The 115,343-nt window shown below is 60.1% G+C and carries 90 protein-coding genes (2 of these 90 cut by a window edge); 15 read left to right on the forward strand and 75 right to left on the reverse strand.

The window, feature by feature from the left end:
* From O9H32_RS19215 to O9H32_RS19275, 12 genes are all read right to left on the reverse strand, one after another.
* Nucleotides 1–3,122 carry the beginning of an SDR family NAD(P)-dependent oxidoreductase gene (locus tag O9H32_RS19215; RefSeq protein ID WP_269867744.1) on the reverse strand. The gene continues 15,562 nt to the left of window position 1, outside the view, so 3,122 of the gene's 18,684 nt are visible here — the first part of the coding sequence; the start codon lies at nucleotides 3,120–3,122; its stop codon lies beyond the left edge, outside the window.
* Between the two features lie 39 nt (nucleotides 3,123–3,161).
* Nucleotides 3,162–10,175: a beta-ketoacyl synthase N-terminal-like domain-containing protein gene (locus O9H32_RS19220; protein ID WP_269867745.1), complete on the reverse strand. Its 7,014-nt coding sequence runs from the start codon at nucleotides 10,173–10,175 to the stop codon at nucleotides 3,162–3,164.
* A gap of 14 nt (nucleotides 10,176–10,189) precedes the next feature.
* Complete coding sequence (locus O9H32_RS19230; RefSeq protein ID WP_406627349.1) at nucleotides 10,190–15,727, reverse strand: beta-ketoacyl synthase N-terminal-like domain-containing protein; 5,538 nt, start codon at nucleotides 15,725–15,727, stop codon at nucleotides 10,190–10,192.
* A 98-nt stretch (nucleotides 15,728–15,825) separates the two neighbouring features.
* On the reverse strand, nucleotides 15,826–16,572 hold the full coding sequence (locus O9H32_RS19235) for a polyketide synthase (protein WP_269867848.1): 747 nt from the start codon (nucleotides 16,570–16,572) through the stop codon (nucleotides 15,826–15,828).
* Between the two features lie 10 nt (nucleotides 16,573–16,582).
* Nucleotides 16,583–17,845, reverse strand: a complete 1,263-nt coding sequence (locus O9H32_RS19240) for a hydroxymethylglutaryl-CoA synthase family protein (protein ID WP_269867746.1) — start codon at nucleotides 17,843–17,845, stop codon at nucleotides 16,583–16,585.
* 18 nt (nucleotides 17,846–17,863) lie between these two features.
* Nucleotides 17,864–23,635 carry an AprA-related methyltransferase gene (locus O9H32_RS19245; RefSeq protein ID WP_269867747.1) on the reverse strand — a complete coding sequence of 1,924 codons (5,772 nt, stop codon included), beginning with the start codon at nucleotides 23,633–23,635 and terminating at the stop codon, nucleotides 17,864–17,866.
* A 3-nt stretch (nucleotides 23,636–23,638) separates the two neighbouring features.
* Nucleotides 23,639–24,406: an enoyl-CoA hydratase/isomerase gene (locus O9H32_RS19250; RefSeq protein WP_455072786.1), complete on the reverse strand. Its 768-nt coding sequence runs from the start codon at nucleotides 24,404–24,406 to the stop codon at nucleotides 23,639–23,641.
* A 5-nt stretch (nucleotides 24,407–24,411) separates the two neighbouring features.
* Nucleotides 24,412–25,674, reverse strand: a complete 1,263-nt coding sequence (locus O9H32_RS19255; RefSeq protein WP_269867749.1) for a hydroxymethylglutaryl-CoA synthase family protein — start codon at nucleotides 25,672–25,674, stop codon at nucleotides 24,412–24,414.
* 10 nt (nucleotides 25,675–25,684) lie between these two features.
* Nucleotides 25,685–26,953: a beta-ketoacyl synthase N-terminal-like domain-containing protein gene (locus tag O9H32_RS19260; RefSeq protein ID WP_269867750.1), complete on the reverse strand. Its 1,269-nt coding sequence runs from the start codon at nucleotides 26,951–26,953 to the stop codon at nucleotides 25,685–25,687.
* A complete protein-coding gene (locus O9H32_RS19265) occupies nucleotides 26,950–27,198 on the reverse strand; it encodes an acyl carrier protein (RefSeq protein ID WP_269867751.1) in 249 nt (82 codons plus the stop codon). Before O9H32_RS19265 ends, O9H32_RS19260 begins: the two co-directional genes overlap by 4 nt.
* A gap of 24 nt (nucleotides 27,199–27,222) precedes the next feature.
* A complete protein-coding gene (fabD, locus tag O9H32_RS19270; protein WP_269867752.1) occupies nucleotides 27,223–29,724 on the reverse strand; it encodes an ACP S-malonyltransferase in 2,502 nt (833 codons plus the stop codon).
* Nucleotides 29,725–29,727: 3 nt separating this feature from the next.
* A complete protein-coding gene (locus tag O9H32_RS19275) occupies nucleotides 29,728–30,426 on the reverse strand; it encodes a 4'-phosphopantetheinyl transferase family protein (protein ID WP_269867753.1) in 699 nt (232 codons plus the stop codon).
* 479 nt (nucleotides 30,427–30,905) lie between these two features.
* Between O9H32_RS19275 and loaP the strand changes: the two genes are divergently transcribed.
* Nucleotides 30,906–31,460 carry an antiterminator LoaP gene (loaP, locus tag O9H32_RS19280; RefSeq protein ID WP_269867754.1) on the forward strand — a complete coding sequence of 185 codons (555 nt, stop codon included), beginning with the start codon at nucleotides 30,906–30,908 and terminating at the stop codon, nucleotides 31,458–31,460.
* 186 nt (nucleotides 31,461–31,646) lie between these two features.
* Here loaP and O9H32_RS19285 read toward each other — a convergent pair whose 3' ends face one another.
* From O9H32_RS19285 to O9H32_RS19305, 5 genes are all read right to left on the reverse strand, one after another.
* Nucleotides 31,647–33,050, reverse strand: coding sequence for an MATE family efflux transporter (locus O9H32_RS19285; RefSeq protein ID WP_269867755.1), 1,404 nt, complete (start codon nucleotides 33,048–33,050; stop codon nucleotides 31,647–31,649).
* A 420-nt stretch (nucleotides 33,051–33,470) separates the two neighbouring features.
* Complete coding sequence (locus O9H32_RS19290; RefSeq protein ID WP_269867756.1) at nucleotides 33,471–34,334, reverse strand: hypothetical protein; 864 nt, start codon at nucleotides 34,332–34,334, stop codon at nucleotides 33,471–33,473.
* A gap of 203 nt (nucleotides 34,335–34,537) precedes the next feature.
* A complete protein-coding gene (gene tatA, locus O9H32_RS19295) occupies nucleotides 34,538–34,762 on the reverse strand; it encodes a twin-arginine translocase TatA/TatE family subunit (RefSeq protein ID WP_269867757.1) in 225 nt (74 codons plus the stop codon).
* Entirely contained in the window at nucleotides 34,762–36,477 is a 1,716-nt protein-coding gene (locus tag O9H32_RS19300; RefSeq protein ID WP_269867758.1) for a GMC family oxidoreductase, read from the reverse strand. Before O9H32_RS19300 ends, tatA begins: the two co-directional genes overlap by 1 nt.
* Nucleotides 36,478–36,498: 21 nt before the next feature.
* Nucleotides 36,499–37,269 (reverse strand): gluconate 2-dehydrogenase subunit 3 family protein, encoded by a 771-nt coding sequence (locus O9H32_RS19305; RefSeq protein ID WP_269867759.1) that lies wholly within the window; start codon nucleotides 37,267–37,269, stop codon nucleotides 36,499–36,501.
* 119 nt (nucleotides 37,270–37,388) lie between these two features.
* On the opposite strand from O9H32_RS19305, the gene O9H32_RS19310 reads away from it, so the two are divergent.
* Nucleotides 37,389–38,111 (forward strand): hypothetical protein, encoded by a 723-nt coding sequence (locus O9H32_RS19310; protein ID WP_269867760.1) that lies wholly within the window; start codon nucleotides 37,389–37,391, stop codon nucleotides 38,109–38,111.
* A gap of 190 nt (nucleotides 38,112–38,301) precedes the next feature.
* Here O9H32_RS19310 and O9H32_RS19315 read toward each other — a convergent pair whose 3' ends face one another.
* Both O9H32_RS19315 and O9H32_RS19320 read right to left on the reverse strand, forming a co-directional pair.
* Entirely contained in the window at nucleotides 38,302–40,656 is a 2,355-nt protein-coding gene (locus O9H32_RS19315; RefSeq protein WP_269867849.1) for an immune inhibitor A domain-containing protein, read from the reverse strand.
* 349 nt (nucleotides 40,657–41,005) lie between these two features.
* Nucleotides 41,006–41,350: a winged helix-turn-helix transcriptional regulator gene (locus O9H32_RS19320; protein WP_269867761.1), complete on the reverse strand. Its 345-nt coding sequence runs from the start codon at nucleotides 41,348–41,350 to the stop codon at nucleotides 41,006–41,008.
* Between the two features lie 118 nt (nucleotides 41,351–41,468).
* Here O9H32_RS19320 and O9H32_RS19325 point away from each other — a divergent pair, with 118 nt between their 5' ends.
* On the forward strand, nucleotides 41,469–42,365 hold the full coding sequence (locus O9H32_RS19325; protein ID WP_269867762.1) for an alpha/beta fold hydrolase: 897 nt from the start codon (nucleotides 41,469–41,471) through the stop codon (nucleotides 42,363–42,365).
* Nucleotides 42,366–42,546: 181 nt separating this feature from the next.
* On the opposite strand, the gene O9H32_RS19330 is transcribed toward O9H32_RS19325, so the two are convergent.
* The 10 genes from O9H32_RS19330 to O9H32_RS19375 all read right to left on the reverse strand — a co-directional run bounded on the left by O9H32_RS19330 (nucleotide 42,547) and on the right by O9H32_RS19375 (nucleotide 54,828).
* Entirely contained in the window at nucleotides 42,547–43,503 is a 957-nt protein-coding gene (locus O9H32_RS19330) for an NAD-dependent epimerase/dehydratase family protein (RefSeq protein ID WP_269867763.1), read from the reverse strand.
* A gap of 281 nt (nucleotides 43,504–43,784) precedes the next feature.
* On the reverse strand, nucleotides 43,785–44,669 hold the full coding sequence (locus tag O9H32_RS19335) for a carbohydrate ABC transporter permease (protein ID WP_269867764.1): 885 nt from the start codon (nucleotides 44,667–44,669) through the stop codon (nucleotides 43,785–43,787).
* Nucleotides 44,670–44,712: 43 nt separating this feature from the next.
* The gene (locus O9H32_RS19340) at nucleotides 44,713–45,603 is read right to left on the reverse strand and encodes an ABC transporter permease (RefSeq protein WP_269867765.1); all 891 of its coding nucleotides are present in this window, start codon (nucleotides 45,601–45,603) and stop codon (nucleotides 44,713–44,715) included.
* Between the two features lie 146 nt (nucleotides 45,604–45,749).
* Nucleotides 45,750–47,456 (reverse strand): extracellular solute-binding protein, encoded by a 1,707-nt coding sequence (locus O9H32_RS19345; protein ID WP_269867766.1) that lies wholly within the window; start codon nucleotides 47,454–47,456, stop codon nucleotides 45,750–45,752.
* A gap of 256 nt (nucleotides 47,457–47,712) precedes the next feature.
* Nucleotides 47,713–49,209: a response regulator gene (locus tag O9H32_RS19350; protein WP_269867767.1), complete on the reverse strand. Its 1,497-nt coding sequence runs from the start codon at nucleotides 49,207–49,209 to the stop codon at nucleotides 47,713–47,715.
* Nucleotides 49,206–50,984 (reverse strand): sensor histidine kinase, encoded by a 1,779-nt coding sequence (locus O9H32_RS19355; RefSeq protein WP_269867768.1) that lies wholly within the window; start codon nucleotides 50,982–50,984, stop codon nucleotides 49,206–49,208. Before O9H32_RS19355 ends, O9H32_RS19350 begins: the two co-directional genes overlap by 4 nt.
* 36 nt (nucleotides 50,985–51,020) lie before the next feature.
* Complete coding sequence (locus O9H32_RS19360; RefSeq protein WP_269867769.1) at nucleotides 51,021–51,695, reverse strand: SGNH/GDSL hydrolase family protein; 675 nt, start codon at nucleotides 51,693–51,695, stop codon at nucleotides 51,021–51,023.
* A 60-nt stretch (nucleotides 51,696–51,755) separates the two neighbouring features.
* Entirely contained in the window at nucleotides 51,756–52,586 is an 831-nt protein-coding gene (locus O9H32_RS19365; protein ID WP_269867770.1) for a carbohydrate ABC transporter permease, read from the reverse strand.
* Entirely contained in the window at nucleotides 52,586–53,458 is an 873-nt protein-coding gene (locus tag O9H32_RS19370) for a carbohydrate ABC transporter permease (protein ID WP_269867771.1), read from the reverse strand. The genes O9H32_RS19365 and O9H32_RS19370 overlap by 1 nt, the downstream gene beginning before the upstream one ends.
* Nucleotides 53,459–53,481: 23 nt before the next feature.
* Nucleotides 53,482–54,828, reverse strand: a complete 1,347-nt coding sequence (locus O9H32_RS19375) for an ABC transporter substrate-binding protein (protein ID WP_269867772.1) — start codon at nucleotides 54,826–54,828, stop codon at nucleotides 53,482–53,484.
* A 194-nt stretch (nucleotides 54,829–55,022) separates the two neighbouring features.
* Here O9H32_RS19375 and O9H32_RS19380 point away from each other — a divergent pair, with 194 nt between their 5' ends.
* Nucleotides 55,023–56,798: a cache domain-containing sensor histidine kinase gene (locus O9H32_RS19380; RefSeq protein WP_269867773.1), complete on the forward strand. Its 1,776-nt coding sequence runs from the start codon at nucleotides 55,023–55,025 to the stop codon at nucleotides 56,796–56,798.
* A gap of 32 nt (nucleotides 56,799–56,830) precedes the next feature.
* A complete protein-coding gene (locus O9H32_RS19385; RefSeq protein WP_269867774.1) occupies nucleotides 56,831–58,354 on the forward strand; it encodes a response regulator in 1,524 nt (507 codons plus the stop codon).
* 48 nt (nucleotides 58,355–58,402) lie between these two features.
* Here O9H32_RS19385 and O9H32_RS19390 read toward each other — a convergent pair whose 3' ends face one another.
* The 7 genes from O9H32_RS19390 to O9H32_RS19420 form a co-directional block, all read right to left on the reverse strand.
* Nucleotides 58,403–59,041 (reverse strand): hypothetical protein, encoded by a 639-nt coding sequence (locus tag O9H32_RS19390; protein ID WP_269867775.1) that lies wholly within the window; start codon nucleotides 59,039–59,041, stop codon nucleotides 58,403–58,405.
* Between the two features lie 240 nt (nucleotides 59,042–59,281).
* Nucleotides 59,282–60,202, reverse strand: coding sequence for a CPBP family intramembrane glutamic endopeptidase (locus O9H32_RS19395; RefSeq protein WP_269867776.1), 921 nt, complete (start codon nucleotides 60,200–60,202; stop codon nucleotides 59,282–59,284).
* 424 nt (nucleotides 60,203–60,626) lie between these two features.
* Nucleotides 60,627–61,403 (reverse strand): ABC transporter ATP-binding protein, encoded by a 777-nt coding sequence (locus tag O9H32_RS19400; protein WP_269867777.1) that lies wholly within the window; start codon nucleotides 61,401–61,403, stop codon nucleotides 60,627–60,629.
* A gap of 84 nt (nucleotides 61,404–61,487) precedes the next feature.
* A complete protein-coding gene (locus O9H32_RS19405; RefSeq protein ID WP_269867778.1) occupies nucleotides 61,488–62,315 on the reverse strand; it encodes an ABC transporter permease in 828 nt (275 codons plus the stop codon).
* 5 nt (nucleotides 62,316–62,320) lie between these two features.
* Nucleotides 62,321–63,487 (reverse strand): ABC transporter substrate-binding protein, encoded by a 1,167-nt coding sequence (locus O9H32_RS19410; RefSeq protein ID WP_269867779.1) that lies wholly within the window; start codon nucleotides 63,485–63,487, stop codon nucleotides 62,321–62,323.
* A gap of 118 nt (nucleotides 63,488–63,605) precedes the next feature.
* A complete protein-coding gene (locus O9H32_RS19415) occupies nucleotides 63,606–63,839 on the reverse strand; it encodes a 4Fe-4S dicluster domain-containing protein (RefSeq protein ID WP_269867780.1) in 234 nt (77 codons plus the stop codon).
* On the reverse strand, nucleotides 63,823–65,541 hold the full coding sequence (locus O9H32_RS19420; protein ID WP_269867781.1) for a fumarate reductase/succinate dehydrogenase flavoprotein subunit: 1,719 nt from the start codon (nucleotides 65,539–65,541) through the stop codon (nucleotides 63,823–63,825). The genes O9H32_RS19415 and O9H32_RS19420 overlap by 17 nt, the downstream gene beginning before the upstream one ends.
* Nucleotides 65,542–65,996: 455 nt before the next feature.
* Between O9H32_RS19420 and O9H32_RS19425 the strand changes: the two genes are divergently transcribed.
* Entirely contained in the window at nucleotides 65,997–67,214 is a 1,218-nt protein-coding gene (locus tag O9H32_RS19425) for a helix-turn-helix domain-containing protein (RefSeq protein WP_269867782.1), read from the forward strand.
* Here the strand turns inward: O9H32_RS19425 and O9H32_RS19430 are convergent.
* On the reverse strand, nucleotides 67,209–67,415 hold the full coding sequence (locus O9H32_RS19430) for a hypothetical protein (protein WP_269867783.1): 207 nt from the start codon (nucleotides 67,413–67,415) through the stop codon (nucleotides 67,209–67,211). The genes O9H32_RS19425 and O9H32_RS19430 overlap by 6 nt on opposite strands.
* Before the next feature lie 300 nt (nucleotides 67,416–67,715).
* On the opposite strand from O9H32_RS19430, the gene O9H32_RS19435 reads away from it, so the two are divergent.
* Nucleotides 67,716–68,969 carry an MFS transporter gene (locus tag O9H32_RS19435; protein ID WP_269867784.1) on the forward strand — a complete coding sequence of 418 codons (1,254 nt, stop codon included), beginning with the start codon at nucleotides 67,716–67,718 and terminating at the stop codon, nucleotides 68,967–68,969.
* A gap of 84 nt (nucleotides 68,970–69,053) precedes the next feature.
* Nucleotides 69,054–69,836, forward strand: a complete 783-nt coding sequence (locus O9H32_RS19440; RefSeq protein WP_269867785.1) for an alpha/beta hydrolase family protein — start codon at nucleotides 69,054–69,056, stop codon at nucleotides 69,834–69,836.
* Between the two features lie 141 nt (nucleotides 69,837–69,977).
* On the opposite strand, the gene O9H32_RS19445 is transcribed toward O9H32_RS19440, so the two are convergent.
* Nucleotides 69,978–71,174 (reverse strand): FAD-dependent monooxygenase, encoded by a 1,197-nt coding sequence (locus O9H32_RS19445; RefSeq protein WP_269867786.1) that lies wholly within the window; start codon nucleotides 71,172–71,174, stop codon nucleotides 69,978–69,980.
* Nucleotides 71,175–71,320: 146 nt separating this feature from the next.
* On the opposite strand from O9H32_RS19445, the gene O9H32_RS19450 reads away from it, so the two are divergent.
* The gene (locus O9H32_RS19450; protein ID WP_269867787.1) at nucleotides 71,321–72,109 is read left to right on the forward strand and encodes a TetR/AcrR family transcriptional regulator; all 789 of its coding nucleotides are present in this window, start codon (nucleotides 71,321–71,323) and stop codon (nucleotides 72,107–72,109) included.
* Nucleotides 72,110–72,283: 174 nt separating this feature from the next.
* On the opposite strand, the gene O9H32_RS19455 is transcribed toward O9H32_RS19450, so the two are convergent.
* From O9H32_RS19455 to O9H32_RS19465, 3 genes are all read right to left on the reverse strand, one after another.
* Nucleotides 72,284–72,577: a hypothetical protein gene (locus O9H32_RS19455; RefSeq protein ID WP_269867788.1), complete on the reverse strand. Its 294-nt coding sequence runs from the start codon at nucleotides 72,575–72,577 to the stop codon at nucleotides 72,284–72,286.
* 117 nt (nucleotides 72,578–72,694) lie between these two features.
* Nucleotides 72,695–72,910, reverse strand: coding sequence for a hypothetical protein (locus O9H32_RS19460; protein WP_269867789.1), 216 nt, complete (start codon nucleotides 72,908–72,910; stop codon nucleotides 72,695–72,697).
* Nucleotides 72,911–73,595: 685 nt separating this feature from the next.
* On the reverse strand, nucleotides 73,596–73,808 hold the full coding sequence (locus O9H32_RS19465; RefSeq protein WP_269867790.1) for a hypothetical protein: 213 nt from the start codon (nucleotides 73,806–73,808) through the stop codon (nucleotides 73,596–73,598).
* Between the two features lie 120 nt (nucleotides 73,809–73,928).
* Between O9H32_RS19465 and O9H32_RS19470 the strand changes: the two genes are divergently transcribed.
* Together O9H32_RS19470 and O9H32_RS19475 are read left to right on the forward strand one after the other, a co-directional pair.
* Nucleotides 73,929–74,879 carry an AraC family transcriptional regulator gene (locus tag O9H32_RS19470; protein ID WP_269867791.1) on the forward strand — a complete coding sequence of 317 codons (951 nt, stop codon included), beginning with the start codon at nucleotides 73,929–73,931 and terminating at the stop codon, nucleotides 74,877–74,879.
* Nucleotides 74,824–75,192: a DUF6463 family protein gene (locus O9H32_RS19475; protein ID WP_269867792.1), complete on the forward strand. Its 369-nt coding sequence runs from the start codon at nucleotides 74,824–74,826 to the stop codon at nucleotides 75,190–75,192. The genes O9H32_RS19470 and O9H32_RS19475 overlap by 56 nt, the downstream gene beginning before the upstream one ends.
* Nucleotides 75,193–75,259: 67 nt before the next feature.
* On the opposite strand, the gene O9H32_RS19480 is transcribed toward O9H32_RS19475, so the two are convergent.
* The 24 genes from O9H32_RS19480 to argH all read right to left on the reverse strand — a co-directional run bounded on the left by O9H32_RS19480 (nucleotide 75,260) and on the right by argH (nucleotide 100,828).
* On the reverse strand, nucleotides 75,260–75,718 hold the full coding sequence (locus O9H32_RS19480) for a VOC family protein (RefSeq protein ID WP_269867793.1): 459 nt from the start codon (nucleotides 75,716–75,718) through the stop codon (nucleotides 75,260–75,262).
* Between the two features lie 171 nt (nucleotides 75,719–75,889).
* Nucleotides 75,890–76,429: a flavodoxin family protein gene (locus O9H32_RS19485; protein ID WP_269867794.1), complete on the reverse strand. Its 540-nt coding sequence runs from the start codon at nucleotides 76,427–76,429 to the stop codon at nucleotides 75,890–75,892.
* A gap of 6 nt (nucleotides 76,430–76,435) precedes the next feature.
* Nucleotides 76,436–77,713, reverse strand: a complete 1,278-nt coding sequence (locus O9H32_RS19490) for an ATP-grasp domain-containing protein (protein ID WP_269867795.1) — start codon at nucleotides 77,711–77,713, stop codon at nucleotides 76,436–76,438.
* 28 nt (nucleotides 77,714–77,741) lie between these two features.
* A complete protein-coding gene (locus O9H32_RS19495; RefSeq protein WP_269867796.1) occupies nucleotides 77,742–78,968 on the reverse strand; it encodes an MFS transporter in 1,227 nt (408 codons plus the stop codon).
* Complete coding sequence (locus O9H32_RS19500) at nucleotides 78,958–79,887, reverse strand: transketolase family protein (RefSeq protein ID WP_269867797.1); 930 nt, start codon at nucleotides 79,885–79,887, stop codon at nucleotides 78,958–78,960. Before O9H32_RS19500 ends, O9H32_RS19495 begins: the two co-directional genes overlap by 11 nt.
* Nucleotides 79,884–80,693 carry a 1-deoxy-D-xylulose-5-phosphate synthase N-terminal domain-containing protein gene (locus O9H32_RS19505; RefSeq protein WP_269867798.1) on the reverse strand — a complete coding sequence of 270 codons (810 nt, stop codon included), beginning with the start codon at nucleotides 80,691–80,693 and terminating at the stop codon, nucleotides 79,884–79,886. Before O9H32_RS19505 ends, O9H32_RS19500 begins: the two co-directional genes overlap by 4 nt.
* Nucleotides 80,694–82,544: a M20/M25/M40 family metallo-hydrolase gene (locus O9H32_RS19510; RefSeq protein ID WP_269867799.1), complete on the reverse strand. Its 1,851-nt coding sequence runs from the start codon at nucleotides 82,542–82,544 to the stop codon at nucleotides 80,694–80,696.
* Complete coding sequence (gene argC, locus O9H32_RS19515) at nucleotides 82,544–83,602, reverse strand: N-acetyl-gamma-glutamyl-phosphate reductase (protein ID WP_269867800.1); 1,059 nt, start codon at nucleotides 83,600–83,602, stop codon at nucleotides 82,544–82,546. Before argC ends, O9H32_RS19510 begins: the two co-directional genes overlap by 1 nt.
* The gene (locus tag O9H32_RS19520) at nucleotides 83,599–84,921 is read right to left on the reverse strand and encodes a DegT/DnrJ/EryC1/StrS aminotransferase family protein (protein ID WP_269867801.1); all 1,323 of its coding nucleotides are present in this window, start codon (nucleotides 84,919–84,921) and stop codon (nucleotides 83,599–83,601) included. Before O9H32_RS19520 ends, argC begins: the two co-directional genes overlap by 4 nt.
* Nucleotides 84,911–85,561: a degT/DnrJ/EryC1/StrS aminotransferase gene (locus tag O9H32_RS19525; RefSeq protein ID WP_269867802.1), complete on the reverse strand. Its 651-nt coding sequence runs from the start codon at nucleotides 85,559–85,561 to the stop codon at nucleotides 84,911–84,913. Before O9H32_RS19525 ends, O9H32_RS19520 begins: the two co-directional genes overlap by 11 nt.
* Before the next feature lie 13 nt (nucleotides 85,562–85,574).
* Nucleotides 85,575–86,477, reverse strand: coding sequence for an ATP-grasp domain-containing protein (locus O9H32_RS19530; RefSeq protein WP_269867803.1), 903 nt, complete (start codon nucleotides 86,475–86,477; stop codon nucleotides 85,575–85,577).
* Nucleotides 86,478–86,489: 12 nt separating this feature from the next.
* Complete coding sequence (locus tag O9H32_RS19535) at nucleotides 86,490–86,663, reverse strand: lysine biosynthesis protein LysW (RefSeq protein ID WP_269867804.1); 174 nt, start codon at nucleotides 86,661–86,663, stop codon at nucleotides 86,490–86,492.
* A gap of 88 nt (nucleotides 86,664–86,751) precedes the next feature.
* Nucleotides 86,752–87,489 (reverse strand): gamma-glutamyl-gamma-aminobutyrate hydrolase family protein, encoded by a 738-nt coding sequence (locus O9H32_RS19540; protein WP_269867805.1) that lies wholly within the window; start codon nucleotides 87,487–87,489, stop codon nucleotides 86,752–86,754.
* Nucleotides 87,490–87,529: 40 nt separating this feature from the next.
* Nucleotides 87,530–88,441 carry an oligopeptide ABC transporter permease gene (gene opp4C / locus O9H32_RS19545; protein ID WP_269867806.1) on the reverse strand — a complete coding sequence of 304 codons (912 nt, stop codon included), beginning with the start codon at nucleotides 88,439–88,441 and terminating at the stop codon, nucleotides 87,530–87,532.
* A gap of 50 nt (nucleotides 88,442–88,491) precedes the next feature.
* Nucleotides 88,492–89,442, reverse strand: coding sequence for an ABC transporter permease (locus tag O9H32_RS19550; RefSeq protein ID WP_269867850.1), 951 nt, complete (start codon nucleotides 89,440–89,442; stop codon nucleotides 88,492–88,494).
* Between the two features lie 18 nt (nucleotides 89,443–89,460).
* Nucleotides 89,461–90,480 (reverse strand): ABC transporter ATP-binding protein, encoded by a 1,020-nt coding sequence (locus tag O9H32_RS19555; protein ID WP_269867807.1) that lies wholly within the window; start codon nucleotides 90,478–90,480, stop codon nucleotides 89,461–89,463.
* Nucleotides 90,477–91,487: an ABC transporter ATP-binding protein gene (locus O9H32_RS19560; protein ID WP_269867808.1), complete on the reverse strand. Its 1,011-nt coding sequence runs from the start codon at nucleotides 91,485–91,487 to the stop codon at nucleotides 90,477–90,479. Before O9H32_RS19560 ends, O9H32_RS19555 begins: the two co-directional genes overlap by 4 nt.
* A 19-nt stretch (nucleotides 91,488–91,506) precedes the next feature.
* The gene (locus O9H32_RS19565) at nucleotides 91,507–92,919 is read right to left on the reverse strand and encodes an amidohydrolase (protein WP_269867809.1); all 1,413 of its coding nucleotides are present in this window, start codon (nucleotides 92,917–92,919) and stop codon (nucleotides 91,507–91,509) included.
* A 58-nt stretch (nucleotides 92,920–92,977) separates the two neighbouring features.
* Nucleotides 92,978–94,636, reverse strand: a complete 1,659-nt coding sequence (locus O9H32_RS19570) for an ABC transporter substrate-binding protein (protein WP_269867810.1) — start codon at nucleotides 94,634–94,636, stop codon at nucleotides 92,978–92,980.
* A gap of 362 nt (nucleotides 94,637–94,998) precedes the next feature.
* Nucleotides 94,999–95,868 (reverse strand): carbohydrate ABC transporter permease, encoded by an 870-nt coding sequence (locus O9H32_RS19575; RefSeq protein WP_269867811.1) that lies wholly within the window; start codon nucleotides 95,866–95,868, stop codon nucleotides 94,999–95,001.
* Nucleotides 95,869–95,883: 15 nt separating this feature from the next.
* Nucleotides 95,884–96,813: a carbohydrate ABC transporter permease gene (locus tag O9H32_RS19580; RefSeq protein WP_269867812.1), complete on the reverse strand. Its 930-nt coding sequence runs from the start codon at nucleotides 96,811–96,813 to the stop codon at nucleotides 95,884–95,886.
* A gap of 33 nt (nucleotides 96,814–96,846) precedes the next feature.
* On the reverse strand, nucleotides 96,847–98,235 hold the full coding sequence (locus O9H32_RS19585; protein ID WP_269867813.1) for an extracellular solute-binding protein: 1,389 nt from the start codon (nucleotides 98,233–98,235) through the stop codon (nucleotides 96,847–96,849).
* Entirely contained in the window at nucleotides 98,207–99,184 is a 978-nt protein-coding gene (locus O9H32_RS19590; RefSeq protein WP_269867814.1) for an amidohydrolase family protein, read from the reverse strand. Before O9H32_RS19590 ends, O9H32_RS19585 begins: the two co-directional genes overlap by 29 nt.
* Nucleotides 99,185–99,304: 120 nt before the next feature.
* The gene (argH, locus tag O9H32_RS19595) at nucleotides 99,305–100,828 is read right to left on the reverse strand and encodes an argininosuccinate lyase (RefSeq protein ID WP_269867815.1); all 1,524 of its coding nucleotides are present in this window, start codon (nucleotides 100,826–100,828) and stop codon (nucleotides 99,305–99,307) included.
* 23 nt (nucleotides 100,829–100,851) lie between these two features.
* Here argH and O9H32_RS19600 point away from each other — a divergent pair, with 23 nt between their 5' ends.
* Nucleotides 100,852–101,046 carry a hypothetical protein gene (locus O9H32_RS19600; RefSeq protein ID WP_269867816.1) on the forward strand — a complete coding sequence of 65 codons (195 nt, stop codon included), beginning with the start codon at nucleotides 100,852–100,854 and terminating at the stop codon, nucleotides 101,044–101,046.
* A gap of 327 nt (nucleotides 101,047–101,373) precedes the next feature.
* On the opposite strand, the gene O9H32_RS19605 is transcribed toward O9H32_RS19600, so the two are convergent.
* The 3 genes from O9H32_RS19605 to O9H32_RS19615 form a co-directional block, all read right to left on the reverse strand.
* On the reverse strand, nucleotides 101,374–102,579 hold the full coding sequence (locus O9H32_RS19605; RefSeq protein WP_269867817.1) for an acyl-CoA dehydrogenase family protein: 1,206 nt from the start codon (nucleotides 102,577–102,579) through the stop codon (nucleotides 101,374–101,376).
* Nucleotides 102,580–102,628: 49 nt separating this feature from the next.
* Nucleotides 102,629–103,708 (reverse strand): dimethylsulfone monooxygenase SfnG, encoded by a 1,080-nt coding sequence (sfnG, locus tag O9H32_RS19610; protein ID WP_269867818.1) that lies wholly within the window; start codon nucleotides 103,706–103,708, stop codon nucleotides 102,629–102,631.
* Between the two features lie 275 nt (nucleotides 103,709–103,983).
* Nucleotides 103,984–105,435 (reverse strand): 4-hydroxyphenylacetate 3-hydroxylase family protein, encoded by a 1,452-nt coding sequence (locus O9H32_RS19615; RefSeq protein WP_269867819.1) that lies wholly within the window; start codon nucleotides 105,433–105,435, stop codon nucleotides 103,984–103,986.
* Between the two features lie 340 nt (nucleotides 105,436–105,775).
* On the opposite strand from O9H32_RS19615, the gene O9H32_RS19620 reads away from it, so the two are divergent.
* Nucleotides 105,776–106,393 carry a TetR/AcrR family transcriptional regulator gene (locus O9H32_RS19620; RefSeq protein ID WP_269867820.1) on the forward strand — a complete coding sequence of 206 codons (618 nt, stop codon included), beginning with the start codon at nucleotides 105,776–105,778 and terminating at the stop codon, nucleotides 106,391–106,393.
* 206 nt (nucleotides 106,394–106,599) lie between these two features.
* On the opposite strand, the gene O9H32_RS19625 is transcribed toward O9H32_RS19620, so the two are convergent.
* From O9H32_RS19625 to O9H32_RS19640, 4 genes are read right to left on the reverse strand one after another with little or no spacing between them, the layout of a single operon-like run.
* Nucleotides 106,600–107,415 carry a carbohydrate ABC transporter permease gene (locus tag O9H32_RS19625; RefSeq protein WP_269867821.1) on the reverse strand — a complete coding sequence of 272 codons (816 nt, stop codon included), beginning with the start codon at nucleotides 107,413–107,415 and terminating at the stop codon, nucleotides 106,600–106,602.
* A gap of 58 nt (nucleotides 107,416–107,473) precedes the next feature.
* Nucleotides 107,474–108,346 carry a carbohydrate ABC transporter permease gene (locus O9H32_RS19630; protein WP_269867822.1) on the reverse strand — a complete coding sequence of 291 codons (873 nt, stop codon included), beginning with the start codon at nucleotides 108,344–108,346 and terminating at the stop codon, nucleotides 107,474–107,476.
* Nucleotides 108,347–108,348: 2 nt separating this feature from the next.
* Nucleotides 108,349–109,641, reverse strand: a complete 1,293-nt coding sequence (locus O9H32_RS19635) for an ABC transporter substrate-binding protein (RefSeq protein WP_269867823.1) — start codon at nucleotides 109,639–109,641, stop codon at nucleotides 108,349–108,351.
* Between the two features lie 27 nt (nucleotides 109,642–109,668).
* Complete coding sequence (locus O9H32_RS19640) at nucleotides 109,669–110,883, reverse strand: LLM class flavin-dependent oxidoreductase (RefSeq protein WP_269867824.1); 1,215 nt, start codon at nucleotides 110,881–110,883, stop codon at nucleotides 109,669–109,671.
* 301 nt (nucleotides 110,884–111,184) lie between these two features.
* Here O9H32_RS19640 and O9H32_RS19645 point away from each other — a divergent pair, with 301 nt between their 5' ends.
* The gene (locus tag O9H32_RS19645; RefSeq protein WP_269867825.1) at nucleotides 111,185–112,114 is read left to right on the forward strand and encodes an AraC family transcriptional regulator; all 930 of its coding nucleotides are present in this window, start codon (nucleotides 111,185–111,187) and stop codon (nucleotides 112,112–112,114) included.
* A 230-nt stretch (nucleotides 112,115–112,344) separates the two neighbouring features.
* Complete coding sequence (locus O9H32_RS19650) at nucleotides 112,345–112,719, forward strand: hypothetical protein (protein WP_269867826.1); 375 nt, start codon at nucleotides 112,345–112,347, stop codon at nucleotides 112,717–112,719.
* A gap of 200 nt (nucleotides 112,720–112,919) precedes the next feature.
* Here the strand turns inward: O9H32_RS19650 and O9H32_RS19655 are convergent, their stop codons facing one another.
* The 3 genes in view from O9H32_RS19655 to O9H32_RS19665 are tightly spaced (at most 36 nt apart) and all read right to left on the reverse strand, a layout consistent with a single transcriptional unit that may run on beyond the window.
* Nucleotides 112,920–113,834: a sulfurtransferase gene (locus O9H32_RS19655; protein ID WP_269867827.1), complete on the reverse strand. Its 915-nt coding sequence runs from the start codon at nucleotides 113,832–113,834 to the stop codon at nucleotides 112,920–112,922.
* A gap of 36 nt (nucleotides 113,835–113,870) precedes the next feature.
* Nucleotides 113,871–115,160 (reverse strand): LLM class flavin-dependent oxidoreductase, encoded by a 1,290-nt coding sequence (locus O9H32_RS19660; RefSeq protein WP_269867828.1) that lies wholly within the window; start codon nucleotides 115,158–115,160, stop codon nucleotides 113,871–113,873.
* A gap of 29 nt (nucleotides 115,161–115,189) precedes the next feature.
* Nucleotides 115,190–115,343, reverse strand: partial view of an LLM class flavin-dependent oxidoreductase gene (locus O9H32_RS19665; RefSeq protein WP_269867829.1) — the final stretch only. 905 nt of this gene lie beyond the right edge of the window; 154 of the gene's 1,059 nt are visible here — the last part of the coding sequence; the start codon falls outside the window, past its right edge; its stop codon occupies nucleotides 115,190–115,192.

The following is a 115,343-nucleotide window of genomic DNA, read 5'->3' on the forward strand; positions in this document are numbered from 1 at the left end:
GCTACCGAATCGAGCTTTCCTTCAGCGATCTGCTGTCGGATCGCGGCCTGAGCTTCGACCGAGTCATCGAGGGCTTCTTCCCCATGCGCCGTGACTCTGCTCCGCCAGCCGTGAAGCGGAAGCTCCGCTCCCTCGGCAAGCGCTTCCAGCGCGGATTGCAGCTCCCTGAGCTCCCTGACGAGGAAGACGGCGCGTTCTTCCATCGCCTCGCGTCCGACCTGCAGCGTGTAGGCCAAGGATTGCAGGTCGGTTGCGTCCGCATCCGGGACGGACCGCAGCGCATCCGCCAGCTTCCGGGCATACGCTTGCAGCCGATCGGCGTTTTTGGCCGACAACGGGACGAGCACCCGGAGAGCGGCGCTTCCCCGATGATTAGCGACACGCCCTGTCCGCTGTGCCGGCTCTGGAATATATTCCTCAACGACGAGATGGGCGTTCGATCCTGTAGCGCCGAACGAGCTGATGCCCGCCCGGCGAGGGATTGCTTTTTCTGTACCGCCGGGTGTAACCCTCTGCGTCGCCCAGGCGGCCGCAGTCTGCTGGACATAGAACGGCGAAGCTTCAAAATCGATGTACGGGTTCGGCGTTTGCCCGTGCAGCGAAGGAACTAAGGTTCGGTGATGCAGCTGCAGCAGAACCTTGTGGAGGCCGGCGATGCCTGCCGCCGATTCCGCGTGCCCGATATTGGACTTCACGGAACCGATCGAACAGAACCCGGTGTCCTCCGTATGTTCTCGGAACGCTTGGACCAGCCCCTGGATTTCGATGGGATCCCCAAGGGAAGTTCCTGTTCCATGGGCTTCTATGTAGGAAAGCGAACGGGCGTCGATGCCCGCTTTCTCCAAGCAGCCTACGATGAGATCGGCTTGGCCTACCGGGCTCGGCACGGTGATGCCGCTGACGGTTCCCACGTGGTTGACGGCGCTGGCTTTGATCACGCCGTAGATCTGGTCCCCGTCCCGGACCGCCATGTGGAGTGGCTTGAGCAGTACCGCGCCCACGCCCTCGCCCGACACGTACCCGTCCCCTCCCTCGCCGAACGTACGACAGCGGCCGTCGCTGGACTGCATGTCCATCAGACCGTAGGTGGCGTATTTGCCCGGATGCAACGACAGGTTGACCCCGCCCGCCAAGGCGACCTCGCACTCCCCGCGCCGGATGCTCTCCACCGCGAGATGAACCGCCGTCAGCGATGACGAGCATACCGTATCGACGGCCATACTCGGCCCGTGGAAGTTGCAGAAGTACGATACCCGGTTCGCAATCGGCGCGTAGTTCAGCGACAAAGGAACCGGATGCCCCTGGGCAGCCGCCTCCGCTCCAAGCAGGGCGTAATCCTTGTGCATCACCCCGACGAAAACACCTACCGGGTGTCTCTGCCGCACTCCCTTCGGAGCGGTGAGCGTGCCCGGGGTGTAGCCGGCGTCTTCGATCGTCGCCCAGCAGGTCTCGAGGAACAGCCGCTCCTGCGGATCCAGCGTCTCGGCCTCCCGGGGGGTGATCCGGAAGAATTGCGGATCGAAGCAGTCCGGGGCCTCCAGGAAGCCGCCCCAGCGGGACATGCTCTTGCCGGAAGGCGACCGGAGACCGCCGAGCTGCCGCCAATCCCAGCGGGAGGGCGGGACTTCGCGGATACTGTCCCGGCCTTCTTTCAGATTGTTCCAGAAGTCTTCCAGGCTGTCCGCATCGGGATATCGCCCGGCCATGCCGATCACGGCGATATCGTCATCATGCGTAAGTGCCGGCGCCACGAATACGGCAGCTGCTGCTTGCGCTGCGGCTCCGCGGGCCTGTGACTTAGTCCCTTCTGTACGCTCATGGCTGCTGCCGTGCCCGAACCGGCCCGGATATGCTGCTGCAAGATGGTCGGCCAATTGTCCAATCGTCGTATACTCGAAGAGCAGCGTCGGCGGAACCGGGGATCCGGCCTTCCCTTCCACCTCCTTGGCGACGTAGAGAAGACCCAAGGAATCCAGCCCCATCTCGTAGTAGCCCGACCGGGTGCTGATCTCCTGCACCGGCCGCTGCAGACGGTTCGCGAACAGCTCCCGCAGCCACTGGCGTGCGGAGGCTCTTTCGCTTGAATCAACATGGAGAACGTCCGCCGCCCCGGCTGGACGCCCTATGAAGCTTGTGCAGCCTGGGTCATCCTTGCGATTCCCGTCACCGTTTCCTGCACGGTTCCCTGCACTGTTCCCTGCACCGTTCCCGTCGCTGCTCCCTGCACTGTTCCCTACACGATCCCCTTCACGGCTCCCCTCAGGACCTCCCTCGCCCATTCGAACCCGTTTGTTCGTAAAACGGGTCAATTCGCCTATTTTGCGGCCGGTCTCGTGGAAGAACTCGATCGTAAGCGTGAGCAGCTCCTCGCTGCGCTGCACGGACGAGGCTTCGATCCTCGCCAGACAGGCGGACTGCATCAGCTCCGAAGCGCGGAACGATTCATAGAACAGCGGCAGGTACAACGCCTGCGTACCATTCATGAGGGTGAACCGGGCGCCGCCTCCGGCACCGCTGCAGTCCATGAGGGCGGGATGGAACATGAACGCTTCCGCTTCCATGTCCGCTTCCTCAGGAGCAGCGGCGGGGGCCGTGAGATCCATTATGACCGACCCGCCGAGCTCCAGAATCCGGCCCCCGGCTTTCATGATGCCCCCGTGCCGGACTCCCTGAAGGGCGCAGTGCGCATACATGTCCTCCACGGGAAGGGATCCCGAGTTCTCCATCCGGGCCTTCTGCACGTCAAGGACGTCTTCGAACGATACAGGCTGGCACAGATGCATCTCGGCGCTCATATATAAGGAGCCTTCCGGGAAGGCCTGCCCTCCGGCTGCCTCATCCGCCTCCTGCTCCGGCGCCGCGTCTTCGATGCGAATATGCCACAGTCCCTGCGCCATCTCGGCAGCGGTTGCATGCAGCACCGCTTCCCGGCCTTCGGGAATGGTGAGGGGACGGTAGACCGTTACCTGACGGAGCTCCAGCTCCCGGAACGCGTACCCTTCTTCCCTGAACCATTGGTAACACAAATCGATATAAGCAAGCCCGGGCAGCGTGCCCTGACCGAGCACAACATGATGCCGCAGGATCGGATGATCGCTTCCCATTCGGAATTCCGTTCTCATTGTCGCCTACCTCGTCTTCCATCATGGTCTTGTATTGCCCTAAGGGGACTGCACGGTGGCGACGCCGGCGGCGGTCTTGGAACTCCACCAGCTCGTCTTGCGGTCACCCGTCCGTCCTGCGGCAGCAGCCGCTTCAGAGCTTCCGCTCGCCGGAGACGCCGCTGCCGTATCCATCGCCGAAGCCGGGACCGGCAGCGGATGCCGCCTCACGGAAGAAGCCGTTCCTTCCTTCCCGGCTTCCAGGATCACATGAACGTTGGTCCCCCCGTCCGCGAAGCAGTTCAGTGCGGCCGTATGGGCTTCCTCCCATGGGGACCGTTCGCGGTGGAAGCAGAACGGGGACGACCCCATGTCAAAATACTTCATCGGCTCCTGCCCCGACAAAAACGGAACGAGCTCCCGGTGCTGCAGCATAAGCGCCAGCTTGATGAATCCCGCCATGCCTTCCGCGCACAACGGATGGCCGATATTCGGCTTCGCCGAGCCGAGACCTAGCGGCAGCATACCCTCCGGGCGGTACACGGATTGGATCGCTTTCAGCTCCAATAGATCGGTGACCTCGGAGCCCGAGCCGTTCGCCTCGATATAGCGGATGTCCGCCGCCCCTCTGCCGCTTCTTCCCAGCGCCCTGCGTATCACATCCGTCTGCGCCTGCAGGCTCGGGGTGGCCGGACCTGCCGTCCGGCCGTCATTGTTGACGGCGATGCCCTTGATGACCGCGCAGACCCGGTCTCCTTCCGCCGATGCCTGCCGGGCGCGCTTGAGCAGCACCATGCCCGCCCCTTCGGACAGGACGACGCCCTCGGCGCGTCCGTCGAACAGATCGAAGCGGGGTCCTGGACTTAGAATGCCGCGCTGCCGGAACAGCCGGTGCACTTGGGCCGAGCCGAGCAGGCTGACGCCGCCGACAAGCGCATAGTCTATCTCGCCGCTGCGAAGCGCCTGGACCGCCAAATCCATCCCGACCAGCGCGGAGGAGCAGGCCGTATCGAGCACAAGGCTCGGGCCCCGCAGGTCAAAAAACTGCGAGATATTCGAAGCCAAATAATTCGGCCCGACCGCGAGAATCGGGTTCCGTGCCTGGCGAAGGCTCTCCTCGCCTGGCTCATGCCGGCTTCGGGCGCCGATATACACGCCGACGGCACGGCCCTTGATGTCTTCTGGGGAATACCCCGCGTGGCACACAGTCCGCAGGGCCTCCTCCAAGATCAGATGAGCCTGAGGGTCCATCGCTCGGGCGTCTTCCTCTCCGATATGGAAGTAGGAGGTACGCATGGTTCGGGGGGCGTCCAGCAGCCCGGCATAAAAGCCGTCCTCGCCAGCCCAGCGCGACTCGGGAACGGCCCGGATCGCCGAGCGTCCTTCGGCTAGCAGGCTCCAGTAGGCATCCAGATCGGTTGCCCCGGGAAAGCGGCAGGACATCCCGATGACCGCTACATCTCCCGGAGCAAGTTCCCCGGCATTCGGGCCGGGTGCCCCTTCTAAGCGACTAGGGTTCTCAGGATGGGCATCAAGAAGGACGGTGACCGCTTCAGGCCCGATATGGGCTCCGCCCACCCCGGCAAGCTCCGCGCTGTCCTGCCCTTCCCGCCCGGGAATCGTTTCTTCAAGCAGCTTACGCAGCACAGCTTCGTGCCCGCCCGCCAGACGGGCGGCTAATGCGCCGATGCTCGGGTACTCGTAGAGAAGGGAAGATTCGAGCTCCACCCCAAGCAAGCGGCGGATCGTCCGCAGCACCTGCGCGAGCATAATCGAATCGACGCCGTACTCCGGGAACGGCGTGTCCGCCTCCAGGCTGGACGCATCCAGCTTAAGCTCGGCGGCGAAGATGTCCGCGAGCCAGTTCTGCACGGCCGGCAGCAGTTCCCCCCTAGCGGCGGAAGAAGCGGCAGCCGCCGTCTGCCGTCCCGCGGGTGCCGCTTCCCCGGTACGTGCGACCCCCCGCAGGCTGCGCTGCATGAGCCGTCCCGGATGCCAGCGCCGGGTGTCGATAACCGTCGGGAGAACAACCGGACCCAGGTCGGACCTCGAGAGGATGTGGTCCAGCAGCCGAAGCCCTTCCCCGTTCGTATGGCTGAGAAGACCGGTCTCGCGGTACGACCGGCTTGTGACTTCGCCAAGCCCCGTCTCCTTCCAGTTCGGCCACTGGATACTGATCATCCGCGTCCTGCCGCGGTAAGCCTGAGCTGCATAATCCATATAGGCGTTGGCCATGGCATAGTCGCTTTGACCCGAGGCCAAGGACGGCACAATCCCGGATACCGAGGAGAACAGGACGAAGAACGCCGGCGCCTCCTCCCCGAGACAGCGGCAGAGGATATCGGTTCCTGCCATTTTGGGGGCAAGCACTTCCCGAATCGTCCCTGGGGATTTGCGGATGAAGGCGGGTGTGTCCAGATCCCCCAGCCCCGCACAGTGGATCACTCCGCCTGGCGGCCCCCACGCGGCTTTCACTTCCTCCGCGTACTGCCGCACCGCCCTCTCATCGGTCAAGGGGAGTGCGGGCAGCCGGACTTCGGCTCCCATCGCTTCGAGTTCGAGTACCGTCTTGATCTTGCGCGCAGCCGGACTGCCCGGATCTTGAGCCAAGGCATCATCCCACAGCTCCCGCGGAGGGAAAGCTTCCCGGCCGGTCAGCACCAGCCGGCGGACTCCGTAGTGCTGCACGAAGTGCTTGGCGCACAAGGCGCCGAGCCCCCGGGTGCCGCCCGTGATCCACAGCACCCCCTCCTGCGGGAACGGAAGACGCGGCAGGACGCCGACTTCCTCACCGTGCTCGCGCAGACCGGCCCGGTAGCGTATCCCTTGGCGGTAGGCCGTTTCCGCATCGTCGCTGTCCATCAGGAACTCAGCTGCGATCTGCTCCGCTGCGGTCCGATCGTCCGTATCCGCCTCCACATCCACATGCCGCGAGCGGAGATGGCTGTACTCGCTCTGCAGCATGCGGTACAGGCCGGCCCGCTCGGCACCGGACAAGGCGGTGCCATCCGGCTCGGCCCCGCGCTTCAGCCGCTCCAGTCCCCGGGTGACGCAGAGCAGCGTCAGCCCATCCCCGCTTCCGTGCTCCACGAGGCGCTGAAGCGGAACGATCCACTCCAGCGACGCTTCCTGCTTCGCTGCGCAGCCGGCAAGGTCAATCAGGCCCGATATCGCAGAGCCGGAAGCCCGCAGCTCCTCGACCAGAGGCAGCAGTTCGGCCTCGCCGGCTATCCGGCTGTCCTGGAGCTGTTCGGCCAGCTGCAGGGCAAGCGGGTCGGATCGATGATCCGCCAAGATGATGACCGTCCCAGACGGACCGCTGCGCAGTGCAGCTTCCGGGCAGGGCTCCCACGCTTTGTGCAGCAGCCGTAGGCTCCGGGATGCTGCCTCCCCGGCCGTCGTCTCCGGCAGACGGGAAGCATCGCCCCTCAGGCCGTAAGCTGCCGAAGCCGTTGAACTCCCTCTGCTCTCGGACACAGGCAGCCAATAACGATCCTTCGCAAAGGGGTACGTCGGCAGCGGGATCCGCCGGGGCTTGCTGTGCCGGTGCAGCTGGGTCCAGTCGATATCGACTCCTTGGGTCCACAGCCGGGCGATATTCGCGAGCCGTCCTTTGCGCAGCCACCTCTGCAGCAGTTCTCCGGAGTCCTCATCCTCCTGGAACAGCATGGATAGATCAGCGCCCTGCTTCGCCTGCCCCCGGTAGATGTGCCCGGGATCTTCCGTTCCCTGCAGGAAGCGCTCCAACAGCTCCCGCAGCCCGGATAGATCCCGCGCGATGAAGGCCGCGCGTTCGTTCATCGCTTCGCGTCCGACCTGCAATGTGTAGGCCAAGTCGTCTGCACGAAGATCGGGGCGCTGTAAGCAAGCAGGCGTGGGGGCTTCCACTGGGGCCGCTTCCACTGGGGCCGCCTCTACTGACGGCACGCTATCCATGCCGGACTCCTCACCAGACGCCGGCTGGGCAGCAGCCAACCGGCTTGCCGCCGCCGCGATCGAGCCTGCCTGCATCAGCGCGCCGCTGCCTGGGGCCGCACCGAACTCTTCGATCAGGCTCTCCCCGAGCCGCATCCAGTGGACCGGTTCCATGCCGTATTCGCTCAAAGCCTGCTCCGCTTCGATGAGCTCTTCCCTTACCCCGAGAATCCCGGCCACCAGGGAGCGCAGCCTCTGTTCCAAGTCACGCTGCGCCGTATTCCGGGCCTCTTCTGTCCTCTGCCCCGCTTCGCGGGCTCCGCTGTCCGGCTCCGTCCCCAGCGATTCCGGCAGTCCGCCGGAGCCTGCTCCCTTCAGGAAAGCGAGCAGCTTGCCCGCATAGGCAAGCAGCCGTTCCTTGTTCTTGGCAGAGAGGGGCACGAGCACCATCCCTCCTGCATCTTCTTCCTCCCCGGCGTCCCTTTTCCCGCTGCGGGAGGCCTCCGGCACATACTCTTCCACAATGAGGTGCGCGTTGGAACCCGTCGCGCCGAACGAACTGATGCCCGCCCGCCGGGGGAACCTCAGCTCCCTGCCGTCCCGGATCAGGACCGGCTCCTCCCATGCCTTGGCTTCGCGCTGAACATAGAAAGGAGATCCCGAGAAATCGATATACGGATTAAGCTCCTCCGCATGAAGCGACGGTACGAGCAGCCGGTGACGCAGCTGCAGGATGACCTTATGCAGTCCGCTGACGCCCGCCGCCGCTTCGGCATGCCCGATGTTGGATTTTACGGAGCCGATCGAACAGAACTGTACATCCTCCGTATATTCGCGGAAGGCTTTGCCGAGGCCCTGCATCTCAATCGGGTCGCCGAGCGATGTCCCCGTGCCGTGCGCTTCCAGGCAGGTGATCGTGCGCGCATCGATGCCCGCCCGCTCCAGACATTCGCCGATGAGCTCGGCTTGGCCCACGGGGCTCGGCACCGTAATACCGCTCACCGTCCCTCCGTGGTTGACTGCGCTGCCTTTGATCACCGCATAGATGTGGTCTCCGTCCCGTTCCGCCTGCCGGAGCGGCTTGAGCAGCACGGCGCCCACGCCCTCGCCAGATACGTAGCCGTCCCCGCCTCCTCCGAATGTACGGCACCGGCCGTCGCTTGCATGCATGTCCATAAGGCCGTAGGATACATATTTGCCCGGATGCAGCGACAAGTTCACGCCGCCCGCCAAAGCCACCTCGCACTCGCCCGTCTTCAAGCTCTGCATGGCGAGGTGCACAGCTGTCAGCGAGGAGGAACAGACTGTATCGACCGTCATGCTGGGCCCGTGAAAATTGCAAAAGTACGACACCCGGTTCGCGATGGGCGCGTCCGTAAGCGACAGCGGGAACAACTGCCCCTGGGCATGCGACTCGGCCCCGAGCAGCGCATAATCCTTATGCATGACGCCGGCGAAGACGCCGACCTTCCTTCTTCCGTACTTCCCTCTCGGTGCCGCCAGCGTGCTTGGCGTATAGCCCGAATCCTCGATCGTCTCCCAGCATGTCTGCAGGAACAGCCGCTCCTGCGGGTCCATCGTCTCGGCTTCGCGGGGCGTGATCCGAAAAAATTGCGGGTCGAACCCATCCGGATTCTCCAGGAATCCGCCCCAGCGGGAGAGCGGCTTGCCGGAGGGCGATTCCAGCCCTTCCAGCGCTTGCCATGGCCAACGGGAGGCGGGCACCTCCCCTACGCAGTCTATGCCTGCATATAAGTTGGCCCAGAACGCATCCAGATTCTCCGCTCCGGGATACCGCCCGGCCATGCCAATCACGGCGATGCCGCCTTCGTCCCCGCCGTCTGCAGCTGCTGCAGACGTGGACCCGAAAGGAGCCGCCTCTTCGCTGCCAGCGGCGGTGAGGCCTGATGCTTCGGCTCCTATTCGACTATACTCAAGGCGACTCTGCTCAGGGCGGCTAAGCTCAAGGCGGCTATGCACAGGTTGACTATGTTCAGGAGAGGCTCCCCTTAGCGGTTCTTCCTCGCCTGCCGGGGCGAAAAAGCCCGGATAAGCCGATGCCAAGTGCTCGGCGAGCTGGGCTATCGTCGTGTATTCGAACAGCAGGGTCGGCGATACCGCAGAGCCGACACGGCTCTCTACCGCAGAGGCCATGGCCAGCAGCCCGGCCGAATCCAGTCCCATCTCATAGTAGCCGGCATGGATCTGAGTGTCGTCCACGGCCCGATCCAGCCGATCCGACAACAGCCTCCGCAGGAACGCTTGAGCTTCCGCGAAGCCTGCACTCCGCCGCCTGGTTCCGGCAGGGCTCGTCTGACTCCCCGCCCGGGCCGCCCCGTCCCCCTGTCGTACACGCTTAGTCGTGAAGTCCCGGAGCTCCGCTACTTTGACGCCCTGCGCATCGAAAAATTCCATCGTCATCGTCAGCAGCTCTTCGCCGCAATGCAGTGATGAAGTACGGACTCTCGTCGTGCAGCCGGTCTGGAGCAGGGCCGACGCACGAAACGAGGCAAAGAACAGCGGCAGGAACAACGAATCCCGCTCCTGCGGCGAAGCGGACAACCAGCGGCCGACGATACCGGCCCCGCTCCCGTCCAGAAGAGCGGGATGGAACATGAACCGCTTGGCGTGACCCGCGACTTCGTCTCCCACAGAACACTCTGCGAGATAAGCCTGCTCCGTCTCCCGGACGTGTCCGGCCGCTTTCATGAAGCCGGTGTGCACGACATTCCGCCGCCTCCACTCTCCGTAGAGTGACTCCAAATCGATCGGAGAGCCTGCAGCCTCCATGGTCTCGTCCTCTTCCAGCTGTCCCCCGAAATCCACAGCCGCTACGAGATGCATCTCCGCCGCAGCGTACAGAACCGGCTGGCGTGCCCGGTCTTCCCCTCTTCCTCTGCCTTCCGCTCGGATCATCCACTGTCCGGAGGCGCTTTCTTCTGCCGAGATGTCCAGTACGATCACCTGATCTCCCGATAGGATCAGCGGGTGGTGGATCGACAGGTTGCGAAGCTCGAGTTCCGCACAGGAATAGCCGTGTTCCCGGAAAATTTGATACAGCAAGTCTATATAAGCGAGCCCGGGCAGCAGGGCTTGTCCGTTCGCCCGGTGGTCGCGGATCATCGGATTGTTCAGTGACATGACCAGTTGACGCTTCATACGGCTCTCCTTCCTCAGCCAAACGTGTCCCACACCATGAGCCCGCTCTCTTCCATCTCCGGTTCTGCTGGAGAGGACTGCCGTGCGCGGCCGGAAGCGGGAACCGCAGGTTCTTGCGCCTCCATTGCTTCTGCGGGCAGCGGAAGAGGCCGCCGTGCAACGGAGGAGGGAACCGTGTCCTCCCAGCCCTCGAGGATTACGTGGGCATTGGTGCCCCCGTCGGCAAAACAGCTCAGCGCAGCATTCCTCGGCCCCCTCCATTCCGCCCGTTCCCGGTCAAAGTAAAATGAGGATGCCTCCAAATCATAATGCTTCATCGGTTCCTGGCCCGACAAAAAGGGAACCCGTTCGCGGCGCTGAAGCATCAGCGCCACCTTGATCAATCCCGCGATCCCCTCGGCGCACAGCGGATGGCCGATGTTCGGCTTCAATGACCCAAGGCCGAGCGGCGTCCGGCTCTCCTTCCGGTAGACGGAATGAATGGCTTTGAGCTCGAGCAGATCGGACACCACCGAACCCGAACCGTTGACTTCGATATAGCCGATCTCCTCCGCCGTCTTGCCGCTCCTCTGAAGCGCAATGCGCATCACTTCCGACTGCGCCTGCAGGCTGGGCGTCGAAGGACCCGCGGTTCTGCCGTCGTTGTTCACCGCAATGCCCCGGATCACGGCATGGATACGTTCTCCGTCCGCAGCCGCTTGTTCAAGCGGCTTGAGCAGGATCATCCCCGCCCCCTCCGACAGCACGACGCCATTCGCCCTCGCGTCGAACAGATGAAACCGGGGCTCGCTGCTCAGGAGTCCGCGCTGCCGGAACAGTCGGTGGCTGTTCTCCGATCCGAGCAAGCTGACGCCGCCGACCATGGCGCATCCGACCTCTCCGCTGCGCAGCGCCTGGATGGCCACATTCAAGCTGACCAAGGCCGAAGAGCAGGCAGTGTCGAGCACAAGGCTCGGACCGCGCAGGTCGAAGAACTGCGAGATGTTCGAAGCCATATAATTGGGCCCCACCGCCACGATGGGATTGCGCGCTCCGAGAAGCCGCCCCTCATCCGGGACATGCTGGCTCCGCCCGCCGAGATAGACGCCGACCGACCGGCCCCGTATCTCCTCCAGCGTATAGCCTGCATCGCACCATGCCTTCAGGCTCTCTTCGAGCACCAGCAGCGCCTGCGGATCCATGGCGGCCGCGTCTTCTCCGGCGAGTCCAAAAAAAGCCGGAGCCATCGTCCGGGGACGCTTGAGCAGACCTGCATAATAAGGGGCGGCATCGGCGCCCGGCCAGCGGCTGGCCGGTACGGCGCCGATCGCCGAATCCCCATCAGCGAGAAGCTCCCAGTACGCTTCCAGCGAGTCCGCACCCGGGAACCGGCAGGACATGCCGATGATCGCTATATCCCCCGAAGCCAAGGCTGGATCCGGAATACGGCCTCCGTAACGCTGTCCCGGCGAGAGGGGCATCGCGGAGGCGGCAGCGGCACCCGCTGTTAGCGTATCGGGTGAACCCTCAATCGCTGCCTCGCTTGCTGCCTCGCGAGAGCCCGTACCGGCAGCCGCTGCAAGAGCAGCATCCGTCTGAGCAGCCACAACTTGTTCTGTATAGTCAGTCCCTTCGGCGGTTCTTCCGGCGGCCGCCTCCTCTACCGACCCGCAGTTCCTGACTAATGCCTCCTGGCCTGTATCTTCGCCCAGCAGGGCCGCGAGCAGGGGCCCCTGCGTCTCCGACAGCCAGGAAGCGAACGAGCGGATGCTCGGATACTCGAACAAAATCGAAGGATCGAGCTCCAGCGGGAGATGCTGCCGGATCGCCCGGAGCACCTGGGCCAGCAGGATCGAATCGACCCCGTATTCCACGAACGGGGTATCGGCATCCATCCGGGAGGGAGGAAGCCGCAGCTCTTGGGCGAACTTGCCTGCCACCCACTGGCGAACCGCCTCCGGCCATCCTTCCCCCCTCTCCGTACCTGTATCCGGGATTTCCGACGGCCCGACTGCTTCCTCTGCCCCCTTAGGCGCTGACAGCCCTCCAGCGGAAGCCTCCTCCTCTTCCCGCAGACTGCGCAGCATCAGCCGCTCGGGTCTCCAACGCTTGGAGTCCACGACAGCCGGGAGCACCACGGGTCCATGCCCTTCCGCGAGGATACGGTCCAGCAGCTGGAGCCCTTCCTCATTCGTGTGGCTCAACAGGCCCGTGTCCTCATAAGCGCGGCTTTTGACTTCGCCCATTCCCGTCTCTTTCCAGTTGGGCCACTGGATGCTGATCATCGGACACGATCCGCTGCGGGCCTGCGCCGCATAGTCCATGTAAGCGTTGGCCATCGCATAATCGCTTTGTCCTGCGGCCAAGGTCGGCACCACGGCCGATACGGAAGAGAACAGGACGAAGAACCGCAGAGGCTCTTCCTTCAAACAGCGGTACAGCGCGTCCAGGCCCTTGACTTTGGGGGCAAGCACCTCCGCCACCGATTCGATGGTTTTGCGGATGAAGGCCGGTGTTTCGGCATGATCGAGACCCGCGCAGTGAAGCACGCCGCCGATCGGCCCTAAGGCTCCCTTCACCTCTTGCACGCTCCGCCGTACCGCCTCCTCGTCAGCGAGGGGGATCGCCAGCACCTTCACCTGCGCACCCAGCGTCTCTAGTCTGCGGATGCTCCGGATCTTGCTGCCGGTCCCGCTGCCGTCCTCTGACGCATAGGCATCCCACTGGTCCCGGGGAGGCAGCGCTTCCCTGCCCGTAAGCACAAGCCGCCTCGCGCCGCAGTGCCGGACGAAGTGTTCGGCGCATAACGCCCCGATGCCCCGGGTCCCCCCGGTGATCCACAGCACTTGATCCGGCGGAAATGAAATCCGGGCAGGCGGGTCCAGGAGAGCCTCATCCGTTATTTCCCGCAGGCAGGCTCTGTACCTTACTCCCGCGCGATAGCACACTTCCGCATCCTCGCTGTCCATGAGCAGCTCCGCAGCAATCTCTTCAGCCAGCGTCCGGTCGTCCGCCCCCGGATCCGCATCCAAGTGCCGTGATCGCACATGCCGGTACTCGCTCTGCAGCATCCGGTACAATCCGGCCCGCTCCGCGCCGGCCAGGTTCACGCTCTGGGGCTCTGCCGGGGATGACTCCAACCCCCGAGTGACGCAGAGCAGCGTCAATCCGGCGCGCGTCCCGTACTCCACGGCATGCTGAAGCCAGCGAATCCAATCCAGCGAAGCGCCCCGCTCCTCTGCGCAGCCGGTGAGGTCGACCCAACCGGCGACGGACGCCCATGCCCCTTCCGGCAGCTCCAGCTCCGTGCGCAGTCCGGATGGGGTTACGATCCGGGAATCCGGCAGGTGGCGCGACAGCTCCCGGGCCAGCCGCAGCGTCTCAGGCTCCGCCAGAATCACCGTCGTGCCCAGACGGCTGTGGAACGCTGCGGGAAGACAGGGCTCCCACTGCTTGCGCAGCAGGCGCAGACTGCGTCCGGCAGACGGAGTGGACGGAGCCGCTGACGGACCGGCCTGTGCTGTGTTCGCCGCATCCTGGCGGGCGGGCATCCGCGCTGCTTCAGCCGCTGACGGACCGGCCTCCCGCCCCGCAGCATCCGGCCACCAATAGCGCTCCCGTGCAAAAGGATACGCCGGCAGGCTGATCCGCCGGGGCTGCGATGCCCCGTACCAGGCCTCCCACTGCGGCGTCAGCCCCTGCAGCCACAGCTCTGCGGTCTGCTTGGTCTGGTGCTCGCGTACCGCTGTCTGCAGCAGTTCGGCAAGCTCCTGACCGCCCTCCCGGCTTCCCGATCCATGCCGGTTCTTGTGCACCCGCCCGGTGTACAGGTCAGCTGACGCCTCCAAGGCGATGTACCGCCGCAGGGCGTCCAGCAGTCCCTCACGAGAGTCCGCAGCGAAGGCGAGCCGGACCTCCATCGCCTCCCGTCCGACCTGCAGTGTGTAAGCCACATCCGCGAGATCCACCATCTCCTGAGTCTCAATCCAGGATTTGAGGTTCCGGGCATAGCGGGCCAGCCCCTCCTCGCTCTTGGCGGATAACAGGAACAGGAGCGGGCCTTCCACTTCCGCACGCGGCCTGGTGTCTTGATATTCCTCCATGACCAGGTGGGCATTCGTGCCGCTGAACCCGAAGGAGCTGACTGCCGCCCGGCGCCGTGACCCCTCCGGACTATCCCAGGCCTTCAACTCAGTGTTGACATAAAAGGGGGACTCCTCCCATGCAAAATGCCCGTTCGGCTTCGTATAGTGCAGCGTCGGTACCAGCTTCTTGTGCTTGAGGCACAAAGCTGCCTTATGTATGCTTGCCACCCCGGCCGCCGCCGACGTGTGTCCGATATTGCTTTTCACCGAGCCGATAGCGCAGACGCCGGTGCGATCTGTTTTCTCGCGGAAGACGCTGCTGAGCGCCTCAAGCTCGATCGGATCGCCCAGTTTCGTCCCGGTACCGTGCATTTCCACGTAGGAGATGCTCCCGGGATGAATCCCGTATGTCTCGTACACCTCGCGTTCGAGCTCCATCTGGCTGAGCATGCTTGGAGCTGTGATGCCATTCGTTTTGCCGTCCTGGTTGAGTCCCGACCCGATAATGACGGCATGGATGGAATCCCCATCCGCCTCGGCATCCGACAACCGCTTCAATACGACGGCCCCGACCCCTTCCCCGGGGACGAAGCCGTCTGCGCCGTCATCGAACGTCTTGCAGCGTCCTTCGGGAGACAGCATCCCCGCATCGCACATCCGGATATACGTCTCGGGGGCCAAATACAAGGTTGCCCCGCCTGCGAGAGCCATATCGATCTCCCTGCTCCGCAGCGCCTGGCAGGCTAGATGCACGGCTACCAGCGAAGAGGAACAGGCGGTATCCACCGGTATCGCCGGGCCCTTCAGATTCAGGAAGTACGACAGACGGGCAGCGGCGATCGCGTAGCTGCTGCCTGTAGTCTGTCCGAACCCGAGCCGGGGGCTGCCTGGCGGCAGTTCCTTCGCTGTACCTAGCATGCCATACTCCCCGCTCATGATGCCGAGATAGACGCCGCACTTGGCCCCGTCGAGCCTCTCGGGGGTGTAACCCGCATCCTCGAAAGCTCTGTACCCTTCCTGCAGGAACAACCGCTGCTGCGGATCCATGCATTCGGCTTCCGACGGCGAGATATGAAAAAACAACGGATCGAATTCGTCGGCGCCCTCCAGCATGCCGAGCCATTTGGCATACGTTTTCCCTTTCCGGGGAACCGGATCGTAATGCAGCCCGGTCTTCCAGCGCGAATCCGGAATTTCCTTGACCGAGTGCCTTCCCTGCGCGAGATTGTCCCAGAATGCGGACAGCCCGTCCGCCTCCGGGTACCGGCCGGACATCCCGATGATGGCGATTGCCTCTGGCACCTGTGCTTCCGCACGACGGGCCGCTTCCGCTTCCTCAGACGGGGCAGGCTGCGCAAGAGGCGGCTCCGGTGCCGGTGCCGGCCTGCTGGGCGCCGACGGGCCGGCGAGCTCTGCCAGCCTGCGCCCGGCCTCTTCCGGACCGATTTCCTTGGCGGCCAGCGCACGCAATACTTCCTCTCTCTTCATCCGCATCCCCTCTTTTTGAATGGGTTCACTGTACCGGACTTTCGTTGACCGAGCCTTATGGACTGACCCTGTACTGACCGGCCTTTTATTGACCGGTCTTACTGACCGAACAAGGATAGAATTCTCTGCCGGACCTCCTCCTGATGGAACGTCGACTCGTGCATGGCGAGCTCCTGCCGGATAATCCCGGGCAGCTCCCGCCTTAGAGAGGCGGTCAAATGGTCCTTCAGCATCACAAGCGAGCTTCTCGGTTTCTCCGCCAGCTGCCGGGCCAGGACATAGGCATGGTCCAGCACTTCCGCTCTCGGCTTGACCGGGAACGGGACTCCGCGTTCCTGCAGCTCGGCCCCCCGGTAATTGCCTGCGGTAAGCAGCATCTCTTGCGCAAGGACGGTGCCCAGCTTGCGGGGCACGATGCAGGTGGAACCGAAGCCTGGCGTGAAGCCGTATTTCATGAAATTCGTGTTATATACGCTCTCCCGGCTCAGAATGACGATATCGGAGAAGAGCCCGAGCACAAATCCGCCCCCGATCCCATGCCCCTGCATCGCCGAGATGACGGGAACCTTGCAATTCAGCGCGAGGCTGTAGAGATGGATATCCGTAAACCGTGTCCGGCCTTCCTGTATGCTCAGCAGACTGTCGAGCGTTCCTCCAGATGCAAAATAGCTGTCATAGCCCGTAAGGATAACAGCCTTGCAGGAGGGCATCGCATCGACCTCCGCGAAGGCCGATTGCAATCCTTCGATAAGGGCTTCGGTGAACAAATTCTTGTGAAGGCGGTCCTCCATTGTGATCTGGACAATGCCCGGCTCCGCTTCATGCTTATGTACTACGGAGGAAATCGTCACTGGCTCAGATCCCCCAGCGGTATTCTCGGTGATATTCCGTGATGCGTTCAAGCACGAGCCGTTCTTTGCACCGCAAGGCTTCCCAGGCCCCGGCCACGAGCCCGGCATCGGGCACGGCGTTGCGCGTGCCGAACTTGATGGCCCGGCTGTCCTGCAGCAGGTCTTCGTATTCTCCCATAGACAACGAGTAGCGTTCGTTCAATCCCCGCTCGATCCCGAAGCGGCGCTGCACTTCCTGACCTTCCGCCGTGGCGATCCCGCTGTAGAACTCAGAGCAGCAGCCCGAGCCGTACGAGAAACAGCCGATCCGGGCCGGCGCATCCAAGTTTCCGTGATCGATGGTGCCTGCCAGAGACAGGAACAGCGTCGCGCCCATGATGTTGCCGACCCGCTGGCAGTAGCTGATGCCCGGCATCACCCGGCGTTCAAAATCCGCCTCGATCTCGGCCGGCTTGGCTTTCGCTTCCTTACGCATCATGGTGCGGTGCGCACCCTTGACCATGCCGCCGAAGGGCGTATGGAAGGAGAGGTATTGGAAGGTGTCCCGGTAATCCGCACCGATCACCCGCTTCTTGTACTCCTTGAATGAATTCTCGCAGCAGTCGAGATACGACAGCAGGGAGAGATCCACATCACCGGCTTCCGTATCCGGCTCGGGCCGGCAGGTGTCCATGACTTCGTAGCCGTAGTAGCCGTTCGCCCCGATGTCGGCCTGGAACACGACCGGGTTCTCCCCGACCAGGACCGCCACGGCGCCCGAGCCCCCGCTCGGCTCGGCGAACGACCAGTCCGCGCTGGCGGCTTCGGCCGCATCCGCGGCCGAGAAGCGCGAGATATCCGCAGCGATGACAAGCGCTTTGGCTCCCGGCGAAGTCTGCGACAGGACAAAATTCACCGCCATCTGAAACCCGGCGGTACCCGAATAGCACGCCTGCTTGATCTCGAACAGACGGCAGTTGCGCTGCAGCCCCAAATAATGATGAATATACGTGCTCAAGGATTTGCCGAAGTCGATGCCGGATTCCGTACAGGTAATGAGCATCTCGATCCGTCCGACCTCTTCCGGGGAGAGGGAGTCCAGCAGCGGCTTGGCCGCATTCACCCCGAAGGTGACCGCATCCTCGTAAGGCATCGCCACCGTTTTCTCGCGGACGAGCAGGTTCTCGAACCGGGTCGTATCCAGCCCCCGGAACTTCGCCAATTGGAGGACATCCAGACTCGCGGTTCCGCCATATACATTCATCGCTTCAATTCCAACCGCAACCATTGTCATTCTCCCCGCACATTAGTTTGAGATGCCCGAAGCTTCCAAGGAGCGCAGGCGCTCCAGGTATTGTTCGGCTTGCCCGCTGCTCATGGCACCCGAATACACACGTTCCAGCACCTCATCCACGCTCATCTGCGTCTCTGCGGGTGCCGGGCTCCCCGCCCGTTTCGTATATTCCTGCCGCACAAATTCGCTGAATTCGAGCAGCGTGGGATACGCATAGATCTGGGTCGCGGCGATCGAGGTACCGTAGGACCGGTTGACCCCCTGGACCCATTCCACCCCGATGACCGAATCGAGGCCCAGCTCGACGAACTTCCGGGCCGGATCGATCTCCTGCGGGTTCAAATACAGCGCCTCGGCCAGGCTGCGTCCGAGCTCCTCGAGCAGGGACGGATGATCCTTCGGATCTGCGTCGCTCGGGGATCCGGGTGCTGTGTCCGCAGCAGCAGGGGCGGCCGGGGACGGCCCTGCCGAGAGTTCCCGGGACAAGTATCCGGCAAATTCCCGCAGCGTCGGATAATCGTACACGCGGGTAGCGGCTAACCGGGTGCCATACCGCCTGTTGACGTTCTGGATCCATTCGACGCCGATGATCGAATCGAGACCGAGGTCCACGAATTTCTCGTCCGGATCCATGTCGCTGCTCTTCATATACAGCGCCTCCGCCAAGCTGTGCACCAGTTCTTCGAGAAGATCTTCGAAGCGAACGGCGCCCGAGACATCCGGCAGCTGTTCCGTCTTCGTTTCCTTCTTAGTCTTCGTCTCCGTCTGCTCCTGCGCCGGATAGCCCCCGTTCACAGGTGCCAGCGGTGTGAGGGAGACGTAGGGAACTGCGGAGCGCGGAGTTGTCTCTTGCGGCAACACCACAGCGGACGGCAAGGGGCGCAGGCTGATGCCTCCCCTCTGCGGCGGGTGATCCCCTTGGGCTCTTGACTGCGATCCGGCCGTGTCCGCTGGAGACAGGCTGCCTTGGATAGCCGCCGACGCTTCCCTGGAAGGCTCCTTGGACGGTATCGCTGACGGTTCATGGCCCGTTTGGGCCGCACCGGCCGGTTGATCTTCCATCGTCGGCTGTTCAACCAGCGCTAGTGGCACAGCACTTCGAGCAGGCTTCTCTGCCGCCGGATGCTCTATGGGCTCTTCTGCCGCCTTTGCAGTCTGCTCCGCGAAGAAGGTGCCTCCACTCAGTGCCGGCCGGCCGCTTCCCCGCACCCAGTAACGTTCCTTGGCAAACGGATATGTCGGCAGAGGGACTCTAGGGGCGGGAATGCCGCCGTACATTTCTTTCCACTCGAGCTCATAGCCCTGTGCGTACAATTCCGCCAGCGCTGTCAGCTGATGCTCCGTCCCGGATGCCTCGGCTCTATCGCTCACTCCTGCTCGGGCTCCGGCTCCCAGCTCCCGGAGAATGCTGTGTCCCAGCTCCGCGAACAGAGGCTGGTGCGGCTTATGCCCGTCACCGCCGCTTGACTTGTAGCAGCGCTTGGCACGGCCGCCCGCCAGCACTTCCTCCAGATTCGCCGCCAATTCCTCTAAGCCGCCCACTACCATTGCCGCCCTGACGCCCATATGCTCGCGTCCGAGCAGCAGCGCAGCGCTGATGTCCTCAATGGGGTACCCTGCGCCGGATTCCCGCAGCCAGCCGGCCAGCTGACTCAGGCGGGCGGTCAAGGCCTCCTCGGTCCTGGCGGACAGACAGATGAGGTGATAGTCCCGCTCTGCCGCAGGGCGCCTGGAGCGGATTGGCGCCTCCTCGAGCGCCACGTGGGCATTCGTGCCCCCGGAGCCGAAGCTGCTCACGCCCCCTCTGCGCAATGACCGTCCTGCTGGCAGCGTCCACGGCTGCTTGCTTGAGGTGACGAAGAAGGGGGAGCCGGCCAAGGAGCAGTGCGGATTCAATTCGTCAAAATGCAGCGTGGCCGGCAGGGTGCGCTGCTGCATCCCGAGCACGACCTTGATCAGACCAGCAATGCCTGCCGCCGCTTCCAGATGCCCGATATTGCTCTTGATCGATCCGATCCCGCAGTACGGATCGGATGCCTTCCCTCCCCCGTCCCCCGTCTCCGAGAGCTGGGAGAAGGCGTCCTTCAAACCGCTGATCTCGATAGGATCGCCCAGAGCGGTGCCCGTCCCGTGAGCCTCGATATAGCCTATCGTGTCCGGCTCGAATCCGGCCATCCGGTGCGCTTCGGCCACCAGCTCCGCCTGCTTGGCCGGATTGGGCACCGTCAGCCCGCTGGCTTGGCCGCCATGGTTGACCGCGGTTCCTTTGATGACGGCCAGGACCGGATCCCCGTCCCACTCCGCCTGGGCGAGCGGCTTGAGCAGAATCACCACGGCGCCTTCCCCGCGGACATAGCCGCCGGCTTCCTTGTCGAATGTCCGGCACTGCCCGTCCTTCGACAGCATCCCGGCCTGGTAATAAGCGATACTGTTGTAGGGATGGCACATGAGATGGATGCCGCCCACGAGTGCTTGTTCGCATTCTCCCTTCGCCAAGGCACGGACCGCTTCATGCACGGCCACAAGGGAGCTGGAACAGGCAGTATCGATCTGTAAGCTGGGACCATGGAGATCGTAATAGTACGATATCCGGTTCGGGAGCGCCGCCATTGAGCCTCCTGCGCCGTAATACGTCTCATGCTTCTCCAGCACGCGCTGGTAATCGGAGCCGCTCGCCCCGATATAGACGCCGGTCCGACTTCCGGCGAGCCGCTTGGCCGGAATTCCGGCGTGCTCCAGACACTCCCAGACCAGCTTCATCAGCAAACGCTGCTGAGGGTCGATCATTTCCGCCTCTCTCGGGGAGATGCGGAAGAACAGCGGATCGAAGTCCGCGATGTCTTCGAGGAACCCGCCCCGGTCGATTCCCCGGTGCTGTTGTAAGGGATCAATGAAGTCCGGCCAGCTCCAGCGGTCCTCCGGCAGGGTCCCGACCGCATCCCGCCCTTCGTCGAGCAGGTCCCAGAGCTGTTCGAGGGACGCCACGCCGCCGGGGAGCCTGCAGGAGGCGGCGACGATGGCAATATCCTGCTGTCCGGCGCGTCCGGCATTAAGCTGCGCAACATATGCGGACCGGTCCTGGCTTTCCGGAGTTACTAACAGCTCCGGCGTTACTGACGGCTGTGGCGTTACTGACAGCTCTGGCGTTACTGACAGCTCCGGCGTTACTGACAGCTCCAGCGTTACTGACAGCTCCGGTGTTACTGACAGCTCCGGCGTTACTGACGGCTCCGGCGTCTCCTGCGGGCCATCCCCGTCTCCCGTATGCGCCGAAGCAGGAACAACCCTTGCAAGCTCCGTTTTCCCTCTCGGCCCTTCCTTCGCTTCCCCCAGTCCCTGCTTCCCGAGGTAGGAGATGATCCGCTCGGGCGTAGCGTGCCGGAAGAAGAAGGCCGGCTCCAACGGGATCTTGTATTCCCCGCTGATCCGCTCGCCGAGCTCTAGCAGATCCGCCGAGTCGAGCCCCATCTCCATCAAGGGACGCTGCAGCGAGAAGCCGTCCGACTTGCCCAGGATGAGCAGGATCGCACTGCTCACGAACTCCTCAATCTCCGGAGTCCGCAGGGCGACAGCTGCGGTTCGGGGAACCTGCACTTGCACAGGCACCGAAGTAGCAGCAGCCTTCCCCCGGCGTTCCTCCTGCCTCTGCCGTCTACGGCGCAGGTCGTACTCGATCCAGACGCCGCAGCCCTCGTTCTTCGTATCTTCCGGGCGGTAGCCGGTGACGAGTCCACGGATCTGCGCTCCGTGGTATTCGTGGAACCGGAGGTTCGTATCCACGGGACTTCCCTGTTCGTTGCGGCTCGCGATGTACGCCCCGATCCCCCCTCCGTCTCCGGCCCGCTTATAATAGTCCTTGCAGCGCGTGATACCTGCCACGGTATCGACGCCGCTGATCAGACTGCAGCGCAGCAGCATGAATTCCAGCAGCTCATCGCCCAGGTTCCGGTGCTGCAGCTCAGGCAGGATGAGGAGTCCGAGCAACTGGACTACAGGCCCGTCCTTCTGCCGGAGTCTCTCCAATTCATCGTACCGGGCCGTTCCCAGCGCTTCGGAAGAAGAGATTCGCTGCGAGTAGACCGCTCCTACCATCCGTCCGTCCTGGAGCATCACGAGCTGGCCAGCCGGCTCGCTCTCTATGCGCCGAAGAAGCATAGAAGCCGAAGCCTGCATGGCCGGTTCCCAGCACGCTTCTTCGAGCTGCAGCAAGGCCGGCACATCTTCCGCAGTCGCATACCTCACTGCGTAATCTCTGCGCTGGAAGCGGTTCAGCGTGATCCGGCCGAAGGGCAGCGTTTTGGGGTACTTGCGGAAGAAGCCCGGATCCGGGAACAAGCCCGTCTCCGCAGCCGCTGTGAGGAACCGCTCCGCCCCGACAAGGAGCTGCTGGGAGAAGCCGTGGTATGCATCGAAATGCAGGCTTTCCGTTTTGCTGAGATAAGCGCCCACCGTAGTCGTGTCCAGGCTGTGCACTTCCAGCAGAATCATCCCGTGCCGGCCGACGATTCCCGACCAGCGCTGCAGATGCTCCACTAAGCTTTGCATCACGTCGGCCCCCCGGAGCTCATGCCCGTCTCCGTCCGCATAAGCGTCGTTATCTGTCAGACAGGCCCGCTTCACCGCCGCTTCCCGGTCCGCCGGAGGAATATACGGCCTGTCATGGTCCAGGAAGGAGCGGACATGCAGGATGTGCTCCGGGTCGCCGATCCCGATCGCCTCCAAGTCGCGGATCACCCGGGCAGGATCTCCGATATTGCCTTTGAGCACGGCATGGTCGGTTTCTTTGAGCGTCCGGGATGCAGCATCGAGCGCCTTCTGATTGAAGTCGATGCCGATCAGCTTCAGCGGGAACGCATCGAGTGCCCCGCCCCGCAGTGATTTGTCCCGGATGATCTCATGGATTTTCTTCAGGAGCGATCCGTCTCCGCACCCCATATCGGCGATATATCGGGGCTGCTCCGCCAAGGGCTCGCGGTTGAAGATCGACAGGACGATCTCTTCAAGATCCGAGAAGTATTTCTCATGCTGGAACCCGCTGCCCAGCACGTTCAGCGTCCGGTCCACATGCAGCTCGTGGTCCTGGGCATCCCTGTTGAATACACTCTGGCAGTCCCCAAAGAGCACCTCCGCCATGTTCTCGAACATCGGCCGGTACGAAGCGACCGTAGCGGAGATGAAAATACGGTCCGCCATGAACCGGCCGGTATCCGTCCACCGCAGCTTCTCCCCCTCTTGGGCGAGCCACCCCTGCCCGGCCAAATACCGGGTGATTTCCCCGCGCACCACGGGGCTGAGCTCCGCAAACTGCGCCTCTGCTCCGGGGCCGTCCGTACGGAGATGGCCGCCTTCTTTCATGGCCAGCAGGAGCGGAATGGTGAGCAGCCCATCCAGGAAGCGGGCGATCAGAGGCTCCGTCACGTTCCACTGCTGCTGCGAGAGGTCGATCCATGGATCCAGTCTGTGCTTCGTTTGGTTCTTGCGGAAGTACAGCTTCATGGGAAAAGACAGCAGCCCGGTGACCTCCTCCGGAATGCGGTGATGATGATCGGACTCCGGCGTGCGGGTATAAGCATCCCCCTCAAGGCGGATTACCCACTTCAAGGATTCGAGCAGATGCAGCGCCACCCGCAGGTGGCCGGTATTGGCCTGCAGCCGCTCCGCCAAGTCCGGGAAGGAGAGCGGCTGCGTGAGCGACAACACGGTGAACAACCCTTGTTTCTTGCAGGCCAAGATCACGGGAACGGCCACATATCCATTACAATAATCATTGAGAATCGTGAGCATTGGCTAGTCCTCCCATGGAAATTGTCCCTTCTCGACAAACCGGTATATCTTCTCCAGGTTCTGCGGGTCCGAGAATACTTCCTCGTTGGCCGCCAAGGCCAGAGGCTTCGCCGTATGGAGGGCTCCGTTGAGCTCGCCCATGTAGCGCTTGTATCTCGACACGGCCGTCTTGTTCAGCTTCTTGAGCCGAAGCAGGTGCCTTCGCAGCAGCGCCTCGCTCTGGCGGTCGTAGGCGTCCACGAGTCCCACCGCCCGCGCTTCTTCCACAGGGACCGGCCTCGTCATCAGGGCCAGATAATGGGCCTTCTGAAAGCCGGTGCGGCGGATGAGGAACGGCAGCACACAGGCCGGAAACAGTCCGAATAGGAGTTCGGACAGGCCGAACTCCGCCTTGTCGTCCGCTAGGACGAGATCGCAGGCGGCGGCGAAGCCGACTCCGCCTGCATTCACTTTGCCCCTGACATGGGCTACCGTCACGAACGGCCCGGTCGCCAGCTTCAGCCACAGGTCGTATAAGGGCTCGGGCCGATTCTCAATGGGCACGCCGTCCGCCAGCTTCGCATGGATGCCTCCGAAGTCGGCGCCCGAACAGAACACATCCGGCAAGCCTTCGAGAACGACGACCGTCGCCTGCTCCTCGCAGAGGGACAGCACGTGGCCGCATTCTTCGATCAAGCGGTCATTGATCGTATTGTTCGCCTCGGGGCGGTGCAGCCCAAGGAAACAGACCCCGTCCTGCAGACGGACCTGAATCGTTTCGTAATCCCGCATAAGGCTCATGACAGCCACCGGTATTCCCGGTGATACTCGCGGATCCCGTCGAGCACCAGACGCGGCTTCCCCGTTCCGGCGGCTCTGGCCTGCGGCAGAATATTCGGGTCTACCCGGACATTGCGCGTGCCGAAGCGCAGTGACGCGCTGTGCGCGAATAAGGACTCATACTCCCCGATGGTGAGGGAATAGCGCGCATCGAGTTCACGTCCGATCGCGAGCCGGCGCTGGCGCTCCTGTCCCTCGGCCGCAGCCGTTCCGCTGTAGAATTCGGAGCAGCAGCCCGAGCCGTACGAGAAGCAGCCGATCCGCTTCGGCGTATCAAAACGGGCGTGGTCGATCGTGCTGGCAAGCGAGAGCAGCGAGGTCGCTCCCATGATATTGCCCACACGCTGGCAGTACGTCATACCTGGTACCACGCGCTGTTCGAAGTCTTCTTCGATCTCCGGCGGCTTCGCCTTGACCATCTTGCGCATCATCGTGCGGTGAGCCCCCTTCACCATGCCGCCGAACGGCGTATGGAACGCCAAATATTGGAACGTGTCCCGGTAATCGGTGCCGGGCACCCGCTTGGCGTATTCCAGGAAGGTCTGTTCGCAGCAGTCGAGGTACGACATCAGGGACAGATCCGCATCCCCCGCTTCGCTGTCCGGCACCGGCCTGCAGCTGTCCATGACCTCATAGCCGTAATATCCGCTCGCCCCGACATCCAGCTGGAACACATAGGGACGGCTGCTTACCAGCACGGCCACGGCTCCCGCTCCGGCGCTCGGCTCGGCGAACGACCAATCCGCCGTCAAGGTCTCGCCCGCATCCACCGTCATGAACCGGGAGATATCTGTCGCGATGACGAGCGCCTTGGCGCCCGGCGACGCCTGGGAGAGGATGAAGCTGACGGCGGTCTGGAAACCCGCCGTCCCGGAGTAACAGGCTTGCTTGATCTCGAACAGCCGGCAGTTCCGGTTCAGTCCCAAGTAGTGGTGCATATACGTGCTCATCGATTTGCCAAAATCAATGCCCGATTCCGTACACGTAATGAGCAGCTCGATCCGGTTCTTCTCCTCCGGGGAGAGCAGATCGACAAGCGGCTTCGCCGCATTGACCCCGAATGTAACCGGATCCTCGAACGGCAGGGCTACGGCCTTCTCCCGCATAAGCAAATTCTCGAATCGGGTCGTGTCGAGTCCCCGGTGCTCCGCCAGCTGGAGCACATCCAGACAAGCGGTTCCTCCGAAGACGTTCATCGCTTCAATACCGACCGGCATCATCGTTATTATCCTACCTCCCGAACGCGTATGTATCTTCCCACCGGCTGACGATCAGCGCCGTGTTGATTCCGCCGAATCCCATGCTAAGACTGAGCGCATGGCCGATCGCATGCGGCTCGGCCCTCCCGCCGACCCAGCGCAGCGAGTCATCCATCGGATGCTCGAGATTGCGGGTCGGATGCAGCCGGGACTGCCGCATCTGCAGCAGCGTAGCAGCAATCTCCACCGTTCCGGCCGCCGTCAGCCCGTGCCCCGTAATCGACTTGGTCGCATTGATCCGGGCGTGCGACAAGCCGGAATCCCGCAGTGCCTTCAGCTCCGTTTCGTCGCCTATGCCCGACCCCGTTCCGTGCGGATTGACGTAGTCGATCGCTCCGGGCGCCAGCCCTGCCTTCCCCAGCGCCTGCGCGATGACCCTCATCTCCCCTTCGCACGAAGGATTCGGATTGCGGTTCCCGTCCGTGCCGATTCCCCAGCCTGCCACGCGGGCATAGGGCACAAGGCCCCGCTGCTCCGCCGAATAAGCCCTCTCTACGACGACCGCTGCGCACCCTTCTCCGTAGATGAACCCGTCCCGGTCCCGGTCGAACGGCCGGCAGGCGAGCTCCGGGTGCAGCGCATACCGGTCAGAGCCCATCGCACCGAGCGACCGCAGCGCCTGGCACTCCCAGAAGGAGAGATCAGTAAGCGCTCCCATGGCGATACAGGCATCGACTTGACCCGCTTGCACCGCCTGCACCGCTTGAATCACGGCCAGCTGGCCGCTGGCGGAAGCGCCACCCGCCGTGTAAGCGAATCCGCGGATGCCGAACTGCTCCGTACAGAATCCGCAGAGATCGGTATCCATGAATGACAGGCCGTAGGACGGCGCCAGGAAAGGAGCCCGTCCTTCGTACTTGCGCTGGAGTTCGCCGATCTCCCGCTGCTGCACATTCGACCCGCCGATGACGAGCCCCACGCGCTCCGAGTCCAGCTCCTCGAGCCGGGCTTCTTCCCAAGCCTCCGCCAGGGTGACGAGCGCAGCCTGCCCCGTCAGCGACGCCGCCCGGAGCAGCTTCTTGGAGAGCGAATCCGGATAGACCAGGGGCGGGAGTTCCGCACCGAGGAAGGAGGTGTCCTGCTGCCGGCCGGGCCGCTGCATGACCCCGAACGCATGCCGTCCTTCCAGCAGCGCCGAAGTGAAATCGGCCTTGCCCTGCCCGATCGCCGACGTCACTCCTACGCCGGTGATCACGATATCAGAGGAGCCGTAATTCTCTGTAGAGCGGGCATTTCTCATAGAGCACGGGATTTCGCATAGAGCACATCGACGAGTTCGCCGATATTTTGGGCTCCGAACAATTCGACGCGGGGAATCTGCAGGGACATCGCTTCCATTGTCATAGCGACGATCTCGGCTCGGTCCACGGAATTCGCGCCGAGGTCCGCAAGCCGCTCGTCCGGCTGGAACGCATGGCCTTCCAGCTCCGGCACCACTTCGGAAGCATGCTGGATGACCAGCTGCCAGATTTCTTCTCTATTCATCGTTCTTTCCTCCCTTGGTTTGATTCAGCTCAATCCATTGCCTAGTAAATTCTTCACCCGCTCGCCAAGCAGCCGGGCGGTGTCCTGCATAAGCTTCTCGCCGATCTCGTCCGCATGGCGGTTTCTCCATAGCTCCAGCGGGGTTCCCTTGACCCAGGCGTTGAAAGCGCCAAGCGCCGGGCCCGAACGGATCTGGTAGTCCACGCTGTGTTCCCGGTCGCCGTTCATGGCGAGGAAGGCGGCGTGGCCGAGGTACCACTTGAACACCTCCGCCATCTTGACTTTCGGATTGCGTTCCATATTCTCGATGTCGCCGGGGGAACGTTCGGCGGTGAGCTGCCGGTAGACCTCCTCGAAGCTCCGGCCCAAGTATTTGTCCTGAATGAGCTGCCTGTTCTTGTCGTCGATCTCATCCAGCGAATTATAGAATCGATACAGGTCATACAGCTTGTTGGCCCGTGCCGGGTAGAACAGCCCCTTCTTCAGCACGGGCGCCCGCACACCGATCTCGAACAGCTCGCCAATGGGCGCATGCTGAAAATCCTGGACCTGGGCCTGCTGCAGGAGATCCTTGGCGGCGTCGCTGATCTCGGCTTCCACCGTCAGCTGGTTGACCGACCCCGTAACAATAAAATCCGCTCCGAGCACGAAGGCGGCTGCAGCCGCTTCCGGCGCGCCAATGCCCCCGGCCGCCCCTATACGGACCGGCTTCTCGTACCGGTGCAGCTCCATCATGCGGTTGCGCAGATGAACAATGGCCGGCAGCAGCGCATATGAAGAACCGCCCTCCGTGACGCCGCCCGCTTCCGTCTCTACGCAGAGATCGTCCGCGACGGGAATCTCCCGCATCATGGCAGCCTGCTCGGGGGTAATGCTTCCTGCGGCCTGCAGTTCGGAGAGCAGCCGCTCCGGCGCGGGCCGGAGGAAGGCTTCAGCCACTTCCGGACGGGATACCTTGGCGATGAGGGTGTGCTGCGCCACGATCTTCCCGGCCGCATCGCGCCGCAGTCCCTTGGCCCGGAACTTCACCAGCGAGGGGGTGACGCTGATGAAGGAAGATACTTCGGCATGCCTGACGCCATAAGCCAGAAGCAGATCGAAGACCGCTTCCTCTTCTTCGGGCCGGCTCAACCGGTGAACGACATTGAAGCCATACGGGGCACCTGGAGGCAGCTCGCGCTGAATGAGCCGGATGGCATTCTCGATGCGGGCGGGGGGGAGCCCGTCCGTGCCGAAGAATCCGAGCATCCCGGCCTTCCCCATCCGGATGACCATGCGGGCTGACGAAATTCCCCGGTACATCCCTCCCTGGACATAGGCGTACTTCACGCCGTAATCCCGCTTGAACGCCTCGCTTCCGAGGCCCGCCGCCTCAATGCGGAACGCGCCCGGCACTTGCGCAAGCACCGCCGGCTCCCTTGCCGCCTCTGTCGTACGCTCTTCTGCGTAACGCCCCTCCTGCGGCACGGCGGCTTCCACACGCGCGGTCGTGCTCGCCCTTGGCGGCTCCACGCTCGACGTCTGGATCGCCGGCTCCCTAGCCGCCTCTGCCGTGCGCTCGTCCGCGTAACGCCCCTCCTGCGGCACGGCGGCTTCTACGCGGACGGGCATGCTCGCCCTTGGCGGCCCCACGCTCACCGTCTGTAGCGCCGGCTCCTCCGGAATGACGAGTGGCTCTGCTTCCGCTCTGATCCGCCGGATCAGGCCCGTCAGGACGCTGCCGGAGCCGATCTCGGCGAATTCCTGCTCTCCGAGACCCATCAGATACCGGATGCTTTCCGTCCATTTGACGGGATGCGTAATCTGGTCCGCCAGATTGCGCCGGATCTCCCCCTGCCGGTAAGGGCGGGCATGGACATTGGAGAGCACCGGCATAGTGATCTCCCCGAACGTGAAGTCCGACAGATACGCATCGAATTCCCTTGCGGCTGCTTCCATGTAACGTGAATGAAACGCTCCGCTTGTTTTCAGTACCGCATACATGACGACGCCCGGCACGGACTCGAAGAGCGGCTTGGCCCCCTCGATATCCGACCTCGGTCCCGAGATGACGATCTGCTTCGGCGAGTTATAGTTCGCCATATCGATGCTGCGCAGTCCCTGCTGTCTCAGCACTTCAGCCACGCCTTCTTCAGTCAGTCCGACCACGGCCGCCATGCCTCCGCCGGCCGCCCGGCTCATAAGCTCGCCCCGCTTCTTCACCAGCTTCAGGCCGGTGGCAAAATCGAACGCGCCCGCAGCGAACAGCGCATTGTACTCGCCCAGACTGTGGCCCGCCACCGCATCCGGCCTTTTCCCGGTATCCTTCACTTTCTTCAGGAATCCGAGGGCGTTCGCCACATACAAGGCGGGCTGCGTGAACTCGGTTTGACCGAGCCGGGCCCCGGGGTCCTCGATACAGAGCTCGCGGATCGAATATCCCAGAATCTCATCCGCTGCGGCCGTGATCTCCGGGTACTCCTCGAACAGCGAGCCCCCCATACCTGCAGCCTGTGAACCTTGGCCTGGAAAAACAAACGAAACCATGGATCAGCCTTCCTTCCTTGGTTGTATTAGGCCCGGAGGCAGAATCCGGGTGAAGTTCGTCTTCAACCCTTCCATGTCGATACCGATATCGGCACTTGCAGGGTACGCAACGGAGAGTATGTAGTCCCCCATAGGGACAGAGAGAGCTTGGTAGAGTGGAAAATGCACGAACGTGCTGTGCCAGCATCCATTCTCTTCCGCCACCTTCTTCACCTCAAAGAGCTCCATAGGGACGGTGAAACCGGTTTTTAATGCCTTGGACAGCGATTCCTTGATCGTCCATAGGACCAGGCCGAAGAGATCCATGGCCATAATGCCGGGAAGCTGCCGTGCCAGCGCCTTCTCTCCCTCCGTAAGCTGACGCTCCAGAGCCGCTTGGTTCCGGGGCTCCCTCTTTTCGATATCGATCCCCAGCGGACAAAGGTCCGGGTAGGCCGCAGCCGCCCCCAGCTCCTGACTGTGAGAGATGCTGACGGCGGCAAGGCTGCTCCCGCAGCGGACGACAGGCTGGCCGAAGATACCGCTTTCAATTTCAGTTTGCCTAAGATCGGCCGCTCCCGTCCATGCCGACACCGCCAGCTTGGCCGCATAGCGCCCCAGGAGGAAGCTGAGCCTCCTTCTTTCATAGCGCAGTTTGTGGAATTGGGCTTGCTCCGTTTCGGAGAGAAATTCGCTGCCCAGTGTGCCGTTCTCCGACTGCAAACTTCGGAGGTGGCAAAAAGAGATGACACAGGAATGCTGCATGCCGGGGGCTTTCATAACGAACCATTCCGTAAAAGAGTAGCCTGTCTTTCGCATAAGGATACCTTCCGATGATTGGGATGTGCCGCATCAGAAAAGAGACTGGACATGAGGTTGTCCAGTCTCCGGAATACGGATAGTAAGGCCAAAATGCACATGACCCCCCATTCGCCGCCTGCGGCAAAAACCGAGGTGACGATACGGTATGCATCTATATCGCCGCATCTTTCCATCAACGTGCCTGAACATCGATTGACCTCCGGATGAGCTCTTTTAGTAGTTTAGTACAGCAGTTCACAAAAGTAAATATTAAATATTTTTGCTATTAAATAACTTCGTTGCCTGTTGATTATTGAACAACCCGATGCTACTATTTGTTACATACATTTCCTTTTGACGTTGATTTTCCCAGTACATTCATCATGAATTGGAGGGTTATTATGGGATGGTATGCTTTGTTCGTCCAATCAGGAAAAGAAGAGCGTGTGCGTGAGGAGCTATACAGGCGGTTCGACCGGAACCATATGGAATGCATTATCCCCCAGAGAAAGATACCCGAGAAGAAAAATGGATTGTATATCGACGTCATCAAGAAGATGTTCCCCGGCTATATTCTCCTCAATATACGGATGGATTTCCATACATATTATCAGATCGGCGATATCCCTATGGTCTACAGGCTGCTCAACTACCATGATTTGACGAAACGGAAGGTGCAGTTTGCGGAGCAGACCCCGGAGGATCAGGAAGCCTATTTCAAGCGAATACCAGACGATGAAATGAAGGGCCTCCTCCAGCTGATCCGGCAGGATGAAATTCTGGGATATTCCAAAGTGCTGATCGAGGACTCCAAGGTGATCGTGAAGAGCGGTCCCTTGAAGGATATGGAGAGCATTATCAAAAAAATCGACAAGCATAAAAAACGGGCGAAAATCATGATCCGCTTCTTCGAGAAAGAAGTGATGCTAGACGTGGGGCTGGATATCCTCTACTAAGATCATGCCCTCGGCATCCTTGAGGCAGTCCTCAGTCCTCAAGATAAACGGCTTCGCCGTCCTTTAAGGACGATACGCGCTTATAAGATTACAGGATCGAGCCCTGGCGAGATTATAAATTATTATCTATGAACAAAACGCATCCTCTACAGCGAGGATGCGTTATTGGTCTATAGGCTGCCGGAATCATGACGTGCTGGTCGTTGTCGATTGGCTGATCAGCCGGGCCTTGCGCCAGCCTCCAAAAAAGTAATTCAGGAAATTGAGCGTTGTCGCTACCGCGAACCCGATCGGAAAGCTCCACCAGATCGCATTAAACCCGTAGTGATGACCAAGGAACACGGCGAGCGGATTGCGGACGAACAGCAGCGCGATGAACGAGACGATCAGGGGGCCGATGACCGCTCCCGAAGCGCGGACGACGCTGGCGACCACGGTGAACATTCCAAAAATAATGAACGACCATAAGGTTACGTCGTTGATATGGATCCCGAGATCGACGGCCTTCCCGTCGGACGGCAGGAACAGTCCGAGCGCCTGACGGTTGAACCAATGCAGGATGAGCACCAGCCCCCCGGTGAGCGAGACATTGAAGGCGACCCCTGTCCATGTGATGCGGGACACCCGGTCCCACCGGCCCGCGCCGATATTCTGCGCCGCCATCGAAGTGACGGCTCCCCCCACGGCCATGGCCGGCATCTGGACATAGTTGGAGATTTGGCTGGCGACCCCGTAGGCGGCGGCGGCCTCCGAACCGTACGAATTGACCAGATGAATGAGAATCAGGTTGCTCAGCGACACCACGATCAGGTTGAGCCCCATAGGTATCCCCTTCTGTACGGTGGTTCGAATGATCCTCCAATCCAAGCGCAGCAGGTGAAGCTCCTTCCTCGTAATCCGCAAAAAATATTGTTTGCGGTACAAGTACACGATGAGCAGGACGAAGCTGACGAGCTGTGCGATGAAGGTCGCGATGGCGGATCCGGCAATACCCAGTGCAGGGATCGGCCCCGCTCCTGCGATCAGCAGCGGATTGAGCGCAATATCAAGCACCGCCGACAGCAGCAGGAAGTAAAATGGCGTCTTGGCATCGCCCGAGCCCCGCATGATCGCCATGATGAGATTGAAGCCGAACAGGAACGGCGTTCCGGCGAACATGATCTGCGTATACGTCACGGCCAGCGCCTCGGCATCGGCAGGGGTATTCATCCAGCGCAGAATCACGTGCGAGAAGGCATAGCCGAGGCCGGCCACAATCAAGGACAGCGCGAAGAAGAACACGACACTCGTGCCTACGACTTTCTTCGCCTCTTCCTCCTGCTTGGCTCCCAGATGCTGCCCGATCAGGATGACCGAGGCCATCGCCAGACCGAAGATTGCGCTGATGAGCAGGAACATGAGCAGGTTGGCATTCGATGTCGCTGCAAGTGCGGTCTCGCCCAGGAAGTTGCCGATCCAGATCGCATTGATCGAGCCGTTAAGCGATTGCAGAACATTGCCGAGCAGAATCGGTAAAGAAAAAAAGAATAGCGTCTTGGCAATCGGTCCTTCCACGAGGGACGATTGCGCTTTGGGTGGTGATGTGCTCATCGGTCACGGCACTCCTTCGTCTTCAACTTTCATTTCAAGGTCCTGGAAGCACCAACATCATACCATATATTTCAATTCAAACTAAAGAAAGGATTTATTGCGAACATATGTTCGATTTCTTTTCACACCGGAGTACGTCCTTATCCCCGAAGGCAGCATTTGCGTGAACAGACGATTTGTTCATGGCCTCCCGAAGCCCGGCAGCTCATCCCCAGTCAAAAAAACTGGTATATAATAGAAGTAATTTTATTGACACCCAGGCTGGAAGCGATAGCTAACCGCCCATCCAACCAAACCAAAAGAGCTGCAAGGGGATCGACTCCGATCCTCCCGCAGCTCTTCGTATGGGTTGAAACCGTGTAACACGTGTGGCACTCACGATGGATCCGTCGGCTTCATTGCCCCGTTATTGCCTCGCTATCAATACCGGTCCAGTATGACCTGCGTCTTCAGTGAATCCTGCGGCAGGAACCAGCCCTTGCTCTGCAGATAAGTCTGCAGCGCAGCGCTCTTCGCGGAAGCTGCAGCCCTGTCCTTCGTCTTGAACGAAATCTCGACAATGTACTCCATCCCGGTGCCCGCCGCATTCTTGACCGGCCACACCTCGATGTAGGTCTTCAGTCCGCTCCACGTACCCTCGCTGCGCTTGGCCAATACAGGTCCGTAGATCCGCGAACCGGAGAGAGCGCCCGTCCCCCAGCCGGAGAACAGATCATCGTCGAACTGATCGGGAGCATGGTTGACCAGCAGACTGCGTGAATCCTTGAGATTCGGCAGGTCCATCCCGCTGTAGCCCGACTTCGAACCGGATTTTTTGCGGGAGATGCTCAGCGTTTTCTTCTGGTAGCCCCACTCGATCTGCGCTTCATAATTGGAATCATTGACATCGAAGCCGTCGAGGTTCGCGTTCGATAGAGCTCCGTCAATGTCGTTATTGGTAACGGGATACCGCTTCTTATAAGTCAGCTCGAAGCCGCTCTCGCCTTCCGTCTTGCGGATGCGGGTGTTCCAGCCGTTCTGGTTCAACGCTTGGTCGTCCGTGTCCAAGAACTGCACGTTCATCTTGGTCACCGTGTCCGGCATACCGAATGCAGACTTGACATCTGCCGTCAGCTTCGCGTCGCCTCCGAGAACAGCGGAAGGAGGCATCAACATCTTCACCTCATAGTCAGGCACCATATTGGATGCTGCCTGTGCCGTCGTTGGGACGGCGGCCGTCACGGAGATAACTGCCGCGCACAGGATCGAAGCCACAGCGCATATCCACTTCTTTTTCATTTTCATGATTCCCTCCTCTTTAGGTCCGTAACAGTTACCGTTCCCCCTCGCGGGCGGTACAACCTAGACTCTAAAGAAGAATTGTTATGGCTGTATTGCCGCAATATGTAGATCGCGTAAATGAAGGAAAGAGCGCGCCCGGCCCTATCGGCACATTGTGCAAAAAAAGCCGCCGACAGCAGCCGGCAGCTCTCCCCTTACCCTTCCTCTTACTTGTCGCGTGTTGTCTGTGGTGCTGCCGTTGCAGTAACCTCGGTGCGCTCCTGCTCCGGGGCGGGCTCCGCGATAGAGGTCACCTCGCGGGCGCCTTCCTTCAGCTCCCTGAGGGTGCGGCCGAAGGCCCGGCCAAGCTCCGGCAGCTTGTTCGGTCCGAACAGCAGCAGGATCACGAGCAGGAGAAGCACCAGGTGGCCTGGCGATAACAGATTCCCCATCAAGCCAGCACGCCTCCTTTTTGCCGGTAGGTTAAGATGCCCTCGGCCGCGCGGTATGCAAGCGCCCCCACCGTCCCGGTCGGATTGTATCCCGCATTCTGCGGGAAGGAGCTTGCGCCTACGACGAACAGGTTATCCACGTCCCACATTTGCGAATAGGTATTGACCGCCGAGGTCTCCGGCGCCGAGCCCATGATGACGCCGCCCGTATTATGCGTCGATTGGTAGGTAGAAATATCGTAGGGGCCGAGCTCCTTCATCGGATCGACATGCTCCGCGCCCATTTCTTTGAGAATATCGGCGCATTTGCCGGCCATGAATTTGGCCAGTTCCCGGTCCTGGTCCTCAAAGTCGAAGGTAATCCGCAGCAGCGGATCGCCGAATGCATCCTTGTACGTCGGATCGAGATCAAGATAATGGTGCCGGAACGACATGGAGGAGCCTTCCCCTCCCACCGTCAGCGCCCGGTTGGCGTACTTGACGGAATTGGCTTTGAAGTCCTTGCCCCAGGAAGGCGTTCCGGACGGAACCGGATTGTTCAGAATCGGCCGGTAGCCGGTTTGTCCCAGGATGATCATCCCGCCGTGAATGAAGTTCAGACTCGAATGATCGAAGTTATCGCCGTTATAATCGTCGACGATCATGCCGAGCGCGCCCGCCCCGGCAAAATTATTGAATTCCTTCTTCTCGAAAAAGCCGACCGCATTCCCCTTGCGAACCTGGTAGGCATAGTTTTTGCCGATGACCCCGGTGTGCGTGGCCGGATCATACGGACGCCCGAGCTGAGACAACAGGAGCAGCCGCGTATTGTTGAAAACATAGCCGCACAGTACGACGATATCCGCCGGCTGTTCAATCTCTTCTCCCGTGGTCAAGTCTGTATACATGACGCCAGTCGCCTTATTCCCGGTATGCAGGATCCGTCGCACATTCGAGTGGGTCCGGATCTCGAACTTGCCCGTTTTTTTGGCGACCGGGATAACCGTGACCATTGGATCGGCCTTAGAGCCGTATTCACAGCCGAACCGCTCGCAGAAGCCGCAGTATTGACAGGCGGCTCGCGTAATCCCGTCCGGATTCGTATAATTGTCCGACAGGTTCGCGGAGGGCTGTACGTAAGGATGCAGATTGAGCCGCTTCGTCGCCTCCGTGAAGAGCTCCATCGCCTTCGTTTTCTTCATCGGCGGGGTTGGGAACGGGCTGGACCGCTTGCCTCCCAGCGGATTATCCTCTCCGGAGATACCCGCCATTTTTTCGAATTTATCGTAGTAAGGCTCGATCTGGTCGTAGGTGATGCCCCAATCCTGGATGGTCATCTCGGCCGGAATTTTGTCCTTGCCGTAGCGTTCGATGGTCTTGCTCCGGATCTCGAAGTCGTAGGGCAGGAACCGGAAATTCTGTCCATTCCAGTGCACACCCGAGCCGCCCAGGCCGTCGCCGATCAGAAAGGAACCGTACTGACGCATCGGCAGGGACCTGATGTTCTCGTTGCTGCGGAAGGTGATCGTCTCCTTAGAGAGATCCTGCATCATTTCATAACGGACGGCATAACGCAGTTCGTCATGTACCATGAAGTAATCCTCGGTCTTGCGTTCCTTGCCCCGCTCGAGACCGACGACATTCAAGCCGGCCCTGGTGAGCTCCGAAGCGATAATGCCTCCGGCCCACCCTACTCCTATGATCACAACGTCCGTCTTCGGCAGTGTCTTTGCCATACGCAGCTTTCCCTCTTTCCCTTAATGAGTCATGTGCTCCTGCAGGCTTTGCGGAGGAATTTTCGTGAACTCTTTGTCGATCACGGTGGCATAGCTCATTTGAGCTCCCGGGAAATTCCTCATCTGCCAGCCCTTCATATCGATATTGCCGCCATACAACGGATCGCTGTAAGCCCCTTCCAGCGTGTTGCTGCGGAGCGTTTTGAAGAATCCGCTTGCGGAGATCGTCGTCAGCTTCGCCTCATCGGTCTCGAACGCTTTGAGCGCCTGGTCTTTCTGTTCGTCGGTCAGCCCGGTGAACCCGGTCTGGAATTGGGCCTGGCTGTAATTCTCCAGCTCCCGCAGACCGATCTCATACATCTCCCGCCTCTTCAGCCGGCCTTGATAGCCCTGCACCTTCTCTCCGGCGAAGAACGGCGGAGACATATAGTCCCTCGCATTGAAGCCGTAGTCGCCTGCAAGCTGGTGGTCAATGAAGAAGGCTACGCCGAGTTCCTTGGCCCCCGGCCCGTTCTCGTCCGCCGGAAAGATGCGTTCGACCGCCGCTTCGGTGACAGCGAACTGTTCCGGCGTGAAGAACATTAACGCGCGGTTGTAGTTTTTGGGCTCCGCCGCTGCCGGAGCCGGAGCGGGCGCTGCGGTTTGGGGGGATTTTTTGATAAGCGAGCCGATCGCGCCACCGAGTACCGCCCCACCGAGCACAAACCCGGTGTTCTTAATAAAATTCCGCCGGGAAAGCTTGCCGGGTTCTCCCTGCTCTTCCTTTGGCTTCTGTCCATCTTGCTGTTCCATTGCAGCCACCTCACCATTGTAGGATCGATTTTTTATATTATTTTTCCAAGAAGAGGATATTATACAAACCGAAGGAAAGGTTACCCTAATAAAAATTGAAAACATTGGAGGGTTCTATCATGAAAAAGGGGCTCATGCTTGCTGTGCCGGTGGTTTGCAGCGTTCTGGCTCTCACGGCCTGCCAGCAAAATACGAATCAAAACGCCAGCCAGACGGCGAACCAAACCGGCAAAGCCAATCAGCTTCAGACCCAATCCGCTGCCGGGACTTCGGATCATACGCAAGGGACGCATCTGCATGATGCAGGAGTCATTCCAAGCGCCAACAGCCACAAGCTCCGCACGACCAATGAGCTTGGCGGCACCTCTAAGGGACTCGGAAGCTCGGTGTACAGCATGATCGGGAGCTCGGGGCTTCACAGCGAGGGCTTCTCCTCCCACCTCGAATCCCGGCTCAGCGGAGCGGGAATCGAAGGCGTGAAGGTGTTCGTATTCGACGATACGGTCGTGCTGGCGACCGACCATCTGCAGAAATCGGGAGCCCAAATCGATTCTCTGCAGCAAAAGGTGCTCAGCCCGCACGGGGGGCAGTCCGGCAAAGGCCAGGAGCCGGGAACAAGCGTAGGGACGCTGGGCTCTAATGCGGGCTCGGACGATAATCTGGGTCAGGCGGAACTGCGGATCCGCGATTTCATCGGGGGCAACGTGAAGGTGATCAAGGCTACCGGCGCGGAGGCAGTTCAAACGATCGACCGGATGAAAGCCAATGCTAGTTCATCCTCCTTGTCCCCTTCGGAGCTGGCCAACGATCTGCGCAAGCTGCTCGACATGGCCCAAAAATAACGGAGTCCTGCCCAAGTTGAATGATCTGGCGGCATGGTGCCCGTGCGCGGGTCTCCGGGCCTGATAACAATAAAACACCCCCCAGCATGCTACCCGTTGGCCTGAAGAGGCGGTACCGGGTGCGATGCTGGGGGGTGTATTTGCGCTGTGTTACCTGAGAGTCGAATGAAAGATAAGAATGAGTGCCTGCTTATTTATCCTTGTGAATCCAAATCAATCCGGCAGAGTTGTCTCTGGCTTCGCCGACTACTCTGAACTTCAATCCGTAATTCGGCACCTTCCGTCCGGCGTCCGGAATCAGGGTGTTGCTGTAGCTCTTGGCGTCGGAGAACTCGGTCACGCCAGGCAGCGGCTTATACTTATATTCGCCTCTGGATTCGTTATTGATGTACCAGGCAGGCGTCTTATCCAAGGAGAATGCTGCATCCGCCACTTGGTAACGCGTGGTCTGGGCGACAGTGTCGGCCCCGTTCTTCTTGAATACCAGCGCTTCGGGATGGGAATCGACTACGCCGAGGAATCCTTGTCCCGGGTGGATGCCCACCCAGTTGTCGAGATAGCTGTCATCCGCATACCATACGACAAGTCCGGTATTGTATTTGACGCCGCGGCTGAAGGCCAGCGCACGGTCCGCCCCCTCGTAATTTCTCCATTCGAGATAGTAATAGTGTTTCTTGAGTTCCACACCGTTCGATACCGTGAACCCGTTCAAGGTGAGGCCCGGCGTTCCTTCGGCATCGTCCGAGAAGACGGTCTGGCCGTTGACGGTTAACTTGGCATTATCGAGCGCGAAGCCGTTCAGGGCAAGGCCGCCGTCCGTAACATAATCGAAGTGGAGAGAGACTTTGCTGCCGGCGAACTGGTTCAGATTGTAGGATTTGTCCACCCAAGCCCCGTTGGTGGTTTCGGCCTTGGCGTCGCCGTTCGTATCGTCGTCGCCAATCGTATCGAGCACGACGCTCTTTCCATCGTAGGTCACCGCGGTTACCGTGAGGGCGTCATACTGGTACTCGACATCATACAAGGTCTTGAAATCGAACGAAGCCGTCTTGGCCGCGGTCAAATCAAACTCCGGCGTGGCGAGCGTCGTGTGAAGATTGTCGCCCTTGGTGCTGTAGTAGTACTTCGTGCCGAAGGCCGGCTTAATGCCCTGCACTTCCTTCTCGGGCAGGTTGACTTTCACGATGCCGGGATTGCGCGACTTGGTCACACTCTGGTCAATAATGGCTGCCGCACCGAACCCGTTGATCTCTGACGCATCGATCTCGCTGATGTTGGCCCAGTTGCCGCCCATCGTTTTCTGGAACTGCTCTTTATTCTGGGGAGAGAACGAGCTTGGCGTAGTACCGGCAATGTTCCCGTTCCAGCTGCCGCCGCTCATGATGGACCAGGAAGCGACAGGCTCGCCTTGACCGGTATATTGGGTATCGTATTCATCCGGCAAACCAAGGTCATGGCCGTATTCGTGGGCGAATACCCCTACGGCTCCGTCTTCCGGCTGGATCGTGTAATCATAAGCAGCCATTTGGCCGCCCCAATAGTCGACTGGGGTGCTAGTGCCGGGAATGCGGTACACGCCATTCAACGTCCAACGGTGCGACCACACGGCATTGTCTCCGAGCTGGCCGCCGCCGGCTTCCTGTCCGGTACCCGCATGAATAATCATCAGATGATCCACGATCCCGTCGGGTTCGTTCTGGTTCCCGTCCCCGTCCATATCGTATAAATCGAAGGTATCATAGTCGGCGAGATTCACGCCCTTCGCTGCCGCCGCATTCAGGGCGTCCTTCACCAGATCCCGGGGCCCCTTCGGATCCTGGTTGTCATGACCACCGGCCGGGTTGTCGTCCCCGTACTCCGCAGCGGAGCCCGGAACCGTCAGCCAATCGGATACATAACCGTCCACCGTGTAGCTGCCGCCGGACTGCTCTTCATAGTACTGCTTGAACGTGGGGACCTTGGAACCGTCGAAGAGCGTGAAGTTCCGGCTGCCGAACATCAGCTTCTGATAGTGCTCCCGGCTGAAATCGCTTGCATACATATAGCCCGGCTCTTGCTTGATGTTGTTATGCTTGAAGTCCGCGAATTCCGTCAGCAGCACCAGCACTTTGTCCTGACGGACAGGACCGTTATAGCGCTGCGTCCGCGCTTCGGGAATCCGGATGCCGTCCGGGTTTCCCCTTTTGAAGTTGTCGTGGCCTTTGCTCATCTGTTTTAACAGCTGCGTTTTTTGCTTCGCCAAAAACTCCTTGGACTTCCGGTCCATCTCGTCATGACGCTTGTCCTGCTTGGCGCTGGGACTTTGAATATTTTTACTTTTGGCCGCTATGTACGATTTGACGGATTTGGCGATTTGGTCGGGTGTCGCATTCTTGCTCAGAATGCCGCGGTTCATCAGCCCCTTGGCCAGGCGCTCTTCGTCAACAATGTTCAGATCGACCGGCGGCGCATCCAGAGCCGCGCCGGTATACTCCGATTCCGCCGCCAGAGCCGAGGAAGAGAGTAGTCCCGCACCCAAGCAGGCGGATAATAGTATGCTGGTCATTTTCAAATTTCGTTTTTTCAATAGGAATCCTCCTAAGATAATAAAGTAGATTACGATATCTGACATTTAACCATTGGTATATTGAAATTAATTAAATAATAGTTTGACTATTCTGGTAAGTGCTTCGGGTCCTGAGCAAATAGGCCCATATTTTTCCTTTGTCGACTCGTTTCTGCAATTTCTGCAGCTGCCCGTTGTGAGCAGAATAGCCCTGCCCATCCAGCTTGTATGGGCCAAGGACAACAAAACAGGAGCCGAAACGCCCGGCCCCTGTGCTGTATTCCACGTACAAAGCGGCTGCCGGAGACGATCATTCTAGTCCCTGGCAGCCGCTCTGTTGATTGTTGGCTCAAGCTAATTCAGCTGATTTGCTCTTTTGCGGACACGTGAGCTCCGTCTGGGCCCAAGCCCTCATCGCAGCAAAAATGGGTTGAAGGCGCTGCCCGCGTTCGGTGAGTTCATACTCGACGTGCAGCGGAACGCCCGGGTACAGCGTCCGGGTAACAATGCCCTGTTCCTCGAGCAGACGCAGCCGGTCCGTCAAGGTCTTCGGACTGATGGGGTGCAGCGAACGGCGCAGTTCCCCAAAGCGCTTGATGCCATTGAACAAGTCGCGCAGGAGCAGCAGGGTCCACTTACCGTCCAGCATCTTCAAGACCGGCTCGATGACATCAGGGCATTCAGGATCGATCATCTGCTATCCCTCCATAGTTCATTTTTTGAAACTATTGCACTTATTTGTAACTACTTTTCAAATGTATCATACTCCGATACGATGGGGAAAGTGAAAGTGAAGGAAAGGAAGAGATCCCATGACTATCCAAATGAAACGGCCCTTTGAAGTGGACGCGGAGGAATACCCGTTCAAGGACCACTGGCTGCCCTACCGCGACGGCATGATCCATTATCTGGACGAGGGAGAAGGACCGGTGGTTCTGCTCCTGCACGGCAATCCTACCTGGTCTTATCTGTACCGGAATGTCATCAAAGAGCTCAGCCGCGAATGCAGGCTGGTCGCCGTCGATTACCCCGGATTCGGGATGTCTCAAGCGCCTTCCGGCTACGGCTATACGCCGCAGGAACAGTCGGAGGCCGTTCACGAATGGATCCGGCGCCTCGACCTCAAGGATTTTGTGATGGTCGTCCAGGACTGGGGCGGTCCCATCGGATTCGACTATGCGACGAAGAACCGCGACAACCTGCGCGGCATCGTTCTCATGAACACCTGGGCCTGGCCGGCTGAGCGTCTTCCGATGAAGCTGTTCTCCCTGGCCATGGGAGGGCGGCCTCTGGGGTACTGGCTCCAGACCCGGCGCAACTTCTTCGCCAGAGTCATCGTACCGCACGGGATTCACCATACGGACAGGGTCACGGACACGTTGCGCGCAGCCTATACAGCCCCCTTCCCCACCCCGGCCTCGAGGAAGCCGACATGGGTTTTCCCAAGGCACATCCGCAAGGCGCGGCCTTGGCTGGCTGAGACCGAATCCAGGCTTCCGGCATTGTCTAACGTGCCTGCCCACATCCTGTGGGGTACAAAAGACAGCGCCGGCTTCCCGCTCGAAGAGATGGCCAAATGGCAGAGCTACCTTCAAAATCATGAATCGGAAGTCCTCGATGATGCTTCTCATTACGTCCAGGAAGACCGGCCGGACCGGGTTGCCGCGGCCATTCGAAGAATCCTGGAAAGAACGCATCGATCTTCTTGAGCGAAAATTACTATAACAAAGACCGCTGCAAGTAAAGCGGATCTACGGCTGTTCCACAGCAGATCCCTGGAGAAGGTCGTGCCCGTGTACTTCCATTCTCATGATCGGCCTTGTGGATGGACGCTTTCTAAGCAGAATTTGATTTATTGATCACTCACCATAGGTCACATCGTTTTTTCCGTCATTTGCCGCTCTGCAATTCGCGGATCGTTGCCGTAATGCCGTCAATGAAGGGGGTTGCCGGAATGTTACCGATGCGGCGCTCGTATTTGTCCCCGCTCAAACGCAGCGGTTCTTCTGTCAAATACAGCATCTCGACGACCTCTTTCATCACGGGGACAAAGAGACCCAGCAGGGAGAGGCCGGCTTTCCCCAGAGAGATAACAGGGTTCGAAGCTCCGCTTGCCCTCTGGGCAATACGCACGATCTCACGGCCGGAGATGACACCGGCGCCCGGAAGGTTCCAATTCTCTCCGTAAGCATCCTCCCGGGCGGCAAGCTCGGCGATCATCACCGCTGCGTCGGGCAAGTACACGTATTCACGGGGTACCCTCATGCCCCCGATGAAGAACGCCATTTTGCCTGCGGCAATGCTCTCGAGGGTGCCCCCGAGATAAGAGGCTTGATTCGCGGTCGGCCCGTAGTAATCCGGCAGGCGGACAATCATGGCCTCCACGTTATTCCAGCGGCTGCTGAATATCATCTGTTCAAAGGCGAGCCGGACTTTCCCTTTCTTGGTATGCGGCTGCTTCGGGTGGTCCTCGGTCACCCGGTCCGACTGCCTCCTTCCGTAAGGATAAATGCCGTCTACCGCGACTACCTTCAAGCCTAGCCGGCTCGCGGCTTCCATGACCGATTCACCCAGCGGAATCAGCCGGCTTGCCATCTCATGGTACGGTACGTTCGCGCAGTGGAAGAGGACGTCCGCACCTGCCGAAGCGGCCGCTACATCACCCGGCCGGAACGCGTCGCCTGCCGCCAGCGACAGGTTGGCCGGATTTCCGAGCTTCGCCGCGAATTGTTCCAGCTTCGGGAGAGAACGGCCGAAGGCCGTCGTAGGAATTCCCCGCTTCACCAGCTCCGCCGTAATAACGGCACCCGTGCCGCCTGTTGCTCCTACCACAATCGCTCTTTTCATGTTCATCCGCCTCATTTCGATGTAGGTTTAGTGATTGATCAATCACTAACTTATAAGTGCACTATACCAAGTATCTAGTGATTGGTCAATCACTAATTTTAAAAATGAATGTGCAGTCCCCTTTGCGATTGACCTTCTCTTTCTCCTGCTTGTTAGGAAGCGGCCTTAAGGGCTTAGTGCTGCCCAGCCCAAAGACCCGGAGACTAACGTCCCGGGTCCCTGCCTGCCCTCATTCCCTGCCTGGCGCCATCATAGGTCCCTCGCCCAAGTGGACGCGCACCTCATTCTTTCACCGAGCCGAGCGTGATGCCGTGAATGAAGAACCGCTGCAGAAACGGATACACGACCAGCACGGGAATCATGGCGATGAAGATTTTGGCCGCATTCAAGGTCTGGTTCGACAGCTCACTCATACGCTTGATCTGATCCTCATTCATGGTCGTGGCGTCGATGATGACGACCAGCTGCTGGATATACGTCTGCAGCGGGTAATGCTCGGCCTTCGACATAAGCACCAGTCCGTTGAAGAATTCGTTCCAGTGATACACGATGCTGAACAGGGTCACGGTAGCGAGCACCGGCACGGCCAGGGGCACGAATACCTTCCAGAGCATGTACCACGGCCCGGCACCGTCGACCAGCGCCGCCTCCTCCAGCTCCTTCGGCAGATTGCGGAAGTAGTTCACGACGAGGATGACGTTGAACATCGGCACGCTGTTCCCGAGCACCAGTCCCCAGATGCTGTTGATGAGCCCCAGCGACTTCACGGTCTGGTACCAGGGGATCAGCCCCCCGTTGAAGAGCATCGTGAACACGAGGGTCCACATGAATACATTGCGCAGCGGAAAGTCCTTGGTCGTCTTCGACAACGGATACGCCATCAGCACAGTGACGATCAGGTTCAGCCCCGCTCCGAGCACCACCCGCTGGATCGAGATCCAGAAGGAGCCGAAGAATTTGGTATCGCCCATAATCTCCTTATAGGAGCCGAGATTGAATCCTACGGGCCACAGCCGGACCTCGCCCGCAGCCGCCGCTGCATTCGCACTGAGCGACACGGCCAGCGTATACCAGATCGGGAGCACACAGAGCAGCGCAGCCCCCGCCATCAGCACGACCAGTACGGCATCGAATACCCGGGAACCCCAAGTAGTTTCTTGAACCATTACGGTCCCCCCTTTTCCTTCAAGATTGAACTGCAGGCCCTCTTCAGAATATCCGGTATCCCGCGAACCGGGAGGCGAGCAGATACGATACGGTGATCAGGATGAACGAGATCACAGACTTCAGCAGACCCGTGGCCGTTGCCAGACCGTACTGCAGATCGACGAGCCCTGTCCGGTACACCCAGGTGTCGATGATATCGCCGGTTGAATAGACGAGCGGATTATACAGGTTGAAAATCTGGTCGAAGCCCGCGTTGAGCACGTTCCCCAGACTGAGCACCGCCAGCAGGATGATGGTGGTGACGATACCTGGGAGCGTCACGTTCAGCAGCCGCTGCCAGCGGGTCGCGCCGTCGATCGCCGCCGCTTCGTACAGCGACGGGTTAATGCCCGTCAGCGCCGCCAGGAAGATGATCGTGTTGAAGCCGAATTCCTTCCACACATCGCTCCCGACGATGAGCAGCGGGAACAGGTCGGCCCGCGCGAAGAACAGGATGGGCTCCGCCCCGAAGGCGGACAGCATCTGGTTCACCGGCCCTTTGTAGGCGAAGACATCGAGCAGGATGCCCGCCAGAATAACCCAGGACAGGAAGTGCGGCAGGTACACGATCGTCTGCACCCACCGCTTCAATACGGCAAGCCGCAGCTCGTGAAGCAGCAGCGAGAAGACGAGCGGGACGAACAGGTTGGCGATGATTTTCATAACGGCAATCACGATCGTATTGCGGAATACGAGGCCGCTGTCCCCAAGCGAGAACATGTAGCGGAAGTTGTCCAGGCCGATCCAATCGGAATGCAAGATGCCGAGTCCCGGATTGTAGTCCTGAAAGGCGATGACAATGCCGAACATCGGCACGATGCTGAAGAGCGTAAGCCAGATCATGCCGGGCAGCAGCATCAGGTAATAATGCTTCACGAATCCTTTCGTTCTCATTGGCAGAGCACCTTTCCACACGCTAGATTCAGAGTTGCCGAAGCATCCCGGCAGGGATGCCCCGGCTGCACTATCAGTGTATTTCGTTTTTGACAGCGACCTTTATGCGAAGCATAACGGAGCGCAAAAACGAGAATACGAGCCCTCTATTTCGACGCTTCCTCGACTTCGGCGGTAATCTGGTCCCCGCCCTGCTTCTTCCAATTCGTCACGAACTGGTCGAAGGTATCGAGCGGCGCTGCGCCCATGATGATCTTCAGGAACGTCTCCTTCTCGAGCTTGTCGAGATTCGCCCAGCGGCTCTCCATCGTCTTCGTCTGGGAGTACGTCACGCTGTAGGTCTTCTTGTACGGCTTCTCGAGCGCCGCCACACCGACGAAGGTCGAGTACATCCGTTTCCACACCCCGAGATCGGCCTCCGGCTTCCAGTACTGGATATCCACTTGATCGTACGGCTCGAGCTTCACCTTCTTGACGTTCTCGGCATCGGCCTTGAGCAGCTTGTAGCCCGGCAGGTCGAGCTCCTCCGGCTTCTTCGTGCCGGCGAGCACTTCTCGCAGCATCTTCAGGGTGACATCCATCTCATCCATCGGCGCGAACACGAGGCGCAGCGGATAGTTGGCGATCGCCACTTTCACATCGAACTTCGATTCATCGCGCAGCAGCAGGTTGATCATCTTCATCGCCGCTTCCGGGTGCTCGTAGCCCTTACGGACGACGACGAACTGGTTGGACGGGGTGCCCATGTGCGGCGTGAATTCGCCTGAGGCGTCCAGGGGCACCGCATAGGCCTGCCAGTTCGCCTTCGGGTCATTCTGGATCGCATCCCCGAGCGGGCCGTACCCGCCCCACCACATGCCGAACCAGATGCCGGACTTGCCGCTCTTGATGAGCTCGGAGGCGTCCTTGCGCACGCTCATCTCCCTGTCGATCAGTCCCTTGGCATAGAGATCGCGGAGCTTCGCGAGCGCCTCCTTCGTCTCGGGCTGGATGGAGCCGTAGACCGGCTTGCCGTCCGCGCTCTTCAGCCAGAATCCCGGATAGGAGTGGAACGAGGAGAAGACCGGGTCGAAGCCGTAGTTATTATTGTTCGGCGTAATGAAATTCGCATGGATGAGCCCGCCGGACTGCGGCCCCGTGATGCCGATCGTATCGGCCTTGCCGTTGCCGTCCGGATCCTGCTCGACGAACGCCTTGGCCGTCTTCTCCAGATCATCCAGCGTCTTCGGAACCGGCAGGCCGAGTTTGTCCAGCCAGTCCTTGCGGATCCACATCATATGCACCATATCCGACTCTGTAGTGACGTTCGGGATCGCCATCATCTTGCCGTTGAAGGTGACCGCCTTGGATGCGAGCCCCTTCGTCGATTCGATGATGCTCTTGACTGCCGGCGAGGCATACTGCGCGAATACATCCGTCAGGTCGGCCAGCTGGCCCGCCTTGACCATCTGGCGCAGCTGCGTGTCGTTGACGACCATCGTGTCCGGCAGATCGTTGCTCGCAATCGACAGGTTGACCTTCTGGTCGTAGTCCTTGCCCACGGCGGCCTGCCAGACGAGCTTCGAGTCGATGTTCAGGTGCTCCTTGACGTAGCGCGTGTACTGGTTGCTCTCCGGCGTATCGCCTGCCGGCAGGCTCTTGTCGGTAGGGTCGACGCTCTTGCCGATCGTGATCGTCAAGGGCTGTTCGTACTTGCCGAACGGATCGGCGGGAGCGGAACCGGACTTCTCTCTAGCATTCTTGGTCTCTGCCGGAGCGGCCGGCTGCTTCGCTTCGGGCGGCGCGCTGCAAGCAGTGACGGTGAGCAGTCCGGCTGCTGCCAGCACGGGGAGGCCTTGTCGGATGATGCGCATGAATACCCCTTCTTTCTATTCGATATGGTTTGGATTGCGTTCGGACTGCGTGTGGCGGTCTTGGGTTCCCCGCGAATGCGTTACGGCACCCGCCCTGTCTGTAAAGGCTTACAAACCTAGGGTACCATAACCAGCCCTTCGGGCTGGATGGCAAAGGGTCTTCGATTGGCGGGGAGTGATGTCCGCCGCTTCGGGGAATGCAGCCTTCGCTGACCCCGCGCACCGCCAACCGGCGGCCCCAGCCGCTTACACGCCGTCATTTGTCCCCCTTGCCCGGCGACACCTCTCCCCCCTCCCTCCGGGATAGGCGGTATTCGCTTGGCAGCAATCCGGTTACCTCGCGGAAGGTCCGGCGAAAATATTTCTCGTCGAGATACCCTGTCTTCTCCGCGATCCACTGGACCGGTTTGTCCGTGTGGAGCAGATACTCCTCCGCCTTGGCCATCCGCGTCTTCCTCAAGTATTCGTTGAAAGTGCAGCCGACGATATTCCTGAAGCACTCGCTGAAATAGCTGCGGCTCATATGCACCCGCCGGGCCGCATCCTGCGCCGTCATCTCCCCGCCGAGCTCCTCGTGCAGCAGATGCACGCTCTTCATCACGGCTTCGACCACGCCCGCCGAGTAAGCGGACCTGCCCATTGCCTGCCGGACTTCGGCGCTCGTATCATCCAGCCACTGCAGCCCTTGATACCGGTACACCATCGCGGCAGGCGGCCGGATCTCGACGCCTGCCACCTCATGGTAGAACCGGTTCCAAGAGGCGGCCAGCGTATAGAGCAGGGCATACAGCTCCGCGGGCGGGATCCGGGTCTGCGCCAGCCGCTCCTTCAAGGCACCGCAGAGGGCGGGGCTGTGGATCCATTCGGGCGAGAGCCAAGATGCAGCCGGGAGACCGCTTCCCGCTGCCTCAGGCGCTTCGGGGCCGGAGGCCATCCATCCGGCGGGGGAGAACACGCCGAGACGCCCGTCCTCACGCATGTCGTAGAACAGGCTGCGGTCCTTATACTCCCGCAGCGCACGCTGAAGCTGGCCGGCACTGCACTCCCGCAGGCCGGACAGCTCGAGCAGCGCCCAACCGGGCGCGGGGAAGGGAATGTCTTCATTGCGGTTACGGGTCCGGTCCATAGGGAAGCCCAAGCGCAGCATCCCATCCGTCCGGCCACTCCGCGACTCGTGCTCCCCTTCGGCCGGCAGCCACACCCACAGCCCCCGCTCGATCTCCTGCAGCGCAGGCTGCAGCTTCTCCGGAAGCAGCTCCCGCAGCCACCCCGCGTCCGCATCCGGCAGCAGGGTCACGAAGGCGGCTCCCCGGTCCGGCCTCAGCGCTTCCTCTGTCCCCGGTGAGGCAATGCCCTCCTTCCCGCTCCCGTGCCGTTCGCCGATCCGCCCGGCGATACGCCTCAGCACTTCATCGAAGCGTTCCGTTTCGAGCTGAACCTTCGCTATGTAATCGATGGCGCCGAGGCGGAGCGCCTCCTGGATATATTCGAAATCCTGATGCAGCGTAAGCACGGCGATATGGACGTCGATGCCCCTTTTCCGCACCTCGCGGATGAGCTCGATGCCCGTCATCACGGGCATCGCCAGATCGGTGAGGAGCAGATCGACAGGATGCGCCTCCATGAATTCGAGCGCCTTCAGTCCCTGTGAAGCTTCCCCGACCACTTCCATCCCGCATGCCTCCCAAGGCATAGCGGAGATCAATCCCTTGCGCACCAGCTTGTCATCGTCAACGACCAGTACACGAATCACAGCTCTTCCTCCTCTGTCAGCGGCAGCTTCAGCTCCATGCGCGTCCCGTGCCCCGGCCGGCTTAGGATCGCAAGCTCCGCCCGCACACCGTAATGGATGGCCATCATCCGTTTGACATAGTTCATGCCGATCCCCATGCCTACCCTCCGCTCTTCGGGCGGACGCTCCTCCAGGAGCCGGCTCACTTCTTCCTCCGGCATGCCCGCCCCGTTGTCCTGCACGGTAATCCGCACGAAGCTCCCCTCCTGCCGGACCTCCACATCGATCCGTCCCTCATCCTCCAGACCGTGGTACAGCGCGTTCTCGACCAGCGGCTGCAGCAGGAACCGGGGGATCGGCGTGTCCAGCACCCCCTCCTCCGCTTCGATAGCCACTTGGAACTGGAAGTCGTACCGGACCTCCTGCAGGGTCAAATACTGATGGAGCGCATCGAGCTCCTCCCGGATGGTCGCCTCCTGCCCTAACTTGCCCAGGTTATAATAAAGAAGCTTGTTCAGCGACTGCACGAGCCGGTCGATCTCTGTCTGCCCGCTCATCACCGCGAGCCATCGAATCGTATCCAGCGTGTTCATCAAAAAATGCGGATTGATCTGGTACAGCAGCTTCTCCACCTCGAGATCCGCCCGCCGCTTCTCCTTCAGCTCCACCTCCGCGAACAGACTCCAGATCTGTCCCCGCATCTCCCGGAAGCGGTGCAGCAGATCATCGAATTCGGGGATATGAGTAGGCCGCAGGGGCCATGCCGGTAGCGGCTCATCCGACTGCGGGCTGCCTTTTTGAAGCGTCATGCCCTTGATCTCCCGGTGGAAGGTGCCGAGCGGTCTGTACACCATGGACCACAGGAGCCAGCCCAGCAGCAGCGAGATGCACAGGAAGAGCAGCGAAGCCAGCAGCACTTGGGCCCACCACCGGTTCATCTCCCGGTTATAGTCGGCCGCAGGAATGACGGAGAGCACGCTCCAGCCCTGGCTGCTCCTCTCCCGGAACCAGTAATGGTCCGCATCCAGCCCGGCTGTTCCCTCCTCCGTGAAGCCGGGAAATAACGTATCCACCGGAAATGCGGACGGAATGTGGCTGTAGGCGATGCGGCCTTCGCCATCCACGATGAGATGGGATACCCTCCCGCCGAACCCTTCGCCCAGGATGCCGCTCGCCAGTTTGAAGCCGGACTCGATATAGACGTAGACATCCTCGCGCTCGGGCAGCTCCACCCGGCGCAGAGCCGACAGCACGACCTGGTTGTCGAACCGGTTGCTGCTCGGGTGCGGACCATAATAGGAGATGCCGTTGTAGTGTCCGAGCAGCGGCGCCTTCTCCGGCGCGAAACCGTCCTTCACCCCCATGTTCTCGAATGCGGTGGTCCCCTCCCTCTGAAAATAATACAGGGTGAGGCCGATATTCGGATTCGTGAAGGTAATCAAGCTGAGCTCGTTCTTCACCTCATCCGTGAGCCGGGAACGCTCATAAGGCTCCTGTGCCTCCAGCAGCTGGTCCAGCTTCCGTCCGACAGATCCTTCGAACGCCAGCTGCTGGGAGACGTGGTTCAGGTTGCTGAGGGTGTTCTCCAGCGACTGCTCCACCCCTTTCAGGTTGCTGACGATCCCCGTCTGGATCTTGTTCTGCATCATGGAGTAAATAGTAGAGTAAGAGATGGCTCCGATGCTGAGAAAGGGAATCAGGGAGCTGCACAGGAACAGGATCATCATCCGCCCCTTCAGGGGAAGCCCTTTCCGCTGCCGGGCCCCCTTCCGTCTAATCCGTACCCGATGACCCATGGACCGCTCCCTTCCTCTTCAAGAATGCTGTAACTTTCACTTCGGATTCCTACCTTCATCGGATCCTCCGCTGCCCGGCACGAGCTGCGCATCATAGTATTCCAGCCACCGGTTCTTGAGTAACGCATGGCCAGCCGCTGTCGGATGAATCCCGTCCCACAGCCAAAAAGCCGCGGGCGCCAGCTCGCAGGCATCGGTGAAGCTTTGCTGCAGCGGAATATACCCCAGGCTGTACTCCTCCGCCAGCTTCCGGAGTTCTTCCTGCTTGCGCTTCATCTGTGTATCCCAGACCTGCCACTCCAGTGCCGCACGTCCTGCCGGAAGCAGGAACGGTTCACAGATCACCAGCGTGGAGTCAGGAAGGAACTCTCCCGTATCCTCGATCAGCCGGCGGCAGGTTCGCCCGAACCGGTCCGGCCCTCCGTCCCGTCCCCGGCTGACCTGGGCGCCGGCATCATTGACGCCGACGAGGAGGGAGATGAGGTCCGGCTGCAGCAAGAGGGCATCCTCCTCCCAGCGGGCGTACAGATCGGCTGCGCGATTGCCGCTTACACCCCGGTTGATCATATGCGGAGCGCGGGCCGGTGTACGCAAGCCAAGCTCCGCAGCAATCAGATAGACATATCCGTGACCCAGGATATGATTCAAGTCCTCACTGCGGCCGCGGCCGCCGTCGGTAATCGAATCGCCTTGAAACAATACCGTTCTCATTCGGCACTCATCCTCTCCTTCTTGTTCCTTTACGTTATCGCTGTCCCGAGCCGCGCCCTTCTACCCTTTGATGGCTCCGGCCGTCATGCCGCTGACAATATACTTCTGCGCGAGGAGATACAGGATCAGCACCGGCAAGGAGGTCAGGGTCAGATCGGCGAATACCAGATTCCAGTCCCGGCTGAATTTGCCGTAGAAGTTATACACCGACAGAGGCATGGTCCAGTTGGAGCTGTCGGTCAAGAAGTAGATCGGAATCGTAATATCGTTCCAGACGGACATGAATACCATAATCGCCACCGTGGCATTGACCGGCACGATCAACGGGAAGATGACCCGCAGGTACACATCGAACATGTTCGCCCCTTCCAGGAAGGCCACCTCATCCAGCGCTCTCGGGATCGACTTCATGAATCCCGCGTACAGGAAGACGCTGAAGGCACTGTTCATCGCCGTGTAGATCAAGATCGCGCTGGTGATCGTCCCGTACAGGCCCAGCCACTGGACCACCCGGATCGTGGTAATGATCGAGACGGGCGCGATGAGTCCCATGAAGAAGAACAGGTAGATGAGATGGGCGAGCCGCGTATCCCGGCGCACGATCACGAGCGCGGCTGCAGAGGTCGTGATGATGTTGAGCAGCGAAGACACGCCCGAGATCAGCATGCCGTTCCAGAAGGCGCGGAGCAGTCCCCCTTGTTCAATCACTTCCAAGTAATTGGAGAACATCCATTGACGCGGCAGCCGCAAGGAGAAGTCCAGCACCTCCGCGCTGGTCTTGAAGGAGCCGAGCAGCATAATCAGCAGCGGGGCAATGATCGTGAACGCCAGAAGGAGCAGGACCGCTTCCACCGTAACCGTTCTCCAATCCATTTTACGAAAAGACCTCATTATTCCTGCACCTCCCTGCGGCGCATATAGAGGAGCAGCGGAATGGATATCAGAGTCACGGTCACGAACAGCAAGGTATTCACGGCCGTTCCCAGCCCCCAGTTCCCTTCCCCGAACGCTCTCAAGATTATGGTCCCGATGACCTGGGAGGCGTTGCCCGGTCCCCCGCCGGTCAGGACGAAGACCTCCGAGAATACCTTCAGGCCTCCGATCAGGGTCAGCATGACATTGATATTAATCGCCGGCCACAGCAGCGGGAGCGTGATGTGGAGGAAGCTCTTCCAGCTCCCCGCCCCGTCGATCCGCGCCGCTTCGTAATAGTCCTTCGGGATCGACTGCAGCCCCGCCAAATAAATAGCCATCTGAAAGCCGGTATACTGCCAGATTGACAATCCGCTGATCGTCAGCATGATGACGGAGGGGTCGGTCAGCCAGGCCATCTGCAGAAAGCCAAGACCCGCGCCATCCAGCATCTGATTGAGGAGCCCCTCCGAACGGAGCAGCGGGGTGAACAAGAGAGAGATGACGAGCACACTGATGATCGACGGCGCATAGAACACCGCCCGCAGCCCGCTCTTCATCTTCAGGTTCATATTCAGCGCTACGGCCAGCAGAACCGCCAGCACATTCTTGCCGATCACGGTGACTACGGCGAATATCAGGGTATTCTCCATCGCCAGAAGCAGCGTCTCATCCGAAAAGATGCGCACGAAATTATCCAGCCCGTTCCACTGCACCTCCTCAGAGTCGAGACGCCAATCGGTGAAGGAATAGAATAGTCCGATGACGGTGGGCAGTACATAGAAGACCACATACAGCAGAAGAGCCGGCAGCAGCAGATAATAGGAATACAGCCGTTTGGTAATGCCCATGGGATCACACTCCCTGTCTCAACTTAAAAACCCGGCATTTTTTTGTCTTTCATAAGCAATCCGAATTTCTTATCCCAAGCGGCATACACCTCTTTGGCCGTCTTGCCGCCCGCATACATGTCCTGGTACCCTTTCCACAGCTCCGAGATATCGACAGGAAGGTAGGCGTCCATCGTCATCGTCGTCCGGTTCGTCTTCAGATACGTAGCCACGATGGCCTGCTTATACGGCGGCAGCTCCGGCGTCTGAATATCCTTGAAGTTCGATATGTATTTGTTCGCCGTCACGATCTGCTGCCCTACGCTCTGCGAGGCCAGGTAGTCCAGGAACTTCTTGGTCTCGGCCAGATGCTTGGCTTTCTTCGGGACGAACAATTGTCCTCCCAGCGGACTGATGCCCAGATCCGCTCCGTCGGCATAGGGAATGGCGAAGAGCCCTAGGTGCAGGTTCGGGTCCTTCTGGTAGGCGTCGTTAATGAGCCAGTCCCCCATCGCCATCATGGCGACTTCCTTCTTCAGGAATTTGCCTACTGCCATGTCGTAGCTGTCGCTGAGCACGTCCTTGTTCGTATATCCCTTTTTGAACAGATCCAGCTGCTGCTGCGTGATAGTCTCGAAGGCGGGAATCTCGGTCCATTTGCGCTTGTTCGTCGTCAAGTCCTCCCACAGCTTGGGATCGTTCTTCTTGGCATAATCCGCCAGAGCGGCCGCCGTCCAGATGTTCGTTGCCCAAGAATCTTTGAAGGGCATGAAGATCGGGGTAATGCCTTTGGCTTTGATTTTCTCGCAGACGTCGAGCAGCTCCGTATAATTCTTCGGAACGGACAGTCCCAGCTCCTTGAAAATATCCTCGTTGTACACCATACCCTGCTGTCCGGCATCCTGATTCAAGTGAAACGCATAGATGTGCCCGCCGGACGAGAGCACCTCCTTGTTCATCAGTCTGGAGGCCCAAGGCTCCTGATCGAGCACCTCAAAATTTTTGCTGAGATTGAGCTCCCGCTCCGCGCTGACCAGGTTATACAGAATAAGATCCGGCACTTCGCCTACGGCCAGCTTCGTCTGCATGATGGTGGAGATTTGCTCGGAGGGAAGCATCTGGATATTGACATGAATATTCGTCTGCTTCTCGAATTCCGCGAGCAGCGCTGGATTGGCATAAGCCGCATTCTCCGAGCTTTTGCCCAGCGCGAATTCAATGGTTACCTTGCCGGATTTCGTGGAAGCGGCCTCGTCAGTGCTCCCTGCCGTGCTCCCTGCCGTGCTCCCAGTGCCTGCTCCCGGGGTCGTCCCAGATGCACAGCCCACCAAAGAAACCGCTGTCAATAGTGCCAGCGAGCCTATTGCGACGCTTCTATTGCCTGGCTTCAAACTGAACCCCTCCATCAATTTAATATTAGGAAACTCTTTGCAATCCCAATTATAGGTCAGCCTTCCAGCCAAGTACATGTTCGTGGTTGACAGTTGCCGTGTAATATTCTGAACCGAACCAGACTTGTTAACCGCTTACATCAGGTGATATAGTAGGGGTGTTCTTCATCCCACAGGAAGGAAGGCGCACGCCATTGAATCCCTTGCTCGGCAAGAAGCCGCTGCAGCTCAGCCTCCAGCACCGGCTGTTCGCCACCTTTGTCATCCTCCTGGTATTCATTCTCGGCTGCTTCCTGGTCTATGTGAATCTCCTCGTCATCCAGCCGCTCAAGGAAAGGACTGTGCAGGACACCCTCTCAACGGCCGTCAAGGTATCCCATGATCTCGACAGCTATATCGCCATGCAGAACCAGCTGTCCCAGCGCGTCTTGTCGAGCCGGGATATATTCACGTTCCTATATGAGGCGTTCGTCCAGAAGCCCGCTGTTACGATGGATGACCTGACTCAGAAGCGGGTGCTGAGCGATATTATGTTCCGAGCCATCGGGCCTACCCTGAATGTCCACGATATGGTGATCTACAGTCTCCAAGGCGACCAGCTCGCCTCGTATGTCGGATACAACGACCTGCCTGCACTCGGACCGGTGCTGAGCAGCGATACGTTACGCCGGTCCCTCGAAAAGAGCAGTTACATCCTCTATGCGCCCAAAGACAAGCCGGTGTCCTTCATACGCTCCATCGTCGATGTCAACGGCACCGCCTACGGCTATCTGTCCATCCAGATGGACTCTCGTGACCTGCAGGCCTTGACAGAATCCGGTCGTACCGCTGAAGTATTCGTGATGGACGACAGCGGAGAACCCGTCTTCTCCTCTTCCGGGGCCGGGGCCGCCATGCCGAAGCCGGGCAGCGGGGAACCTGCGGGGGCAAGCGGCATCTATAAGGATCCGGCCGGCAATTATGTCGCCTATCATCCGTCGGCGGACACGGGATGGACGGTCTATGTCGTCCGGCCGGGGGAGTCCGTTCTGGGCTCGGTGAATTCCGTCAAGAATGCGGCTGTCCTGCTCCTTGTCTCCCTGGCGCTGTTCTCTTTCCTGTACATCTACTTCACCTCCAAGAGTCTGGTGCTGCCGGTCCGGCGGATCCGCAGCCAAATTCTGCGGCTGGGCTACGGCAATCTCAGCCTCCGATTGGACAGCCGGCTGTACAATAACGAATTGCTGCTGTTGAATGAAGCGTTCCGCGAGCTGTTCGAACGGCTGCAGGCATCGGCCGAGCGGGAGAAGCTCGCGGTGCATAAGGAAGCCATGGCGCGCCATTCCGCCTTGCAGGCGCAGATTGCTCCGCATTTTATCCACAATGTGCTCTACCTGATCAGCATCGCGGCCCAGGAGGGCAAGAAACACGCCGTCAGCGAGATGTGCAAACACTTGTCCGACAGTCTCAGGTATGTGGTCTCCTCGCCTTACGAGCATGTGACCTTAAGGGATGAAATCGAACATACCCGGCATTACCTGGCGCTGATCGGACAGCAGTATGAAGACGATCTGGTCTGGGAGATGGACATCGATCCTTCGGCAGAAGGGATTCTGCTGCCCCGGCTGGTCATCCAGCCGTTCGTAGAGAACTGCATCCAGCATGCCTTCGATCAATCGGACCCTCCCTGGCACATCCGGATCAAGGCCAAGCTGTATAACGGACTGTGGGCGATCGAGATTTCGGATAACGGCAGCGGCTTGGAAGAGCCGAAGATCCAAGAAATTCTGGGCAGGATCAATGACTCGGACCCGGAGGGCCGAGAGACCGAGGGGATGCCGGCAGGCATCGGCAATATGGGGATCGTGAACACCGTGAGCCGTCTGAAGCTGATGTATGGCAACCGGCTCTTCTTTAATCTATACAATCATTCCGGCGGGCAGGGCGCCTCTATCCAGATCATCGGTTCGTTGACCCGCGACTTTTATTAGACTGTTACCTTATTCCCCGGGAGGAACCTCTCATGTATCAAGCTCTGATTGCAGAGGACAGCAAGCCGATTGTGCGCCATCTGACAAGTCTGCTGGAAGCGTCGGGGCTTCCCGTGCAGGTCGCTGCCACGGCGGCGAACGGCGAAGAAGCGCTGGAGCTGTGCCGGCGCCGCCCGGTCGACATCCTGCTCACGGATATCCGGATGCCCAAGATGGACGGGCTGACGCTCATCGCCCGGGCCAAAGAAATCAACGCCAAGCTGAAAACGGTGCTGATCAGCGGGTATAACGATTTTGAATACACCCGGAAGGCCCTGAACCTGCAGGTGTGCGATTACCTGCTGAAGCCTGTGGACCGTGCGGAACTGGTGGAAGTGATGGAGCGGATCGTTGCCCGGCTCGAGGAGGAGCGCCCAGGAGATCGTTCCGTGCTGGAGGGCATTGCTGAGCAGGGCTCCGGCGGACATCCGTTGGCACTGGATGCCGCGTTCCTGGCGGAGTCCAAGCTCCTGTGGGTGGTCCGCAGGCAGATCTTCACGCCCCCGTGGGATCCCTTGGCACCGGCGGAGATGCAGACCAGACTGGCGGAGATCTTCGAGGGATCGCCTCACTGGCTGTTCCGGGCGCTGGATCCCCGGGAACTGCTGGTCTTCACGAACGCTTGCTCCGCAGACCACCGCCGCCCCGCCACTCTCATGGACATGATGCAAAGCCGGTTGGAACAAGGGGGAAGGCACGTCTCTATCGCCTGCCGGCCGGAACCGGTGGACCCCAAGAATCTGGCTGCAACGTACAAAGAAATGTCCCGCCTGTTGAAAGAACGGTCCACCTTGTCCAAGCCCCTACTGCTGGATACCAGCCTTCCGCTGCCGGTACCGGCGAGCCCCGCCGAAGCAGACATGGACCGCTTGGCCGGTGTCTATACGGGCATGATCCAGAAGCTGCAGAAAGACCGGTTCCTTCTCCAGCTCTCCGAGCAGCTGAACAACTGGGCGGACACTCCTCTTCCCGACTGCCGGCTCGAGAGCTTCGTGTACCGGCTTGCTGCCGCTTTCGAAGTCTCCTCCAGTCCGCTTGGGGAGCAGGAGCTCAGGAATTCGGCCGAGCAAGCCCGGAAGCTGCTGGAGCTGCCGAGCTACGCCAGCTTTTGCTCCCGCCTGCTCGCCTACTCTAGCGAATGCTTCGAGCGGCTGCAGGCTAGCAACCGCAAAGGCGGCAGCGAGCTCTTCCAGCACATCGAAGCGCATCTGCGGTCCAACCTGTATGCACAGGTGACCATGACCGATCTCTCGGCGAGGTTCCATGTAAGCCCCTCCTACATCTCGCGGATCGTAAAGCGTTATTCGGAGAATACGTTCGTGCAGTATTACCTCCAGCTGAAAGTACGGGAAGCCCAGAGACTCATGAAGGCGCATCCGGACATGAAGTTGAAAGACATCTCCGATGCGCTCTGCTTCCACGATCAGCACTACTTCTCGAAGGTGTTCAAGGAATATGCCGGGTGCAGTCCGTCGGAGTACAAAGCGGCGTTTCTTGTGGAGGGGCTAGAGGAGTAGGACGTGTCTTCAATCTGTAGATTCCAGGAGACCTGATGACGCGGGGAGTTACTTGGATAACCAAGCCGAGGCTGCATCATCGGCTTTGATCCAGGCATGGAGCTGTTCTAAATACAAGTAACACTCCCTGTTATGATATTGGACATTAGCCATCAAATGAACACCGGGAAAATCACTAGAGATCATTTTCAACCACTCATCTCCTGCCGATTCTTCTTTCACATTCAAGGGAAACTCCGGGTTTAAAAATGAATGTTGTATCTTCTGAGTAACAAGAGCATCCTTGGTAGACTTTTGTAAAGAACTCCCTTTATAGCTTTCTATTTCGGTAATCCTAAAATACTTTATATCCAAAGGGAGTGCCGTGCTTTTTCTCAAGAGCATAGAGGGTGACATGTCCCCGCCATATTCCAATAGAAGCCGGTCTGCTTCTCCCTGTCCCTCAATGGCGTAAATGGAGTTCCCTTCGGATGTTCTTGCCATTTGGGATCCTCTACTCACCTCGCGAGGGACATCGACGATTTGATCTCGTATGTAAGAAGAACCATGAAAAAATATCATTTCCCCTTCTTCCAAGGCAATCTCATAGCGATTGGCATCCCAGATGAAATAAAGAACAGACATGGTCATTATTATAAGGATTGAAGCAGTAATCCATATGAATTTCTTGTTATATACCATATGCAACCCTTTCCCATCCTGTAGGTGATCTATTCCAGCAAGCCTCGAGATGAGGCCTCATTTCTCAAACCATATTTTACCATAATTCCAATTTTTATTATATACTTATTCTTCAAATGAAGAATGAAGATGAGATCATAAAGAACGGACGATCTGATATACAGATCATCCGTTGTCGAAAGACGGGCTGAGCAACAGCAATCGGTCACTGTCCTTTCTCCAGTCCCCTGTCCTTCAGGCTGGCTGTCAACCCTCCGGCGTGCTGCCATTCCAATCGACAGGCGGCTGCTTCCTCCTCAGCGACCACCACAGCAGCACGAGCACACTCAGGACGATCGAGCCGATATACACCAGAAAATAACCGTTCGTCGATACATATTCCACCTCAACGATAGCAGAACTGTCCGGCACGACAATGTACCGGACGGTCTCCAGCCACGCCAGATGGTAGCCGATGCACATCCACAGATTCCCCGAGAGAATACGGCTGAGCTGAAGGGCCGTGCCGAACACAACCAGGGTCAGGATATATTCGAAGGTAATCGCATCCCATGTGGCGAGCCCGGCGGCGGCCAAGACCGCGATCAGCGCGACGGGCGCAAGCACGAAGAAGATCACCTGAAGCACAAGGGCGAGCCAGCGCGGCAGACGGGTGTTCAGGTTCCGGTAGATGTACCCGCGGAAGGCCAGTTCCTCCGGCAATGCCTCATAGAACAGCGCGATCGGCAGATTGATCAGGATTAGGAGCAGCGTTGCTGCTGGCAGATGAAAAGCAACCACCCGGAGCCATCCGAGCGCGCTGCCGGTCAACAGCGCCACCCCCGCCATAGCAAAGAGCAGACCCGCCCCGAGAAGCAAATACGGCAAACCGGAAGGCAGCGGACTTAAGCCGAGGCCGCTCCAGGGCCTGCGATCGGCGAACCTTCTCAGGAGGTAGATCAGCGGGACAGCGACGCCCGTCGTAGCTACGGCGAGCAGAATCTGGATACCGGTTCTCGGCAATTGGCAGGACTCCGCGACCTGTGCGACAGCAACCGCCAAGCCCAGTGCGGCCACGAAGGAAAGCCACCCCAGGATGACCCGCCAGGGCATTCCGATTCTCCCTTCCCCGTCCCGCAGCAAGCTCCCGGCCGGCCCGCTTTGCCCTTCGTTCATTGATTTGTCCATGATGCATCATGCTCCCCTCTGACTGACAAGTCGGTGCCAAACTCTATCGGGTGACCCTACTATATATAGTCCGTCTTATAGAGTTGTGTGCTGGGTACGGACCCGATTGTCAGGGGAGAGGAGGATATCCGCCGCTGTTTCTTTCGCAGAGCGAACCTGATTGGGAAGCCAGTCTCCATCCGGCCAGCCCGCTTGCCCTTATGCAGTGTGTTGCTGTGTCGGGGATCGGTTTTCTTACAGCGGCTGCAGCGGGGATGGTATGGATTGCCGTAAAGGTGAATGAGCGAAATGGCGGCTCGACCGATCGAAACTAAATCAGTTCTGTGCGTATGCTTCCGGGAATCAGCTATTACATTCACCGGAGCGCATGCCGCCCTATGCAGCAAAGGCTGCCGACCATGGTCGGCAGCCTTTGCTATAAGGGTTACGCGTCTTCTCCAACGAGAGCAGGATCGGCGGTAAGCCGGGCCAAGACTGAGGCGCGCAGCGCGGCGAACTCCCCGCTCTCCCTTCGCCGGGGGCGCGGCAGCGTGACGGGCACGATCCCCCTCACACGACCGGGATGCGGTGTCATCAGCACGATGCGGTCGGCAAGGTAGACCGCTTCTTCGACATCGTGCGTCACGAGCACGAAGGTGATCCGCTCCCGCGCCCAGATCCCGAGCAGGTCGTCCTGCAGCTTGTGGCGCAGCATGGCGTCAAGGGCGGCGAACGGCTCATCCATGAGCAGCAAGCGTGGGCTCAGGCAGAGCGAGCGGGCAATCGCCACCCGCTGGCGCATGCCGCCGGAGAGCTGCTTAGGGTAGAAATCACCGCATTCCTCAAGTCCGAATAGCTGTAAGTAACGGGCTATCGTCTCCTCCCGTTCCTTCTTCCGGGTACCGCGCATCTCCAGGCCGAAGTCAATATTCTGCCGCACGGTCAGCCAGGGGAACAGCGCATAATCCTGAAAGATCAGCCCCCGCTCCGGCGAAGGGCCGGCCACCTTGCGTCCGAAAGCCTCAATCTCTCCGCTGACCGGCTTCTCCATCCCGGCGATAAGCCGGAGCAGGGTGCTCTTGCCGCAGCCGGATGGTCCGAGCAGACAGAGGAATTCTCCCTCCCGGATCCCAAGCGTGATCTCGCGGAGCACATCATTGCCGGCCGCGCGTCCTCCCTGCCGGGCGTACGAATGCGTGACTCCACGGATATCCACATGCATGCAGGTTCCCCCTTTTTCTCCCGAAGTGATGAAACAGGGATCACATCTCCCTATGAACGAACCCATGAATCCCTCTCCGCCCCGCTACATCCAGCGGAGCACTTGATGCTGGATGACCCTTACCAAGGCTGAGGAGCCGAAGCCGAGCGCACCAATCGTGAACATGCCGATCATCGACTGCTTATAATCCATGAGGTGGTAAGCGGACCAGGTCGAATACCCGATGCCGAGCTGGCCCGACATCATCTCCGCGGTGATGACGCCCATCCAGGAAGCGCCGATCCCGACCGACAGCCCGGTGAAGATCTCCGGAGCCATCGCCGGAAGATAGACGCGCCATAGGGCCCGCAGCGGACCACAGCCGAGAATCCGGGCTGCCTGCACGAGCGACGGAGGCACCCGTCTTGCCGCATCCCGGGAGGAGATCAGGATCGGGAAGAATGCTCCGATGTAAGTGATGAACAGAATGCTGCTCTCGATGGACCGGAACAGCAGCATCGCCACCGGCAGGTAGGCAATGAGCGGGATCGGCCGGAACAGCTCCAGGTTCGTGAAGAGCGTGTCGCTGGCCGTCCGGGACAGGCCGCTGAAGAGGCCCAGCGGTACGGCGGTCACCAGCCCGAGCGCGATGCCGACGAGCACCCGGTAAGAGCTGATGCCGATGTCCTCGTAATAGGCAGCTTGACCGAGGCTCTTGGCCCAAGCCGCAAGCACATCGACGGGCCTGGGCAGATTGCCCAGCTGAAGCGGCCACATGAGATTGGCTTCCACGGCCAGATGCCACAGCAGCAGGAAGCCGAGTACAGACAAGCCGCGCAGGGCATAGGACCTGCCCCGGCCGGGAGTGTGATGCCGCACGCCCTTGCCGGGCAGCGGTGCGGCCAGTACGGCCGTATCGTTATGGCTGCTCACTTAGGCTACAGCTCCTTTCCCCGGAGCCACTCGCCCGCCCGCTCCGTCTCCGTCAAGTACGGAACCTTCAGCGATTCGGCGGCTTCGCGCAGGTAGTTCTCGTCCACGAAGGGCCCAAGCTCCAGCTTCTTCTCGAGCTTGCCCAGCCCGCTCAGGAACTGGATACTGCCGTCCAAGGTCCCGAGGTCCTTCGTATAAACGGCGGCATCGAAGCGGATGTTCTCGACCATCTTCCGACATACCTCGGGCGGGAACTTGCTCTCCTCCTCGAAGATCTTCGCTGTCTCCTCGGGATGCTCCTTGGCGAATTGGTGCGCCTCGATCAGCGCCCGCAGGAAAGCGGTGACGTAGATCCGGTTCGCCCCCGCCCAGTCCTTGTTCGCCACGACCCCGGCCAGGTAATCGATCTTCGTCGCCTCGCCCGGCTGCAGGATGGTGCCGATCCCCTTGAGGCCGATCAGGCTCGGATACGGCTCCCACGTCGAATGGGCGGCCACCTTCCCCTGCTCGATGCTCTGCATGCCCACCGTCACGGACTGGTCGACGATCTTGACCTTCTCCGCGAGGCCGTGCTGCCGCAGTGTCTCCAGCAGCATCCGGTGGGAGGAGCTGCCGATCGGCGTGGAGACCGTCTGTCCCGCCAGATCCGCCACCTGCCGGATCCCGCTGCCCTTCGGCACGACGATCGCCTGGTTCCGGCCGAGCTCGCCCTTGCCGTCGAAGGCCAAGAAGACAGAGTGGTAGTTCGGCTGAGTCAGCCCCATCACACCGTTGAGCAGCGAGGGCATATCGCCGAGGATGCTCAGCTGGATTTTGCCGCCCACCATGTTATTGTTAAGGATCGATCCCGCGGTCGCATCGAACCACTTGACCTCCACTTGGTCCGCGGGCGCCAGCTCCTTCAGATGCTTCTCGTACAGCTTGCGGTTCTTCATAATCAAAGCGCCCCAGGTCTGGGCCGTGGGCGACTGGTAGCCCACCGTTACCAAAGCCTGCTTGCCGGCGGCCGTCCCGTCTCCCGAAGCGGCAGCCGGTTTGGCCGAAGCCGTCACATCGCCGCTTGTGCCTGTCCCTTGTCCTGCGCCGCAGCCGGTAAGTGCCGCAGCTATCGCCAGGGAGGCAAGAAGCAGCGCCCCCCGTCCTTGTCCTGCCCGTGATCGCTGCCTGATCATGGTTCACTCCCCTTTCGTTCTATCCGGATGGGAAAAGCCCGGGCCCCCGGGCCCAACAGACGGGACCGGAGCCCGACTTCTTCTGTCTCAACTACGATCTCATCTGCTATCCCATCACCTATCTCACAAGATAAGGCAGATTGACGCGGACGGCATCCACAGGGCAGTCCGTCTGGCACGGAGTGCAGTACCAGCATTCGTCGTATTTCATATAAGCTTTGCCGTCTTTGTCCAGCGCGAGGATGCCCATGGGGCATACCTGGACGCAGATGTCGCAGCCGATGCATTTGTCCCGGTCAATAATGACGCTAGCTTCCGTGCGCTGTCCGACCGCTTTAGCCGACATGTTCATGCGGTTTCACCTCCTCGTGGTTGGGTGCGTCCGGCTTCTCTACAATGTAAGGCGGCAGCTCCTTGGTATACAGTTCGAGACTTCCGCTGTCTCCCTTGCGCACGATGACGCGCTTCAGCCAGTTGGCATCGTCGCGCTCCGGATAATCGAGGAAGTAGTGGTAGAACCCCCACCGGCTCTCCTTGCGGAACAGCGACGCCTTGGCCATCATCTCGGCGCAGTCGACGATGCTGTGGATCTCCATGGCCCGGCCGAGCTCGTGCGCGTCCCGCGCGCCGAGCTGCTGCAGATCGACCTTGCGGAAGTGCTCGATCTTCTCCAGCGCGATATCCATCTTCGTGATGGTCTTCGGCGGCATCAGATAATCGGTAACGATGCGTCGGATCTTGTATTCGACCTGCTGAGAAGGCACCCCGTCAGGCCGGCTCAGCGGCTGATACAGGCGCTCGCGCTCCGCTTCGATCTGCGCAGGGTCAGGTTCCTGTTCGGACTGAAGGGCGGCAAAGGCAGCCGCATTCGTACCGGCGATCTTGCCGAAGGTCAGCGCGCCGAGCAGGTACTGGTGCGGCACGCAGGCCATATCGCCTGCTGCATACAGCCCGGCCATCGACGTCTCCGCCTCGTGGTTGACGAGTACGCCGGATGCGCTGTGGCCGCTGCACAGCCCCACTTCGGAGAAGTTCAGCTCCACCATGTCCGTGCGGTAGTTCTTGCCACGGCCTTCATGGAACCGGTCCCGGCTCGGCCGCTCGTTGTTATGGAGAATCGATTCGATCTCGGAGATGATGCCGTCTTCCAGATGGGTGAGCTTCAGGTAGAGCGGCCACTCGCCCCGGTTCTTCAGCTTCCACATGTTCATGATGAGCTCGCCGCTCCAGTAGTCGCAGCCGGTCACCCGCTCTCCCTTGGCGTTGGCCGTATAGCCGCCGAACGGTCCCGCGACATAGGCGCAGGCCGGCCCGTTGTAGTCCTTCATCGTCGGGTTGATCTGGTAGCACTCGATCCCCGTGAGCTCCGCCCCCGCGTGGTAGGCCATCGCGAAGCCTTCCCCGGAATTCGTCGGATTCTCGTATGTGCTGTAGAGATAGCCCGAGTCAGTGAGCCCCATCCGCCCCGCTGCACCGGCGGTCATGACCACCGCCTTCGCCCGGACGATGATGAAGTCGCCATTCTTGACATCAAGGCCTAGAGCGCCGATAACCTGGTTGCCGCGGGTCAGCAGCCGGGTCGCCATGACGCGGTTCACGACCTTGCAGCGCATCTGCTTGACCTTCTTCGCCAGAATCACCTTCAGATCGCTCGCTTTGGGCATCGGCAGCACATAACGCCCTTTCCGGTGGACCCGGTGAACATTGTAGTAGCCGGTCTCATCCTTCTCGAAGTCGACGCCCCACGAGTCGAGCTCCTGCACGATGCCGAAGCATTCGGAGGCTTGGCGGTACACCGCCCGCTGGTCGATAATCCCGTCGTTGGACTCCGTAATCTCAAGCGTATATTCCTCCGGCGTCGCCTTGCCCGGAATGACCGCGTTGTTCAGTCCGTCCATGCCCATGGAGATCGCTCCGCTGCGGCGGATATCCGCCTTATCGAGCACGAGCACGTTCAGCTCCGGGTTCGCCTGCTTGGCTTTGATCGCCGCCATCGTTCCTGCGGTCCCCCCGCCGATGATCAGCACATCCGTCGTGTACTCTCTTGTCTGCATCCTTCGGTCCTCCTCCTTCGGTGTCTCTGTTTCACGGCCTGCTTATCAGGTATGAAGCCAGGCTCGAAAGCCCAGTACAACCATTCCGATAAAGCCGCTCGTTTTTATTGGCTTGAATGCAATGTACCATGCCTCATGCCGTGCATCCATCCGGTGAGGAGGAATGCGCAGGAATGAGGATGAATGAGGATCTCGCCCAAAGTTTGCCAAAAACAGCCAAGTCCGTATATGCCGCCAATCATTAGGGAAGGAAGCTGCACGGGCGTTCAGCCGCACCCAAACGAGCCGTAAAGCCCGAGAGCGAGCCCGAGAGCCAACAGGCGAGATTTCAGGCAGCATGCCGCAGCAGCAAAAGACGCTTCCGTTCTTGTCAGAACGGGCGTCTTCGGATACAATTTATATCATATTAATAAGGTCGGCATACAGGGCATTATTCAAAGGAAGGGGGAATCCGAATGGAATCCAGAAGGCAGGCAGCCTCTCTGCCCCTGCTGACGCTGCAGGAAGCTCTCGACCTGCTCGGGGTCAGCCGGGCAACAGTAGACCGGTGGAGACAGAACCGGGGGCTCCCGTGTATCAAAATCGGACGCGAAGTCTACTTCGACGAAGAGGAGCTGCAGCGGTGGATCCGCAGCCAAGCGTCGGTCCGCGATCTGGGGTCCCCCGGCGCCGGGGGCGAAGAACCGCTGACGCTCACCCTCGGCTACCAGAGCGGGACGGCCCATATGTGGAGCTCCCTGGTGATCAAGGGGCTCCGTCTCCTGGAAGACGAGCTCAGCCTGCTGCAGCCTGCCCGCCGTATCGCCGTCCGCTGGCGGGATGCGGCCAGCGGACTGGAGCTTGTGGAAGAGCTGATCGCAGGCCAGGTACAGATTGCAGCACTCGGCGATTATCCGATCGCGATGAGTGCCGCCCTCAGCCGGGTGCTGCCCCGGTTCAACTCCGTGCTGCTCGCCCTCGACGGCAAGGCCGCCCGCGGCCGGGGGATTGCGCTCGCGGTGCCCCGGTCGTTCTCGCTGCGCAGCCTCTCTGATCTGGCCGCCCATACGGTGGCTACGGTACCGCACTCGAGTGCGGACCACCGGCTGCAGACGCTGCTCGCTCCGCTCGGCACCCGGCAGCCGCAGGTCATTCACCAGCAGATGCCGGAGAACCTGCGCAGCATTGCATGCGAGAGCGTAGGCGCCAGCGTCATGTGGGAGCCTTACCCCAGCCTGCTCGACTATTCCGGCCAGGGCCGGCTGCTGTTCGCTGAGGGGCTAGGCGGCGATTATTTGACGGGTCTGGCGGCGGACCAGACTTGGGTCACCGGCCATGAGGATATCGTTATCGCCTACCTCAAGGCGCATCTGAGGGCCCATGCGCTCCTCCGCGAGCAGCCGGGCAAGATGGCCAAGCTCGTTGCCCGGGAGGCCAGCCTGCCGCTGGCGGTAGCTAGTCAGGTTCTCTCCCGCGTGCGCTGGGACGCGGCCGTCTACACCCGGGACCTCGAGACGCTGCAGGGCATTATGGGCAGCGCCTCCTGTGCCTACGAACCGCCGGGAAGCGGGTTATCCGGACGCACCCTGATGTACCGCGGGGAATATTTGCAGGAGGCCGCCCGCCGGCTCCGTTATCCTGCCGTCGGGGAGAGCGCCGTGATTGGGGACTGGTCCGAGCGCATCCTGTTATAGCCGCAGCGCCGCCAGCTGCAGGCTGACGCATGACAGCGGAGCAGGCCGTTCCATGGACGGCATGCCCCGCTCCGGAACCGGAGCGGGGTTGTTCTTATCTGCTCCGTACTCCTTGTTCAGCTCCGGATTATGGATGGCCGGCACCCGTCCGTTACGGACGGCTTTCTGCTGCACTTCGCCGCTGTGTGCCGTCGCGATCACCTCGAACGCCTCGTCCTTATGCGTATTGCCCTAGGAATACCGCACCCTGGAACAGGGTAGGTCTTAGCGAATAAAAAAGCGGTTGACACCATAAAAAACAGGGGATAACATAAGATCTATTCCCGACAATATAGATGGTGTTAGGGGGTATATTATCTGCATTCAAGTCCCTGTCTACTAGTCCACTAGAGATGTCCGTCTTATGCCGTCCGCCGAGCGGCCGGTAAGCGGAGGTCTCTTTTTTGTGCAGATGAGCCCCCTTCCCCATGCTTTCCCAATTGAAAAAAGGAGCCTGAATCCATGTCCCTGCCCACCCAAGCGGCAAGCTTGAACGTCTCTGCCGGCGCTGCGGGTCCAAAACCTGCCGTCATGCGCATCCTGCTCGCCATATCGCTCGTGCATCTGCTCAACGATACGATCCAGGGGATCATCCCTGCGATTCTTCCGATCCTGAAGAGCTCCATGAGCTTATCTTACATGCAGGCCGGCCTGATCGTATTCGTCCTGAATATGACCTCTTCTCTGCTGCAGCCGTTGATCGGCATGGCTGCCGACCGCCGCCCCTCTCCTTACATGCTGCCTCTTGGCGTTGCCGCTACCTTCTGCGGCGTGCTCGGTCTTGCGTTTGCTCCCACGTATGCCATGGTGCTGTTGTCCGTACTGCTGATCGGACTCGGCTCTGCCGTGTTTCATCCCGAGGGCTCCCGTGTTGCGTATATGGCCGGAGGTTCCCGCCGGGGGATGGCCCAGTCGGTCTATCAGGTCGGGGGCAACTCGGGCCATGCGCTCGCCTCTGTGATGACTGCGCTGGTCTTCGTGCCGTTCGGCCAGCTCGGCGCACTCTGGTTCACCTTCGCGGCCGGGCTCGGCATTCTCGTCCAGTTCTATATCGCAAGGTGGTACACCGGTTATCTGGCGGCGCATCCCCGCGTACCGGGGAATGCCAAGGGGGATGAGGGACGGCCGGGCGTCAAGCGCCGTACGGCAGCAGCCATCTGCGTGCTAATCTTCCTCGTGTTCGCCCGGTCTTGGTACCAATCCGGCGTCTCCATCTATTACCCTTTTCACTTCCTTGAAGCTTTCGGGATCGGCTTGGACCGGGCCCAGGCCTATATCTTCCTCTTCTCGGCTGCCGGGGCGGCGGGCACCTTCGTGGGCGGCCCGCTCTCCGACCGGTTCGGGCGGCGCAATGTGATCTTTTTCTCCATGCTCGGTTCGGCTCCGTTCGCTCTCCTGCTCCCTTATGCAGGGGAGCTCTGGGCCTTCGTCCTGCTCACCCTGAACGGCTTCATCATGATGCTGGGGTTCTCGGTGACCGTCGTGTATGCCCAGGAACTCATTCCCGGCAAGATCGGCACCGTCTCCGGGCTGATCGTCGGCCTGGCTTTCGGCCTCGGCGCGCTGGGGGCCGTGGTGCTCGGCAGCCTGGTCGATGCCCTGAATCTCGGCACGGTGCTCAAGGGAATCTCGTTCCTGCCGCTGCTCGGCCTCTTCACTTACTTCCTGCCCTCGGACCGGACGCTGAAGGAATGGGCGGAGGCAGCTTCATCCTGACCGTACAGGCGGAGGCGCTCCGGTCATCCGGAACGTCTTGGTTTTTCACTATATGATCCACATAGGAAGAGGAGGAGTTTGATCATGACTCAAGTGCTTACAGCCCAGGAATTCACGGTATTCTCGCCGGAGGGAGTCCCCATCAAGGGGATTGTGCATGCCCTCGAGGACGGCGTGCGCAAGCCGGTGCTGATCTTAAGCCACGGCTTCCGCGGCTTCAAGGAATGGGGCTTCTGGCCGCAGGTGGCGAACGGCTTCGCGGAGCGCGGCTTCTATACGGTCCGCTTCGACTTCTCGCGGATTGCCGTCAAGAACAGCGGTGCCGAAGAACGGCTCCTCGAGGAATCGCTGACGGTCTCCCGGGAACTTGGCGACCTTCAGTCGCTGCTGTACGCCGTCCTGGGCGGAGCCCTGCCGCTGGCCGGAGAGGCGGACTCCGAGCGAATCGCCCTGCTCGGCCACAGCCGCGCCGGCAGTTCCAGTCTGATCTTCGCCGCCGAGCATGATAACGTTGCGGGTGTGGTCGTCTGGAACGGCGGAGCCACGCCGTCCGCCCAGGTCAGCGGCCAGCCGCGCCCGATCGCCGAAGATATCGAGCAGCATGCGGAGCGCTTCCATATTCCTGCGCGCCTTGCCTCGCTTCAGATTCCGGTCTTGGCGGTGCAGGGTACCGCCGATGCCGAACGGGTGCTGCAGAGCTTCCGCTCGCTGCAGGAAGCGGCTCCGGACCAGACATACGTATCGATACCGGGAGCGGACCACTTCTTCGGGATCGTGCATCCCTATCAGGGCACAACGCCTTATCTCGAAGAAGCGTTCGAAGCGACAGCCGGGTTCCTCTCCCAGCATCTGCTGAACCAAGAGTGATCGGCGTCCATGCAAAGGAGGCAGCTGCGGATGTCCGCGCGGCCTCCTTTGTTGCTTCTAAGCACAAGGTTTATTGGTCGCCGTTCGACGTGATTTCAACACAAAGAAGCCGATCGGTACGACCGGCTGCCACAAGATCCATCAATACCTTTTCAGTTCGATGCCGCTCGCGGCTTTTCCAATCATTTTTGAGATCATATGAAACATCGCATTCGTTACGAACGGCACGCGAAGCATCCAGTTTTGGAGTGTGATCTTGAAGCTGGAGTCGGCGACCATTCCTCCAGCTGCGGTGAGGCCGATTTTTTGATTCTTTTCCACAAACGATCTCATCTCTTGATCATAGGCTGCATAAGCCTTGGTATAATCGCCTTGCGCAAGCTTCAGCTCACCCGCCAATACATAGGCTCCGACAAGGGCGAGGCTGGTGCCCTGACCGGAGAGGGGCGACGGTCCATATGCCGCATCGCCTACAAGTGCCACACGGCCTTTAGACCATGCAGGCATGTGGATTTGACATATTTCATCAAAATAAAAATCCTCCGCCTCTTTCATTGCATGCAGCAGCCGCTGGGTTTCCCAGCCCGTCTCCCCGCTGAACGTATCGGCTACAAGCTGCTTCTGCGCTTCGGTATTGTGCCGGTCGTATTGCAGGGGAGCCGACTTAAATATAAACATCCCCTTTGCTTCGCTGGTATCGCGTGCGGAATACAGGCCTACCGTTCTACCGGGAATGGAGTACAACTGCTGACTGTGCATGAGGTTAAGATTATTGCGGGTGGTAAAAATGGAGATATAGCATCCAAGTGTACGTTTAAACTGGGCTTCATCCCCAAATATCAGCTTGCGGACATTAGAATGAAGACCGTCCGCCCCGATCACCAAGTCGAATGTTTGCGGCTTGCCCTTGGCAAATTGTACCTCAGCTCCTTCTTCAGTCTCATGAATGGCGGTAATGGAATCATTCCAAATGTAATGGACGGTATCTTGGGTCAAATGGTATAAAATGTCCGTTATATCATCCCGCATGACTTCGATGTCCTGACCCGCTTGGTTGCCCATCCCCGCTTCACTGATCTTGCCTTTGATCCGGCCATGGCTGTCTACAAAATAAACGCCCGTCATCTGCGTATCCGCCGCGCGTACTTGATCGAGTATACCCATCCGTTGAAGCACAGAGATAGCCGCTCCCCGAATATCCACTCCATAACCGCCTCGTCGTAAGGCGGGGGCCCGCTCTACGATCGTCACCTCAAAGCCGTAAGTCTGAAGCCAGTAGGCGAGTGCCGGTCCGGCCAAACTTGCTCCGGAAATAAGAATTCGCTTCATTTCTCCCATAGACCAGGATCACTCCATCATATATTAAGATAAAAACAGTGGGACAGCAGCCGTTTGAAGTTAAATTGTGTATTGCATAAACAGTATATGATATATACAATAAAAGATGCAATCAAAAGTTTTTCATGTTTGGGGCGATCAGATCAATGGATAACGAATTCGAAGAAAGTTTACCCCGCGGCGTGGCGCTCAGCTGGGGGTTAGTCAAACCCACTCAGCGCGGGCCGAAGCGCGAAATGAGTCTGAAGCAGATCGTCGATTCCGCCATAGCCATAGCTGATAATGACGGACTTTCCGCCGTTTCTATGCACAAGGTCGCTGCCTCCTTGGGATTCACAACCATGGCCCTCTACCGGTACGTTCCGGGCAAGGAAGATCTCATCCTTCTTATGCAGGACGCTGTATTTGATATATCGATCCCCGAAGAGACGTCCGCTCATTGGCGCGAGCAAATGACCCTTTTTGTTATGGCCATTATGCGATGCTACCAAGATCATCCCTGGTTGTGCGATATCCCTGCCTCCGGCATCCCGATCACCCCGAACAACCTGCGGTTTGTAGATTGGGCCATGCGGATTATGCAGCACCTTCCGTTAGATCACCATGAGAAGATCTCGATCATGGTCCTATTAACCAGCCATGCACGCATATATAGCTTTTTTCAACGGGATATGGACCGCGCCGTCCAGACCGGCGTGAACTCAGGCCCTGTCCCCGGAGTGAGCTATACTGCAGCGCTTGAGCATCTCGTGACTCCGGAACGCTTTCCCTATTTGCGGCCCGTCATCCTCGCGGGTGCTTATTCTCCAGATGATAAGGAAGTCAAGGATGAGCATTCCTATGGTTTCGAATTTGATTTTGCTCTCGCCAGAATACTGGATGGAATGGAGCATTATATGTCTTCAAAAAAAATGCAGGAACCGGATTTATCCTAATACACTAAGGGATCGGAATAAGGTTAAGGTATGCCAAACAAACGAAATAACCAGTTACCGATGACCTATCGGCAGCTGGCTGTTTCGTTAAGATGTTAGGATCCTCGTCTCAAAACCGCAGTGTCAGTCCCAGAAGGAAGAAGGACATCCCATCCGCTCTTCTTTTCCCCTGTCTCAGCCTCGCGTGTGGTATTCCTCCAGGTATGCGGGGCTGCAGTCCGCTTCCGTGGCATTCCGGAAGAGAATGGACAGGCTTCCTCCGTTATCGATGTACAAACACCCTGTCTGAAGATCCAGCCGCAGCTCGTTGCCATACCCCGCCGAGTTCTTATAGTAGGTAACAAAGCGCTTCTCAAAAGCAATAGCTGGTGGGTCCTCCTTCCCCTTCCCTCCGCTAGTCAGCGTTGGTATGGTATCGTGAACCCAGGTCAGAACCGTGACCAGTCCAATGAAGGCCAGCAGGATCACAAAGAGAAAGGGAATCCCTTCGAGTAAAATTGTTGCAGCGGATTTGTGCGGTTCAGGCTTTAGCATATTTCTTATGAGTTTGCGCATGGGTACCACCATCATGTTGGTATTCTTGCATCAAGGCCTTACTTGGTCGGTGCTGATCAGAATCATCCTCTTGTTCAAGGGATTGTACCGGAAGTGGTACCGATCTATGAACTCTGCTCCTGCGCCATATCCCCCGGTTACGGTAAGCTCCTCCCCGTTCACTTGCAAGGCGCCAAGCTGCGGGAGCTGACTAATATGGGGCCAGATCTCAGGCAGAGGGGTCCCTGCCGAATGGGTCTCAGTCATAGAGGTCTCTGCTGCACTCATCTCAAAGGTTACCGGATAAGCATTCCCTTTGCTTATTTCAAAAAGATAGGTCTCGAGACCGTGGCAGTCGGTATACCGCGGAACAAACGCGAATAAGCTCGCGGCTCCAATGGGTAAAGGCTGCATGTGAATTGGTGAATCATCGGGCTGCACTAGGAAAAAATCGGACGGGAATGTCATAACATGGGCTGCCGGCCCCCCCGCAGCGGGTTCCCATACCGCCTCATAGCCGCCTGACCAAATCAGGTCCGTGTCCTGCCCGAAGCAGCTCGGTGCTCCTAAGGGCGCTACCTTAGCCTTATCCGCGGGCCTGACAATCAGCCGCCCTTCTGGATGAGCCCCTATGGCTCTGACCGAGTCATCTTCTTTCTCTAGCGCTGAATTGAAAGCTGGCACAGAAGATGGACTATGGGATGGAGATGCGGATTCAGAGGACGTGGAGATAGCAGGCGCGCCAGGCTGCGGATCCACGGGGAGAGGAATCGGCATGCCTGTTCCGCAAGCGGACAGCAGTAGTGCGAGAGTCAAGATTCCATAGTGTATCGATAATGTTATGAATCGTGGTGCTTTCACAATCCGCCCCCTCCTGTTAGGCCCAACCCCGTACTCGCCGGCATCTCCCGGCCGGCTATAGACGAAGTCCTTTTAACGTACAGCAATCCCCTTACTTTATAGCTTGCAGCGCTTCAACGGCTATGTCCCTCGCCGCATCGTGGGTTGACGCTGTGACTTCTGCAATCGACTGCAGCGCTTTCCCGGCGATCTCCAGCTGCGCATTCAAACGGTCCACCATTATGGCAAGCTCTATGACATACTCATCCGTTAATTCTCCTGTGCCGCATAGTAAAACAGTGCTGGGCTCGAATCGATGGTTCAAGTCCCTTCATCTCCTTCTCGTCGGGTCATCCTCTCCTATATCATACCAAATAACAACCCATACAGGTTATACTGAAATGAGGCCGCCCGCGCTCAAGATGGATACGAAGGAGGGCTCTCCATGCTTACTCGCCACTCTCTACCCCACCCCCGGCTCCGCCCCTATATTGAATCTTATTGGTGCTGGGAATCCACACCTGGATCGCACACTCACCTCCCCCGGATTCTGCCCAGTCCCGAGACTGAGGTGCTTCTGCATCTCGGAGTGCCGCTGCGGACCGTTGCGCTGGATGGCACTCTACGCGCGCTGCCTTATGCAGCGGTGGCAGGTCCGCAGACACAGCCGCTGGATCTGCTCCCCGGACACGCTAGAGATCAGCCTGCGCCCGTAGGCATCATCGGCATCCGGTTTCGCCCCGGCGCTTTTCGCTATTTTTGCAGGCGGCCGGCGGCTGAATTCACGGATGCGGCGCTTCCTTTGGATGAAATTTGGAAGGGATCAAGCATGGATTGGGTCCACCGTCTGCTGGAGGTCCAGGAATGGCCGCAGCGCACCTTTTTGCTGGACGCCGCTTTGCTCGGGCGCTTAGAGCCTCAGGTACGAACACGTACGGAACTCGATCATGCCCTTTTTTTACTGCAAACGACAGAAGCGGACAGCCCGGTGACCATACCCGAGGTGTGCCGGTCCATCGGCCTCTCTAGCCGCCGGCTGGAGCGGATGTTCCTGGAGCGGGTCGGTCTTCCGCCGAAAAGGTTCGCACGTCTGGCGAGGTTCCAAAAAACCCTGCGCCAGCTGCTGGAACCCGGCGGATCCTCCACCGCCCGTCTTCCGCTGGAACACGGATACTATGATCAATCCCATTTTCTGAAAGAGATGCGGGTCCTGGCGGGCGCTCCATTGGCCTACTTCCGGGGACAGCCTGAATTTCTGTCGTTTTTTTACAATACGGAAGGCGGCGGCCCGCCGTATGCTACTATCCATCCGGAGTACACACGTAAAGGGGATGGAATCGATGAAGCTGTGGAGGTACAGCGGCTGGATGCTGCTGGGGACAGGGGTCATTCATAACGCGGTGGGGCTCCTGCTGGGTTGGGGGACGCTCAGCCAGATGGCCCATGAGGGATGGTGGGCAACCGTAGGCATGAACGCCGAGCGCAATGCCATCTTCTGGTTTCTCGCCACAGGGCTGTTCTGGATGGCCGCCGGCCATCTGCTGCAGCGCTGGATTACACGGCACGGGCAGCCGCTTCCTGCAGCGGCAGGCTGGTATATGCTGGCCTGGGCCGCGGCGGGATGCCTGCTGGCCCCGGACTCGGGGATCTGGCTCTTTTTTCCCCAAGCCTTGATCATTCTTGCGGCCCGCCCGGCGAGATATCAATAAACCGCCTCGGGGAAGAGGCGGCTTATTGAGCTATCGGATCCGTCAGCCAATTCCCTTTACTTTGGTTTTACATTGATTTATTACCGAGTTGTTCCGCCAAACCGATTAGAAGTCCTCCATTACCACGAATGTAGCAGAGCCGATACGAGTTCTCGTACTGAACCACTTCGCCAACGAGCTGAGCACCATGCTTAGTGAGTCTGGACACCAATTCGTCAATGTCTTCAACGGTGAACATGACGCGTAGATAACCGAGGGCATTGACAGGAGCAGTTCGGTGATCCGATATAGTTGGCGGGGTGAGAAATTGCGAAAGTTCAAGTCGGCTGTGGCCATCCGGGGTAATCATCATAGCAATCTCTACACACTGTGAACCCAGCCCGGTTACGCGGCCAGCCCATTCACCTTCAACAGTAGCTCGCCCTTCGAGCTTCAAGCCAATCTCCTCGAAGAAAGCGATGGCGTCATCAAGGGATTCTACAACGATGCCAACATTGTCCATTCTTAGTAATTTGTTTTTTGCCATAGTGTTATCTCCTTATGTGTACAAATGTATTACCTGGTCATCTTCATATTTAATTCTATCCGCAATTACTAATTCCTTCCAAAGCTAATCCAAAGGTCCACAGAAAAAAAGCCGCCTCTCGGCAGCTTTCCATCGGGAACAGGTTCTATCGATGTTATCTACGTTCTGGAATCAGACTTGCGCCAGCTCCGCTCTCCACCCATCCACTACGGCCAGCGCCTCGGCATCCTGCAGAATCTCCCCCGGCTTGTTGGCCGTACCGAGGACATGGCCGGCGAAGCGGATGCCGGTGAAGCCGAAGATATACCGGAACTGCTCGAGCAGCGGCTGCCCCTTCACGTGCGGATCGTCATCCCCGACGGCGATGACGTAAGCCTGCTTGCCCGCTAGACCGCCGAGAAACTCCGCGCGGTTCTCCCGCAGCGACTGGGACCACCGGTCGATGAACGTCTTGAGCACGCCGGAGATGCCGTACCAATAGATCGGTGTAGCGAATACGACCGTATCGGCTGCGAGCACCCGGCCGATCAGTTCATGGTAATCGTCGTCCGGGTAAGGGCCCGGCTCCGTATGCCGGTAATCGAGGATCGGCTGAAGCCGGTAGTCACTCAAATAGAGATGGTCCGCCTCTCTCCCCTCCGCCAGGCGGGCGGCCAGGATATCCGTATTCCCATTGCGCCGCGAGCTTCCGTACAATACTGCTATCCCCATCCGCGATCAACTCCTTCTTAAAGATCCGTGTGCCTGAGGCAGCTGCGCCTCTTCATAAGTAATTGTAACACGACTCACAAGCGCAAGCGCGGCTTCCTTCGCTTCCTTCGGCGTATCGGCCGACGTAATGACATAGCCGAGGCGGTCGTCCGAGCTGCGGGCCACGGCGACGCGGTCCCCCGGCCGGACGGAGATGTGGGAGCGTACGGCATACGGGCTCTCCCGCAGCGCCTCGACGCCTTCGATCCCGGCCACGGTACCATCCCGCTCCGCCGTCAAGTAAGCGATAGCCGAGGCCCGGCGGCGGCTGGGTTCAAGCTGGACCGGTGTGCCGAGATAATAATCCACCGTGGCCGCGAACACATCGATGCCGAACGACTGCACAAGGAGATCCGACGAGATCTGGTCGCCCCCCGGCCGGCCGTTCACTTCGATAATGCGCGGACCGGCCGCCGACAGCTTCACTTCCACATGACTCGGGCCGCTCACGATACCGATCGCATGAAGTGCTTTCACCGCGGTGTCGATGATCTCTTCTTCCCGTTCGCGGTGCACGGAGGTCGGCAGCGTATGCAGCACCTCGACGAAGTAAGGCAGCGGCGAAGTGAGCTTCTCGGTGACGGCGGAGAACACCGGGGTTCCCTCCTGGAGGAAGAGCTCCACGCTGAACTCCTGGCCGTCGATGTATTCCTCGATCAGATATTCTTCGCGTACTTTGAAGTCCATGTAGGTTACTTTGAACTCCAGGAGGAGGCCGAACGCCTCCCTCAGCTCTTCCGGGCTGTTGATAAAATAAACACCCTGGGAGCTCGCGCAGTTCGTGGGCTTGAGGACGACCGGGTAGCCGATCGCCCCGGCGGCTTCGATTGCCTCTTCCAGCGTGCCGACTTTCTTGTATTTCGCGCCGGGAACGCCGTGCTCTTCATACGCCTGCCGGGCCAGGTCCTTATTCCTTGCCCGCAGCGCCGCTTCGTAAGGAACCCCCCGGAGGCCGAGGCGCTCCGCGGCCTGTGCCGTGAGGTGGGACGCATAGTCGGTCGCCGGGATGAGGGCATCCAGCCTGCCGTGATAAGGCGACCCCGCGATCGCCTCATAGATCGATTCCCCGTCCCGGATATCCGCGACGAGCAGATCGTGGTAGATGCCCTCATAGCCGTACTTGGCCGGATTGTCCTTCGACGATACGATGGCGATTACCTGATGGCCCTGCTCGTAGGCCGCTCTGGCGAAGCTGACCCCATAGAAACTCGGTTCCACAAAAGCTACGATTTTTTGCTCACTCATTCGTATCCTCCTATAGGGTATAGTCTGCTTATTGCTCCAGCGTGGCCTTAGCCCCTTCCGCCGGCTTCAAGGCATAGACAAGCACAAAGTATAGCAGCAGGCCGGCCAGCATCAGGGCCCCGATGCCCGCGAAGCCCACTCCGGGAGCGACCCGGTCCAATACAATGCCGAGCCCGGTAGCGGACAAGCACTGCAGCAGCAGCGAGATCGCAATCCAGACGGACATCGCCCGGCCCATGAACGACTTCGACACGGTCTCCATCAGCCGGGTGTTCATGATAATGCGCAGCGACGAATTGCTGAGGCCGAGCAGCACGCTGCCGAGATAGAGCAGCACGACGGAAGCGCTGAACGCCCACGCGAACAGAATGCCGGCGGACAGCAGGAAGAACAGCGTGATCGCCCCCTGGTTCGAGAGCTTCCGGGCCAGCGGAGCTGCGGCGAAGCCGGAGAGCAGGCCGCCGATGCCGTAGAACATATCCGAGAGGCCGAACACGACGGAATCGCCCTGCACCGGCCCGTTCACATAGCCGGGCAGCACGACGTTGAAGATCATGACGGCCACCACGGGAATGATCGACACGACGCCGAGCAGGAAGACGGGAGGCCGATCCTTCAGGTAGCGCAGCCCTTCCTTGAAGTTCGCGAAGAACGACTCTCCCTTGTTCTCCACGGCAATCGGCGTATACCGGACCCGGGAGAGGAAGAGCGCGGAGATGACGAAGGCGGCGGCATTGAGCAGGAGGATCACCTCGAACCCGAAGAATTTGTATAGAATGCCCGACGCCGCCCCCGCCAGGAACATGCCGACCTGCAGCGAGATCTCGATCAGGGAGTTGCCGTTGATGAGCTCCTTCTCGGTCAGCAGCTCCTGCACGAGACTGCGGGAGGCCGACATATAGACGGTCCAGCCGATGCCGTTGATGATCGTGAAGAGATACAGATACACGGTATGAAAGCCGGTCAACAGGAACGCCAGCGCGAGCGCCAGAATCAGCGCCGCCCGGATCCAGTTGGCTCCCTGGATAATGCTCTTGCGGTTGAACCGGTCCGTCAGCGTGCCGACCAGCGGCGAGATCGCGAAGCCGGCCAGGACGTTGAGCGTCAGCATGAAGCCGATGGCGCCGAGCGACCCGGTGCGGTCCATGAGGTACCAGTTGGCCCCGATCGTGCTCATGCCGACGCCGAAGCCGCTGATGATATCGGAGAAGAAATAATGGCGGAACTGCCGTGACCTCAGTACGCTAAATACCATGACGGCCTCCAATCGCAGCAGCCTGCCGCTTCAGTTCGCTGTGCCCGAAGCCCAGATGCTGCAGCACTTCCGCATGCGTGCCTCCGTAGATCGGCCATTCTTCGCCGCAGTCGTGGGAGTATACCCGGCAGTCCGGAAGCAGCAGCGAGAGATAAGATGCCGTGCCCCCCGTGCCCCGGTGCTCCTCAGCCACGAGGAAGGTGTCCGCCACCCCGCGGAGTTCTTCCGCATAGCCCTTCAACGACTGGCTGTCTACATAGACCAGGTGCGCGTGGATGACACCCGGGTCTTCTTCGGCCAGCTTCGTACAGAGCTCGGTCGCCTGCTCGCCTACGGAGATCAGGCAGAGCCTGGCCCCTGCCCGGTCCTTCCCTTGATACAAGATGTCCCGGGCACTGCCTCCGGGCGGACGTTCGAGGCTCCGGAAGGCGTCGTTGCGGGCGAGCCGGATATAGTAAGGCTCGGGCGAGGCTGCCGCCTCCCGGATGACGAGCCGCGTCTCTTCCTCCCCGTGGGGGCAGGCGATCCGGATGTGCTGGAACGACTGCAGAATCGCGATATCCTCCAGGCAGTGGTGCGTGGTGCCGAACCAGCCGCCGGAGACGCCGCCGTAAGCGGCGGCAATTTTGATATTCTTGCCCATATAGCCCATGGCCAGCTTAATGCTCTCGGCCGCCCGCAGCGCAGCGAATGACGCGAAGGTCGAGAAGAAGGGTACGTATCCCGCCTCGGCGAGCCCTGCCGCCATGTCGATGCCGGCCGCCTCCGCGATGCCGATATTCAGGAACCGGTCCGGGTGGCTCCCCTGGAACGTATGGTTCTTGCCTCCCAGATCCGCTTCGATGCAGATAATCTTGTCGTTGGTGCGGGCGAGCTCCGTCAGCTCCGCTTTATAGGCTTCCCTGCTCGATAGACTCATGACAGGCTCCTTTTCCATTTCTCCGCGGTTTTCTCCGGAATCTTGGCGTAGTGGGCGTCGGGATTGCCCTCGATGGCCCGGACGCCTTTGCCCTTGACGGTGCGCGCGAGCACGGCGAGCGGCAGCTCGGGGTCCGGCTCCACCGCTTCGAGGATCTCGGAGAAGTCGTGCCCGTCGATCTCCCGCACCCGGAACCCGAACGCCTCGAAGCGCTCCCGGAGCCGGGGAACCGGGGAAATATCGCTGAGCAGGCCGTCGTTCTGGCCGCCGTTGCAGTCGACGATATAGATGAAGTTCGAGATGCCCTTCGCCTGGACGATCTGTGCGGTCTCCCACACGAGCCCTTCTTGCAGCTCGCCGTCCCCGCCGAGGGCAATGCCGAGCCCGCCGCTGCCTTTCATCCGCTGCGCGAGGGCCCACCCGGCCGCATAAGGAATGCCGTGCCCGAGGCTCCCCGTGGCGAACGGGATGCCGGGCAGCTTGTGGTTCGGATGGCCCGTGAACAAGGAACCTTCGCGGCCGTACGTCTCGGCGGGGTTCGCCTCAATCACGCCGTATACATGGAGGGCGGCATACAGCGCCGCCGCCGAGTGCCCCTTGCTGAGCACGATGACGTTCTTCTCGTCAGCCCCGTACTTGGCCAAGGAGGCGAGCAGCAGGTCGATGACCGAGAGGCTCCCGCCGATATGGCAGCCCGTCGGCGCCGCCGCCATATCGACGATCAGCCTGCGGGCTTCAAGCGCCAGCTCCGGCAGTCGGCCGATCACATCCTCCGACCGTACGGCAGGCGGTGTCAGCGTATCCATCTACTCTCCTCCTCCGAGCCGGAACCACTCGTTCACGGCTTCCCTCAAGATCGCACGGGCGGACAGCGCCTCGGCATGGTGCAGGTACTCCCGGTTCGTATGGTCGAGACTCGAATCGCCCGGTCCATAGGCCACCATAGGGATACCCTCCCACGTAGTCGCCAGGGTGTTCATGTCGCTCGTGCCGCGTTTTTTGATATAGTGAATCGACTTGCCTTCCTTCGCGAAGCTGCGGACGAAGCTCTTCACTAAAGCGTCATTGCGGGGATTCGCATAGCCCGGCGTGGCCCGCAGCACCTCCACGCGGACATCTTCCCCCAAGTCATCCAGTGAGACGCTCCCGCTGTACTCCCTGCCGGCAGCCGGCGAGATCCGGAAGTTCAGCGTGCCGTCAATGGTGAGTAATCCTCTCTCATTCGTATGTTTAACGTCAATCAGCGATGACAAGGAATCGGGGTCGCTCTCTCTTACCCGGCGGCGGATCGTGTCCACTACCCCGTAGAGCTCGTCGATCACGCTGATGCTGTCCTTGGCCGCCGTATGCTCCTGGAGCCGGGATATGGTGATCTGCAGCTTGAAGAGGCCGTAGTAGCCGAGCGTCAAGCTGTTCTCCCCGCTGGGCTCGCCGATGATGACGGCGTCCGCGCCGTAGTGGTCCCTGACATAATGGGCGCCCTTGGAAGAAGACACTTCCTCCTCCACCGCGCCGATGACCAGCAGGGTTCCATGCTCCGGAACCTCGGCTTCTTCCAGCATATGGACGAAGTTGACGAAGCTCCCTTTGGCGTCCACGACGCCCCTGCCCGTCAGGCCCTCCTCATCGTTCTTCACCTGCCATTGGTAAGGGACGGTATCGATATGGCCGAGCAGCAGGAGACGGCGGGGACCGTTCCCCTTGCGGAAGACGATATTGCCCGCCTCGTCGATGGAACCCGACACGCCGGGATAGCGGACCTCCTCCAGCAGGAAAGAGGCCAGCTCGCGTTCATCCCCGGACACAGAAGCGATCCGGGTGACCTTGGCGAGCAGGTCCAATCGGGAACGCTCCGCGGTACGCGGAAAATTCCAGAACCAGGTCCGGCCCTTGCCTTCGAGCGTATGGGGACCGGTGATGCTGACGTCGCCCGTGCCCTGCTCCAGGGCAATGGAGGCGGCACGCACCTTCTGCTTCATCCTCCCTTGGACCCAAGGAAGCTCGTCGCCCTGGTACACATGACGGATCGTCGAATCCGCGTCCTCGATATTCTGCAGAATCCCAGGCGTACCGGTCACGAAGCGCAGATGCTGCGCCCCCAGATCCACGGCGAGATGGGCGGCGAGCACATCGGCATCGATATTGATATAGCCGCCAAGCGCCGGATCATAGATCGGCGGCGTCAAGACGACGACATCGTAGGCGGCGAGCGCCGACTTCAAGAAGCCGGTATGGCTTCCCGCGTAGCTGCCGAACAGGGAATCCCGGACGATCAGCGTCTTGCCGTCCTTCACCACCTTGAGCGGCTTCGCCTTGGTGCCGGTCACCACCTGGTTGTCCCCGGCGTTCTGGGCGAAGACGCTCAGTCCATAGGACCGCAGGGCAGCGGCCGCCTCCGCGATGATGATCTCATGATAAGCGGCGCGGATGACCGGCATCTCCTCCGGCGAGCAGTAGCGGACTTCATCGCCGCCCGGCAGGGTCAGGAAGGGCATCTCCCGGCCGAGGCTCTCGTACTTGCGCTTGATCCCTTCCGCACCGCCGGCGACGAGCAGCACCCGGCTGCCCCGCTGCACGATGCCGTGGATCTCGCCGAAGATCTCGGGCCGGTTCAGGATGGTGCTGCTCCCGAGCTTGACCACATACAGGTTGTCCATTACGGCCACGCTCCTTCCGCCGCATACCGGAGCCCGGCTTCCTCAGGGAAGCCGAAGTAGAGATTGGCCGCCTGGATGGCCTGTCCCACCGCTCCTTTGATGAGGTTGTCGATGCTTGCGATGGATACGCAGTTCCTGCCTTCGACATAGGCTCCGACTTCCGCCACATTGGTGCCGGTCACCGTCTTGATCATCGGCCCGTGCGGCCCGTTCTTCGAATTGAAGTAGTGAATGAACGGCTTGGAAGCATACGTGCTGTAGAACGCCTTCCGGACGTCGACCTCGCTCACCCCTTCCTTCAGCTGCGTATAGGAGGTGACGAGGATGCCACGTGGCAGATCCAGGCTGAAGGTCGAGAACTGCAGATCGATCTCCCGGCCGAGATGCCCTTGCAGCGCATACTCGATCTCCGGCTTGTGCCGGTGCCCGTGGACCTTATGGGGCCGGAAGTTGTGCGCGCGCTCGGCATGGGTCTCCGAGCTGGCCTTGCCGGCTCCGCTGGAGCCGGTCTTGGCATCCGTGACCACCCGGGGCTCGATCAGATCGTGGGCGGCCAGCGGATAGAGGGAGTAGAGGCTCGCGACTGCCATGCAGCCGGGCAGGTTAATGAGCTTGGCATCCCGGTTGATCTCGCTGAACTCCGGAATATAGTAATGGCTGCCCCCGGGAACTTCATGCTTCAGCGACTCGGGGTAATGCTTCTGCAGCAGAGCCGGGTCCGCGATCCGGTAATCTCCGCTGACATTGAAAATCTTGTCCGTCTGCTCCGCCACCCGTTCGATATGCCGGGGGAGGCTCCCCGTGGGCAGGCAGGAGAAAATGAGGTCATAGGGGCCATCCAGCTCCTCCAGCTTGCGGAATTTCAAGGAACTCGGGTTTTTCTTATGTAACGAGGATACAAAATACCGGTCCACCGGTAATCCGGCTTTGGACTCCGAGGAAATATAATCCACGCTAATGTGCGGATGCTGCCCCAGCAGCCGGTACAATTCGGCCCCCGTGAAGCCGCTGCCGCCGAGGATGGCCGCTCTTTTGACATTCGATTCCGTAGCACTCATCCCAGTCTGGCGTCCCTTTCGTATAAGACTTTCGTTTCCTTGTTCTTCTCCGCAAGCTCGCGGATAATCTGCGGATTCGCATCGATCTTGCGGAAAGCGAGCGCATAAGCCTGGATGCGTTCGTATTCTACGGGGGAGCGCAGCTCCCGGCAGATCGTCAGGGTGGAGCGCAGCATCTTCAGCGTCTCGGGAAAGTGGTGCAGCTCGTAGCCGAAATCCTCGCGCTCCGACAACGTGAACGGATAGCCCCCGCCGAAGCCTCTGCGGTTCTTGAAGGGCAGATGGCCCGGGATCGGCACGTTCTGCCACTCCCTCGCAGGGACGCCTTCGTTCAGGATGAGCTCCTGGATCGCATTCTTGACGAGATAATCTTCGAGATCGTCCAGCCCCAGCGCTTCCGGGGAGATCTTGACCCGGTACATGTTGTAGCTGTGCTTGTACCCGTCCGGCACATACGGTCCGCGGAACAGCTTCGTCTGCTGCAGCGCCTTCGTGAGATAATCGGCATTGCGGGCACGGATAGCGTCATAGTAAGGCAGCCGGTCGAGCTGGGAGATGCCGAACGCCGCCGCGATCCAGGACATCCGGTAGTCAATGCCGGCCTCTTCGAGGAACGCCTGCGCCCGCTCGTAGTCCTCCTTCTCCCGGAAGAAGGCGATGCCTCCCTCCCCGCCTACGGGGAAGTTCTTGTCCGCCATGAGGCTCTGCCCGGCACCGTCGCCGATGGAACCGGCAAGCCGGCCGTCGATCGAGGCCGAGTGCGCATGCGAAGCGTCCTCGACCAGACGGAGCGAATACTTGTCGGCCAGACTCCGCAGGCTCGCCAGATCCGCCGGCAGGCCGTGGACATGGACGGGCATGATCGCCTTCGTCTTCTTCGTAATCGCCCGCTCCGCCTTCTCGGGATCGAGGCAGTATGTCCGCGGATCGATATCGACGAATACGGGGATCGCTTTGGCAGCTACGACGGCCTGGGCCGTGGCGATGAAGGTGAAGGCGGGCAGGATGACTTCATCCCCCGGCTGTACTCCCACCCCGACCAAGGCCAGATGCAGGCTGGACGTGCCGCTCGCCGTCGCGATCGCGTGGTTCGCTCCGACATACTTCCGGTACGCTTCGGCGAATTCTTCCACGACGCTGTCCCCGTCCTGCTGGATCGAGACGAGCATCTGCGTAATATCTTCTTTGGTGATCGTAGGGAACGTAGTCTTGCGGACGTCTTCCGGGATGATCGGCGGCCCGCCCTGATAGGCCAGCGCTTCGCGGATCCAGTCCTCTGTAGGAAGATCGAGCGGTTTGCGGATAAAATCAGTCTTCATTCTCGCGGTTCCTCCTCAGAAGGGATAGTTTGACGCAGGCGGCCACGAGCGGACTCAGCCGGTAGTTGAACTGGACGGCCGGCTGCAGGTCCGGCTCGCTCTCTTCCTGCGTCCACATCGTCTGCAGATCGAACGCGCCGAAGATCTTGAGCCGTTCGGCCTTTTTCCAGATGAGGGGGTCGCTCGCCGCAATGGCGGCCGCCGGACCGAAGCCGAGCGGCGTGAAGTCGAGGACGAGGACGGCCGCTTCGCCGCTCAATGCCGCCACGCTGGACTCCAGGTCGTTCAGATTATCCCAGCTCACCGGCAGACGTTCGAAGCCCGCCGGCACCGAGGCGTCCTCCGTGAGCTCCACGCCGAGCCACCGGAGAAACTTCCGCTCCTGCTCGCCGGCCTGATCGATCCTCGTCGCCGAACCATGGACGATATCCTGTCCCCAGAGGGCCGCGTGAACGGCCCCGGTATAGCTGTTGAATAGAGCGACATGCTTTTTATTCGTGAGCTTGCCGATGCTCTTCTCCAGCCCCTTCAGCTCGCTCTCGTTCTTCTCGATGCTCATGATGACGCCCGAAGTAAGAACCCGCGAGAGCACGAAGGATAAGGAGAAAAAATGCTCTTTGCTGATCTGCACGTTCTTCATAGTTCATCCCCGTTTACTTGGAATTTGCGGTAAGCTGCAGCCTGCTCTCCGATGCGATCTGGCGGCCGACATACTGCGCAATATGGTAAGCGACGTCGACGCCGTGAATTTTCCAGGACTTCGCGAATTCCGGATTCTGGTTCACTTCGCAGACGAGATACCGGTGATTCTTATAATCGTAGAATAAGTCCACCCCGTAGATGCCCTCTCCGAGCACACCCGTCAGGCGGGAGCAGATCGAGCGGATCTCGCCGTCCACCTCCAGCGGTTCCACCTCCGCACCGAGATGGGTGTTCGTCTTCCAATTGTCCGGGGAGACCCGGCGGAAAGCCGCGACCGGCTCCTTCCCCACGACGACGACTCGAATGTCATAATCCCCCTTGTCCACAAATTCCTGCACAAGTACCGGGAGCGATTGATGACTCGGATCGAGCGACTCCCTCGCCGCAATCCAACCGTCCAGCCCTTCCCTCCCGACGATGCGGGCAATCCCTCTTCCCCAAGACGAGCTGGCCGGCTTGATCACGAAGACTTGCCCGAAGGTCTCGAACGCCTCGCTCAGTTCGGCTGCCGTGAAGGCGATCCGAAAGCGGGGCTGCGGGATGCCTTGGCCTTGGAATACGACCGCCTGGTGAATCTTGTTCGTGCAGACCGTGATAGCTTTGACGCTGTTCAGCGTCGGGATTCCCGCAAGCTCGAGAAGTGTGGAACGGCTGAGGGCATTCTTCTGCGAAAGGCAGCGGATCAAAGCGACGTCCGGCCGCTCCTCCCCGTCAGTACCGCCCAAGGGAAGCGCCATGGAATCCAGATTGATCTGAACGCGATAGCCGTCTTGGGTCAACCATTCGGCAATCCGTTTCTCTTCTTCCCTCAGCTTGGTGACGCACAGCAGGACGTTCGCTTGGCCGCTGCTCATGTTCTCCTCCTCCTACTCTCCCCAGGTTTCTTCGATTTCCGGCGCGAGTTCTACGGTAATAATGCTGTTGACGGCATGAACTTCGTGTTCTTGTCCGCAGGAGGAGCATTCGACGATCTCGCCTGTCGTGGCACCTTGATCTACGGCAATTTCATCCTTGCATACGAGGCACAGCAGCTGACTCATGAATCATTCCACCTTTGCGTTTAATGTTGACTTCACCAATGAGTATACTTGGTATTATCTTGAATAACAACCATTATTTTCTGTATTTTCAAGAAACGCTCCGCTTCTGCATGGCGGCGCCGCTCTTCTTGACCAGTTCACGGAACAGCCTCCGCATGAACGGGTCGGAAGCTGTCATCGACTCCGGATGCCACTGGACCCCTACGGCAAAAGGATGCTCCCCAAGCTCCACGCCCTCGATCACCCCATCGGGCGACGTGGCTGTAACGGTGAGCCCAGGCGCGGCCTGCCGGATCGCCTGATGGTGCAGGCTGTTCACCCGTACCTGGTTATGCCGGAAGATGCTCCAAAGCAGGCTGTTCTCGGCAATATAGACGGAGTGCGTAGCCTTCCCTCTGGCCTCGCCGTGCTGCATATGCGCTGCCGCACCCGGGTATTCGCTCGGCAGATCCTGATAGAGCGTGCCGCCCAGGGCGACGTTCAGCACCTGCACGCCCCGGCAGATCGCCAGCAGGGGCTTATTCGTCTGCAGAGCATACCGCACGGCTTCGAGCTCGGTGCGGTCCCGCTGCGGGAAGAGGGGCCCCAGCGCAGCATGCGGCTCTTGTCCGTACAGGGAAGGATCGACATCTTCCCCGCCGGAGAAGATCAGGCCATCGCAGAGGTCGATCAGCTCGCGGAAGGTCTCCGCCGAAGTCAACGGGAGTACGACCGGCAGCCCTCCCGCCCCTTCGACGGACAGATGATAATCTTGATGGACATAAGCGCCTTCGCTGTACTCGTTGCGCACGACAATCGTGCTGGTAATGCCGATCACCGGCTTCATGCAAGCATGCTCCTTTCCTCCTCATGAACGGGCATTAAGGCTAAGCATGCGAATCCAAGGCATCGCGCAGGCCGTCCCCGATGAAGTTGATGGCCATCACGGTGCACAGGATCATCGCTCCCGGAGGAAGCCACAGCCAAGGCTGGTCTGTCAGCACCGTAAGCGATTGGGCATCGGTCAGCATGTTCCCCCAGCTCGGCGTGGGCGGCTGAACCCCCATGCCGAGGAAGCTCAGTCCCGCTTCGCTCAGGATGGCCGAGGCCATGCCGAACGTGGCTCCCACGATGATCGGGCCGGCCACATTCGGCAGGATGTGGCCGAACAGGATCCGGGGCGTGCTGTAGCCCAGGGCGATGCCTGATTTGATATAGTCCGTCTCCTTCACCGCCAGCACGCTCCCCCGGACCAGCCGGGCGATGCCCGGCCAGGAGAACAGCGCCAGCACCAGAATGATCGTGGTCATCGTAGCGCCGAGCACGCTGACCACGATCAGCGTAACCATGAGGAACGGGAACGCCATGAACATATCCGTCAGGCGCATCATCATCATATCCGGCCATCCGCCGTAATAGGCGGAGAAGAGTCCGACCAGCGTGCCGGCCGTAACATAGAGAGCGACGGTCACGAAGCCGACAAGGAGCGAGACCCGGGTCGCATGGATCAGCCGGCTGAACACGTCCCGGCCGACCTGGTCGGTGCCGAGCCAGTGCCCCGCCGAGGGGGCAGCCGAGAAGACGCCCGTCACTTCCTTGGGGTCATGGGGGGCGATCAGCGGGGCGAAGACGGCGGTCAAGATCAGAAGTAAAGTGAAGATCAGTCCTGCCGCAGCCGGCTTATGGCGGAAGAACCGGGCAGCGAGGCCCCGTACGGGTCGTTCGCTTCCCGCTTCCCCGGCGGCTGCGGCACCCGGCTGCAGATACGCCTCTCCGGGGTCGGCCTGGGTCAGGGCCACTATGGTTTCACCTCCTTTCCAGCAGAGTCTCCGTTCTGTGCATGATCATCTTACGGATAACGAATGCGGGGATCCGCCGCCGAGTACAGCACATCGGTGAGCAGATTCGTACTTAGGACAATGCAAGCCGCGACGAGATTCAGTCCCATCAGCGTAGGGTAGTCTCTCGAGAGGACCGACTGGATCGTGAGCTGGCCGATGCCGGGCCATTGGAAGATTTGTTCGATGAGGATGCTTCCGCCCAGCAGCAACGGGATCTCCGACCCGAATACCGTAATCATGGGGATCAGCGCGTTGCGCAGGGCATGCTTGTTCGTCACGAGGAACGGATGCAGCCCTTTGGCCCGTGCCGTACGCAGGTAATCCTGCTTCAGCACATCGAGCATAGCCGCACGTACATACCGCACTTTCTTCCCCGCGATGACGATGCCGAGGACGAAGACGGGCAGGATCATGTGAAGGAGGAGATCCCCCGCTCCTCCGCTCCCGCCTAGCGTCCGCATGCCCCCGGTCGGCAGCACTCTCAGCTGCACGGCGAAGATGTAGATGAGACTGAGCCCGAGAAAAAACTGGGGGATCGATGTGCCGATGAACGAGAGGCCGGTCATCAGATAGTCGAACTTCGTATTCTGCCTTACCGCGCTAAGTATGCCTATGGGGACGGCGATGAGGATGCCGAGCAGCAGCGAGGCTCCCGCCAGCGCAAGCGTAGGACCCAGACGTTCGCCGATGAGCCCCGTGACCGGCGCATAAGAGCTGAACGAGTACCCGAGTTCCCCGTGCAGCAGGCTGCCGAGCCACTTGGCATATTGGATGTAGACCGGGTCGTTCAGCCCCAGCCGCTCTTTCCTCGCTTCGAGCAGCTCGGCGGGCATGTTCGGATCGATGAACATATCAACTGGGTTGCCCGGGGCCAGGTTGATCAGGAAGAAATTGATGACCGTGATGCCGAAGAGAACGGGTACGGCGATGAGCAGACGCCGGACAATATAATGAAGAATAAGAGACCCTCCTTTCGCTTACTGGAGCGGAAAGTGGCACGCTGCGGCGTGACCCCCCGCATCACCGGTGAGTACGGGTTCTTCCAGCCTGCAGCGCTCCTGCACGAAGGGGCAGCGGGTATGAAAGCGGCAGCCCTGGGGCGGGTTCGCCGGATTCGGCACGTCCCCCCGGATGATGGTCCGCTTCCTCGTCCGCAGGAGCGGATCGGGCGGCGGGTAGGCCTGCAGCAGAATCTGCGTGTACGGATGCTTCGGATGCCGGAAGAGCGCCTCTTTGTCCCCGGTCTCCACGATCCGCCCCAGATACATCACGGCAATCCGCGTACTGATGTATTTGACGGCCCCAATGCCGTGCGCGATGAACAGATAGGTGAGTCCGAGCTCCTTCTGGAGATCCCCGAGCAGGTTCAGAATCTGCGCTTGAATCGATACATCCAGCGCCGATACGGGCTCATCGCATACGATCAGCTTCGGCTCGAAGGCCATTGCCCGGGCAATACCGATCCGCTGCCGCTGTCCGCCGGAGAATTCATGGGGATAGCGGCTCATATGGGATCGGGGCAGACCCACCATGTCCAGCAGCCGTTCGACACGGCTCTGTACCTGAGTTCGCGGAACCAGCTTGTGGGCAAGGAACGGCTCGGCCAGCATATCGCCGATCTGCTTGCGGGGATTGAGCGAGGAATACGGATCTTGGAAAATGATCTGCAGCCGGGTGCGGACCGGCATCAGCTCCCTTCGGGAGAGGAACGTGATATCTTCCCCCTCGAACCGGATGCTTCCCGCCAAGGGATTCTCCAGCCGGACGATGGAGCGGCCGAGCGTCGACTTGCCGCAGCCCGATTCGCCCACAAGGCCGAGCGTCTCCCCTGCCTTGATCTGCAGGCTGACATCGTCTACGGCCTTGATGTGGCCCACAGTCCGGGAGAAGACGCCCTGGCGGACCGGGTAATAGGTCTTCAGCTTCTCCACCTCCAGCAGCGGCGTCTCCGTCCGGCTGCCCGTACCCGATGCCGGCAAAGATGCAGAGGTGCTCATGAGCCCACCGCCTGCAGTCTGGAGGACAGCGGTGACGCAGCCTGCTCCCCCGCCAGCCAGCACCGGACCGAGTGGCCCGGCTCCGCCCGCTTCAGCTCGGGAGGCTCCCGCCGGCAGCGCTCCTCCGCGAAGGCGCAGCGCGTATGGAACCGGCAGCCCTGCGGCATGCGGTGGAGCGGCGGAACCGTACCGGGTACCGGGGTGAGGCGGCCGCCGTCGTCCTCCAGCCGGACGATGGAGTCCAGCAGCCCCTTCGTATAAGGGTGCAGCGGCTGCCGGAACAAGGTGAACACATCCGCTTCCTCGACGATCTGCCCCGCGTACATGATGGCGACCTTGTCCGCCATCTCCGCTACGACGCCCAGATCGTGCGTAATGAGCAGGATCGCCGTGCCCGTCTCGTTCCGGAGCTCTTTCATCAGCTCCAGGATTTGGGCCTGGACCGTCACATCGAGCGCCGTCGTCGGCTCGTCGGCGATGAGCAGCTTGGGGCTGCAGGAGAGTGCCATCGCAATCATAATGCGCTGCCGCATGCCGCCGGACAGCATATAGGGATAGGCCTTTATCACGTCGGCGGCGCGGGGCAGGCCCACCTTCTCCAGCATGCGGACGGCGTAAGCCTTGGCCTCCCTCCCGGACCGCTCCGTATGGAGGCGGATCATCTCTGTAAGTTGGCTGCCTATCGTCAGCACCGGATTCAGCGAGCTCATCGGCTCCTGGAAGACCATAGCCATCTCCCTGCCCCGGATGCGGCGCATCTCTGTTTCCGGCAGCCCTGCCAGATCCCTGCCGCCGAATCGGATCTCCCCTCCGCTGATGCGGCCTCCGCTGCCCAGAAGCCGCATGACCGACAAGGCCGTTACGCTCTTGCCGCTGCCGGATTCGCCTACGAGGCACAAGGTCTCCCCCGGTTGCAGAGCGAGTGTGACCTCCTCTACGGCCGTGACCGTGTCAAGGCCGGCACCGAAGACCGTCTGCAGCCGGTCAATCTCCAGAATACTGTCCATGCTGTCTATCCTCCTCTGCTTACACAGGTACCGGCGCCCGGACGTGCTCCGGGATGGCAGGCACGTAATTCCGCCCCCCGGTCGAGGCTTGGAATTCAGCCCGGGCTTCCGCCAGCACCGCGCCGCCATCCGAGAGCAGCTCGTATCCGGCCAGCGCGATCAGCTGGGCGGCGTAGTGCATGCCCTTGAGACCGATCGGCGAGCCGAAGGCTGCCGTAGCCTGCCAGGTATGCACCTGGACGCAGAAGGGGGCGCAGGTGGTGATGATCTGTCCTAAGGGGGCGATCCAGGAGACATCCCCGAGATCGGTGGAACCGCCTGAGGCGGTCCGGCCGCCCGGCCTCTCGTCCGAGAAGGAAGCGGGCAGCAGCTCCCCCTCCGCCAGTCCGAGCTTCCGCGCTTTGCTTGAAGCGGCCTCCTGGAGGGCTGGGTCCAGCGAGCCGGCGAGGGATGCCGCCAGCCGGTGATCCTCTTCCGTGAAGACAAGGGGACCGGCTTCGTGCTGCTGCCGGACGAGAAGCCGATTGAGCGTATGGTTCACATTCAGGTGATACGCGCCCCCCTTGATATCCCAAGTGACTTCCGTCTCGGTCATCAGGGCAGCGCCTTGAGCGATCTTGAGCAGCCGCCCGAGCAGCGCGTCGGCCGCATCGCGGTCGGCTCCGCGGAGATAGTACCAGACGCTGGCGGCGTCGGGCACAATATTCGGAGCGACGCCCCCGTTCGTGATCGTGTAATGAATGCGCGATCCGTCCGGCACATGCTCCCGCAAATAATTCGCGCCGATATTCGTCAGCTCCACGGCATCCAGCGCGCTGCGGCCCAGATGCGGCGCGCCTCCCGCGTGGGCCGCCCTCCCGTGAAAGTGCAGCTCGACCGACGTCAGTGCCGACGTAGGCGTATTCCACGGCGTATTCTGGCTGCCCGGATGCCAGGTCAAAGCGGCATCCAGGTCATCAAAGACCCCTTCGCGCGCCATGAAGGTCTTGCCGGACAGCACTTCCTCTGCCGGGCAGCCGTAATAGCGGATCGTGCCGGCGAGCCCCTCGGCTTCGGCACGCTGCTTCAGGGCGATGGCGGCTTCCACGCCCGCCGTGCCGAGCAGATTGTGGCCGCAGCCGTGGCCCGGACCGTCCGGAACCACGGGCTCCCTCACGGCCGCCACCTTCTGCGACAAGCCAGGCAGCGCGTCATATTCCCCGAGAATCCCGAGGACCGGTCCGCCCGAGCCGTATTCCGCCACGAAGGCAGTGGGGATTCCTCCGATACTCGTGCGCAGCTTGAATCCTGCCTGCTCGAGCGCCGAGCTCAGGAGCCCGGAGGCGAAGGTCTCCTCATAAGCGGTTTCGGGGCGTTCCCAAATCCGCAGCGCCAGATCCTCGTAAGTCGATCGGTGCTCGTTCATCCACTCGACCAGCTGCTTTTTCCCCATATCGCGTCCTCCTTGTTTCCGCAGCCTTATAGCCTCATCCGCTGTCTGCAGCAGCTGCTTAGGGCAGCAAATCCCACTGGCTGACATTATTGAACATGCCGATATCGCGCGGTCTGCCTTCCGCCACTTTCTTGGACACGGCGAGCAGGCGCTTCTCCGAATAGACCGCCAGCGATGGGACCTCCTCGTGAAGGATGGCCTGAAGCTCGTTATAGATCGCATGCCGCTTGGCCGGATCCGACTCGGTCTCTCCCCGGTTGATCAGCTCGTCGACCTTCGGATTATTGTATTTCATGTCATTGTTGCCGTTGTCGCTCTTGAACATCGTGAAGTACGAACTCGGCTCAATGTAGAAGTCGCGGGTGAAGATCGTCAGATCAAATTCGCCCTTGCCGACCTTGGCAATCAGCGTGGCAAAGTCGAACTTCTGCACCTGAATCTTGATGCCGACGGCCTCGAGATTCTGCACCAGAATATCGGCGGCCTGCTCCCGGATCTTGTTGCCCACTGGAATCAGGAAGGTCAGCGGCTTGCTCCCGTCCCAGTTCGCCTCCTTCAGCAGCTGCTTCGCCTTCTCGGGATCATACGCATACTTCGTAATGTCCTTGTTATAGTATGGATGGTAGCTCGGGATGCCGCCGTCGATCACTTCCCCTTGACCCTTCAGCAGCTGGTCCACGATCAGCTGACGGTTGAGTGCGTAGGCGACGGCCTGGCGCACCTTCACATCCGGAATCTTCTGCGTGTTGAAGAACAGCTCCGGCGGGACGGACGGGTTGCCGGACGTCAGTTCCACATTAGGCAGTCCTTTGACCTTCTCATACTCGGTGATCGGAATAAGGCCGACCGGGACGGAGTTCATATGGATCTCCCCGGTCTGCAGCTGGGCGACCAGGTTCGCCGCCGGGAGGACTTTAATGAAGATTTTATCCAGCTTCGCGGGCTCCCGGTAATACTGCGTGTTCTTCACGACTTCGGCATACTGCCCCTTCTGGAAGTTCGCAATCCGGAAGGCCCCGATGGTCACCTCGGGCTTCTGGAAGTATGGATGGGTCGCCACCTGTTCTGGGGCAACATCCTTCAGGATATGCTGGGGCAGGAAGAATACTTTGCTGCCGAAGCGTTCTTTGAAAATCAGCGGATCGACCGGGGTCTTCGTCCGGACCTCGAACGTCTTGTCGTCGATGATCTTCAGTCCGCTGATCTCCGTCTTCCCTTCATCGAGCTTACCGGCAGCGTTCAGCCCTTCGATGAAGTTCAGCTTAAAGTTCGTGTCCACCTTCGGATGCAGTGCCGTCTTCAGGGTGAACGCGACATCGGCGGTCGTGAACGGCTGGCCGTCGTTCCACTTGGCTGCCGGATGGAGCTTGACGGTGAAGGTCTGGTTGTCCTTCGTGTCTACCGACTCGGCCAGCTTCGGCTGGAATTCGAACTTCTCGTTCAAGTCGAGCAGGGAATCGTTGAGGAGCGCGAGCACGTTGTCCGATGCCGAATCGCCGGCGTCATTGATCTGGTTCACGGTCACAGGGGCATTCACGATGCCCACATAGACTGTTTTCTCTTTGGCTGGAGCAGGTGAGGCCGTATTATTCCCGGCCGGGGCGGCAGGAGCCTGCGCCCCGCCAGTTGGTGCCCCCGGTGAGGAGCAGGCGGTGAACAGGATCAGCATGGCGGCCATGCTGCCCAGCAGTCTTTTTCTGCGATTGACGAAATGCACGTACAATATCCCCCTTCAAGTCGACAGCGAATTAACTACATTATTCCTACCGTTTAAGTATGTTTATGTACCTGAATGTACCACTGCCCTTCCCCCTTGTCTAATTGATTTTATCAATCGAAGGACGAGGAATTTCTATTGAAATCAATTCTAGATCAAGATAATATTTCCACCCGCGATTTACTCGGCATCCCTTCTCCTGCACCACAAGATAACCGGCTTCGCCGTCCTTGCAGGACGATGCGCGTTGATAAGATATATAAGATTACAGGTTCGAGCCCTGGCGAGCTATGCATTCTTATATAGCGAAAAACCCGTTCCCAGCAGGGAACGGGCTGTCTTCGCTGCGCACCGCCGCCGGTTCACTTCAGGCCGGTAAGCGAGATCCCGCGGATGATCTGTTTCTGAAAAATCAAGAATAAGAGGATCAGCGGCAGCACGGATACGGCGGCCCCCGTCATGATCATCACCCAGCCGCTGCTGTCCTTGAGCTCGCTGGAGAAGAACGCCGTCCCCACGGGAATCGTAAAATTCGCCTCGGTCTGCGTAATGATGAGCGGCCAGATGAAGGCGTTCCAGCTCCCCAGAAAGGTGAGAATGAACAAGGTGGCGAGCGCCGGGCGGACCAGCGGTACGGCGATCTTGAACAGGATGCCCCACTCGCTCATCCCGTCGATCCGGGCGGCATCGAGCAGCTCCGAGGGAACCGACTCCATGAACTGCTTCATGAGGAAGATGCCGAAGGCCGAGATCAAGCCCGGGAACAGCAGCCCGGCGAACGTATCGACCCAGCCCAGCTTGACGGACAGCAGGTACCAGGGAATGATGAGCATCTCGGTCGGCACCATCAGGGTGCAGAGGATCGCGACGAAGATGATCTTCTTGCCGTGGAACGTGAATTTGGCGAGCACATACCCGACGATCGTATCGAAGAAGCAGACGCTGGCAGTCGTCGTCAGCGCGACAATGAAGCTGTTCGAGATCCACTTCGGGAACGGGGTCCGGGCAAACAACTCGGCGTAATTGGCCAAGGTAGCCTGCTCCGGAATCAAGCTGAGGGAGAATACTTCGCCCGGCGGTTTGAGCGAGGTGGCCAGCATCCACAGGAACGGGAACACCATCAGGAGCACGCCGGCCGTCAGCAATACATAGCTCAGCGCGCCGGTAAGGGAGCGTGAAGCGGCGGCTCTCCGGGGGACTGCGGCGGCAGGAGGTGCGGTCAGACTGCGCATACCCTTTTCCCTCCTCTAGTCATCGGCCCTCTTGTTCAGCACCTTGAGCTGCAGCAGAGACAGCGCCAGGATCATCGCGAAGAGCACGACGGTCGCCGCTGCCGCCTCGCCCATCTTGAAGTGCTTGAAGGCCAGATTGTAAATGTGCAGCACCAGCGACACCGTTGAATTCAGCGGGCCGCCCCCCGTCATGTTCAGCACCTCCGAGAACGACTGCAGGAAGCCGATGCTTCCGATGACTACGGAGAAGACCATGACCGGGTTCAGGAGCGGCAGCGTGATATGCAGGAAACGGCGCCATGAGCCCGCCCCGTCGATCGAAGCGGCATCGTAATACAGGCGCGGAATGTTCTCGAGCCCCGTGAGGAAGATCAGCATCTGGAAGCCGACGCCCTGCCAGATCATCGCCGCTATCACGAGGTAGATCGCCTGTGAAGGGGAGCCGAGGAACAGCTGCGGCTCGAGACCGAGATCGAGCAGAATGCCGTTGGCGATGCCATTCTTCATCAGAATCCAGCGGAACACCCAGCCCGCCGCCACGACACTCGTTACATAAGGGATAAAGTAGACCGTGCGGTAAAAGCCTTTGAGCCGGCTTATCCGGTGCAGCAGCAGCGCCACGATAAGCCCCGCGAGCAGCTGCCCCGGTACGCCTACGGCCACGTAGATCAGCGTATTGCGGAGCGACTGCAGAAAAATCTCGTCCTGCAGCAGAGCGGCGTAGTTGCCGAGCCCGATGAAGGGCCTAACCTCCGAGAGCAGGTCCCACTCCCGGAACGAAACATGGAACGAATACAGGATCGGCAGGATCCGCACGCTTGCAAAGAACAGCAGAGGCAGCAGCAGGCAGCTGTAGATGAAGAAGTACCGCTGCCCCTTTACGCTCAGGCCTCTCCTGAGGCGGGCCTGCCTGCCCCCGTCCTGCAGCTTGTCGGCAAGTTCCATGGAGTCACATCCTTTCTTTCCGCCGGTTCCGCCTTATTTCTTGTCCTGCTTCGCCCAGTAATCGTCATACAGCTTCTGCGTTTTCTTCACAAGCTCTTCGTACGCCTTCTCATACGGCACCGAATTCAGCACCACCTGGTCCACCGCCTCGGTAAAATAATCCTTCTCGAGCTTCTCGTCCACGAAGAAGTGCGCATGCGCGTAGTCCAGCTGCCCGATGAACGAACTAAGCTTCTCGTCCTTCGTGTATTTGTCCTGCAGGGCCACTTCCTTCTTGGCCGGCAGCTCGCCGACCTTCTCCACCCACTGCTCCTGCACTTCCCTGCTCGTCAGGAACTTCAGGAACTCGGCCGCCGCTTCCAGCTTTTTGCCCTGCACATTCTTCGTTATCCCGTTCGCCCAGAACGACACCTGCGTCGCCTTCTCCTTGTAGGAAGGCAGCGGGGCGATCGCATAGTTCAGGTTCGGCGCATCCTTCTTGAGTCCGCCCAGCTGGAAGCTTCCGTCGATATTCATGGCGGCATGCCCCGTTTTGAAGGCCGTAATATCATCGGTATAAAAGTCTTTGGTGCCGATCTTATGTACAAGGGACAGGTCGATGAGGTACTTGAACGCCTCGAGTCCCGCTGGCGATTCGGCCCACAGGATGCGGCGCCGGTCATCGCTAATGTCCTTGCCGCCCGCCTGATATACCAGCGCATCCCGGTACCAGTGATGGAGCTGCGCGCCCGGCTGCCACGCGATCCCCTCGATGACGAACTGCCCCTTCGCATCCTTCTCGGTCAGCTTTTTGCCGGTCTCCACGAGCTCCGTCCAGGTAGCCGGCGGTTTCGTTGGGTCAAGCCCCGCCTTCGTGAACAGGTCCTTGTTGTAAAATAAGGCAAGCGTACGCACGGCCGTCGGGATCGCGTAATATTTGCCGTTAAACTTCGCGGTCTCGACGAACGGGAAGAACTCCTTCTTGACCGCCTCCTCCGAGAACGCCGGCTCCGGCAGTGGCTGCAGATACCCCGAGGATACATACTTGGGCAGCCAGCCATAGTACAGATTGATAATATCGGGCCCCTTGCCGGCGGGAACGAGCGTGGCGACCTTTTCGTTGTATTGGTCATACGGAAAATTGGTCTGCTTCACCGTGATATTCGGATGCAGCTTCTGGAAATCCTCGATCAGCTTCGTGATCAGCTCCACCTTGGCCGGGTACTGGTACTGCCAGTATTCGAGGGTGATCTTCTCCTCCCCGGCGGCTGCACCCTCCCCGGGCTTCGTTTGGCCGGACGCTGCGGGTGCGGTACTGTCCGTACCTCCGCAGCCGGACAGCATCAGGGCGAGACTCAGTGCCACAGCGACTTCCGTGCGGCCGGGTTTGCGGGTGGAGCCGGATTCCGCGGATTCAAACGGATGCGCTTTGTGCATGTGCATATGGCGTGCTCCTCTTTTCTGTCGTAGTCGTGGATAGGTTCAACAGCCTTCTGGCATTGTTCCCAAAAATGTTCTCGATCTCCTCTTCGCTCATCCGCAGCTCCCGGCAGGAGCGCACCTGGTCCTGCAGGTACCGGTAGACGAAGCCCCGCGGGAACGCGCTGGAATCCGTACCGAACAGCAGCCTCTCCGGTCCGATGAGCTCATAGCACTTGCGGAACAGAATATCCAGGTTCAGCTCATAGGGCACCCACCGCATCCACTGGTTGGATCCCGACGTGTCGATGTACACATTCGGGCAGCTCCAGCAGAGATGAAGCAGCTCCTGGAAATACCCCGCGCCAAAATGCGGCACGATGATCGGGATATCCGGATACTCCCTCGCTACATTGAAGATCGCCAGCGGGTTGATGTTGAGATGCGAGGCGATGCCTCCCGTATGCCCGAGGAGCCCGAAGTGGATGAGCACCGGAAGCCGTCTCTCCGCCAGGAACTCCCAGACGGGCGTCAAGGACGGATCGTGGAACGGCCGCTCCACCAGGGGGCCGAACAGCTTGTAGCCCCGCAGGCCGAGCCCATCCACCGCCCGCTTGAGCTCTTCCGCTGCCCCCGGCTCCTCGATCCCGTGATGGGCGAAGCCGGTGAACCGTCCGGGATACCGGCCAATCTGCTTCGCCAGGTCGTCGTTGTTCCACGCGGTCAGGAAGTTGATGCCGCCGAGTCCGTAGCGGTCCAGCTCCTCCACCCAGCGGTCGATGATCGGGCGTTGATCTTCTACAGCGTCCTGGGACAGGGGTACCGGCGGGGGGAAATCCCATGTCAGCCGCATTCGCTGTCCGCGGAGCGCGTTCGCTCCCGAGATGATGGGATGCCTGGACATGAAGGGTACCGGGTAGGGAAGATGCGCATGAAGGTCGAACGGCTTATAGTCTGGATTAGCGAATAACACGGGGATCACCTTCTGTCTTGGATTTGGCGAGCTGACCTTGCTGATATAACAAAAAAGGAGATGAACACTCTTTGCAAACGAAAGAGGAATTCATCTCCGGCGGTCCGGTTCATGAGGGGGTCAAGCTTGATTGTGGGGGACGCCCCACTGGGCAATCGTGGATTCAACGTACTGCTGTGCGGTGTGGATGGCCTCGCGCCGCTCCTTCAGCCACGCTTCATCGCTTGTCTGCCGGAAGCGCTGTCCCTGGAGGGCCCTCTGCACTTCCTGAGGGTTCGGGCCCCCGGGCAGCCGGCGGACTTCGACGAACCAGTCAGGGTCGAGCGCCTGGCGCAGGCCCTCCTCATCCAAGGCCAGATCCCTGCCGATAAGTTCCCTTGCGGCCCGGTTCAACGCGTCGAGCGGCAGCTCGGCGGCTGTCCGGCCTTCGCTCACCGCCTCCTTCACCGCCCGGCTCACGATCGTGTGCGCCGTCCGGAAGGAAAGCCCATCCCGGCGCACGAGCGTGTCCGCCAGCTCGGTCACCGTGGCGAAGCTGGCTTCGGCCCGGGCCCGGAGCCCTTCCTTGTTGATCTCGAGTGTTCCGATGACGCAGCCCAGCAGCCGGTAGACCGACTCCAGCGTCCTCAGGCTCTTCCAGGCGTAGGGCTGCAGGTCGTCCTCCGTATCCACGATATCCCCGAAGGGCGTATTGTGGATCATCGTCAGGACGGTCTGCGCGTCCCCCGCGCAGCTCGAGAGGAGCGAGCGCATATGCTCGATGGAGACGGGGTTGCGCTTCTGCGGCATGATCGAGGAGATCTGCACATACGGCGGGGCCACGTGAAGAACGGCGAACTCCTGCGTCGACCACAGGAGCAGCTCCTGCACGAAGCGGCCCAGGTTGATGGCTGCGAGCTGCACCGCCGACGCAATCTCCCCGACATAGTCGGCACCGCTGACCGCGTCGTAGGCGTTGTCGATGAGGCTATCGAAGGCGAGCAGCTCCGCCATCCGTTCCCGGGAGATCGCGAAGCCCGAGGTCGTCAGGGCGGCGGCCCCCATGGAGCTGCGGTTGCAGTTCGCATAGGCGGCCTTCAGCCGGCGGATATCCCGGCCGAGCGAATCGGAGACGGCGGCGATGTAATGTGCCATGGTGGTCGGCTGCGCCTGCTGCGTGTGCGTATAGCCGAGCATCACCGTCTCCGTATGCTCGCCGGCAAAGGCGATCAGCCGCTCATGCAGCAGGAGCGCGGAACCGATCGCCTCCAGCAGCTTCTCCCGCAGGACGAGCCGGTAGATCGCGATGCCCATATCATTGCGGCTGCGCGCCAGATGCAGGTTGCCTGCGGCATCTCCCGCGAGCTCGAGCAGCCCGTGCTCCACCTGGAAGAACAAATCCTCGAATTGTCCCGTATACCCGCTCTGCTGCAGGGCGGACAGGTCCAGACTCTTCAAGGCGGCGGCGATGTTCTCCGCCTCCGGATCCGTGATCAGCCCCTGCTCCCGGAGCATGATCAGATGGGCTTTGTTCACCGCCATCATGGGGATCAGCAGCTCCGCTTTCGCTTGATGAAAAGCCGGACCCAGCACCACCTCGGCGTATGTGCGTCCCGGAAACGCGGCTCCTTCCTCCTTCAGCCAATCCTGATTCCCTATCGGCATGAGAACCCCTCCCCTATGACATCGTGGAAGCAACCATTAATACCAACAAATCCTGTATGATTAATAAGACTACACCCGTTTCCAACTTCCGTCAATACATAAATGTACATCCTCCCCGGTTCTGGGGAGAAAAGGGAAAAGCCGCGGATCGGCGGCTTTTCTTTGCAGACAATGGGATGCATTTGAAGAGAGATGTGATTGAAGTGAAAAGCGGCTGAAGTGAAAACGGTTGTAGATTAAAACGGTGAAGTGGAATGCGGTGAAGTGGAATGCGGCTGTAGATGAAAGCCGCTGAAGAGATATGGCGTCCCCCGCTGCCGGGCAAATTGTGATAGCAGCGGAATGACCGATGGAGCACCGTGCGTAGAAACTCTCCGTCAAGCCTGGATCGGCAGGCTCGAGAAGCTACTGACGGAGGAGCACTGACGGCCCCAGCCGCTTCCGGCGTGCCGCGAACCCGGCCCGCACTTCGGTTGCAGCTGGGGTTCAGGCTCCCGCGGAAGCACGGAGGCGATGGTCAGGCCTCCGCGCCTGCTCCGGGCAGCTCAGTCCCCGCCTTCGTACCACAGCTCGAGCGGCAGACCGACCAGCGCTTTGCCGATCCATTCCCGGGCGATATTGTTGGACGGCCCCATAACGATCCCTGCGCGCGTATCACGGAACAGGCGCTCGAAGATGCCCTTCTTGTAGCCGTAGCCGCCGGTAACATCCAGGGCCGCCTTCGCAGCTTTGGCCGCAACCTCCGCTGCATGGATCTTGAACTCGACGAGCGGCAGCAAGAGCTCCACCTGCGGACGCCCTGCCGCCTGCAGCTCATCGAGCTGCTTCGCGAGCGACACCTGCCAAGGCTTCAGGCTCTCGATCAATACCTTCACTTCGGCCAGCTGCTGGCGGATGATCTGGTAATCCGACAGCCGCTTGTTGAAGTCCCGGTGAATGGTGGCCTTGACGTAGTCCACGGCCGCTTCGAGCGCAGCCTGGGCGGCGCCGAGCCAGGTTGAGCCGAGCCCAATCAGGTAGACCGGCGACACGCCGCTCTCCAGGATCTCCCTGCCCTGCCCTTCGGTGCCGAGCTTATCCCGCGCTTCCACACGCACGCCGTCGTATGTAATCGGCCCGCTGTGGTTGCCCCGGACGCCTAGCGCGTCCCAGACACCCGGCTTGATGCCCGGAAGCCCGCCGTCCACGATGAAGAAGGAGACATCCGTCGGGGTCTGCGCCCCAGGAGTACGAGTCTGGAACACATAGAAATCCGCCTGGCCGGAGGAGGTCGTGAACGATTTCTCGGCATTCAGAATATAATCTTCCCCGTCGCGCGAAGCTTCGCTGAAGTTGAACCACCAGTGTCCGCCCGAGGCCTTCTCACTCGTGGAGTACGTGCCGATGGCCCCGGCACCGACCGGTCTCAGCCACCGCTCCTTCTGGTCTTCATTGCCATAGAGCGCGATGGTCTGCACCGCGCCTACGTGCATGACATAGACCAGCGACGTGGACGGGCAGCCCCGGCCGACCTCTACTGCAGCAATGGCAAAAGCGACATGGTCAAGCCCACGGCCGCCGTAGCGCTCCGGGATCAGGACGCCGTTCCAGCCGGTCTCCGCCAGCGCCTGCAGGTTCTCCCTGGGGAACCGTCCTTCCCGGTCGGTCGTTTCGGCATTCGGCCGGATGACCTCATCGACAATGCGGCGCACTTCGGCACGCAGGCTTTCATAGTCGGGTACGGCGTTTGCTTTTTCCAGTTCTACACTCATCTTCATCGCTCCTTTGGACTGATTGGGGTCTGGCACGGAATGGATATTTTTATGAATTCGCCGGCACCGCTTGGAGTGCTGCTTCCCTCTCGCGGACCAGCGGGATTACCTTCTCGCCGAAGGCCTTGATGTCTTCATCGTAATGGAGGAAGCCGGTGAGAATCAGATCTACGCCGATCTTCTTCAGTTCAATGATCCGGTCCGCGACCTGCTCCGGCGTGCCGATCAGGCCCGTCTTGAAGCCGTCGTTATACTGCACGAGATCCTCGAAATTCGAATTCGCCCACATGCCTTCCCGCTCCGGCGAAGCCTTGCCTGCGAACTGCACTTGGCTGCGGAAGCCTTCCACGGCTTCGGGGTCCGCATAGCTGATGATGTCCCGCAGCACCTGACGCGCTTCTTCTTCCGTGTCGCGGACGATCACGAACGCATTGACGCCGAACTTCAGGCTCCGTCCCTCGGCTGCCGCCAAAGCTTTGACTTCCTCGATCTGCGACCGGAAGCCTTCCGGCGTATTGCCGTTCATGAAGTACCAGTCGGATACCCGCGCCGCCATGGCCCGGGCCGCTGCGGAGTTGCCGCCCTGGAAGACGGGAGGGAGTACCTGCGGCTTCGGCTTGTGGGGGGCTTCGTTGATCCGGTAGAAGTCCCCGCGGAAGGTGGTGGAATCCTCCGTCCACAGCTCCTTCAGGATACGGATGAACTCTTCCGAGCGGCGGTACCGTTCATTGTGATCGAGCCAGGGCTCGCCGAAGCCGTAGAACTCCCCCTTGAACCAGCCGCTGACGATGTTGACGGCCGCCCGGCCGCCGCTGATCTGATCGATCGTCGTGATCGCCTTGGCGATCGTGCCCGGGTGCCAGAGTCCCGGCAGGACCGCTGCGATCAGCTTGAGCTTCGAGGTTACGGCAGCCAGCGCGGAGGTCAGCGAGATCGCTTCAAGCTGGTTCTCGGCGCCGTAGCTGGCAATGAAGCGGGTCTGCAGCAGCGCATACTCGAACCCCGCTTCCTCCGCCAGCTTGGCGTAGGCTGCGTTGTCCTCGAAGGACCAGCCCGTTTTTTGCGGAATCTTGGATATGACAAGACCTCCGCTGACATTCGGCACCCAATAAGCAAACTTCAAAGACATGCTCATCACCTCTATATCGAATATGGGAATAGAACAAGGGGAAACCCTTGGGCTATACGGAGAAAAGGGGCAGGACGGTGCCCGCTCGACCTAAGGATGAACGGCTTCGCTCTTGGATCTATGCAGCACACACCGTTCGCCGAGTCGCATCCAGACCGATAGAACGGTTGTCCTTGGTTTTCCTGCTAAAACAAAAGACACCTGTGCGGGCGATCATTACGATCTGCAGGTGCCTTTAGTGGACTAATCGGCAGTCACTCGATAGGAAATGGGCTTTACAGCGGAACCCGGCCCCTGCTCGTTTCCTTGAGCAGCTTCCATACGGGCTCGGTCAAAGTGCTCTTGTCAAAAGCCAGGTACTGGTTCGCCAGCCCCCGGACCGGGTCGCCGGCATAGAACCGCTCGTAGAGCTGATGCCTTGCCCCGAGCGGGCTGCCGATAAGGTCCCAGGCGAGCTTCAGCAGCTGCACCTTTTTCTCGGCGGATACGGCGGCTCCCTCGTAATACAGGTGCATGAGCCCCGAGATCGGGCCGTAGAAATCCTCCACGCCGGAGGGGGCCTGCACGAAGCCTCCTCCCCCCACCTGCTGCAGAATCTCGACCGCTCTCGGATACAGCTTCGTCCCGATGTTTCGGGCCGTCTCGATGAAGCTGAGATCCGGCACGAGCACACCGGACTCGTCCGGCACCGCCTTCGTCTCCGAGGCGATGACGAGCGCCCGGATCACCTGGATCTGCGTCAATAGCTCGCCGAGCTTCTCCTGAATATGCAGGAAGCCGGTGGTCCCGATCGATTCGGCCATGGCGAAAGCCACACCGGTGATGAATTCGAGCTTGGCCACATACCGCACGATATTCTGGTGGAAGGCCAGCGAGTTCGCCGTCCGGTTCGCTCTCAGGGCCAGGACATCCTCGGGGCTGCCGTACAGGAGCACCCGCTCCCACGGGACCAGCACGTCGTCGAAGAACAGGACCGCATCCATCTCGTCATACTGCGCGCTGAGCGGATGGTTCTGCTCCTGCGCGCTCGCGAACGACTCCCGGCACACGATATGCAGCCCCGGAGCGTTCGCCGGTACGAGCAGCACATGGGCGTGGCTCCGGTCTTGAGAGCGGAAGGGCAGGAAGGACGAGATGACGAAGTCATGCGTGTAGGGCGCTCCCGTCGCGATCATCTTGGCCCCGCGGAGCACAAGGCCTTCCCCGGTTTCCCGCACGACATGCAGGAACCTCTCGGAGATCCGTTCATCGTCCAGTCCGCTGGAGCGGTCAATCTGCGGATCGATGATCGCCGTGGTCAGGAACCAATCCTTGTCGCGTGCCGACTCATAGTAAGCCGTGATCTTGTCCGCAAAGCGGGGATCGAGCGCCGACAGCTGACTGCGTGCCGCATACCAGCCGGTGACGAGCGAGCGGGCATAGTCCGACAGGCGGCTCATCATGCCGTGCGTGCTCTCCGACCAGACCGAGAAGGCCCTGCTTCGCTGCGCGAGCTGCTCCGGCGTGTACGGCACGAGAAAGGAACTGTGGGCATAGCGGCCGCCGGGGGAAACCGGATAGCCTACTTCGTCCTGCCGCACGGGATCGTCCAGCATATTGAAGAGCTTCGTAATGGTAGTGAGCGTGCCCTTGAAGGCCGGATGCTCCGGAAGGTTGCTGATCTTGGTACCTCCAAGCCATACCGTGCGCCCGTCATTCAAGGACTCGAGAAAGCGTTCGCCCCGCAAGTGGATCCTCCTTTCTTCCTCGGAACTCCAGTGCGAAATCTGTATCCCATAGATTCAACCTCTATCACTTAAATTCCGATTGAATTGCTTTGGTATATCCATTATCATAGCGGGTATCCCAGGATTTGCAAGCTGTCTTTTTGCCTCTTCTGACGGTTAAACAACAGTTGACATCCGCTTGTAGGATATTGGCAGCATAAGCCACAGGAGTGAAGAAAGTGTGGGACCGCCTGGGGTGCGGATTCCAGCTTGAGGGAGGAGCAGCGTCTTTCAGGGGCGCATTGACTCTGTAGTTTAAACAACATGTAATCTTATCGTGTCGGAAAAAGGAGGAAACCACATGCCAGCTGTTCGAACGGCCGACAGAAGAATTCAGCGTACCAGACAAATGATATTCGATGCCTTCCTCATCCTGCTGCGGCGCCGGTCCTATGAGGACATCAGTATCGTCGACATCAGCGGACAGGCCAATATTAACCGGTCCACCTTCTATGCGCATTTTGTAGACAAAGAAGATCTGCTGGGGCGGATGCTGGACGAACATCTCGGCACGCTGGAGGAGCTGCTCACGGGAGAGCGCTGCCGGCTGCCGTCGCCGCCGACGTTCCACGAGCCCGACCCGCTCTTCCTCTCCCTCTTCGAGCATCTCGCCGAGCGCGAGGTATTCTATGGCGCCATGCTGGCCAGCGCCACCCCGGCCAATGTCCGAGGGCGGATGCAGGAGCTCCTGCGGGAATGCTTCTACCGGCGGCTCTCCGGCATCGGGATGGACCAGAAAGTTCAGGTGCCCCTCGATCTGCTGCTTGATTACGCCTCCTGCGCTGTTCAGGGCACCATCGCCAAGTGGTTCGCAGATAACCGCGTGTACTCCCCCCACCATATGGCCCTTCAGCTCACCCGTCTCTCCCTGCTCGGGACCTACGAGGCCATGGGTCTCCGGCAGCCCCCTTCCGCTTGAGTGCGGTCTGCCACCGGTTCAGCACGGCACCCAGTTGCCCACAGATCAGCCACCCGGTTCAGCCAGGCCGCTCCCCCCTGCTGCACAACAAAAAAAGCCGCCTGCCCGGGTAAGGGTGCAGCGGCTTTTTTGTATTTTTGTGGGATTCGTTATTGGTACGACGCCCCCCTGCCTTGTTTACCGTACGATACACGCGCAGGCCTTCCTTATCCCTTCAGGGAGCCGGCCGTCATGCCGGCGACGAAGAACCGCTGCAGGAAGATGAACAGCAGCGCCATCGGCAGCGAAGTGACCACGACGCCGGTGAGCAGCATCGGATAGTCGGTGACATACTCTCCTCTGAACTGCAGCATGGCGAGCGGGAGCGTCAGCTTGCTTTTCCCATTCAGAAGCAGCATCGGCAGCAGCAGATCGTTCCATACCATGACGAACAGGAAGGCGGCCGCAGCGGCTAGCGAGGGCGCCGACAAGGGAAGGGCGAAGCGCGTATACAGCGTCCATTCCCCCGCCCCGTCGATGCTGGCGGCCTCCAGAATCTCTTTGCTGAGCAGGCCCATGAAGCCGGTCAGCAGAAAGACGGTCAAGGGCAGCAGCAGAGCCGCCGTCACCAGGATCAATCCGGCATGCCCGTCGGTCCATCCAAGCCGGTGGACCAGCGCGTAGATCGGCAGCATGTTCACCTGAGACGGCACGATGAGGCCGGCCAGGTACAGCAGGAACAGGCCCCTGCCCAGCTTGCCGCCGAGTCGGGCGATCGCATAAGCGATCATGCTGCCGAGCAGCAGCTCCAGGAGCACCGTACCGAGCGTTACGCCCGCACTGTTCGCAAAGTAGCGCCACATCGGCTGGCTTTGGAACATGGTGGTGAAGTTCTCCACCGTGAAGGGCGACGGCCAGGATAACGGCTTCGCGAAGAAGGTCCCCGGCGTCTTGAAGGCCGAGACGAGAACGATGTACAGCGGGATGATAATGACGGCCCCATACAGGAGAAGCAGGGTACGGCGCAGACTGTTGATCAGCATAGGGTTCACACCCTCTTCCATGGGTTAGTACGAGATGCGGGTTAGCGCCAGATTCTAGTCAATATGAAACGCGGTCCGACCGCAGCGCCCTGAACTGAAGAGCTGTCAGCACGGACAGCAGGATAAGGAACAGCATGGAGCCGGCCGCCGCCGAACCGAATTTGTAGCTGCCGAACGCCTGGTGGTAGATGTAGGTCGTCAGGATCTCCGTCGCATAATTGGGTCCGCCGTCCGTCATCGTAAAGATGAGGTCGAAGGCCTTGAACGACTGGATGGTCGTATAAGCGAGCACGATGGTAGCCGACGGAGCGAGCAGCGGCCAGGTTACCTTGCGGAAAATCTGCCACCGGCCCCCTCCGTCGATCCGGGCCGCTTCATACAGCTCCGCCGGGATGGAGTGAAGTCCGGCGATGAAGACGATCATCATCTGGCCGGCATGCGCCCACACCTGCACAGCGGCGATCGAATACAGCGCGATACCCGCATCTCCCGTCCAGCTCAGCGCAAGACTCTCCAGCCCGGCCTTCTGCAGGCTCAGGTTGAGCAGCCCGATCGACGGATCATACATGAAGCTCCAGATCAGGCCCACGGAGACGGAAGACAGCACCGCGGGGAAAAAGTACAAGGCGCGCAGCAGCACATGAATCCGGGAGTTGCGTGCGAGCAGCATGGCCAGCCCAAGGGAGAGCAGCGTCTGGAACAGCACGACCACCAGCATGAACTTTACGTTGTTGAGGAAGGCCTTGCGGAAGACGATGCTCTCCAGCGTGTCCTTATAATTGGCGGCTCCGACCATCCGGTAGGCCGGCGAGACGCCGTCCCAATCCGTGAAGGAGTAGAACACACCCGATAAGGTCGGATAGATGAACAGCACGAGGTACAGGAGCGTACCGGGCAGCAGAAACAACCAAAGAACGGGTGACTTCCGCATCGTTATTTCTTAATCTGCTGGTCCACGATCGCCTGGGCTTCCTTGGCCGCATCCTCCGCAGACTTGCCGCCGAGCACGGCTTGAATCGACCCCGTCACCGCCTTCTGGATCTCCCCGTTCGTGATCGTGAAGCGCGGCTGGAAGATCGTCTTCTTGCCCGACCACTCGCCTGCCGCCAGCAGCTCCTTCGAGGTGTACTGCACATCTTTAACCGTCACATTCTGGCCGGTCTCATTGGCATACGTGCCCGCCGTTTCCTTGCGGCTCAGGAATTCGAGGAACTTCTTGGCCTCCGCCGGATGCTTCGACTTGCTGTTCACCGCGAGCAGGAAGGTGCTCGTATGCACGCCCTCGTATCTCGCCTTGTCGGCCGCTGTGGTGATCGGCGCGAGCAGCTTCTGCTCCAGGTTCGGGTTCTGCTTCTTATTCTGCGCCAGTTGGTAGGAGCCGCTCGCGAGCATCGCCGCCTTCTCTTGGATGAACAGCGCGCCGGCCGCCGCATCCTTCGTGCCGAGCGCATTAGGCTGGAAGTAGCCTTTGTCGTTCAGCTCCTTGAACTGGCTCAGCGTCTTCACCCACCACTCGTCCGTGAGCTTCGCCTTGCCTTCGCCCACCTGAACGAAGGCGTCGTCACTCGGCAGGTTGTTCATGACCATCGTGTTCATGAACTGCCCGGGCCCGATGTCCGCTCCGGCGAAGGCGATCGGAATCACGCCCGCCTCCTTCAGCTTGGCGCACAAGGCCAGGAAGCCGTCCCAGTCCTTCGGAGGGGTCAAGCCGTATTTTTCAAAAAGCTTAACGTTATAGATCGGATCGTTATAAACGAGCTGGTAAGGGACAGCGAGCTGCTTGCCGTCCTTCTTGCCTGGGCCGATCAGCGACTCATTGAAGTTCGAGAGGAAGCTTTCGCCGGACAAATCGCTGAACAGCCCCGCCTTCGCGAGCGCTTCGAACTGGGCTCCCGGCGAGGAAGCGAACACGTCTCCGCTGGTTCCGTCCGTGAGCTTTGCCTGGGCTCCCGACTGGTACTGGTCGGACGGCATCGTCTGCATCTCGACCTTGATGTTCGGGTTCTCCTGCTGGAACTTCTCAATGAGACCGTTCAGCGATTTGACATCCTCGCCCCGCCAGTGCAGGAACGAGAGAGTAACCGGACCCGTGGCGGCCGCCTGCTTCCCGTCACCGGCCGCAGGAGCCGGCTGGCCTGCCGTGCCGCCTGCGCAGCCGGCAAGCAGCGCGGCAGATGATACGGCTGCAGCCATGAGCAGCGGGGTGACTTTCTTTTGGATAGGCATGGGGGGTGACCCTCCTCTAATCGTCGGTTAGTTGGTTAAGCGTGCTGCGGCCTGCAAGGCAGACCACTTCTTATGGAACAGCGGGAGCGCTTCGCGCCCGAAGTTCTCGGCTTCCTCCAGATGCGGATAGCCGGACAGGATGAAGGTGCTAACGCCGAGCTGGGCGTATTCCACCAGCCGGTCGGCTACCTGGTCTGCGGTCCCGACGATCAGGATGGCGCCTCCCGAGCGGACCTGCGAGAGACCCGTCCACAGATTGGGACCGGCCACGAAACGGTCCTGTCTCGATCGCTCTCTCAGCTCATTCTGCCTGCGCTGGTTCGTCGCATCCGTCTGGGCGAACGACTCCTGGGCCTTCTCAAGCAGCTCCGGGGATACCTTGGAGATCGTCTCCCAAGCCGCAGCCCAGGCTTCTTCCTCGGTATCGCGGACAAGCACCTGGGCCCTCAAGCCGTAGCGCAGCGGTCTGCGCTCGCCCCTCTCCTGCTCCAGCCCGTCCCGGATGCTCTCGATCTCGGCAATCTGCTCCCGGATCCATTCGTGCGGCTCTCCCCACATCAAGAAGGTGTCCGCATGCTCCACCGCCACCCGCTTGGCGATCGGCGAGCTGCCGCCGAGGTAGAACGGCGGATGAGGCTGCTGGACCGTCTGCGGCGCTGCGGCCGGCCGCGTCTGCCGATAATACTTGCCGCTGAAGAGCGCCTCCCCCTCAGCAGACGCACTGCCGCCGGTGCGGAACTCCGACACCGCCATGCCTTGGGTACCGGACAAGGCCCGCTTCATGACCTCCATGTATTCGCTGGCCCTCTCGTATCTCTCGTCATGCGCATGAGCCAGCGGGTCGCCGAGCTCCTCCAGATCCTGCACGGAGCTGCCTGTCACGACATTGATCATGGCGCGGCCTTCCGACAGCACATCCAGCGCTGCCGCCATCCGGGCTGCTAGCACAGGCGCGACAAGCCCCGGCCGTACGGCAACCAGCGGCTTCAGCGTCCGCGTGTGGCTCATCACCGCCGACCCGACGACCCAGGCGTCGAGGCAGGCTCCGCCGGTCGGGATCAGGACGAACCCGAAGCCGGCCGCCTCCGCCGTCTGTGCGACCCGAATCATATAATCCAGGGTCGGCTCTCTCTCCGGCGCTACACCCACATAGCGTCCGTCCCCTGCCGTCGGCAGGAACCATCCGAAGCGGATGTCCTCTTGCAGACCGGTTGTATTCTCTCTATCAGCTTTTTCACTCACACTGCTTCCCCCTTCCCGGGCTAACCTATGTCTCCAGCTGCCCGGCAGACGATGTCATCTATGGTAAACCGCTTTACTCTTCCTTGCGCTCTTCTCCGGTTGACCGGCCGCCATATTCCCAACCATACTACTAGGAATAGTTTGCATAATAAATCTTAACAATAGTTTCACTCCGAAGCAATGTCAATTCGTAGCGAGAATTTTTTGTCATTTTGTGGGTATCTATTCCTTAATGCGCTTGATCTTCAGCCGCCTCGCCCCTATGATGAGTTCATATCCTATGGCAAAAAGAGGTCATGCTATGCGAGACAACCTGCGCGAAGACCATCATGAATTCCTGGAGATCTATCATTTCACACCCTCCGACTACGAAAAGTCGGGAGCGGCATGGCCTCTGCGGATCGGTTATAATGAAGCCAAACCGAACTACCATATCGGCCCACGGACCACGCCTTATTATTATCTGCTCGTTGTACTCGAAGGCCGGGGGACCTTCCACCAGAACGGGCAATCCTACGCTCTTCGGCCCGGCGACCTGTTCTGCCTCTTCCCCCAGATCACCCATGAATACTACACGGTACCGGAAGAACCGCTGCGCAAAATATTCTTCGCCTTCGACGGCAAAGGCGCCCCGAGTCTGCTCGCGCGTCTCGGACTGCACGAAGAGCAGCCGCATTCGGCAGGCGCCGCCGACAAAGAGGCCGTCAAGCTCCTCCGGAGCTTCCTCGATCTGTCGGGCCGCAGCGGCAGCCCGTCCGGCCGCCGGTTGACTGATTTGGCACGGCTTCAATACCTGCACGGCATCTTCGATCTGCTGTCGGTCCATACGGCGGACCCGAATGTAAGCGAGAACCGCAGCGGCGTGGCGTGGCTTCAGCGGGGCAAAGAATATCTCGAGCTCCATTATGCGGACGGCATCACGGTCGAACGCGCGGCGGACTATGTCGGCGTGGAGCGGACCCACTTTTCCAAACGGTTCCGCCAAACGTTCGGCCTGCCGCCCGTACAATACCTGCAGGAGCTTAAGATGAAAGAAGCCCAGCATCTGCTCGAGCATACGGGCTATGCGTTATCGGAGATCGCTCATTCGGTCGGATACCCCGACCTGTTCTCTTTCTCGAAGGCGTATAAGAAGTGGACCGGTCTGTCGCCGAAGGCATACCGCGCGGAAAGATTGGCGCGAAGCGGGCAGGGGGCTGCGCATGGAGGAACAGATGCGCCGGAACAATGATAGCGGAAGAAATGAGACCATAGCCTTTTGAAAAATAGCATGGAAGCGATTGTTTACTCTTTTGAGTCTCCAGGAGTGTCGGCGAAGTCACCAGGACTTTTCGGCACTTTATTTTTATATGGCGGCCCCCTTATGCCCCGTGGTAAAATATTCCATAAACCATTCCGCTGAATTTTCATTTATTTTGGTGATTGGAAAGCAGCCAAATCTAACGCAAGGGACTTGGTATTATGGCAAAAAGTTATAGTGACCTGAACCATTCAGAACGCAAGCTGCAAAAAATATCTATCATCTCTTTCGGTTTACAATTTGGCCCCCTATTCGGATATTCACTTAACAAAGACATGTATTATATTTGGCTGGTGCTCACCTTTATTGGCAGCTTATCTATGCTAATCAAGCTAAGGTGGATTAGACCAAAGCTTCGGTACAGAACGATCATGTATGAGATTATTCTGACTGCATTATTAATCGTATGGCTTTTCTCCGAATCCATCAGCGTACCGATCATCATAAAACAACTGCTGTTTTTTATTGTTCTTGCAGCGGCAGGTTACCGTTATTTCAATTTGCTATATGAGGGTCACCTCGCGAAGAATGATTGAATTCAAAATGAGGCCGTTGGGGATGCAGCGCTGACTAAAAAAACGGCGTTGTTCGCATACTCGCAGGACTCAAACGCAACAAAAAAACCACGCCGTCACTGGCGTGGTACTACTGCCGAGTTCCCTCTGAATCTTGCTGGAGCTGCAAAAATACACCGTCAGTTCACTGTACTTATAGCTGGCGGGACTCCCGCCTCCTCCTACAGTTCGACCTCTGTATCCTCCGCATTGCCCCATTCATCCCAGGAACCTTCATACGGCCTCACATCCTCATACCCAAGCAGACGAAGCACAAAATAAGTATGCGCCCCCCGCTGGTTGGACTGGCAGTGCGGCACAATCACCTCATCTTGGCGTACGCCGGCTTCCTCGAACTCCTGCAGCAGCTGCCCGGCAGGCTTGAAACGGACTACGCCGTTGGCGTCAGGAGGCAGCAGGGAATCCTTCCACTCCCGGTGGACGGCTCCGGGGATATGCCCCCCTTTGCGGTTATTCCGCGTGTCCTCGCCGGTGTATTCTTCGCGCGACCGCGTATCGAGAATGACGGCGCCTTCCAGCCCGGCTTGGATGCGCTCCTTGGTCGCGACCTTGCGTTCATCCAGGACCAGCGCCGCAATCGAACCCGCTCCGGCAGTTGGGGCGTCGGTGGACACCGCATTTCCCGCTGCCTTCCACGCGGCAAATCCGCCGTGCAGCACCTTGACCCGGTCCAGCCAGCCGAAGGCTTCCAGCACATAGAACACACGGGCCGCCGTCACGCCGCCGCCATCGTCGTAGACGACAACCGTGCTGCCGTCCCGGACGCCGCTTGCGGAGAGCGCCTCCCCTACGGCTTCAGCGGAAGCGAAGGCGCGTCCAGACGCGTCTTTCAGCTTTTTGACATCAAGCCAAATTGCCCCGGGGATATGCCCCTCCTCGTATCCTTTGCTTCTGGCATCCAAGATCACGATATCCGGCGACGCCGCTTGATCCTCTACCCACTGCGCCTCAACCAGCAGGTGAGCATTCGGATAAGATGAAGCTGGGCTTCCCTGCGCCTCCTTGATCCCATTCTCGTTTGCATACGTCCCATTGTTCAGTGCCGCATCGGTCTGAAGCCCACTCTCTTGGGTCATGGTTCATTCACTCCCTTCTATTGCCATCGTACAACATTAGAGCCGGCCCAGCCCCAGATTCTCCCTCAGCGTCCGGCCGGTATAGCGCTCAGGGAACAGTCCCCGACGCTGCAGCTCGGGCACGACGAGCTCCAGGAAGGCTTCTACGCCGCCGAAGGCAAGCTGCGGCATCACATTGAAGCCGTCCGCTGCCCCGCCGAGGAACCAGGCTTCCATCACGTCCGCCACCTGCCGGGGCGTACCCGTGACACTGAGCTGCCCGCTGCCCGACCAGTATTGGTGCACGAACTCCCGGATCGTCAGCGCTTCGCGGCTTGTGATCTTGCGGACCAGGGCGTGGAACGATTGATAGGCATTCACTTCGTGCGGCTCCGGCAGCGCGGGGAACGGATCGTCCAGCGAGTACGCGGAGAAGTCCATCCCGAGCAGGTTGGACAGCGACATGACGGAGCGCTCCACGGAGATGATCGCGCGGAGCTCCGCCGCTCTCTGCCCGGCTTGCGCCTCGGTGGCTCCCACGGTGACGAGAATCCCGGGCAGCACCTTGATGCTATCCGGGCTGCGGCCGGCCTCGGACGTGCGCTCCTTGATGTCCCGGTAGAACTCCCGGGCTTCCTCGAGCGTCGGCTGCACCGTGAAGATCATCTCGGCGTACCGGGCCGCCAGGTCCCGGCCCTCTTCCGATGCGCCGGCCTGCACGAGCAGCGGCCTGCCCTGCGGACAGCGGATGGCGTTCAGCGCGCCGCGGACGGAGAAATGCGTGCCTTCATGGAAGATGTCGTGCACCTTGGCCGGGTCGGCGTAGACGCCCGCCGCCTTATCCTGCACCAAGGCATCTTCCTCCCAGCTCTCCCACAGCTTCAGGACTACCTCCGTGAACTCCCGGGCCCGTTCGTAGCGGAAGGCGTGAGGAGGCAGGCTGCTCAGCCCGAAGTTATACGCCGTCCGCTCGACCCCGGTCGTGACGATATTCCATCCGGCCCGCCCGCCGCTGATCGCATCCAGCGAGGAGAAGAAGCGGGCCGTAGGATACGGCTCCCCGAACGTCGTAGACGCTGTAGCGATCAGCCCGATATGCTCCGTGACGGAAGCGATGGAGGACAACAGCGTCAGCGGTTCGAAGCTGAGGATCGGCCCGTGGCGCACGGCCTCGACTTCGACGGACAGGCCGTCCGCCAGGAACAGCGAGTCGATCCGCGCCTGCTCGGCCAGCCGGGCCAGCCGATGGTAATGGCGGATATCGTGAATCTCCTCCAGCCGGGTATCCGGATGGCGCCAGGCGCCGCGGTGGGAGCCGGCCGGGCTCAGGAGCAGGTTCAGAATCATTCTTTTGCCGCAAGTCCCCATGAACCCTGTCACCCCCTCTGTACGGCGGGAGTCCGCAGGTCCCATACCGTGCTCGGAATCTCCCGGCGGAGCACCGGAATCACCTCTTCCGAGAACCGGTGCAGCTGCTCCTGCTGCTCCGCCTCGGATAAGCCATCCACACTGATGCTCAGCACGCTGTGT

The organism is Paenibacillus caseinilyticus (genome assembly GCF_027533645.1).
Taxonomy (GTDB): domain Bacteria; phylum Bacillota; class Bacilli; order Paenibacillales; family NBRC-103111; genus Paenibacillus_G; species Paenibacillus_G caseinilyticus.

Excerpts from the sequence above, each read along its gene's own strand:
- argH (WP_269867815.1), bottom strand. The coding sequence starts at position 100,828 with ATGCCGATAGGGAATCAGGATTGGCTGAAGGAGGAAGGAGCCGCGTTT.
- O9H32_RS19605 (WP_269867817.1), bottom strand. The coding sequence starts at position 102,579 with ATGAGTGTAGAACTGGAAAAAGCAAACGCCGTACCCGACTATGAAAGC.
- O9H32_RS19510 (WP_269867799.1), bottom strand. The coding sequence starts at position 82,544 with ATGGACAACCTGTATGTGGTCAAGCTCGGGAGCAGCACCATCCTGAAC.
- O9H32_RS19535 (WP_269867804.1), bottom strand. The coding sequence starts at position 86,663 with ATGAGTCAGCTGCTGTGCCTCGTATGCAAGGATGAAATTGCCGTAGAT.
- O9H32_RS19250 (WP_455072786.1), bottom strand. The coding sequence starts at position 24,406 with ATGCGGGATTACGAAACGATTCAGGTCCGTCTGCAGGACGGGGTCTGT.
- O9H32_RS19255 (WP_269867749.1), bottom strand. The coding sequence starts at position 25,674 with ATGATGCCGGTCGGTATTGAAGCGATGAACGTCTTCGGAGGAACCGCT.
- O9H32_RS19475 (WP_269867792.1), top strand. The coding sequence starts at position 74,824 with ATGAAGCTGTGGAGGTACAGCGGCTGGATGCTGCTGGGGACAGGGGTC.
- O9H32_RS19555 (WP_269867807.1), bottom strand. The coding sequence starts at position 90,480 with ATGAGCACCTCTGCATCTTTGCCGGCATCGGGTACGGGCAGCCGGACG.
- sfnG (WP_269867818.1), bottom strand. The coding sequence starts at position 103,708 with ATGTCTTTGAAGTTTGCTTATTGGGTGCCGAATGTCAGCGGAGGTCTT.
- O9H32_RS19305 (WP_269867759.1), bottom strand. The coding sequence starts at position 37,269 with ATGGAACAGCAAGATGGACAGAAGCCAAAGGAAGAGCAGGGAGAACCC.
- O9H32_RS19335 (WP_269867764.1), bottom strand. The coding sequence starts at position 44,669 with ATGGTTCAAGAAACTACTTGGGGTTCCCGGGTATTCGATGCCGTACTG.
- O9H32_RS19435 (WP_269867784.1), top strand. The coding sequence starts at position 67,716 with ATGTCCCTGCCCACCCAAGCGGCAAGCTTGAACGTCTCTGCCGGCGCT.
- O9H32_RS19460 (WP_269867789.1), bottom strand. The coding sequence starts at position 72,910 with ATGACTGAGACCCATTCGGCAGGGACCCCTCTGCCTGAGATCTGGCCC.
- O9H32_RS19230 (WP_406627349.1), bottom strand. The coding sequence starts at position 15,727 with ATGAAGAGAGAGGAAGTATTGCGTGCGCTGGCCGCCAAGGAAATCGGT.
- O9H32_RS19440 (WP_269867785.1), top strand. The coding sequence starts at position 69,054 with ATGACTCAAGTGCTTACAGCCCAGGAATTCACGGTATTCTCGCCGGAG.
- O9H32_RS19450 (WP_269867787.1), top strand. The coding sequence starts at position 71,321 with ATGGATAACGAATTCGAAGAAAGTTTACCCCGCGGCGTGGCGCTCAGC.
- O9H32_RS19320 (WP_269867761.1), bottom strand. The coding sequence starts at position 41,350 with ATGATCGATCCTGAATGCCCTGATGTCATCGAGCCGGTCTTGAAGATG.
- O9H32_RS19635 (WP_269867823.1), bottom strand. The coding sequence starts at position 109,641 with ATGCCTATCCAAAAGAAAGTCACCCCGCTGCTCATGGCTGCAGCCGTA.
- O9H32_RS19445 (WP_269867786.1), bottom strand. The coding sequence starts at position 71,174 with ATGGGAGAAATGAAGCGAATTCTTATTTCCGGAGCAAGTTTGGCCGGA.
- O9H32_RS19240 (WP_269867746.1), bottom strand. The coding sequence starts at position 17,845 with ATGGTTGCGGTTGGAATTGAAGCGATGAATGTATATGGCGGAACCGCG.
- O9H32_RS19480 (WP_269867793.1), bottom strand. The coding sequence starts at position 75,718 with ATGGCAAAAAACAAATTACTAAGAATGGACAATGTTGGCATCGTTGTA.
- O9H32_RS19630 (WP_269867822.1), bottom strand. The coding sequence starts at position 108,346 with ATGCGGAAGTCACCCGTTCTTTGGTTGTTTCTGCTGCCCGGTACGCTC.
- fabD (WP_269867752.1), bottom strand. The coding sequence starts at position 29,724 with ATGGTTTCGTTTGTTTTTCCAGGCCAAGGTTCACAGGCTGCAGGTATG.
- O9H32_RS19540 (WP_269867805.1), bottom strand. The coding sequence starts at position 87,489 with ATGAAGCCGGTGATCGGCATTACCAGCACGATTGTCGTGCGCAACGAG.
- O9H32_RS19500 (WP_269867797.1), bottom strand. The coding sequence starts at position 79,887 with ATGAGTCTATCGAGCAGGGAAGCCTATAAAGCGGAGCTGACGGAGCTC.
- O9H32_RS19325 (WP_269867762.1), top strand. The coding sequence starts at position 41,469 with ATGACTATCCAAATGAAACGGCCCTTTGAAGTGGACGCGGAGGAATAC.
- O9H32_RS19340 (WP_269867765.1), bottom strand. The coding sequence starts at position 45,603 with ATGAGAACGAAAGGATTCGTGAAGCATTATTACCTGATGCTGCTGCCC.
- O9H32_RS19470 (WP_269867791.1), top strand. The coding sequence starts at position 73,929 with ATGCTTACTCGCCACTCTCTACCCCACCCCCGGCTCCGCCCCTATATT.
- O9H32_RS19300 (WP_269867758.1), bottom strand. The coding sequence starts at position 36,477 with ATGGCAAAGACACTGCCGAAGACGGACGTTGTGATCATAGGAGTAGGG.
- O9H32_RS19525 (WP_269867802.1), bottom strand. The coding sequence starts at position 85,561 with ATGAAGAACGTGCAGATCAGCAAAGAGCATTTTTTCTCCTTATCCTTC.
- O9H32_RS19265 (WP_269867751.1), bottom strand. The coding sequence starts at position 27,198 with ATGAATAGAGAAGAAATCTGGCAGCTGGTCATCCAGCATGCTTCCGAA.
- O9H32_RS19565 (WP_269867809.1), bottom strand. The coding sequence starts at position 92,919 with ATGGGGAAAAAGCAGCTGGTCGAGTGGATGAACGAGCACCGATCGACT.
- O9H32_RS19220 (WP_269867745.1), bottom strand. The coding sequence starts at position 10,175 with ATGAAGCGTCAACTGGTCATGTCACTGAACAATCCGATGATCCGCGAC.
- O9H32_RS19330 (WP_269867763.1), bottom strand. The coding sequence starts at position 43,503 with ATGAAAAGAGCGATTGTGGTAGGAGCAACAGGCGGCACGGGTGCCGTT.
- O9H32_RS19505 (WP_269867798.1), bottom strand. The coding sequence starts at position 80,693 with ATGGATACGCTGACACCGCCTGCCGTACGGTCGGAGGATGTGATCGGC.
- O9H32_RS19365 (WP_269867770.1), bottom strand. The coding sequence starts at position 52,586 with ATGAGGTCTTTTCGTAAAATGGATTGGAGAACGGTTACGGTGGAAGCG.
- O9H32_RS19360 (WP_269867769.1), bottom strand. The coding sequence starts at position 51,695 with ATGAGAACGGTATTGTTTCAAGGCGATTCGATTACCGACGGCGGCCGC.
- O9H32_RS19285 (WP_269867755.1), bottom strand. The coding sequence starts at position 33,050 with ATGAGCACATCACCACCCAAAGCGCAATCGTCCCTCGTGGAAGGACCG.
- O9H32_RS19415 (WP_269867780.1), bottom strand. The coding sequence starts at position 63,839 with ATGAACATGTCGGCTAAAGCGGTCGGACAGCGCACGGAAGCTAGCGTC.
- O9H32_RS19520 (WP_269867801.1), bottom strand. The coding sequence starts at position 84,921 with ATGAAGACTGATTTTATCCGCAAACCGCTCGATCTTCCTACAGAGGAC.
- O9H32_RS19655 (WP_269867827.1), bottom strand. The coding sequence starts at position 113,834 with ATGACCCAAGAGAGTGGGCTTCAGACCGATGCGGCACTGAACAATGGG.
- O9H32_RS19650 (WP_269867826.1), top strand. The coding sequence starts at position 112,345 with ATGGCAAAAAGTTATAGTGACCTGAACCATTCAGAACGCAAGCTGCAA.
- O9H32_RS19530 (WP_269867803.1), bottom strand. The coding sequence starts at position 86,477 with ATGAGCAGCGGCCAAGCGAACGTCCTGCTGTGCGTCACCAAGCTGAGG.
- tatA (WP_269867757.1), bottom strand. The coding sequence starts at position 34,762 with ATGGGGAATCTGTTATCGCCAGGCCACCTGGTGCTTCTCCTGCTCGTG.
- O9H32_RS19395 (WP_269867776.1), bottom strand. The coding sequence starts at position 60,202 with ATGGACAAATCAATGAACGAAGGGCAAAGCGGGCCGGCCGGGAGCTTG.
- O9H32_RS19620 (WP_269867820.1), top strand. The coding sequence starts at position 105,776 with ATGCCAGCTGTTCGAACGGCCGACAGAAGAATTCAGCGTACCAGACAA.
- O9H32_RS19370 (WP_269867771.1), bottom strand. The coding sequence starts at position 53,458 with ATGGGCATTACCAAACGGCTGTATTCCTATTATCTGCTGCTGCCGGCT.
- O9H32_RS19425 (WP_269867782.1), top strand. The coding sequence starts at position 65,997 with ATGGAATCCAGAAGGCAGGCAGCCTCTCTGCCCCTGCTGACGCTGCAG.
- O9H32_RS19400 (WP_269867777.1), bottom strand. The coding sequence starts at position 61,403 with ATGCATGTGGATATCCGTGGAGTCACGCATTCGTACGCCCGGCAGGGA.
- O9H32_RS19290 (WP_269867756.1), bottom strand. The coding sequence starts at position 34,334 with ATGAAAATGAAAAAGAAGTGGATATGCGCTGTGGCTTCGATCCTGTGC.
- O9H32_RS19660 (WP_269867828.1), bottom strand. The coding sequence starts at position 115,160 with ATGATTCTGAACCTGCTCCTGAGCCCGGCCGGCTCCCACCGCGGCGCC.
- O9H32_RS19580 (WP_269867812.1), bottom strand. The coding sequence starts at position 96,813 with ATGGAACTTGCCGACAAGCTGCAGGACGGGGGCAGGCAGGCCCGCCTC.
- O9H32_RS19260 (WP_269867750.1), bottom strand. The coding sequence starts at position 26,953 with ATGAGAAATGCCCGCTCTACAGAGAATTACGGCTCCTCTGATATCGTG.
- O9H32_RS19385 (WP_269867774.1), top strand. The coding sequence starts at position 56,831 with ATGTATCAAGCTCTGATTGCAGAGGACAGCAAGCCGATTGTGCGCCAT.
- O9H32_RS19585 (WP_269867813.1), bottom strand. The coding sequence starts at position 98,235 with ATGCACATGCACAAAGCGCATCCGTTTGAATCCGCGGAATCCGGCTCC.
- O9H32_RS19490 (WP_269867795.1), bottom strand. The coding sequence starts at position 77,713 with ATGAGTGAGCAAAAAATCGTAGCTTTTGTGGAACCGAGTTTCTATGGG.
- O9H32_RS19420 (WP_269867781.1), bottom strand. The coding sequence starts at position 65,541 with ATGCAGACAAGAGAGTACACGACGGATGTGCTGATCATCGGCGGGGGG.
- O9H32_RS19310 (WP_269867760.1), top strand. The coding sequence starts at position 37,389 with ATGAAAAAGGGGCTCATGCTTGCTGTGCCGGTGGTTTGCAGCGTTCTG.
- O9H32_RS19315 (WP_269867849.1), bottom strand. The coding sequence starts at position 40,656 with ATGACCAGCATACTATTATCCGCCTGCTTGGGTGCGGGACTACTCTCT.
- O9H32_RS19575 (WP_269867811.1), bottom strand. The coding sequence starts at position 95,868 with ATGCGCAGTCTGACCGCACCTCCTGCCGCCGCAGTCCCCCGGAGAGCC.
- O9H32_RS19625 (WP_269867821.1), bottom strand. The coding sequence starts at position 107,415 with ATGCTGATCAACAGTCTGCGCCGTACCCTGCTTCTCCTGTATGGGGCC.
- O9H32_RS19495 (WP_269867796.1), bottom strand. The coding sequence starts at position 78,968 with ATGGTATTTAGCGTACTGAGGTCACGGCAGTTCCGCCATTATTTCTTC.
- argC (WP_269867800.1), bottom strand. The coding sequence starts at position 83,602 with ATGAGTGCTACGGAATCGAATGTCAAAAGAGCGGCCATCCTCGGCGGC.
- O9H32_RS19560 (WP_269867808.1), bottom strand. The coding sequence starts at position 91,487 with ATGGACAGTATTCTGGAGATTGACCGGCTGCAGACGGTCTTCGGTGCC.
- O9H32_RS19410 (WP_269867779.1), bottom strand. The coding sequence starts at position 63,487 with ATGATCAGGCAGCGATCACGGGCAGGACAAGGACGGGGGGCGCTGCTT.
- O9H32_RS19345 (WP_269867766.1), bottom strand. The coding sequence starts at position 47,456 with ATGCGCATCATCCGACAAGGCCTCCCCGTGCTGGCAGCAGCCGGACTG.
- O9H32_RS19245 (WP_269867747.1), bottom strand. The coding sequence starts at position 23,635 with ATGCTCACGATTCTCAATGATTATTGTAATGGATATGTGGCCGTTCCC.
- O9H32_RS19485 (WP_269867794.1), bottom strand. The coding sequence starts at position 76,429 with ATGGGGATAGCAGTATTGTACGGAAGCTCGCGGCGCAATGGGAATACG.
- O9H32_RS19645 (WP_269867825.1), top strand. The coding sequence starts at position 111,185 with ATGCGAGACAACCTGCGCGAAGACCATCATGAATTCCTGGAGATCTAT.
- O9H32_RS19355 (WP_269867768.1), bottom strand. The coding sequence starts at position 50,984 with ATGGGTCATCGGGTACGGATTAGACGGAAGGGGGCCCGGCAGCGGAAA.
- loaP (WP_269867754.1), top strand. The coding sequence starts at position 30,906 with ATGGGATGGTATGCTTTGTTCGTCCAATCAGGAAAAGAAGAGCGTGTG.